We start from the raw sequence: 111,774 nt of genomic DNA, 5'->3' as shown, positions 1-111,774 counted from the left end.
ACGGCATCGACGTGGACCTGGGCGAGGTCGGCGAACTGACCCCCGGCATCGCGGCGGTCGCGGCCCTCGCCGACTCCCCCTCGACCCTGCGCGGGGTCGCCCACCTCCGTCTGCACGAGACGGACCGGCTCGCGGCGCTCACCAAGGAGATCAACGAGCTGGGCGGCGACGTGACCGAGACCGAGGACGGCCTCCACATCCGCCCGCGCCCGCTGCACGGCGGGGTCTTCCACACGTACCACGACCACCGCATGGCGACGGCGGGCGCGATCATCGGCCTCGCGGTCGAGGGCGTGGAGATCGAGGACGTGGCGACGACGGCGAAGACCTTGCCGGACTTCCCGACGATGTGGACCGAAATGCTCGGGGTCTGAACCATGCGGCGCTACGGCAAGCACACCGACGAGGACGACATCCGCCAGCGGCCCAACCGCAAGGGCACCCGTCCCCGCACCACCATCCGTCCGAAGCACGAGGACGCCGTCGAGGGCATGGTCCTCACCGTCGACCGCGGCCGGCTGACCGTCCTGGTCGACGACCGGGCGGTGACCGCGATGAAGGCGCGCGAGCTGGGCCGCAAGGCCGCCGTCGTCGGCGACCGGGTCTCCCTCGTCGGCGACCTCTCCGGCGAGAAGGACACCCTGGCCCGGATCGTGCGGATCGGCGAGCGCAGCTCGGTGCTCCGGCGCACGGCCGACGACGACGACCCGTACGAGCGGGTGGTCGTCGCCAACGCCGACCAGCTCGCGATCGTCACCGCGCTCGCCGACCCCGAGCCGCGGCCCCGGCTGATCGACCGCTGTCTGGTGGCGGCGTACGACGGCGGGCTGTCCCCGCTGCTCGTCCTGACCAAGTCGGACCTGGCCCCCGCGGACGCGCTCCTGGAGATGTACGGCGCGCTCGGCGTGCCCCATGTGGTGACCACCCGCGACGAGTTCGTCGACGGGGTCGCCGCCGAGCGGGTCCACGAGCACCTCAAGGGGCGGACCACCGCGTTCGTCGGCCACTCCGGCGTCGGCAAGACGACCCTGGTGAACGCCCTGGTGCCGGCCGACCGGCGGCGCACCACGGGTGTCGTCAACGCGGTCACCGGCCGCGGCCGGCACACCACCACCTCGGCGCTCGCGCTGCCGCTCGACGACAAGGAGGGCGGCTGGGTCATCGACACCCCGGGCGTCCGCTCCTTCGGTCTGCACCACGTCGACCCGTCCCGGGTGATCCTCGCCTTCCCCGATCTCGTGCCGGGCACGGAGAACTGCCCGCGCGCGTGCAGTCATGACGAGCCGGACTGCGCGCTCGACGCGTATGTGGCGGAGGGGCACGCCGATCCGGCGCGGCTGTTCTCGCTGCGGCGGCTGCTCGCGACCCGGGAGCGACGCGAGGGCGACTGAGCCGCCTGCGTTTGCACCCACTCACTGCCGGTAAGTGCATAATCGCACCAAGTGAGACGAAGCAGTCACCGACGGCGTGGGAGGCACTGACGATGGCGTGGCTGCTGGTGGTGATCGCGGGGATCCTGGAGACGGGGTTCGCGGTCTGCCTGAAGCTCTCGCACGGATTCACCCGACTGTGGCCGACGATCGCCTTCGCGGCCTTCGCCCTGGGCAGCTTCGGTCTCCTCACGCTCGCGCTGCGGAAGCTCGACGTGGGTCCTGCGTACGCGGTGTGGACGGGGATCGGCGCGGCCGGGACGGCGATCTACGGGATGGTCTTCCTCGGTGATGTGGTCTCCACGCTCAAGATCGTCTCGATCAGCCTGGTGATCGCGGGGGTCATCGGGCTCCAGCTCTCCGGCTCGGCGCACTGAGGGGTCACCGGCAGGGCCGGTGCGACGACATGGCTGAGGGCGATCCGTACGGCCACCTCGCAGCCGGCCGCCCAGCGCTCCCCCGCGCAGGCCGCGGTCTCCGCCACGAGCTCGCCGGGAGCGGGCGGCCCGGCGTCGGCGCGCCGCTGGGCGGGGACGGGGGCGAGCCGGGCTCCGGGCCGGACCGGCCGGGGCTGGGGCAGGCGCTCGTTCCAGGCGCCGGTGAGCAGGGCCCGCAGTATCGGGCGGACGGCGGCGCGGGCGACGATCCACTCGGCGACGGCCACGAGGTTCCGTTCGGGCGGGGCGGGGGCGGCGAGCAGTCGCCGTACGCCCTGGAGGTAGGCGTCGGCCTCCCTGCGGACGAGGGCGCGGGCCAGCCCCTCCTTGCTGCCGAACTCGTTGTAGAGCGTCTGCCGGGAGACCCGGGCGGCGGCGGCGAGCTCGGCCATCCGCACGGCGGACCAGGGGCGGTGCGCGAGCGCGGCGAGCGCGGCGTCGAGCAGGGCCTCTCGGGCGTTCGCCATCCTCACCTCCGGGAGGGAACGGTTCTCCGCTCAGCGTCGACAGGCGCCCCCACCCTGTCAAGGGGCTCCGGTGGACGGTTCTCCGCGCGTCCGCACCTCGGGGATAGAGTGCCGACCATGGCCGACTACCACGATGATCTGCGTCTCGCCCACGTCCTCGCGGATGCCGCCGACGCGGCCACCATGGACCGATTCCAGGCGCTCGACCTCCAGGTCGAGACGAAGCCGGACATGACTCCGGTGAGCGAGGCCGACAAGGCGGCGGAGGAGCTGATCCGCGGGCAGCTCCAGCGCGCCAGGCCGCGCGACGCGATCCTCGGCGAGGAGTACGGCGTGGAGGGCTCGGGTCCGCGCCGCTGGGTGATCGACCCGATCGACGGCACGAAGAACTACGTGCGCGGGGTGCCGGTCTGGGCGACCCTGATCGCGCTCATGGAGGCCGGGGAGACCGGGTTCCAGCCGGTGGTGGGCGTGGTGTCCGCCCCGGCGCTCGGCCGGCGCTGGTGGGCGGCGAAGGGCCTCGGCGCGTACACCGGCCGCAGCCTGGCCTCGGCGACCCGGCTGGGCGTCTCGAAGGTCGCGTCCCTGTCGGACGCCTCCTTCGCGTACTCCTCGCTGAGCGGCTGGGAGGAGCAGGGCCGCCTCGACGGCTTCCTCGACCTCACGCGCGCGTGCTGGCGGACCCGGGCGTACGGCGACTTCTGGCCGTACATGATGGTCGCCGAGGGTTCCGTGGACATCTGCGCCGAGCCCGAGCTGTCGCTGTGGGACATGGCGGCGGTCGCGGTCGTGGTCCAGGAGGCCGGTGGCACGTACACGGGCCTGGACGGGCGGCACGGCCCGCACAGCGGGAACGCGGCGGCGTCGAACGGCCTGCTCCACGGCGAGCTGCTGAGCTACCTGAACCAGGAGGGCTGAGCGCCTCCGACGCTCCCCGGGGACGCTTCGCGCGCCCCCTTGTCGACCCGTCCCCCCGGTGCCACCCTGAGAGTCCCCCCACTTGTGAACTTGTGAATTCCTTCTTCTTGAAGGCTTCACCAAGGAGGTGGCTCCGCCCATGCTCGTCCGTGACGCCATGAGCACCGTGGTCCTCACCATCGGCCCCGCCCACACTCTCCGCCAGGCGGCCAGGCTGATGTCGGCGCGCCGCGTCGGCGCGGCCGTCGTGCTCGACACCGAAGCCGGCGGGCTCGGCATCCTCACCGAGCGCGACATCCTCAACTCCCTCGCCCGGGACCAGGATCCCGACCGGGAGACCGCCGGCGCCCACACCACGCGCGACGTCGTGTTCGCCGCGCCCGCCTGGACCCTGGCGGAGGCGGCCGAGGCCATGACGCACGGCGGCTTCCGCCACCTCGTCGTCCTCGACGACCGGGGCCCCGTCGGCATCGTCTCCGTACGCGACATCATCCGCTGCTGGATCCCGGTGCACAGCGTCGCCGGATAGCCGCCCCCGGAACGCGAGAGCGGGCCGGACTCCGCGTACGGAGTCCGGCCCGCCCCCTACCTACGGCAAGCGCCCTCAGCCGCGCAGGGCCTGGACCGCGGCCTCCAGCCGCTTGCCGAAGTCACCGTCCGCCTGGCGGAAGTTGGCGATCGCCCGCTCGGCGATGTCGTCGCGGGAGACCTTGGCGATGAACCCGGCCAGGTTCCCGACGAGACGGCCCTTCTCGTCCTCGGACATCAGGCGGTAGAGGTCGCCCGCCTGTACGAAGTCGTTGTCCTCGGCGTGCGAGGGGGCGGCGTGGTCGCCGGTCGCGCCGGTGACGGCGGAGCCGACCCAGAGCGGCCGGTCGGTCTGGTGCGGGCCGCCGAAGCTGTTCGGCTCGTAGTTCTTCGCGCCCTTGTGGCGGCCGTCGTAGAGGAAGCCGTCACGGGAGTGGGTGCGCGCCTCGGTGGCGTGCGGGCGGTTCACCGGAAGGTGGTCGGCGTTGATGCCGACGCGGTAGCGGTGGGCGTCGCCGTAGGCGAAGAGACGGCCCTGGAGCATCTTGTCCGGAGAGGGGCCGATGCCCGGCACGAAGTGCGCGGGACTGAAGATCGACTGCTCGACCTCGGCGAAGATGTTCTCCGGGTTGCGGTTGAGCTCCAGCTTTCCGATCTCGATCGGCGGGTAGTCCTCGTGCGGCCACACCTTGGTGAGGTCGAACGGGTTGAAGCGGTAGTCCGCCGCGTCGGCCGCGGGCATGATCTGGACCTGTACGGTCCAGCTGGGGAAGTCGCCGCGCTCGATGGCCTCGCGCAGGTCGCGCTGGTGCGAGTCCGGGTCCTCGCCGGCGAGGCGGTTGGCCTCGTCCTGGGTGAGGTTCTTGATGCCCTGGTCGGTCTTGAAGTGGTACTTGACCCAGAAGACCTCGCCGGCCTCGTTGTTCCACTGGAACGTGTGCGAGCCGTAGCCGTTCATGTGGCGGTACGAGGCGGGGATGCCGCGGTCACCGAAGAGCCAGGTGACCTGGTGGGTCGACTCCGGGGAGAGGCCCCAGAAGTCCCAGACGTTGTCCGCCTCCTGCGAGCCGCTGTACGGGTCGCGCTTCTGGGTGTGGATGAAGTCGGGGAACTTGATGGCGTCCTTGATGAAGAACACCGGGGTGTTGTTGCCGACGAGGTCGTAGTTGCCCTCCTCGGTGTAGAACTTCAGCGCCCAGCCACGGGGGTCGCGCACCGCGTCCGCCGCGCCGAGGTTGCCCGCGACGGTGGAGAAGCGCAGGAAGGTCTCGGTCTCCTTGCCGACCTCGGAGAGGAACTTGGCGCGCGTCCACCGGGACACGTCGCGGGTCAGCGTGAAGGTGCCGTAGGCGCCCGCACCGCGCGCGTGGACCACGCGCTCCGGGATGCGCTCACGGTTGAAGTGGGCGAGCTTCTCCAGGAGGAGCTGGTCCTGGACGAGGACCGGACCGCCGACGCCCGCGGTCTCGCTGTTCTGGTTGTCGGCGACCGGAGCCCCGGCCTCCGTGGTGAGCGGTCCCTGCGTCACGTGCGCCTCCTGCGTGAGTTCCTGCGAGTCCTGTCCTCGGCCACGACCCTTGGACAGAGCCTTGGCCAATGCCGGTCTCGATCCTACAATGGACAATGTCCAAGTCAAGTGAAGTTCCAAAGTCACACCAGTTCGGGACCCCGCTCCCCCGGCTGTTAGGCTGGCCCCCATGAGTGACCTGTTGGAACGACTGCGCGGACGCGGCTGGCGAATGACCGCGCAGCGGCGCGTCGTGGCCGAGGTCCTCGACGGGGACCACGTACACCTGACCGCCGACGAGGTCCACGCGCGCGCCGTGACGCGGCTGCCGGAGATCTCGCGCGCGACCGTGTACAACACGCTGGGCGAGATGGTCACCCTCGGCGAGGTCATGGAGGTCGCGACCGACGGCCGCGCCAAGCGGTACGACCCCAACGCCCACCGGCCCCACCAGCACCTGGTCTGCGGCCGCTGCGGCGCGATCCGCGACGTGCACCCGGCCGGCGACCCGCTGGCGGACCTCCCGGACACCGAGCGCTTCGGCTTCACCATCTCGAACGTCGAGGTCACCTACCGGGGCATCTGCCCGAGCTGCGCGACGACGGCCTGACGACCCTCCGAGGAAGCCCCCGCTCCGGCGGGGGCTTCCTCGCGTCGTGCAGACGGGCACACGACGAAGGCCCGGATCCACAAGGATCCGGGCCTTCGTTTGCTACTGAGTAGCGGGGACAGGATTTGAACCTGCGACCTCTGGGTTATGAGCCCAGCGAGCTACCGAGCTGCTCCACCCCGCGTCGGTAAACACGACTCTACGGGACCCCTGTCACCAGCGCAAATCCGTTGAGACGCCGCCTCCCTACGCCGTGAGCTCCTGGTGCAGCGCCTCGCTCAGCCGGGCCGCCCGCTCGGCGACCTCCGCCGGGCCCAGCTCCACCGCACGGTCGCACCAGCGACGCCCCTCGGTGAGCTCGCCCCGGCGCGCCGCGAGCAGCGCGAGGCGGAGCGCGGCGCGCCCGTGGCCGGCCCGTGCCGCCCGGGTCCACCAGAGGGCGGCCTCCCGCTCGCTGCCCTCACGGGCGAGGAGCAGCCCGAGGTTGAAGGCGCCGTTGCGGCTGCCCGCCTCGGCGGCCTCGCGGTACCAGCGATCGGCCTCGGCCAGGTCGCCGCGCCCGGCGGCGAGCATCCCGACCCGCACCTGGGCGCGCCGGTGGCCCTGCTGGGCGGCCCGCTCGTACCACGCCTCGCACTCGGACTTCTCCTCGCGGGGCGCGCCGAGCACGGCGGGGCCGGGCTCGGGGCGACGCGCGTCGAGTACCGAGGCGAGCCGGAAGGCGGCCTCGGCGCTGCCGCCGCCGGCCGCACATCGCAGGTGCCGCTCGGCGGTCTGCTCGTCGCCGTCCCGCAGTGCGGCGATGCCGACCTGGAGGGCGGCCTCGGTGTGTCCGGCCGCGGCGGCCCGCTCGTACCAGACGAGGGCCGTGCGGTCGTCGTCGCGGCCCGCGTGGAGGATGCCCAGGTTGAAGGCGGCGTCGACGCTGCCGGCCTCGGCGGCCTTGGAGAACCAGGGCTCGGCGCCGTTGGCGTCGCCGGCCTGGAGGAGCAGGACGGCGAGCGCGTTGGCGGCCTCGCGGTGGCCCGCGTAGGCGGCGCGCCGGTACCACTGCTCGGCCTGCGGGATGCGGTCCTGGGCGGCGCAGAGCAGCCCGAGGTTGTAGGCGCCGTTCACGTCGCCGGCGTCCATGGCGGCCCGGTACCAGCGCTCGGCGGTCTGCTGCTCGCCCCGGGCGGCGTGCAGGGCGCCCAGCGCGTTGGCGGCGTTGCCGTCGCCGTCCTGGGCGGCCCTCAGCCACCACACGGCGGCGCTCTCCTCGTCGCCCGCGTCGCGGAGCAGGAAGCCGAGCGCGCAGGCGGCCTTCGCCTCGCCCTCCTTGGCGGAGCTGAGGTACCAGCGGCCGGCCTCCTTGAGGTCGCCGCGGTGCTCCAGGATCGCGCCCAGGTGGAGCGCGGCCCGCCGGTGTCCGCGCGCGGCGGCCTGCCGGAACCACTGCTCGGCCTCGGCGGCCTCGCTCGTGGTCTCGCCGGCCGGCTGCCCGGGAACGGCGCCGCCGCCGGTCGCGGCCGTGCCGGAGGGCACGATCGCGCCGGTGCCGGGGACCCGGAGCCGGGTGCCGGTCTCGTGCGGTCCGCGGGTGGTCTCGGTGGCGCGGCGCTCCAGGGCGAGGGCGAGGCGGTAGGCGGCCTCGCGGTGGCCCTGCTCGGCGGCGGCGCGCAGCCAGCGCTCCGCGCCGACGTCGCTGCGGTGCTCCAGGAGGTCGGCGAGGGCGTACGCGCCGAGGGCGTGGCCCTGCTCGGCGGCCTGCCGCAGCCAGTACTCGGCGGCCGGCTCGTCGCCGCGCTCGCGGTGGTGGCGGCCGAGGGCGTGGGCGGCGGGGGCGGAGCCGGCGACGGCGGCGACCCGCCACCAGCCGGCGGCCTCTTCGGCGTACCCGCGCTGGTGGAGCAGGACGCCCAGGTTGTTGGCGGCGGCCCGGTCCCCCTCGGCGGTGGCGCCGCGCAGGTACGGCTCGGCGCCGTCGAGGTCGCCGCGGCGCAGCAGCAGCGCACCGAGGGCGCTCATCGAGGCGAGGTCACCGCGCTCGGCCGCCCGTCGGTGCCGGGCCTCGGTCTCGGTCTCGTTCTCGGCGTCGGCATCGGTCTCGGCGGTGGTGTCGACGGCCGCATCGACGGCCCCCACGGCCTCGATGATCTCGTCTGCGGCGTTTCTGGCGTGCCGCTGCACAAACCGCCCTGTCTCCAACAGAGTTGCCCTGTCCCCCATAAATACCATCGTCGCACCACCCGCAACCCGAGCACACCTGGTATACCGCAGCCAGTGAGGTCACTCAGCGTTTTGTCGACATGCCCACAGAGAGACAAGTCAAACACGACTCACGCCAACTCGCCCCTTCCCTACCGCTCTTCGGCACCCCCGGGCACGCCGACACACGACAAAGGCCCGGATCCTTATGGATCCGGGCCCTTGCCCTCTGAGTAGCGGGGACAGGATTTGAACCTGCGACCTCTGGGTTATGAGCCCAGCGAGCTACCGAGCTGCTCCACCCCGCGTCGGTGAAACCACAGTATCACGACGCGGGGACGGAAAACCTCAGGTCAGCCGCCTGACCCCGGCGTCTTGAGCTTCGCCTCGGCCGCCGCGGCCCGCTGGAGCGCCGCCTGGAGGTCGTCCTGCGCCTTGCCGTACGCGGCCCAGTCGCCCTTCGCGAGAGCGGCCTCGCCCGCGTCGTACGCCTTCTGGGCGTCGGCGATGGCCTGCTTCAGGGCCACGTCGTTCGACGCCGGCGGCTGGGTCGTGCCGGGTGGCTGCGTGGTGCCCGGCGGGGTCGTCGGCGTGGTGGGCGCCTCCACCCCGAAGACCGCGTTGAGCGCCTTGGTGAGGCTGTCCTCGAACACCGTGGTGTCCTTGGTCGTGTCACCGTCCGGCTGGTCCGCGTCCACGTACGACACCGCGACCTTCTTCAGGAGCGGGTAGAGCGCGTTGCGTCCCTGGGCGTACACCGGCTCCACGTACAGGAACCCGCCGTCGAGCGGCACGGTCAGCAGGTTGCCGTACTGGATGTCGGAGTCGGCTCCCTTCATGTCCCGGACGAAGGTGGCCACGGACGGCAGACCGTTGAGCTTGCTCTGCACCTGGGCCGGGCCCGGCACGTCCTCGGTGACCCGCAGCAGTCTCAGCCGGCCGTACTCCTTGCTGGTGGCGTCGGCGTCGACCGCCATGAAGCCGCCCAGGTTGGGCCGCCCGTTCGGCGTGAACGTCGTCGTCAGCGAGAAGCGCTGCGCCGTGTCCCCGGGCATCTTCATGCTCAGGTAGTACGGCGGGACCGCGTTGCCGTCCTTGTTGGTCGGGTCGTCCGGCACCTGCCAGGCGTCCGAGCCGCTGTAGAACTGCGCGGGGTCGGTGACGTGGTAGCGGGTCAGCAGCTCGCGCTGGACCTTGAACATGTCCTGCGGGTAGCGCAGGTGCGCGAGCAGGTCGCCCTTGATCTCGGACTTCGGCTTCACCGTGTCCGGGAAGGCCTTCATCCAGGTCTTGAGGACCGGGTCCTCGGTGTCCCACTCGTAGAGCTTCACCGTGCCGTCGTAGGCGTCGACGGTGGCCTTGACCGAGTTGCGGATGTAGTTGACCTGGTTCTGCTGGGCGACGACCGTGCGCTGCTGGTTGCCGACGGTCAGCGAGTCGGCCGTGGTGTCGCCGAGCGTGGTGCGCGAGGCGTACGGGTAGCCGTTGGTCGTCGTGTAGGCGTCGATGATCCACTGGATCCGGCCGTCGACGACCGCCGGGTAGGCGTCACCGTCGATGGTCAGCCACGGCGCGACGGCCTCGACGCGCTCCTTGGGCGTGCGGTTGTAGAGGATCCGCGAGCCCTCGCCGATGGCTCCCGAGTAGAGGATCTGCGGCTCGCTGAAGGCCACCGCGTACGCGGCGCGGTTGAAGGTGTTGGAGAGGCTGACGCCGCTCTTCTCCTTGTAGCTGGTGGTCTTCTCGCCGTTCTCCTCGTAGTCCAGCTCCTTCTGCGGGCCGCCCACGATCGAGTACTGGTCGGTCTTCTCTCCGTAGTAGATCCGCTGCTGGTACGTCTTCAGCGAGCCGGTCGTCGGCAGTCCGGACTCGGTGAAGACCGGGGAGCCGTTGGCGTCCGTGTGCGTGCCCGAGGCCAGGATCGCGCCGAAGCCGTGGGTGTAGGTGAAGTGGTCGTTGATCCAGTTCCGCTTCGGGATGCCCCGGATGTTGAGCTCGCGCAGACCGACGACGGTGTCCTTGCCGCTGTAGCGGTCCACGTCCAGGGTCGTCGGGAACTGGTAGTACTTCCGCTTCTGCTCCAGCTGCTGGAACGTCGGCGACACGATGTTCGGGTCGAGGAGGCGGTAGCTGGCCGCCGTGTCGGCGTCCGACCGCAGCTTGTCCTTGGCCTTGACCGTCGACTTGCCCGAGTAGTTCTCGGGCTTCGTCCCGTCGATCGCGTACGCCTTGCGGGTCGCGTCGATGTTCTTCTGGATGTACGGGGCTTCCTTGGCCTGCTCGTTCGGCTGGACCTGGAACTTCTGCACGATGGCCGGGTACAGGCCGCCGATCAGGATCGCGGAGAGGACCATCAGGCCGAAGCCGATCACCGGCAGCTGCCAGGTGCGGCGCCAGAGCGTCGCGAAGAACAGCAGCGCGCAGATGACGGCGATGCAGAACAGGATCGTCTTCGCCGGCAGGAAGGCGTTGGCGTCGACGTACCGCAGGCCCGTCCAGTTGCCCGTGGCCTTGAAGTCACTGGACTTCACCGCCAGGCCGTACCGGTCGAGCCAGTACGCGACGGCCTTGAGCGCGACGAAGAGGCCGAGCAGCACCGAGAGGTGGCCGGTGGCCGCGGCGGTGGCACGCGCGCCCGGGCTGGTGATCCGCAGCCCGCCGTACAGGTAGTGCGTGAGCGCGGCGGCGATCAGCGACAGGACGGCGGCGGCGAAGCCGAACGCGAGGAGGAAGCGGTACCAGGGCAGGTCGAAGGCGTAGAACGACACATCGAGCCCGAACTGCGGGTCCTTCTGGCCGAACTTCACACCGTTGACCCACATGAGCCAGGTGCGCCACTGGCCGGACGCGGAGGCGCCGGCGATCAGGGCCACCAGGACGGTGACCGCCAGCAGCACCCACTTCTTGAACGGGGCCAGACCCATCCGGTACCGGTCGAGGCTCTGCTGCTCCAGCGACATCGCGCTGAGCGGCGGCCGCAGCCGGTACGCCAGCCAGATGTTGAAGCCGACGGCGAGCCCCATCAGCAGGCCGAAGACCGCGAAGAGACCGATCTTGGTCCACAGGGTGGTGGTGAACACGGACGAGTACTCGACCGAGCGGTACCAGAGCCAGTCCGTCCAGAACCCGGCGAACATCACGAACGCCATGGCCAGGACGGCCAGCACCCCGAGTGTCATGAGCAGGGTGCGGGCCCGCCGGGACGGCCGGCCGACTCTCATCCTTGGCCCGGACGGGCCTTGGCCGCGGTCCGGCATCTGGAAAGCCAACGTGCGCCCCTCGATGTTGATGCGTCTGAAAGCAGGCCCCGCGATCGTAGAGCCCACTGGTGCAACTTACTGAGGCTTTACCTAGTTCCCGTCTTCCGGGGAAGAGGAGGCAGGATGTTGGTCATGTCCAACCTTTCCCCCTCCGGCCCGGCGATGGCCGCGAGCCCCCTCACCCGTGCGGTGCTCGAGATCGACGAGTACGCCTCGGGCCTCGGCTGGGACCAGCCCGCCCGCCTGTTCGCCCTGGTCGACACCGCACGGCTGCGCGCCCAGGAACCCAAGCTCGCCTCCCAGCTCGGCCTGGGCGACGACGCGACCGCCTACACCCCGATCGAGCAGGACAAGCTCCCGCGCGGCAAGCCGCTCGACGAGTTCCTCGGCACGATCGCCTGGCCCGCCTCCGTGGCCGGCTGTGCCATGACGGTGGAGCGGCTCATGCTGCCCCCGTCGGCCGAGGCCCAGGTGCCGCAGGGCCTGAGCGAGAAGCAGCTCGCCAAATGGGTCGCCGGGCACCCGGACCGCCAGGAGGTCCGGATGACCGTCGCGGTCCTGCGGGACGGCGCGCGCGAGGCGGCGATCCGGCTGCGCGAGAAGGACTCCGCGACCGAGGTGCTGACCGGCCCCGACCTGGTGCCGGGGCTCGCCGAGGCGCTGGCGGCGACCTTCGAGAGCTGAGACCTGACGGAACGGAGAAGGGGCTCCCGGCCGGGAGCCCCTTCTCCGTGGGTACGCGCGCGTGTCAGCTCTTCGAGCAGCTCGGCAGCGACTTCGTGTCGCCCTTGCGGAGCTTCTCCAGCGACTTCGTGGCGTCGTCGATGGTGTCGACCTTGATCAGGGTGAGGCCGTCGGGCGTGTCGGCGGCGGCCGACTCGCAGTTGTCGGCAGGGGTGAGGAAGTACTCGGCGCCCGCCTTGCGCGCACCGACCAGCTTCATCTCGATGCCGCCGATCGGGCCGACCTCGCCCTTGTCGTCGATCGTGCCGGTGCCGGCGACGAACCGGCCGCCGGTGAGGCTCTCCGGGGTGAGCTTGTCGACGATGCCGAGGGCGAACATCAGACCGGCGCTGGGGCCGCCGACGTCGGCCAGGTTGATGTCGATCGTGAACGGGAAGACGTGGTCGGTGCCGGCCTGGATGCCGACGACCGCCCGGTCGCCCTCCTCCGACGTGGTGGTCTTGATGACCACCTTCCGGGTGACGGTGGGCTCCTTGCGGGCCTTCTCGGCGGCGGCCGCCTCCTTGGCCGGGACGATCGTGAACACGACGTCCTGGCCGGGCTTCCGCTTCGTCACCTGCTTGGCGACGTCACCCTGCTCCTTGACCGGCACGCCGTCGACGGCCTTGATGACGTCCCCGGCGTGCAGCTTGCCCTCGGCCGGCGCGTCCTTGATGACGGTGGCGACGACGACCCGGGCGACCACGGGGATGTCCAGCTCCGCGAGGGCCGCCACCTTGGCGCTCTCCTGGGACTGGCTGAACTCCTCGGCGTTCTCCTGGCTCGACTGCTCCTCGGTCTTGCCGTCCGGGTAGAGCGTGTCGTGCGGCACGACCACGTTGTCGTGGGCGAGCCATCCGTAGACGGCCTCGACGGCGTTCATCTTGTAGTCCGCGCTGGTGACGCGGACCGTCGTCATGTTGAGGTGCCCGTCGGTCGGGTAGGTCTTGCGTCCGGAGATCTGGAGGACCGGTTCTCCCCTGGCCTCGCCGAGGGTGTTGACCGTGGGGCCCGGACTCATCTCCGCGTACGGCACCGGGATCAGAACGCCTGCGATGAGCAGACAGATCAGGACCAGGGTGGAGGCGAGCATCGTCGCGGTGCGGCGTGGCATGGAACGACAGTACGGGACTCGCCTGTGGGTGCACCCCTGGGGCGGTCCGTACGAGGAGGCCCCGGTCAGCCGGCGGGTGTGGTGGTGACGGCGGAGGCCGTCGCGGCCGGTTCCCGCTCCGGAAGAACGGAATCGGCGGTCGTGGTGTGGGATCGCTCCATCGCGTCCCGGAAACGTGCGTAGCCGGCGAGTTCGGCCACGTCACCTATGGTCCTGTTCCTCGAAGCCCAGCTTCCCCATATCGCCGCGCCGACGACTGCGAAAAGCGGAATCAGCAACCAGGCCAGCGCTGCCATCCCGACCTCCCATCCCCAGTGAGTTGATCAACAGACTTTCATCTGTGAGGTCAACGCTCGCGCGTGGGGGCCGGTTACGCAAATCGGGCGTTCGACTACGCCGCGTCGGCGCGTCGCCTTGCCGCCCCTAGCAGGCCCCCACCCCTCCCCCAGCCTTCGGCCGGTGGGACCCCTCACACCAGGGGCGAAGGCTCAACAGGAGCCGACCCACTCTTCTGTGCCGTCCGAGAAGGTCTGGTGCTTCCAGATCGGGACCTCGTGCTTGAGGTCGTCGATCAGCTTCCGGCAGGCCTCGAAGGCCTCGCCGCGGTGGGGGCAGGAGACGGCGACGACGACCGCGATGTCGCCGACGCGCAGGTCACCGACGCGGTGGACGGCGGCCAGGGCGCGGACCGGGTAGTCGGCGACGACCTTCTCGGCGACCCGGCGCAGCTCCGCCTCGGCGCTCGGGTGGCAGGAGTAGCCCAGCGCGTCGACGTCCGCGCCGCCGTCGTGGTTGCGCACGGTGCCGACGAAGAGGGTGGTGCCGCCGGAGGCGTCGTCCCCGACCGCCCGGAAGACCTCGTCGACCGAGAGCGGGGTCTCACGGATCGCGAGGAGCTTGATCGGGTCGGCCGCGGCCTGCTCGCCGGGGTGGTCGTGCGTGTGTGCCATGGCCCCATCGTGCCGTACGCGCGCGACATCCCGGAATAGCGGTTTCGACCGGCGGTCGGACCCCGCCGTAGGAGGGTCCTACAGACCGCCGGCCGGCCAGGTCCTCCGGCTGGGTGCTCCGGGCCGGCGCCCGGCCCCCGGTCAGATCCCGCGCCGCTTCCGCATCTGTCGGACCAGGGCCGCCGTGCCGAGCAGCGCCACCGTCGCACCGGCCGCGCCGGCCGCCGTCGCGTCCTTGCGGCCCAGGCGGCGCCCGGCGACCGTGTGGCGGCCCTCGACCTCCTCCAGGAGCGCGGCGAGGACCTCCTCGTTCGTCCATTTCGGGCGCCAGCCGGCGTCGTGCAGCCGTCCGACGCTCACCACCCAGGGGTGCATGGTGTAGGCGAGGTCGCCCGCCGGGGACGGGGTGAGCCCGATCCGGTGGAGGCGGGCCGCCGTGCCGAGGGCGACCGCGGAGGGCAGCTCCATGCGCCGGATCCCGGAGAGCTCCTCGACCTCCTCCTGTTCGAGCCAGCCCTCGCAGCCGACCGCGAACTCCCCCTCGACCTTCTCCAGGGCCGCGTACTCCAGGGCGCTCACCAGGTCCTCGACGTGGCAGAACTGCCAGGTGGGCCGGGACCCGGCGACGACGAGCAGCCGGGGCGACTCGAAGTAGCGGGTCAGCGCCGTGTCCGTACCGCCCACGAGGACGGCGGGGCGGACGACGGTGACGTGCAGGCCGGGGTGGGCGCGGGGGGCGCGGCGGCCGAGGCGCTCGATCTCCAGCATGTCGCCGACGCCGGTGGCCTCCGCCGTCGCCCTGAGCTCGGCGTCCTCGGAGAGCGGGATGTCGTTGTCGGGCAGGGCGCCGTAGACCATCGCGGAGGTGCAGAGCACCACCCGGTGGACCCCGGCCGCGGCGGCGGCGGTCAGCACGGTCTGCGTGCCGCGCACGTTGTAGGCCGTTCGGGCGGCGGGGTCGGTCTCGAGGTCGAGGTCGACGGCGAGGTGCACGACGACGTCCGCGCCGCGCAGCTTCTCGGCGATGGCCGGGTCGCGCACGTCGAGGATGTGCCACTGTGCCTCGGCGACGTCGCCCCGGCGCTCGTCGATGGCGACGACCCGCTTGATCTCGTCGGAGGCGGCGAGGCGCCTGGTCAGCAGGTCACCGACGCCGGAAGCGGCGCCGGTGACCGCGACGACGGGGCCGCGCGCGGCGGACCGGGTTGAGTGGTTTCGCGCTCCGCGAACCTGTGGATCTGGGGAACTCACCGGGCGTCTCCAGCGGTTGTCTTCAGTACGGACGCGCATGACGCGTACGGACCAGGTGGCGTCCATCCTGCCGCAGGGCACGGCCCGGCGGAGCACCGAGCCCATTTCCGGCACGGATGTCTACGCTGGTGGTGTGCGGGTCTGTCTGACAGGCCTGGTCGGGCAGTCGCCGTCGGCAGGAGGCCGGCGGCCCTACGAGCCGAGGAAACCTGTGAGTGACACCCCATTCGGATTCGGCCTTCCGCCGGAGGAGCCGGAGAACGGCGACGAGGGCAAGAAGAAGGACCCCGCCGGAGGTGGCCAGGGGTCCGGCGGCAACCCGTTCGGTGCGAACCCGTTCGGCTTCGGCGGGCTGCCCGGCATGGGCGGTCCCGGTGGCGCGGACAATCCGTTCGCCGCGATGTTCGGCTCCCTGAACCCCAACGATCTGGGTGCCGCCTTCCAGCAGCTCGGGCAGATGCTCAGCTACGAGGGCGGTCCCGTGAACTGGGACATGGCGAAGCAGATCGCGCGCCAGGTGGTGGCCCAGGGCACCGCCGACGGCACCAAGGACGCGAGCGTGGGCCCGGCCGAGAAGTCCGCGGTCGAGGAGGCCGTGCGCCTCGCCGACCTGTGGCTGGACGAGGTCACCTCGCTGCCCTCGGGCGCGGGCACGGCCGTGGCGTGGAGCCGCGCGGAGTGGGTCGAGGCGACGCTGCCGGCGTGGCAGCAGCTCGTGGACCCGGTCGCCGAGCGGGTCGGCTCGGCGATGGGCGACGTCCTGCCGGAGGAGATGCAGGCCATGGCGGGCCCGCTGATCGGCATGATGCGCTCCATGGGCGGCGCCATGTTCGGCCAGCAGATCGGGCAGGCCGTGGGCGCGCTCGCCGGTGAGGTCGTCGGCTCGACGGACGTCGGTCTGCCGCTGGGCCCGGCCGGGCGTGCCGCACTGCTGCCGCTGAACATCGAGGCCTTCGGCAAGGACCTGGGCGTGCCCTCGGACGAGGTGCGGCTCTACCTGGCCCTGCGCGAGGCCGCGCACCAGCGTCTCTTCGCGCACGTGCCGTGGCTGCGGGCGCACCTCTTCGGCGCGGTCGAGGGATACGCACGCGGGATCAAGGTCGACACCTCGAAGCTGGAGGAGGCCGTCGGGCAGCTCGACCCGACGCACCCGGAGCAGCTTCAGGAGGCACTCCAGCAGGGCATGTTCCAGCCGGAGGACACCCCGGAGCAGAAGGCGGCCCTGGCCCGTCTGGAGACGGCCCTCGCGCTGGTCGAGGGCTGGGTGGACGCGGTGGTCCACGAGGCGGCCAAGTCGCGCCTGACCTCGGCGGACGCGCTGCGCGAGACGCTGCGCCGGCGCCGGGCCTCGGGCGGTCCCGCCGAGCAGACCTTCGCGACGCTGATCGGTCTGGAGCTGCGTCCGCGGCGGCTGCGGGACGCGGCGCGCCTGTGGGCCTCGCTCACCGACGCGCGCGGGGTCGACGGCCGGGACGGGCTGTGGGAGCACCCGGACATGCTGCCGACGGCGACCGACCTGGACGACCCGGACGGCTTCGTGCACCGCGAGCACCTCGACTTCTCCGAGCTGGACAAGATGCTCGGCGAGGCCGCCAAGGGCGAGAACCCCGAGGACGGGGACGCCGAGAAGTGAGCCTGTACGACGACGCGGTCCTCGTCCTGAAGGGGTACGAGGACCAGCGGGAACTGCGTGACGTCTATCTGGACCATCTCGCGGCCCATCCCGACGGGATGTACAAGCCGTGCACGGCCGGGCATCTGACGTCCAGCGCGCTGGTGATCGACCCGTCCCGCGGCCGGGTGCTGCTGACCCTGCACAAGAAGCTGGGCATGTGGCTGCAGATGGGTGGTCACTGCGAGGACGGCGATCCGACGGTGGAGGCCGCGGCGCTGCGGGAGGCGACGGAGGAGTCCGGTATCGCGGGCCTCAGGCTGCTCGCGGGCGGTCCGGTGCGGCTCGACCGGCATCCGATCCCGGCGCCGTGCCACTGGCATCTGGACGTGCAGTACGCGGCGCTCGCCCCGGCGGACGCGGTGGCGGAGATCAGCGAGGAGTCGCTGGACCTGCGCTGGTTCGCGTACGACGAGGTGGCGGGTGTGGCGGACACCTCGGTGGTCCGGCTGCTGGAGGGCACGCTGGCGCGGCTGGCCCAGGCATGACCGAGGGGGCGGTCGCCGTGGCGACCGCCCCCTCACGCGTGCTCAGTTCCAGGCGTTGTTCTGGTTCTGGGCGTGCGAGCCGTGCTGTCCGGCGCCGAACTGGGCGGCGATGCCCTGTCCGATGGCCGCGTTTTGCGGGGGCATGACCTCGCTCGGCTGGACGAGTGCGAAGCCCTGTCCGAGGAAGCTGAGCTCCCAGCCCTCGCCGGTGTCGCCCCGGCGGCGGCGGACGCTGGAGTTCGTCGTCTGCGCCTGCATCTGGACGCGCAGCCCGGTGGACCAGGCGACGATCGCGTCCGCGTCGACGCTGACGTACTTCTCGGGCGTGACCTGCATCATCAGCGGCTGTCCGGAGGTCATCAGGGCGACCTTGCCGCGGCCGGAGATGTTGAGCTGGTACTTGCCGGAGCCGGAGATGCCGTACTGGCTGTCGACGGCGATGACCTCGGTGTGGAGGGTCGAGTCGAGCGCGAGGACGTAGGCGCTGTCGACGGTCAGGCCCTCCTGCTCGACCTCCACGACGTGGACGTACTGCGCGAGGTTGGCGAAGTAGACCGTGCCCTGGCCGGAGCAGCGCATCAGGTCCAGGCCCTCACCGGTGCGGGCGCGGGCCCGCCGCTGGTTCGGCGTCTGGTACTCGCCGTCGAAGTCGACGAGTCCCTGGTACGCGACCATGGCGCCCTTGCGGGCGAGGACGTCGTCCTGCCCGGTCAGGCTGACCCGCAGGAGCTGCGGGTTCTGGATGACGTACCGCTCCTGGCTCTGCTGTTCGGCGTGGTTGAAAAGCGGGCTCTGCATGGTGTGTTCTCGCTCCCCCTCAGCCCCGTGCCCGCAGGCGGTCGGTGCTGTCCTCGCTCGGCTGTACGACGACGATGCCCTGGCCCGAGAAGGCCATCTGGTATGCCTCGCCGCTGCCCCGCCCGATGAGGGAGGACGCCTTGAAGCTGCGCTTGCCCTTGACCTTGAGCGAGGGCGACCAGGCGACGAGCGCGTCGGGGTCGACGTACGTCTCGTCCTCGCCGCGGCCGCAGTCGACGACGATCGGCGTGCCGCGCGAGGTGAGCGCGACCCAGCCGGTGCCGGCGATCTCCACGTTGAACAGGCCCTGGCCGGCGAACTTGGCGAGCCCCTTGACCCGCTCGACGCCCCACTGGAGGTGGGCGTCGAAGGCGAGCACGTTGGTGCCGTTGACCGAGAGCGAGTCGTTCTGGAGGTTGATGACGACGACGTCCGCGCCGTAGTCGGCGAGGTAGAGCAGGCCGTCGCCGGAGCACTTCATGATGGGCGCGCCCTCGCCGGTGGCCCACTGCTGGGCCACCTGGCGGACGGCGGGCGGGTTGGGCTCGTAGGTGATGAAGCCCTCGTAGGCGACCATCGAGCCGGTCCGGGCGTAGAGGTCCTGGCCGGAGGCCATGGCGACCTTGAGCATGGTGCGGCCGTGGTTCTCCATGCGGGCCGCGACGGGGGTCGGGGCGTAGCCCGCGAGTTGCTGGTTCATGACGGGCTCCCTCAGACCTCGTAGGGCTGGACGACGATGAAGTTGCCGGGGGCTCCCCGGAACTGGAGGTTCACGGTCTCCCCGCTGTGGCCGGGGTAGGCGTTGCGGCGCAGCCGCACCTGGCTGGAGAGGACGACCTGGGACGCGGACGACCAGGCGACGACGGCGTTGCAGTCGGCGAAGGTCGTGGGCGTGACGGGCAGGACGACGGGGACGCCGTGGGTCTTCACGACGACGGTGCCGGTGCCCTGGAACTGCATGGTGAAGAGGGCGCCGCCGGGGATGCCGTGGCCCTCGATGCGACGGACCTCGTACTGCAGGGACTCGTCGAACGCGAGGACGTTCTCGGCGGAGACGCAGATGCCGTCGCCCTGGAGCTCGATCGGGTGCAGGTGGGCACCCTGCTCGGCGAGGAAGACCTGGCCGCGGCCGGTGCAGCGCATGAGCTGCATCTCCTGGCCGGTGGCGTTGCCGACGATCCGGCCGGCGAAGCCCGCGCCCTTGTAGCCGAAGTCGACCTTGCCCTGGTACATGACCATGGAGCCCTGCCGGGCGAGGACGGGCACGCCGCCCATGGCGAGGTCGACCCGCATGAGCTGCTGGTTCTGCGGGGTCCAGCGGGCGCCGGTGGCGGTCTCCTTGTACGGCGCGAGCGCGGCGGCGAGCCCCGCTCCGGCCGCGGGCACGCCCTGCGGGACGCCGGGCTGCTGCCCGTACGCCGGCGGCTGCTGCCCGTACGGGGCGGGAGCGGCCTGCCCGTACGGGGCCTGCGGAGGCTGACCCTGACCGGGGTACTGGCCGGGGACCTGCGCGGGGTACTGGCCCGGAGGCTGCCCCGGGACCTGGCCGTACTGCGGAGGCTGCGGCGGCTGCCCGTACGGCGCGGGGGCCGGCGCGGGCGGCGGCACGGGGGCCGGGGCCAGGGGCGCGACCATCGTGGGCGCCGTGTGGACCGGCTGCACGGGCGCGGGCGGGACGGGCGCCTGCGGGGCCGCCGGCGCGCCGAAGGCGGGCGCGGGGGCGGGCGCCGCGGGTGCGCCGAAGGCCGGGGGCGCCGTCGCCTGCGGCGGCGGGGCGAAGCCGGGGGCCGCGGCCTGCTGCTGCGGGGCGGCGGGCGCCTCCTCGGCGACCTCGCCGCCGAAGTTCCGCAGGAGCGCGTCCAGGCCTCCGTCGAAGCCCTGGCCGACGGCGGCGAACCGCCACACGTCCTTGAGGTAGAAGTCGCCGAGCATCACCGCGCGCTCGGTGGAGAACTCCGCGCCGGTGAACGCGTACCGCGCGACCTCCTCGCCGCCCGCCACGATCCGCAGGTGACCGGGGCCGACCTGGGACATCTGGCCGGCGCCGTCGATCGTCGCGGTGAACGACAGCTTGTGGATGTTCGCGGGGATGCGGTCGAGGGTGACGCGGAAGGACTCGGTGTCACCGGACTGCGCGCCGAGCAGCTGGATGGACTCCTCGGGCGACTTCGGCTGGTTGAAGAAGACGAAGTAGCGGTCGTCGGAGAGCCGCTCGTCGGCGTCGAGTCCGAAGCAGCTGATGTCGAAAGTCAGTCCGGGCGCCGCGATCTGCACACCGATGTACAGATCGGTACCCGCGGTCAGATCACTGATCTTGGCCTTGTGGCCGCGTTGGAATTCCCTGGCCATGCGTAACGACCGTCCCCCATCCCGAATGGCGAATGCTCGCGCCAGGCTAACCGTTGTCCATGACATTGAGACAGGCCAGGTCGTATTCGGTACGGAATCGGGAAACCCGTGCGCCACGCGCGCGTGGCGCCGCCGTCACTCCTCGCGCGCCGCCGGAAGGTGCGGCAGGCGGTCGGCGGCGACCACGCCCTCCAGGTAGCCGCGCGCCCGCTCGGTGCGGGGATACGCCTCCAGGAGCCGCCAGAACCGCGGTCCGTGCCCGGGGACGAGGAGGTGGGCCAGCTCGTGCAGGAGGACGTAGTCGACGACGTACTCGGGCATGCCCTGGAGCCGGTGGGAGAGGCGGATGCTGCCCTCGGAGGGCGTGCAGGAGCCCCAGCGGGTGTTCTGGTTGGTCACCCAGCGGACCGAGCCGGGGCGGGCCCGGCCGTCGAAGTACTGCTCCGAGAGGCGCAGCGCCCGCTCGGTGAGCTCGCGGTCGCCGAGGACGCTCCGGCTCTCCTGGGCGGCGAGCTTGTCCAGCATCACCCCGACCCAGCGGCGCTCCTCCGCCTCCGACATGCGGGCCGGGATGAGCACGATGGTCCGGTCGCCCTCGCGGTAGGCCGAGACGGTTCTGCTCCGCCGCGGGCTTCTGCGGACCTCGACCGCACTCGTCCCGGCCCCGCGGGGCGGTTCGCTGGTCACGCTGCGCTGTGGGTCGGCGGGCACGGCCCCGACGTTACCCGCTGCCCACGGGGGAAGTCCCGCCTCCGGAGTGGTTTCGGGAACGATCCGACCCCGCCGCGCACCATTTGAATGACTAATCCCCCTGGCCTGTGGACAACTTTCGGCGACCGTCACGACGGCGGGGCATTCTCGTTCCGGGGCGACGGAATGCAGTTGTCGATCATGAAATGCGGTCACGGCCGAGGCCGGACATGGGGACGGACGGGGGCGGGGAAATGCATCCGATGGTGAAACCGGCGCTGCGGCGGGCATGGCGGAGTCTGCGGTGCGTCCAGTACGGCGTCGCCCCCGCGCACGCGGTGGTGCTCGACCCGGTCGACCCGGTGACGGGGGCGGTGCTCGGGCTGCTCGACGGCACCCGCGGGACCGCGCTGCTGCGGGCCGAGGCGCGGGCGCTCGGTCTCCCGGAGGGACGTCTGGAGGCGCTCCTGGGCCGGCTGGAGTCGGCCGGGCTCCTGACGGACGCCGCGACCGGGCGGCCCGGGAAGGCGGGCCCGGCCGCGGGCGCGGTGGACGTGGCCCTCGATCCGCTCCGCGCGGACCTGGCCTCCCTGTCCGTGGTCCACCCCGAGCCGGAGCGGGCGGCGCGGGCCCTGGCGGCCCGACGGGCCCTGCGCGTCCAGGTCAGGGGCGCGGGGCGGGTGGGGGCGACGGTCGCGGCCCTGCTCGCGGCGGCGGGGGTGGGCTCGGTCGAGGTCCTCGACTCGGGCCGGGTCGAGCCCTGGGAGACGACCCCCGGCGGACTGCCGGCCGAGGCCGTCGGCGAGCGCCGGGCGACGGCGGCCCGACGCCTGGTGGGCCGCTGGGCCCGGGACCGCACGGGAGGACCTGGCGAACTCGATGGATCCGGAGGTCTGGGCGGACCTGGCGGTCTCGGCGGAACTGGTGGGCGCGGCGGACCTGGCGGACCCGGCGGGCGCGGCGGACCCGGTGGACCTGGTGGGCGCGCCGGACCCGGTGGACCTGGTGGGCGCGGCGCCCCTGGAGGCTCCGGCGGCTCCGGTGGGTCGCGGGGGCGGAGCGGATCGGGTGAAAGCCTGGGTGAGCAGGGGCTGTCACTCGTCGTGGTGACGCCTCGGGACGGCCTCGGCGCGTATGTCCCCGACCCGCTCCCGGCCGAACCGTGGATCTCCACCGGCACCCCCCACCTGTACGCGGGCGTCCTGGAGGCCACCGGGACGGTCGGGCCGCTCGTCCTGCCCGGCGGCACGGCCTGCGCGCGGTGCCTCCAGGAGGAGCGGACGGACCGGGACCCGGTGACACCCCGGCTGCTCGCCCAGTGGCGCTCCGGCGCCCCGCATCCGCTGCCCGCCTGCGACCTCGGCCTCGCCACGGCGGTGGCCGGTCTGGCGGCGGCGCACGCGCTGGCCTTCCTGGACGGGGACCTCCCGGCGAGCACGGGCACGCGCTGGGAGGTGTCACTGCCGCTGCTCGAGTGGCGGGCGGAGCGGCTGAGACCTCACCCGGCCTGCCCCTGCGGGGCGGCGCGCGGAGCAGAAGGGGAGCGCGCCTCGGCGGCCGGGGACGCGCACGACACAATGGCGGGGTAACGGCCCTGCGCGGCACGGCAGTCTGGGTTTTGGAGGGGCGTATGTCTGATCTACCCCGGAAGGCGGTCACCCGGACCGCCAAGTTGGCCGCGTTGCCATTGGGCTTCGCGGGCCGGGCCACCTGGGGTCTGGGCAAGCGGATCGGCGGCAGATCGGCGGAGCTCGTCGCGCGCGAGCTCCAGCAGCGGACGGCCGAGCAGCTGTTCAAGGTGCTCGGCGAGCTCAAGGGCGGGGCCATGAAGTTCGGACAGGCGCTGTCCGTCTTCGAGTCGGCGCTTCCGGAGGAGGTCGCCGGGCCGTACCGGGCGGCGCTGACGAAGCTTCAGGACGCGGCCCCGCCGATGCCGACGCGCACGGTGCACACGGTCCTGGAGGAGCGGCTCGGCGCCGAGTGGCGGGAGCTGTTCGTGGAGTTCGAGGACAAACCGGCGGCGGCGGCCTCGATCGGGCAGGTGCACCGGGCCGTGTGGCACGACGGGCGCGAGGTCGCGGTGAAGGTGCAGTACCCGGGCGCCGGGGACGCGCTGCTCTCGGACCTGACGCAGTTGAGCCGCTTCGCCCGGCTGCTCGGTCCGCTCATCCCGGGCATGGACATCAAGCCGCTCATCGCCGAGATGCGGGACCGGGTCGCCGAGGAGCTGGACTACTCCCTGGAGGCGGAGGCCCAGCGGAGGCACGCGGAGGAGTTCGCGGACGATCCCGACGTGGTGGTGCCCGCGGTGGTGCACCAGTCGGAGCAGGTCCTCGTGACGGAGTGGATGGACGGGGTCCCGCTCGCGGAGGTGATCGCGGACGGCACGCAGGAGCAGCGGGACCGGGCGGGTCAGTTGCTCGCCCGCTTCCTCTTCTCAGGACCCGCGCGCACGGGTCTGCTGCACGCCGATCCGCATCCGGGGAACTTCCGGCTGCTGCCGGGCGCGGACGAGGACGAGGGGCCGGAGGGCTGGCGGCTCGGTGTCCTCGACTTCGGCACGGTGGACCGGCTTCCGGGCGGGCTGCCGGAGACGATCGGCACGTGTCTGCGGATGACCGTCGCCGGCGAGGCGGAGACGGTGTACGAGCTGCTGCGCGAGGAGGGCTTCGTCAAGAAGTCCGTGGCGCTCGACCCGGACGCGGTCCTGGAGTACCTGCTGCCGATCATCGAACCGGCCGAGGCGGAGGCGTTCGTCTTCACCCGCGGCTGGATGCGCGCCCAGGCGGCCCGGATCGCGGACCCCCGCTCCCCGGCCCACCAGCTGGGCAAGCAGCTGAACCTGCCGCCCTCGTATCTGCTGATACACCGTGTGACGTTGAGCACGATCGGGGTGCTGTGCCAGCTGAACGCGACGGTACGGCTACGGGACGAGCTGGCCGAGTGGCTCCCGGGCTTCGGGGAACCGGACCCCGCGTAGGGCTGCTCCGCACCCACCCGCCGTGTGGGCAATCGTCCCGCAGGGCGGGACGGGTGGGCACACGGGACGGCGCCCTCTGCGGGCGCCTCCGCCTTCCGTGCCTGGACCCGCACCCCCAGCGGCGCCGCACAACGCGGAGCGGGTTCGGGCGCGGAAGCCTCTGGCGCCGGCAAGGGCGCCGTCCGTTGTGCCCACCCGTTCCGCCCTTGCGGAACGTATGCCCACAACGGGTCGGCGAGGGCGTGGCTCACCACCAGGAGGAGTCGAGGCGGCCTTCGATGGAGCGGATGTTGGCGCGGGCGCACTCCTCGCAGAAGTACTCTCGCCTGCCGTTCTCCACCGAGCACGTCCAGGTCAGCGGCAGCGTCTCGGTGGTCTTGCCGCAGCGCGCGCAGGCGAAGGGTGCCTCGGGGGTACGGGCCTCGTTCATCCTCGTGACGATAACCCGGCGGGGCTGCGCGGCGGGGACAACGCACCGCGGGGGCCGGTCCGTTCGGACCGGCCCCCGCGGAGGCATCACGAGGATGCGTCAGTGCATGACGGCCATGGCGAGCGCGCGGCGGGCGCGCAGCGAGACGCGCTCGGCGCGGCGCTGCATGCGCCGGGCGGCGACCAGGCGCACGGCCTGGCGTTCCGCGTCGGCCTCACGCTGTCGTTCGTGCATATGGGCACGGGCCAGGGCTTCTGGGGCGAGTTGCATTTCACGGGTCCTGTTCTGACGCGCGGTGTACGCGGCGGCGGGGGAGAAGACTGGGGTCGCGGAGCCGGCGGGCTCGCTGGTGGAAGAGGTCATCGGGGCCTGCTTCTGGGGATCGTGCGTGAGGGGGCGGTCGATGGTTCCGGTGGCGCTCATGCCGCGACGACCGGGTTCTTGCGCGGACGGCCACGCGGCCGCTTGCGGGCGACGACCACGCCCTGGACGAAGAGCTCGCCACCCCAGACGCCCCACGGCTCGCGCCGCTCCTTGGCGCCGGCGAGGCAGGCGGCCACGAGCGGGCAGGTCTGGCAGAGGGACTTCGCGTACTCGACGTCGGCCGGGGACTCCGCGAAGAAGACCTCGGGGTCGTAGGCGCGACACGGGACGGGGACGCCGAGGTTCTCGATGGCGTCGTCGAGCGCGGTGAGCGCGGTGAGGGGGGTCAAGGCGGGGTCCTCCGTGAGGCCGGGCAGGGGGATCGATTCGGAAGGCGGTACGGACGGGGCGTGCGCTTCGAGTTGCACGGTGGTGTTTTCCTCGTCTGGTCGTTCCGGCCTGTTGGCCGGGGTTTCGGCTGGTACCGGGTTCTTGCTTCCCGAGGCCCCTTCGCGCCGTCGTCCCCGTTCGGGGACAAACAGAAGGGCCGCGGATCCCGGGTGGGGTTCCGCGGCCCTGAAGGCGCCTGTCTGATCATGGATCAGACTGGATCACTCCAGGGTTCGAGCCCACGGAAGGCCCACATCATGTGGTGGTGCGTCGTCGTCTGCTGCTGGGTTCCGGCACCGGTCGCCGCAAAGTCATAGGCCTTGGCCTTGCCTGCTGCTCCTGCTTCCAGTGCCTTGGTCGGTCGCTCATTGCGCGGAGCCACGGCGGCCACACCGAGACCGGAGAGACCGGTGACGGGCAGGCCGGCGACGGGCAGACCGGTGCCAATGAGCGCCGAGGCGGAGAGGCCGAGCGAGCAGGCGGAGACGACCGAGCGATCGGTCATTTTGGCCGTGCCGACGAAGCTGACGGTGCTGGTCTGGACGGTGTAGCTGATCACTGGAATCGCCTCCTCTCGGCGTCTCGGAGGGCTCGGGTGTGAGCCGGACCCTCATGTTTATTTGGACAAGTACAGCACGAAGACAGGGCTTCCAAGAAGCCGCTGTTTCCGTGGTTAAGAACCTATGGGGCTTGACGGGGCGGGCGCAAACTATTTTTTCGACGAGTTTTCCTCAGACCTCGCCCTCTCCCGCCCCACCCTCCTCACCTGCGCAGATGGCCAGGACCTCGGCTCCGAAGCGGTCGAGCTTGCGGACGCCGACGCCGGAGATCGAGGCGAGCTCTCCGTCGGTGGCGGGGACGCGCTCGGCGATCGCCATGAGCGTCTTGTCGGTGAACACGCAATACGCCGGCTGGCCGAGCTCCCTGGCCTGTTCCGACCGCCAGTCGCGCAGCCGCTCGTACAGCCCCTCGTCCATGTCCGAGGGGCAGTCCTCGCAGCGCATGAGCTTCATCGCGCCCGCCTCGGTGAGGGTGGCGCCGCAGACCCGGCAGAGGACGGGGCCGCGCGGGCCCCGCCGGCGGAGGCCGCTCCCCCGCTCGACGGAGCCGGAGCCGCCGCCGGAGCCGACGGCGCCGAGGGAGCCGGAGCCGGGCCGGAGCCCCTTGAGGAAACGGCTGGGGCGCCGGCTGGCCCGGCCGCCCGGGGAGCGGGAGAGCGCCCAGGAGAGCGTGAGGTGGACCCGGGCCCGGGTGACGCCCACGTACAGCAGGCGCCGCTCCTCCTCGACCTGCTCGTCCGTCTTGGCGTAGGTGATCGGCATCATGCCCTCGGTGAGGCCGACCAGGAAGACGGCGTCCCATTCGAGGCCCTTGGCCGCGTGCAGCGAGGCGAGGGTGACGCCCTGGACGGTCGGGGCGTGCTGGGCGGCGGCCCGCTCGTCGAGCTCGGCGACCAGGTCGGAGAGGGTGGCCCCGGGCTTGGCACGGCTGAAGTCCTCGGCGAGCCGGACGAGGGCCGCGAGGGACTCCCAGCGGTCGCGGACGGCGCCGGAGCCGGCGGGCGGCGCGCTGGTCCAGCCCTTGGTGGAGAGGACGGCCCTCACCTGCGCGGGCAGGTCCTCGACGTCGTCGAGGAGGGAGTCGTTGCCCCCGGCGCGGGCGGCTCCGCGCAGGGCGATGCCCGCCTCCCGTACCTCCTGGCGCTCGAAGAAGCGCTCGGCGCCGCGGAGCTGGTAGGGCACTCCGGCGTCGGCGAGGGCCTGCTCGTAGACCTCGGACTGGGCGTTGATCCGGTAGAGGACGGCGATCTCGCCGGCCGGGACGCCGGCGGCGATGAGGTCGCGGATGCGGCGGGCGGTGCCCTCGGCCTCGGCGGGCTCGTCGGTGTATTCCGTGTAGACCGGCTCGGGACCCGGGTCGCGCTGGGAGATCAGCTCCAGGCGGTGCTCGGCGGCCCGGCCGCTGGCCTGGCTGAGCAGCCCGTTCGCCAGGTGGACGACCTGCGGGGTGGAGCGGTAGTCGCGGACCAGCTTGACGACCGTGGCGCCCGGGTGCCGGGTGCGGAAGTTCAGCAGGTGGTCGGGGGTGGCGCCGGTGAAGGAGTAGATCGTCTGGCTGGCGTCGCCGACGACGCAGAGGTTGTCGCGGTCGCCGAGCCACAGGTCGAGCAGCCGCTGCTGGAGCGGGGAGACGTCCTGGTACTCGTCCACCACGAAGTGCTGGTACTGGCGGCGGATCTGGTCGGCGATGTCGTGCCGGTCCTGGAGGATGCCGACGGTGAGCAGCAGCACGTCCTCGAAGTCGATCACCGAGCGGTCGCGCTTCAGCTGCTCGTACATGGCATAGATCTGGCCGATCTCCGCCGGGTCGCGGGGGGCGTCCCTGACGGACTTGGCGACGGCGGCCGGGTAGTCGGCGGGGACGGTCTGGGTGACCTTGGCCCACTCGATCTCGCTGGTCACGTCCCTGAGCTCGTTCCGGTCGAGCCGGATCCGGCAGCGGGCCGCGGCCTCGGCGACGAGCTGGATCTTCCGCTCCAGGAGCCGGGGCAAGTCGCCACCGACTGCTTTCGGCCAGAAGAACTGGAGCTGGCGGAGGGCCGCGGAGTGGAACGTGCGCGCCTGGACGCCGCCGGCGCCGAGCTGCCGCAGCCGGCCGCGCATCTCGCCCGCGGCGCGGTTGGTGAACGTGACGGCGAGCACGCTGGCGGGCTGCAGGATGCTCGCCCGCACCCCGTACGCGATGCGGTGGGTGATGGCCCGCGTCTTGCCCGTGCCGGCTCCCGCGAGGACGCACACCGGTCCGTTCAGGGCAAGGGCGACCTCGCGCTGCTCGGGGTCGAGCCCGTCGAGCACCGCGTCGGCCGTCTCCGGGACCTGCGGGAAGAGAGTGGAGTGCGTTGCTGCTGTCACCCCCCAATGCTGCCAGGTCGGGCGAGCTTGCCGTCGAGGCTTGTCCACAGGGGCGTGCCGCCGGTCATACGAATTCCGGGAATGACGCCGGGAGGGCGTACGTTCTCCTACTCGGCACCCGTCCGCGAACAAGAGGAGCGCCTGGTCATGCAGGGCACTGTGACGATGTACAGCACCACGTGGTGCGGCTACTGCCGTCGGCTGAAGAGCCAGATGGAGCGCGAGGGCATCGCGTACACGGAGATCAACATCGAGCAGGACCCCGACTCGGCGGCGTTCGTCGAGAAGGCCAACGGCGGCAACCAGACGGTGCCGACCGTCCTCTTCCCGGACGGTTCGACCCTGACGAACCCGAGCCTCGCGCAGGTGAAGCAGGCGCTCGGCGTCTGATCGCGAGGAGATCGCGAGACCTTCGCGTGAAGATCGCGAAACGTTCGCGAGGAGACCGCGAGGAGTGGCAGTGGCCCCGCGGCCGGTGAGAACCGGCCGTGGGGCCTTTGTGCAGGGACTTCGCTCGAGCGAACCCCCCTGATCCCACCTCGTCGTGAAGGGCGTCACACACCTGCGAGCTTTTGCGCGGCCCCCGGCGTCCCGCCTACGCTCTCGTCCCGACCGAGATTTGCGACTGCATATCCAGGTGGGATACCCCTTGCTCATCCAGATAGCTCCTGCTCCTCCGGCGTCGCGCGAACCCGGGAGAGCGCCCAGGCTCACGACGGACTCCACGGACCCCACGGGCAGAGCTCGCGGACGCCTCCACGCCCTCGACGGCCTGCGCCTCACCGCCGCCCTCATGGTGGTCGGCTACCACTACCTGGCCTTCGGGGAAGGCCGGCCGAGCCCGGTCGAGGACCTCTTCCCGCAGACCTTCTCCGTCGCCTCCTACGGCTATCTCGGCGTGGAGTTCTTCTTCCTCATCAGCGGCTTCGTCATCTGCATGAGCGGCTGGGGCCGGCCGGTGAAGGACTTCTTCGTCTCCCGTGTGGTGCGCCTCTATCCCGCGTACTGGTTCGCCGTCGTCGCCACGTCCGTCACCGTCGCCGTGATCCCCGGCGGGCGGCGCCACCTGCCCGGGAACGACATCCTCACCAATCTGACGATGCTCCAGGAGCCGCTGGGAGTGGACCCCGTCGACGGGGTCTACTGGACCCTCTTCGCCGAGCTCCGCTTCTACCTCCTCTTCTCGCTGCTCGCCTGGTGGGGGCTGACGTACCGCAGGGTGCTGCTGTTCTGCTGCGTCTGGGGCGCGGCCACCGTCCTGGTCTCCCCGGCCGCGCCCGGTCCCGTGCGCCTGCTCCTGATCCCCGAGTACAGCTGGTTCTTCATCGCCGGCATGGCGTTCTACCTGATGTACCGGTTCCGTCCGAACCTGATGCTCTGGGGCGTCGTCGGGTTCTGCTACTGCGCCTCGCTGGCGCCCTCCATCGACAAGTTCAAGGGGCTCACCTTCCTCGGCGACCGGCCGGCGTGGCCCGTGCTCGTCGTGCTCGCCGCGTTCTTCGGGGCGATGGCGCTGGTCGCCACCGGCAGGCTCTCCGGCATCCGGTGGACGTGGCTGCCGGTCGCCGGGGCACTGACCTACCCCTTGTACCTGCTGCACGAGGTCATCGGCTGGGAGTTCTTCACCCGCTTCGGGGCGCGCGTCCCGCCGTGGGTGCTGCTCGTCACCGTGCTGCTCGGGATGCTGGTGCTGTCGTACCTGGTCCACCGTCTCGTCGAGCGGCCGCTCAGCCGGTATCTCAAGCGCAACCTCGCCCGCCTGTGAGCGCCACGAAGAAGTCCCCCCGTCCGGCGGCGCCGGGCGGGGGGACTTCTTCGTGTGCGGAGCGGGTCAGACGACGTCGCCCGGCTTCGGGAGCGGCTTGCCGTACCAGCGCTCGATGAGGCGGGAGGCGATCGAGATGCCGTACGGGGGCAGGACCTCGCCGGACTCGAAGGCGGCGGCCAGGTCCTCGCGGGAGAACCAGCGCGCCTCGTGGATCTCCTCGCCGTCCACGTTTATCTCGGAGGACGTGGCCTGGGCGAAGAAGCCCAGCATCAGGCTGGACGGGAACGGCCAGGGCTGGCTGGCGATGTACTCGACCTCGCCGACCGTGACGCCGGCCTCCTCGAAGACCTCGCGGGCCACCGACGCCTCGATGGACTCGCCCGGCTCCACGAAGCCGGCGAGGGTCGAGAAGCGGCCTTCCGGCCAGTGCACCTGGCGGCCGAGCAGCGCCCGGTCCTTCTCGTCGGTGACCAGCATGATCACGGCGGGGTCGGTGCGCGGGTAGTGCTCGGCGCCGCAGGCCTGGCAGCGGCGGATATGGCCGGCGGCCGCGATGACCGTGCGCTCGCCGCAGCGCGAGCAGAAGCGGTGGAGGCGCTGCCAGTTCTCCAGGGCCACCGCGTGCACCATGAGGCCCGCGTCGCGGTCGGAGAGCAGCAGCCCGGCCTCGCGCAGCCCGGCCGGGCGGGCGGACTGGTCCATGCGGCCGGGCAGGGAGTCCTTCTGGAGCGCGAAGTAGGAGACGCCGTCGGCGTCCGTGCCCAGGAAGTAGCGGTGGGTCTCGGTGACCGGGGCCTCGAAGGCCGGGGTCATCACGAGCTCGGTGGTGCCGTCGGGGCGGTCGTCGATCAGCACCTGGCCCCCGGAGACCACGAAGACCCGGGTCGTGGGGTGGCTCCAGGCCGCCGCCAGCCACGCCTCGTCGAGGCGGTGGTGGGCGGCGCGGTCGATGCCGCTCGGGGCGGTGAGCGAGATCGGGCGGTCCGCCGGCGCGTGCTTCGGGCTGCTCGACGCGTTCTTCAAGGTGCTCACAGGTGCTTCCAACTCCCCCGGATCGGTGTGTGGGTTCAGCGCGCGGCGAAGTGGAGGGCGGCGGGCAGGTCGCTCCACAGGTGCGCGGTCGTCTCGACGCCCTTCATGAGGAGATCGAGTTCGATCTTCTCGTTGGGGGCGTGCCAGCCGTCGGACGGTACGGAGATGCCGAGGAACAGGACGGGTGCGTCCAGGACGTCCTGGAGGTCTGCGGCCGGTCCGGAGCCGCCCTCGCGGGTGTAGCGGACCTTGGCGCCGTCGAAGGCCCTGCTCATGGCCCCGGCCACCGCCTTGAGTGCGGGGTGGTCGAGGGGGGTGAGGCAGGGGCGGGTCGGTGCGCCGAAGACGATCTCGTACCGGATGCCGGCGGGGACGAGTCCGGCGAGCCAGTCCCGTACCGCGAGCTCGATCTTGGCCGGGTCCTGGCCCGCGACCAGCCGGAACGACAGCTTGAGCTGGGCGGAGGAGGGGACGATCGTCTTGCCGCCGGGGCCCTGGTAGCCGCCGCCGATGCCGTTGACCTCGGCGGTGGGACGGGCCCAGACCCGCTCCAGGGTCGTGAAGCCCGCCTCGCCGAGGGTGCCGTGCGACTTGGCCGTCCGCAGCCAGGCGGCCTCGTCGAAGGGCAGCTCGGCGACGAGGGCCCGCTCTGCGTCGGTGAGCTCCGTCACCCCGTCGTAGAAGCCGGGGATCGCCACGTGCTCGTGCTCGTCGTGCAGCGCGGCGACGATCCGGCCGGCGACGGTGGCCGGGTTCGGCACGGCGCCGCCGAAGGAGCCGGAGTGGATGTCCTGGTCGGGGCCGTACAGCTCGATCTCGCAGTCGGCGACCCCGCGCATGCCGGTGCAGACGGTGGGGGTGGTCTCGGACCACATGCCGGTGTCGGAGACGATCACGGCGTCGGCGGCGAGCCGGTCGGCACGGTCCTCGACGAGGGCGCGGAAGTGCGGGGAGCCGGACTCCTCCTCGCCCTCGACGATCAGCTTGAGGTTGACGGCGGGCGTGGTGCGGCCGGTGGCGGCGAGGTGCGCGCGGACGCCGAGGGTGTGGAAGAACACCTGCCCCTTGTCGTCGGCTGCCCCGCGCGCGTACATCCGGCCGTCGACCACGGTCGGCTCGAACGGGTCCGTGTGCCAGCCGTCCTCACGGGCCGCGGGCTGCACGTCGTGGTGGCCGTAGACGAGGACGGTCGGGGCGTCCGGGTCGCCGGAGGGCCACTCGGCGAAGACGGCGGGGGCGCCGTCCGTCTCCCAGACCTCGACCGTGGTGAAGCCGGTCTCCGTGAGCTTGGCGGCGAGCCACTCGGCGCTGCGCCGTACGTCCCCGGCCCGGTCCGGCTGGGCCGACACGGAGGGGATGCGCAGCCACTCGGCCAGGTCGCCGAGGAAGGCGGCACGGTGCTGCTCGACGTACGTACGTACGGTGCGGACGGCGCTGTCCGGGGTCTCGCTCATGCCCCCGAGCCTATCCGGCGTCCGGGGGTGCCCCACCCAGCAGGAGGGCCTCCAGCTCGGCACGGCCCGGCAGGCGGGCGGGACGGGCGATCTCACCCGTTCGGACGTACACGAAGGCGGCGGCCACCTCCTCGGGTGCGAGGCCGTGCTGCTCGGCCCAGGCGAGCCGGTAGATCGCGAGCTGGAGCGGATCGGCCGTGCGGTCCCGGCTGGTCTTCCAGTCGACGATCTCGTACGCGCCGGACTCCGGGTCCCGGTAGACGGCGTCGATCCTGCCCCGGACGACCCGGCCCGCGAGGGAGAGGTGCACGGGGACCTCGACGCGGTACGGGGTGCGCCGGGCGTACGGGGTGCGGTCGAAGGCCTCCTTGAGCTCGTCGAGGTCCCGGTCGTCGAGGATCTCCGGCTCGCCCGCGAAGTCCTCGCCGCCGGGCAGCTCCTCCGGGCCGAGGAACGGCAGCGGGAGTTCCTCGAAACGGGACTCCACCCACGCGTGGAAGCGGGTGCCCCGGCGGGCCGCGGGCTGCGGCGCCTTGGGCATCGGCCGGGCCAGCTCCTGCGCGAAGCCGTCGGGGTCGGCGGCGAGGCGCAGGACCTGGGAGGCGGAGAGGTACGCGGGGAGGAGGACCTCGCGGGTGGTCGCGCGGGCGCGGCGGAGTTCGGTGGTGAGGGCGGTGAGGTCTCTGTCCCAGGAGGCGATGCTCCGGAGCTCCTCGGGGGTGAGCTGGTGCCGCTCCTCGCGGGGGGCCGGGACGGCGTCCGTGTGGGTGTCTTCGGGGAGGGTCTCCTCGTCCTCTTCCCAGACGGGTTCCTCCTCTTCGGGCCAGGGGTCCTCGGGGTGCGGGTCCGTCAGGTCGGGTGCTGCGCTCGGGGGGTTGTGCCCACCCTCCCCCGGACTCCGTCCGGCGGTGCCCCCATCGCCCTGCGGATCGATTGCCCACAACCGGGTCGTGACGGCTTCCGCCGCCGCCCGGCGACGCTTCAGCGCCTCTCCGTCCAGCGGCAGGGGCCAGGCCTGGTCGCCGTCCGAGGGCGTCAGGGACGGGTTCTCCGCGTCCGGTTCCGGTTCCTCCGCCCACGCCTCGATCTCGCCGTGGCCGGCCGCGCAGTGGTCGTGGAGGGCCTGGAGGAAGTCCGAGGGACCGCGGGGCTTCTTCTGGGCCGGGCCCCACCAGTGGGCGGAGCCGAGGAGCAGGGAGCGGGGGCGGGTGAAGGTGACGTAGCCGAGGCGGAGCTCCTCGGTGTGCTGGTGGTCCCGCATCGCGTTCTTGAAGGACGTGAGGGACTTGGCGTCCCAGGTGTCGATCCCCGGCAGGGTGGCCGCGTCGCCGCGCAGGGCGTGCGGGAGCACCTGGGGCTGCGAGGTCCACGACTCGCGGGCCCGGGCGCTCGGGAACTGGCCGGTGACCAGGCCGGGGACGGCGACGACGTCCCATTCGAGGCCCTTGGACTTGTGGGCGGTGAGGACCTTCACGGTGTTCTCGCCGCCCGGCAGGGCGCTGTCGAGGCCCTTCTCGAACTGGACGGCCGTGCGCAGGAAGGCGAGGAACGCGAGCAGGCTGGCCTCGCCGTCGAGGGAGGCGAAGCCGGCGGCGATGTCGAGGAAGTGGCCGAGGGTCTCGCGGCGGCGGGCCGCGAGCGCGTGCGGGGAGGCGGAGAGCTCGACCTCCAGGCCGGTGGCGGCGAGGACGCGGTGCAGCACGTCCATGAGGGGGTCGGCGAGCGAGCTGCGCAGGGCGCGCAGCTCGGTGGCGAGGCGGGCGAAGCGGACCCGGGCCTCGGCGGAGAAGGCCAGGCCGTCGTCGGCGGCGCCGCCGGAGTCGAGGAAGGTGTCGAGCGCGTCGGCGAGGGAGACGACCTCGGCCGGGTCGACGCCCTCGACGGCGGCGGCGAGCCGCTGCTCGGGATCCGCGTCCTCGCCGCCCCGGTGGACCAGCAGGCGGGCACGGCGGCCGAGGAGTGCGAGGTCGCGGGGGCCGATGCGCCAGCGGGGGCCGGTGAGGAGGCGGACCAGGGCGGCGTTGGCCCCCGGGTCCTGGAGGACCTCGCAGACGGCGACCAGGTCAGCGATCTCGGGCAGGTGGAGGAGGCCGGAGAGGCCGACGACCTCGACGGGCACGTCTCGGGCGACGAGGGCCGCGTGGATGGCGGGGAAGTCGGTGGCGGTACGGCACAGGACGGCGATCTCGCCGGGCTCGCGGCCGGTCCGTACGAGATGGGCGAGGGAGTCGGCGAGCCAGTCGATCTCCTCCGCGTGGGTGGGGAGGAGAGCGATGCGGACGCTGCCGTCGGCCTCGGCGCCGGGTGCGGGCCGCAGCGCCTCCACGCCCGCGTGCATGGCGCGCAGGGGGGCGGCGAGCCCGTTGGCGAGGTTCAGGAGACGGCCGCCGCTGCGCCGGTTCTCGGAGAGGGAGTAGCGGCTCGCGGGGGTGCCGTCCCGGTGCGGGAAGTGCTCGGGGAAGTCGTCCAGGTTCGCGACGGAGGCGCCGCGCCAGCCGTAGATGGCCTGGCAGGGGTCGCCGACGGCGGTCACGGCGTGCCCGGTGCTCCCGCCGGACGGGCCCTGGCCGAAGAGTCCGGAGAGCAGCAGCCGCTGGGCGACGGAGGTGTCCTGGTACTCGTCGAGGAGGACGACCCGGAACTCCTCGCGGAGGATCGCGCCGACCTCGGGCCGGGTGGTGGCGAGCTCGGCGGAGCGGGCGATCTGGTCGCCGAAGTCGAGCAGGTCGCGGGAGCGCTTGGCGGCGCGGTAGCGGACGACGAGGTCGAGGAGTTCACGGCGGGCGGCGGAGGCCTCGGGGATCTTGCGCAGTTCGGCGTTGCTGAGCCGGGCGTCGGCGAGGGCGGTGAGGAGCTCGGAGTCGTACGCGTGGAGCCGCTCGGGCGGCACGAGGTGCTCAGCGAGCTCGGCGTCGAGGGCGAGCAGGTCGGTGATCAGGGTCGGGAAGGAGCGGGTGAGCGCCGGGTACGGGCCGGGGGCCTCGCGGAGCACGCGCGCGGCGAGCTGGTAGCGGGTGGCGTCGGCGAGGAGCCGGGAGGTGGGCTCCAGACCGATGCGGAGGCCGTGGTCGGTCAGCAGCTGCCCGGCGAAGGCGTGGTACGTGGAGATGCGGGGCTCGCCCGGGAGGTAATAGGGGTCGGCGGGTACCGCCGTCGTTGAGGGGTGGTGGCCGGGCGACGGGTGGGCCGGGTCGACGACGTCGGGGTCGGTGACGCCGGCGCGGACGAGGGCGGTGCGGACGCGCTCGGCGAGTTCGCCGGCCGCCTTGTTGGTGAAGGTGAGACCGAGGACCTGCTCGGGGGCGACCTGGCCCGTGCCGACCAGCCAGACCACCCGGGCGGCCATCACGGTCGTCTTGCCGGAGCCGGCTCCGGCCACGACGACCTGCGGGGCGAGCGGCGCGGTGATGCAGGCCGTCTGCTCCGGCGTGAAGGGGATGCCGAGGAGCTCCTTGAGCTGCTCGGGGTCGGTGATGCGTGCGGTCACCCCAAAGAGGCTAACGGGGCCGACCGACAGTCCGACTCCGTACGCCTCTGACCTGGGGTGTCACCCGAGGGTGTCCGGCCTGGTCGTGCCCGGGTCTACGCGGGCGCGCCGCCGACCAGCTTCGAGAGGTCGACCGTCTCGTCGGCCGGCGGGGCCTTCACCACGACCGGCTTGTCGTAGTCGGAGAGCACCATCGCGCCGGGCTCGTCGCCGCCCTTCTTGACCATCTTCAGGATGTACGGCTTGCCCCGCTCGGAGACGGACACGGTGGCCGTCTCGCCGCCCGCCTTCTTCTTCACCAGGGTCGCGACGGGGGTCCCGTCGACCTTGCCGTCCGGCCCCCGGGTCAGTCCCCTGCGCTGCTCCTTGTCCTTGTCCAGGTCGGCGAGGAGCGACTTCAGGTCGCAGACGCCGCCGAGGTCCTCGCTGCCCGCCTGCCCCGGGGCGATCTTCAGCCAGCGGCCCTTGATCAGTTCGAGGGTGACCGCGATCTGCGCCTCCGGCATGCCCTGGGAGGCCATGGAGGCCCGCCAGAAGGCCTCGTCGCCCTTCAGGTACGTGACGTGGCCGACCCGGCGCAGTTCGGCGGTGCCGCCCTTGATCTTCATCAGGCCGGTGCACTCGCCGCTGTCGTCGACGGCGAAGTCGATGTCGAGCGGCTGCCCCTGGCTGACGACCCGGCCGGTCATGCGCAGGGACGTCGCCGACCGGGTGGCGGTCACGGCCCGCTCGCCGATCTCGTCGGCGGTGAGACCGGAGAACGGGTCGGGGGACGGGGCGGGGGACGGGGCCGACACCGCCGGCGCGGCGGCCGGAAGGTCCGTCGCCGCCCAGGCCGCGACGGGTGCGGGACCCGCGACGACGACGACCGTGCAGACGACGGCGGCGGCGCGGAGCTTTCGGTGGGACGCCATGCGAGCCTCCTCGCGTTCCCGGACCCCTGTCCACCAGGGTCGCCCCCCGCGCGCGTGCCCGCGACTTCGGTTCCCCGCAGGGAGGGGCGGGGTCAGTCGACCACCTGGCGGCCCTCCGGCTGGGCGCTGCACGAGGCGCGGAAGGCGCAGGTCGTGCAGTGCTGGCCGGTGCTGGGGGTGAACCGCTCGTCGAGGACCCGGCCCGCCGCACTGGCGAGCAGCTCGCCGACCCACTCCCCGGCCAGGGGCCCCTGCGCCTGGACCTTGGGCAGGGCGTCGCCGCCCTCCTTCTGCGGGGCGGCCTGCCGCAGCTGTACGAGTTCGGCGCCGCCCGGCTCCGGTCGGTCGCCGCCGAAGACCTCGTCGAGGGCGCCCTCCCGCACCGCGAGCTGGTAGACGGCGAGCTGCGGGTGGTGGGCCACCTCGTCGCGGGTGGGGGCGGACTTGCCGGTCTTGAAGTCGACGACGTACGCGCGCCCGTGCTCGTCGGTCTCGACGCGGTCCATGGAGCCCCGGATCCGGACCTCGTACTCCCCCGCCTCCAGCGTCACGTCGAAGCCGTGCTCGGACGCGGCGGGGGTGCGGCCGCCGCGGTCCATGACGTGCCAGCTCAGGAAGCGTTCGAGGGCCACGCGTGCGTTCTGCTTCTCCTGCGCCGACTTCCAGGGCGCGTCGAAGGCGAGCGCGTCCCAGACGGAGTCCAGCCGGGCCATGAGGACGTCGAGATCCGCCGGGGTGCGCCCGGAGGCGACCTCGTCGGCGAGGACGTGGACGACGTTCCCGAAGCCCTGGGCGGCCGTGGCCGGAGCCGCCGCCTTGACCTCGCGGCCCAGGAACCACTGGAGGGAGCAGGTGCCGACGAGGTTCTCCAGGGCACTCGGTGACAGCGCCACGGGCCGGTCGCGCTCCCGCAGCGGCGCCGGGCTGCGCGTCGGCTCGAACAGGCCCCACCAGCGGTCCGGGTGCGCGGCCGGGACCAGCGGCTGCCCCTCGTCGTCGGTGAGCGCGGCGAGCTGGGCGAGCCGGTCGGCGGCCGCCTCCCGGAGCGCGGGCGAGGCCTCCGGGTCGACCGTGGTGGCGCGGAGCTCGGCGACCAGGGCGGAGACGGCGAGCGGGCGGCGGGGGCGGCCCGGAACGTCCTTCGGCTCGGCGCCGAGCTCGGTGAGGAAGCGGGACGGCTGGTCCCCGTCCTCGGCGGCGGCCTTCACGGCGGTGACGACCAGCCGGTCACGCGCGCGCGTGGCGGCCACGTAGAAGAGCCGGCGCTCCTCGGCGAGGAGGGCACCGGGGGTGAGGGGTTCGGCGAGGCCGTCACGTCCGATGCGGTCGGCTTCGAGGAGGGAGCCCCGGCGGCGGAGGTCCGGCCAGAGGCCCTCCTGCACCCCGGCGACGACGACGAAGCTCCACTCCAGGCCCTTGGAACGGTGGGCCGTCATGAGGCGGACGGCGTCGGGACGGGTGTGCCGGCGGGTGAGGGTGTCGGCGGCGATGTCCTGGGCGTCGAGCTCTTCGAGGAAGTTGAGGACGCCCCGGCCGCCGACGCGCTCCTCGGCGCGGGCGGCGGTCTCGAAGAGGGCGCAGACGGCGTCGAGGTCGCGGTCGGCGTTGCGCCCGGCGGGGCCGCCGCGCAGGGCGGCGCGCTCCAGGCGGCCGGGCCAGGGGGTGCCCTGCCAGAGCACCCAGAGGGCCTCCTCGGCGGTGCCGCCGTCGGTGAGCAGCGTGCGGGTCTCCTGGAGGAGCTGCCCGAGCCGCTGCGCGCCCCTGGTGTACGCGGGGTCGTGCGCGACGAGGCGCTCGGGTTCGGCGAGGGCGCGGGCGAGCAGGACGTCGGAGGGCGGGGGGACCTTGCTGCCTGCGGCGCGCTCCTCGTCGCGGAGGGCGCGGCCGAGGCGCCGGAGGTCGGCGGGGTCCACGCCCGCGAGCGGCGACGCGAGCAGTTCGAGTGCGGTCTCTACGGGGAGCCAGGCCTCGGGTGCGGGTGCGTCCGGATGGCCCGCCGCACCGGGGGCGGTCTCGCCGGGCTCGCCGTCCTGCGCTGGCGCGGCGTCCTGGGGCTCGGGCTCGTTGCCCACAACCGGGTCCGAGTCCTGCGCTGGCGCGGCGTCCTGGGGCTCGTTGCCCACAACCGGGTCCGACGCGGCGGAACGCCTGCCCGCAACGGTTGCCACCGCCCGCAGCGCCAGCAGCAGTGGGGCCACCGCCGGTTCGTGGCGGAGGGGGGTGTCGGCCGCGTCCGTCTCCACCGGGACGCCCGCCGAGGTGAGGGCGCGGCGGAGGGAGGGCAGGGAGGCGGCGGCGCGGGTGAGGACGGCCATGTCCTGCCAGGGGACGCCGTCCTCCAGGTGCGCGCGGCGCAGCAGGTCGGCGATGTTCTCGGCCTCCGCCGAGGCCGTGGGGTACGTGTACGCCTCCGCCCGGCCCCCGTCCCGTACCGGGGCGAGCTCGCGGTGCGCGCGGACCTTGTCGGCGGGGAGCCGGGTCATCGGCATCCGCTGGGCGAGCAGCCGGGTCGCGCCGAGCAGGGCGGCTCCGGAGCGGCGCGCGGTGCGCAGGACGCGGACGTCCGCGCCGCCGAAGGCGGACGGGAAGTCGAGGATGCCGTTCACGTCGGCGCCGCGGAAGGCGTAGATGGACTGGTCCGGGTCGCCGAAGGCGACGACCGTGCTCCGCCCGCCGCCCGCGAGCGCGTGCAGGAGCCGGACCTGTGCCGGGTCGGTGTCCTGGTACTCGTCGACGTAGATCGCGTCGTACGCGGGCAGGCGGGTGTCCCGGGCGAGCGGTACGGCCCGGTGGACGAGCTCGGTGTAGTCGAGGACGCCCTGGAGGTCGAGGACGTCGAGGTACTCGGCGAGGAAGCCGGCGGCCGCCTTCCAGTCCGGGCGGCCGACCCGGTCCGCGAAGCGGGCCAGCGCGTCCGGTCCGAGGCCCAGCTCGCGGGAGCGCGCGAGGACGGCCCGTACCTCGTCGGCGAAACCGCGGGTGGTTAGGCAGGCGCGCAGTTCGTCGGGCCAGCCGACGCGGCCGAGGCCCGCCTTCTCCAGGTCGATCTGGCCGGCGAGCAGCTCGCGGACGGCGAGGTCCTGCTCGGGGCCGGAGAGCAGCCGCAGCGGTTCGGCGAAGAGTTCGGCGTCCTGGTGGGCGCGGATCAGGGCGTAGCAGTACGAGTGGAAGGTCGTCGCCTGCGGCGGGCGACGGCCGCCGAGCCGGGCGGCCATGCGGTCGCGGAGTTCGACGGCGGCCTTGCGGCTGAAGGTGAGGACGAGGAGGCGTTCGGGGTCGGCGCCCTTCTCCATGCGGGCGGCGACCGCCTCGACGAGGGTGGTCGTCTTGCCGGTGCCCGGTCCGGCGAGGACGAGGAGAGGTCCGCCGGTGTGGTCAACCACTTCCCGCTGCGCTGCGTCCAGCTGAGGGGGATCCAGGGGGGCCGGCGTGGTGCGCACCAGTCGGTACGCGCCCGGGGTCCGCTGCCGTCCCGGACCCGGGTACGGCTGTCCCTGGTGCGGCGGCGTACGCCGGGTGGTGGAGGAGGAGCTCACGTGGATCGCCGGTCCTGGTGGGTGTGGTGGTGCGGGTGAGGCGGCTGTGTGCCGTGGCCGCCGCCTCGGGAGACGCGAACGTCGACGTTACGCGAAGCGGGCCGCCGACGAGCCGTACTCACTGCCCCGTCCACCCCTGCGGGTCCGTCCCGGCCGGGCCGGCCGGGCGGGCGCCCTCAGGTGTGAGTTCCGGCACCCTCGCCCGTACCGCCGTCCCAGCGGGCCCGCCGCATGTCGATCTTCGGCACGTGTCCCTCGGCCGCCTGGCCCGCCGCGCGCAGCGGGGTGCCCTCCTCGCGGTAGTGGCCCAGGGCCCGCAGCTCGTGGCCGGGCAGCAGCGTGCCGTCGGCGCGGACCACTCGCCACCAGGGGGCCGTCCCGCCGTACAGTGCCATGACCCGGCCGACCTGACGCGGCCCTCCCTCGCCCAGCCACTCGGCGACGTCGCCGTAGGTCATCACACGGCCCGGAGGAATCGCGTCGGCGACGTCGAGCACCCGCTCCGCGTACTCGGGCAGTTCTCCGGTCTCCCCCACGGGCTCCTCCATGCTCATCCGCCCCATCCTGCCTCACCCCACCGACATGGCCCTGATGCCTCCGCACGGCAGCTCTTCGTGCCACCATCGTGCGGGCGGTGACTGGTGATACGAGATCAAGAGCGACAAGTACAAGAACACGTACGAGAACCAGAATGTGATCGACAAGACGCACAGGCAGAGACGGACATGGTGATGGGGCAGGACACGCAGCCTCCCGGGGGGGCTCAGCCCGAGCTGCCCGAGCGGGTCTCCGGTGACGAGCCGCTGCTCGCCGCCCGCGTCCACCGGCCCTCCGACCTGATGCGGCTGCTCGTCGGCCTGCTCGCCATCGGACTCGTCATCGCCATCGCCGCGTTCGCCCACGGCACGACCTCGGGCCTGGAGGAGGACATCAACAAGGGCGCGGTCGGCGCCCCTGACGTCTTCGTCAAGATCGCCGGTCTCGTCTCGTCCATCGCCGTACTGCTCGTGCCGGTCGCCTTCGCCATCGAACGGCTGATCAAACGCGACGGGCTGCGCATCGCGGACGGCGTCCTGGCCGCCGTCCTCGCCCACGGCGTCACCCTCGCCACCGACCTCTGGGTCGCCCAGGCCGCGCCCGGCACGATCCAGGACGCGCTGACCCAGCCGCAGTCCGGCGGCGGGCTCACCGACCCGGTGCACAACTACCTCGCGCCGGTCATCGCGTACATGACCGCCGTCGGCATGGCCCGCAGGCCCCGCTGGCGGGTGTCGCTCTGGGTGGTGCTGCTGCTCGACGCGTTCACGATGCTGGTGGCCGGCTACACCACCGCCCTCTCGATCATCCTGACCGTACTGATCGGCTGGACGGTGGCGTACGGCACGCTGTACGCCGTCGGCTCGCCGAACGTCCGGCCCACCGGGCAGAACCTCCTCGCCGGCCTGCGCCGGGTCGGCTTCCGGCCCGTGACCGCGCTGCGCGCCGAGGGCGTGCCCGACGCGGTGGACAGCGGGGACCGGGGCCGCCGCTACATCGTGACCCTGGAGGACGGGCCGCCGCTCGACGTCACCGTCGTCGACCGGGAGCAGCAGGCGCACGGCTTCTTCTACCGCGCCTGGCGGCGGATCACCCTGCGGACGATCACCACCCGCCGTTCCATCGTCTCGCTGCGCCAGGCCCTGGAGCAGGAGGCGCTGCTCGCGTACGCGGCGATCGCCGCCGGGGCGAACGCGCCGAAGCTGATCGCCACCTCGGAGCTCGGCCCGGACGCCGTGATGCTCGTGTACGAGCACGTCGGCGGCCGGAGCCTGGACTCGCTCGACGACGCCGAGATCACCGACGACCTGGTCCGCAGCGCCTGGCGGCAGGTCCGGGCGCTCCAGTCGCGCCGGATCGCGCACCGTCGGCTCGCCGGGGACGCGATCCTGGTGGATCGTTCCGGCAAGGTGATCCTCACCGACCTGCGGGGCGGCGAGATCGCGGCCGGCGATCTGGTCCTGCGGATGGACATCGCCCAGCTGCTCACCACCCTCGGTCTGCGGGTCGGGGCGGAGCGGGCGGTCGCCGCGGCCGTCGAGGTGCTCGGCCCGGACACCGTCGCCGACTGTCTGCCGCTGCTCCAGCCCATCGCACTGAGCCGCTCCACGCGCGCGACGCTGCGGAAGCTGGCGCGGGAGCGGTCCGCGCGGGAGCGGGAGGCCGTGCTCGCGGCCTCCGAGGCCGCCAAGCACGAGCGGGAGCGCGCGAAGGCGGCGGCCCACGAGGGCGTACGGACGGAGACGAAGGCCGAGAAGAAGGCGGACAAGAAGGCCGAGAAGCGGGCGCTCGACACCGCTCTCGACGAGGCCCGCGAGGAGGATCTGCTGGCCCAGATCCGGCAGCAGGTGCTGCTGATCCGCCCGCAGGCACCGGTCGAGCCGGTCCGTCTGGAGCGGATCAAGCCGAGGACCCTGGTCAGTCTGATCGCGGGCGCGGTCGCCGCGTACTTCCTGCTCTCGCAGATCGCCCGGACGCCGCTGTCGACGATCAGCGAGGCGGACTGGCGCTGGGTGGCGGCCGCCGTGCTGTTCTCGGCGGTCAGCTATGTGGCGGCGGCGATGAGCCTGCTCGGCTTCGTGCCCGAGCGGGTCGGCTTCTGGCGGACGGTGGTGGCGCAGGTCGCCGGCTCCTTCGTGAAGATCGTCGCCCCGGCGGCGGTCGGCGGTGTCGCCCTCAACACCCGCTTCCTCCAGCGCGCGGGCGTACGCCCGGGGCTCGCGGTGGCGAGCGTCGGCGCCTCGCAGCTGTTCGGGCTCGGGGCGCACATCCTGCTCCTGCTGTCCTTCGGCTATCTGACGGGCACGGAGAAGTCGCAGTCCTTCACCCCGTCGAGGACGGTCATCGCCGGACTCCTGACGGTCGCGGTGCTCGTCCTGGTGGTGACGGCGATCCCGTTCATGCGCAAGTTCGTGTCGACGCGGCTGCGCTCGCTCTTCGCCGGTGTGGTGCCGCGCATGCTGGACGTGCTCCAGCGGCCCATGAAGCTGGCGACGGGCATCGGCGGGATGCTGCTCCTGACCATCATGTTCGTCCTCTGTCTGGACGCCTCGATCCGGGCGTTCAGCCACGGGAACCAGACGATCAGCTACGCGACCGTGGCCGTCGTCTTCCTCGCGGGCAACGCGCTCGGTTCGGCGGCGCCCACCCCGGGCGGTGTCGGCGCGGTCGAGGGCGCGCTCACCTTCGGCCTGGTCACCGTCGGCGGCCTGCCGCTGGAGGTCGCCACCCCGGCGGTGCTGCTGTACCGCCTGCTCACCCTGTGGATCCCGGTCCTGCCGGGCTGGCTCTGCTTCAACTGGCTGACCAGACGGGAAGCCCTGTAGGGCCTGTCTTCCGGATCGTGCCGGGCTCGCGGGGCCTCCCACGCGAGAGGCCCGAGCCGGCCACCCCTTTGGACCTCCGTCCCGCGCGGGGGCGGGGACGGCGGCCCACGATGGGCCTATGCCGATCTCCGCCGCCCAGCGCGCCGCTCTGCTGACCGCCACCACCGTGCTGCTCGCCGCCGGGTGCTCGGACGGGGGAGACGAGGCGGCGGACCCGGTGAAGCCGACCGGCTCGGCCGGGCTGACGGCGCAGAAGCTGTCCTGGGCTCCGTGTCCGGCGCCGTCCGCCGCCGAGGGCGGCGGGGCCGCGCCCTCCCCCCTCCCCGGGGGCGTCGCCTGGGAGTGCTCCTTCCTCCAGGCGCCGCTGGACTGGTCGGTGCCGGAGGGCCAGACCATCGAGCTCGCCCTCATCCGGGCCAAGGCCAAGGACAGCGCCCGCCGGATCGGCTCGCTCGTCTTCAACTTCGGCGGCCCCGGCGGCTCCGGCGTCACCGCCCTGCCCGGTTTCGCCACCGACTACGAGACCCTGCGCGCCCGCTACGACCTGGTCTCCTTCGACCCGCGGGGGGTGGGCCGCAGCGACCCGGTCGAGTGCGCCACCGACAAGGAGCTCGACGCCTACTACGCCCTGGACTTCACGCCCGACGACACCGCGGAGGAGCGGGCGCTGTCGGACGCGCAGAAGCGGTACGCGAAGGGCTGCGAGCGGGACGCGGGCTCTGCCCTGCCGCACGTCGGCACCGAGAACGCGGCCCGGGACATGGACCTGATGCGCCAGGTCCTCGGCGACGAGAAGCTGCACTACTTCGGCATCTCGTACGGCACGGAACTCGGCGGCGTCTACGCCCACATGTTCCCCGAGAACGTGGGCCGGGCCGTCTTCGACGGGGTCGTCGACCCGGACGCGGGCGTCGAGGACGGCGCCCTCGGCCAGGCGAAGGGCTTCCAGCTGGCCCTCGACAACTTCGCCCAGGACTGTGTGGAACGCGGCGAGGAGTGCACCCTGCCCGGCACCACCGTCTCGGAGATCGAGTCGGGGATCACCAACCTCCTCGCGGCCCTCGACAAGGAGCCGATCCCCGGCATCGGCGACCGCAAACTGACCCAGACGCAGGCCACCAACGGCATCGCGCAGGCCCTGTACTCGAAGGAGTTCTGGCCGTATCTGGAGCAGGGGCTCGACGCGGCCGACGGCGGCGACGGGGGGCTGCTCCTCTCGCTGTCCGACTCGATGAACGGGCGCGGCGAGAACGGCTCCTACAGCAACATCCAGGCCGCGAACGCCGCGATCAACTGCGTGGACTTCAAGGAGCGCTACACCCTCGGGCAGGCGAAGGAGCGGCTCCCCCAGTTCCGCGAGGCCTCCCCCGTCTTCGGCGACTTCATGGGCTGGGCGCTGTCGAGCTGCGCGCAGTGGCCGGTGCCCGGGGTCTGGGAGCACCCGGACGTCTCGGCGCCGGGCTCGGCCCCGATCCTCGTCGTCGGGAACACCGGCGACCCGGCCACGCCGTACGAGGGCGCCCGGGCCATGGTGGACGCGCTCGGCAAGGGCGTCGGCGTGGAGCTGACGTACGAGGGCGAGGGCCACGGCGCCTACAACAGCGGCAGCAAGTGCGTGAAGAAGGCGGTGGACGCGTACCTCCTGGACGGCAGGGTCCCGGCCTCGGGCACGGTCTGCAAGTAGCCGGCGGGCATGCGGAAGGCCCCGGACCTGAGGAGACAGGTCCGGGGCCTTCCGCGCACCGCTCTTAGTAGACCGGCTTCTCGGGCTCGATCTGGTGGACCCAGCCGATCACGCCGCCGCCGACGTGGACCGCGTCCGCGAAGCCCGCGGACTTGAGCACCGCGAGGACTTCCGCACTGCGGACACCCGTCTTGCAGTGCAGGACGATCCGCTTGTCCTGCGGGAGGTCCTGGAGGGCGCTGCCCATCAGGAACTCGTTCTTCGGGATCAGACGCGCGCCCGGGATCGAGACGATCTCGTACTCGTTCGGCTCGCGGACGTCGATGATGTCGATCTTCTCGTCCGCGTCGATCCACTCCTTGAGCTGCTTGGGAGTGATCGTCGAGCCGAGCGCCGCCTCCTGGGCCTCCTCGGACACGACGCCGCAGAAGGCCTCGTAGTCGATGAGCTCGGTGACGGTCGGGTTCTCGCCGCAGACCGCGCAGTTCGGGTCCTTGCGGACCTTGACCTGGCGGTACTGCATCTCCAGGGCGTCGTAGATCATCAGGCGGCCGACCAGCGGGTCGCCCACGCCGGCCAGGACCTTGATGGCCTCGGTGACCTGGATGGAGCCGATGGACGCGCACAGCACGCCCAGGACGCCGCCCTCGGCGCAGGACGGGACCATGCCCGGCGGCGGGGGCTCCGGGTAGAGGCAGCGGTAGCAGGGGCCGTACTCGGACCAGAACACGGAGGCCTGGCCGTCGAAGCGGTAGATCGAACCCCACACGTACGGCTTGTTGAGCAGCACGCAGGCGTCGTTCACCAGGTAGCGCGTGGCGAAGTTGTCGGTGCCGTCGACGATCAGGTCGTACTGGCTGAAGATGTCCATCACGTTGTCGGCCTCGAGCCGCTCCTCGTGAAGGATCACGTTCACGTACGGGTTGATGCCGAGCACGCTGTCGCGCGCCGACGCGGCCTTGGAGCGGCCGATGTCGGCCTGGCTGTGGATGATCTGGCGCTGGAGGTTCGACTCGTCGACCTCGTCGAACTCCACGATGCCGAGCGTGCCCACGCCGGCGGCGGCCAGGTACATCAGCGCCGGCGAGCCGAGGCCGCCGGCGCCGACACACAGCACCTTCGCGTTCTTCAGCCGCTTCTGCCCGTCCATCCCGACGTCCGGGATGATCAGGTGGCGGGAGTACCTGCGGACCTCGTCTACGGTGAGCTCGGCAGCCGGCTCGACCAGGGGTGGCAGCGACACGGGGACTCCGGTGGTCGGTATGTCAGTACGGTTGTTCTCCCCGTAACACTGCCACGCCCCTTCTCATTCCGAGACACCCGGTCCGATCCGCGAGACGATTTCGTCCCAGTAGCCGGGCAGCGTGTGGAATTGGTCGCTTTGTCCCGGGCGGCCGGGACGGTCCGTGAAGAAGATCGTCCCCGCCCCCTGCCAGCGGGCGATCCGCAGCGCCTCGTCCAGGTGGGTGCGCGGGACGCCGTGGACGAGGTGGACGAACTTGGCCTCCGTGTACTCGGCGGTCCACTCCGCCACCTGCGACCAGCGGTAGTCCACCCACGAGCCGGCGAAGGTCACCAGCTGGTCGGCTGCCTCGGCGTACCCCGGGTGCGGGTGGGTGCCGTGGCCGAGGACGAGGTGGGCCTCGCCGCCGAGCACGGCCTCCAGGGTCGCGGTGAGCCGCCGCGTCCCGGCCAGGTCCGCCCGGTCGGCGGGGGCCCGGTCCAGGTAGAAGCCGCCGACCTTGTACCAGTCGAGGAAGCGGTGGGCGTCCGAGACGAGCTCTCCGAAGGGCCGCGAGCCGTACGCGAGGTCCAGGTGCCCGAGGACCCTGACCCCGGCGTTCCGCAGCTTCCCGGCCGCCTCCAGGCAGTGCGGGTCGGGGCGGCTGCCGGGGCCCTCCGCCACGTTGAGCACCGCCCAGTGCAGCGGGGTCCCGGGGCGGGTCAGCTCGGCCCACTCGACGGGGGCGAGCAGCGGATGCGCGTAGCCGGGGACGCCGAAGCCCAGTGCCTGGACGGCCCCGGTGGCCGTGGACGTCGTCAGATGCGACACGCCGCCTCCATCCAGATGTCGGCGAGGGACTCCTCCAGGTTGATCCGGGGCCGCCAGCCGAGCCGGTCGCGGGCGGTGCGGACGTCGGCCTGCTGCCAGGGTCCGCAGCCGTCGGGGTACGGGTACGGGGCGGAGGCCAGCTGGTCGGCGATGGTCCCCTCCGTGCGGGGGGCGCCGATCATCGGGCGCTGCGGGATGCCGTGCGGGGCGTCCAGCTCGTGCAGGTTGCCGGCGTAGCCAGCCACCCGGGCGAGGACGGCGGCCGCGTCCCGGAGCCGGACGGCGCGGCCGGTGCCGATGTTCACGACGCCCTGGGCGGCGGAGAGGGAGGCCGCGTGGACGGCCCGCGCCACGTCCCGTACGTCCACGAAGTCCCGCTGCACCCCGAGGCCGCTGAGCTTGAGCTCGCCGTCCCCGGCCTGCATCGCGCGGCGCATCGCCTCGGCGAGGCGGCCGAGCGGGGAGCCGGCGGGCGTGCCGGGACCGACCGGCGAGAAGACGCGCAGCACGACGGCGTCGAGCCCGGAGCCGAGGACCAGTTCGGTCGCGGCGAGCTTGGACACGCCGTACGGGCCGCCGGGGCGCGGGATCGCGTCCTCGGCCGTGGAGGAGCCGGGCTGGCTCGGCCCGTACTCGGAGGCGCAGCCGACCTGGACGAGCCGGGCCCCGCAGCCGCTGCGGCGCAGGGCCTCGCAGACGGTGGCGACGGCGACGGTGTTGTGCCGGGTCAGCTCGCGCGCGCCGCCGCGGGTGGCTCCGGCGCAGTTGACGACGACCCCGGGGTGGACGGCGTCCAGGAAGCGGGTCAGCGCGCCGGGGCTGCCGGAGGCGAGGTCGAAGCGCACGTCGGCGTCGTCGCCCCGGCCGAGCGCGGTGAGGTGGACGGCCGGGTCGGCGAGCAGCCGGTCGGCGACGAAGCGGCCGATGAAGCCGTTGGCTCCGAGCAGTAGCACCCTCATCGTGCGGCCCCTACGTGCCGACCGGCCGGTCCTTGGGTTTGAGGGGTCATGGTCTTCGGTCTCCTTGCGGGGTGATGAGAGAGGTGTCGGGGCGCGCCCGCGGCGTCGGCTCCGCGGGTGGGCGGGGGATTCACGGAGTGGCGTGGGCGGAGGCCCGGGCGAGGGCGCCGGTCGCGTGGGCCAGGAGGCCGAGCGCGGCGGCGCCGCAGACGAGGGTGGGTACGGCCCCGGGGCCCCAGGTGTCGACGAGGGCGCGCACGGGGACGGCGAGCGCGTCGAAGCCGGGGACGGGGACGCGGGCGGCGAGGACGCTCGCGAGGGCGAGGGCCTCGGCGGCACAGGCGGCGGCGAGAGCGGCGGCGGCCGTCTCGGGGAAGCCGTGGACGGTGAGGAGCCGGGCGAACAGCAGGAGGGCGCCGAGGGCGAGGGCCCCGGGACTGAAGCCGGTGAGGGCGAGCAGTCCGGCGAGGGCGAGGAGCTGGAGGGTCACGGTGCCGAGGAGCAGCGGCCGGGTGGCGGCGGCGAAGTCGGCGAGGCCGCGGCTGTCGGCGATCCGGCGGCGGGCCCGGCTCGCGAAGAGGTGGGCGCCCCAGGCGGCGGGGGCGACGGCGAGGGCGAGGCCCAGGAGGGGGGCGGGGGCGAGCTCCCAGGGCCCGTCGGGGCCGCCGCTGAGGACCTGCTCCAGGAGTCCGTCGCCGCCGACCGCGTACGCCAGGAGCCAGAGGGTCCAGAGCCGGGCGGCGGGAACGGTCCCTCCTTCGGGGGCGCGGAAGGGGCCGCGTCGGACGGCGAGCAGCAGTGCCGCGCCGAGGGCGAGTGCCCCGGCGGCGCCGACGGCGAGCCGGACGGGCCCGTAGCTGAAGGTGAGTCCGAGGCCCGCGAGCCCGGCGACCCCGCCGGGGGCGAGCGCGGCGAGCGCGGCGAGCGCCCAGGGCGCCCGTGCCCGCTCCGGCTGCGCGGCGGGCGCGGGCCCGCCCTGTCCGCGCGGCACGCGCGCGTACAGCTCCTCGGCGAGCGAGAACACGTCCCGGTGCCGGAACCGTGCGGCGGTCCGGTCGGTGAACCCCTGCGCTTCGAGGCCGGCGGCGATCTCCAGCGGGTCGACGGCCCGCTCGCAGAGCTCGCGGTGCCGGTGCATGAGCACCTTGACGGGGTCGGCGTTCCCGCGGCGGGGCCGCGGGGCGGCGCCGGGCGCCGATGCCGAGCCGGGCGCCGGTGCCGAGCCGGGCGCCGGTGCCGAGCCGGGCGCCGGTGCCGAGCCGGGCGCCGATGCCGAGCCGGGCGCCGATGCCGCGGCCGGCTCCGCCCTCCACGCGGCACCCCGCACCGGGGCGTCGCCGCGGTCGGTGGGCTGCCGGTCGGGACCGGGCTCCGGTGGCAGTGCAGCGGTCGCTTCCGGCGTACCGTCCGAGCCGGGCCCGGCCGCTACGGCCCGGTGCCCGGCGCCGTCCGTGCCCGGCGCGGCCCCGGCCGTGCCGTCCGCCGGCCCGGCCGGGGCCGGGCGGGGCGCGGTGCCGTCGGCGCCCGGTCGGGCGCGGTCCTCGGGTCCCGCCGGGTCCGGCGCGACGGCTGCCGGCTCCGTCGGGTCCACCTCGTCCGGCGCCGGGAGCGGGGCCCAGGCCGTGCCGGGCCGAGGGGGCGTATCGGTGGCCTCCCCCGGGGCCGGGGCTATCCCGGAGGGTGCGGCGTCGACGGGGCCGTCGGGGGCGGCGGCGCGCAGGTCGAGGGTGCCGGCCGTCGCGCGGGCGGGGGCTTCGGCCGTACAGAGAGGAGTGCGGGCGGGGGCGCCGGCCGTAGAGAGAGGAGTGCCGGCCGTACGGGCGGGGGCTTCTGCCGTACCGGCAGCGGTGTCGGCGGTCAGGGCAGGTGTGTCAGCCGTACCGGCAGCGGTGTCGGCGGTCAGGGCGGGGGTGCCGAGGAGGGCTTCGGAGCGGGCGTCCCAGGCTCCGGGGCTCGTCGGGGCGGCGGAGCCGCGCATGGGGGTGCCTCCTTCAGGCATCGGGGGCTCCTGTCCCCGCGGTCACGGCCTTGTGCGCCCAGCTGCCCGGCACATGGGCCTCGGCCGGGTGGGCGAAGGGGACGCCGTCCCCGGGGCGGTGGCGCACCGGCGCGTGGGAGAGGAGTTCGAGGTAGATGCCGCGGAACGCGGCGAGGTTCTGTTCGACCGTGAAGAGTTCGAGCGCGCGGGCGCGGGCCGCGGCGCCGAGCCGGTGGCGGCGCTCGGGGTCGCGGAGCAGCGCGAGGCACGCGTCGGCGAGCGCCCGGGGGTTGCGCGGGGGGACGACGAGGCCGGTGCCGCCGATGATCTCGACGACGGCGCCGACGTCGGTGGAGACGGTGGCCCGTGCGCAGAACATCGCCTCGACGAGGCTGGCGGGGAAGCCCTCGACGACGCTGGACATGACGACGAGCGCGCCGGAGGCGTACGTGTCCTCCAGGGTGGGCGCCTCCGGGCCGCCGAGCTCCTCGAAGGTGACGGGGTTCTCGCCGACGGCGTGCGCCCCGGAGGCCTCGTCGGGGAAGAGCTGCGCGGCGAGCCCCTTGCAGTACGTGAGGTAGGCGCCGCCGCCGGGTTCGCGGACGGGCACGGCGACGATCCGCAGCCGGGCGTCGGGCTGCCGGGCCCGGATCTCGGCGAAGGCGTGGAGGAGCCCGATGAGGTCCTTGGCGGGTTCGACGCGGCCGACCCAGACCAGGGTGGCGGGGTCGCCGCTCTCCTCGTCCTCGCCGACCTCGGCGAAGCGGTCGGCGGCCATGCCGGGGTGGACGGTGCGGATGCGGGCCCGGTCGGCGCCGCACTTCTCCTGCCAGCGGCGGGCGTGGGCGTTGCCGGGGGTGAGAAGGGCGGCCTGTCGGTAGATCTCGCCGGCGAGCCGGCCGTGGAGGGCGGCGAGCAGGGCGCGCAGGGGGGCGGAGCGGTCGGCGCCGGCCGCCGCGAGGTAGTGGGCGCGCAGCGGAACGCCGTACTCGGTGACGAGCAGCGGAGTGCCGAAGAAGCGTTTGGCCAGCAGGCCGGGGAGGGCGGTGGTGCCTCCGGCGGCGGCGTGGCAGAGGTCGGCCGCGCCGAGCGCCTCCTCCTCGTACCAGTCGAGGGAGAGGGGGCGCAGGGCCCGCTCCAGGTGCTCGGCGAAGGCGAGGTGGTCGGGAAGTCCGGCCGCGGCCGCGCCCTGGCGTGCGCCGGGGGCGCGGCAGGCGGCCTCCAGAGCGCGGACGGCGTCGTCGGAGCGGAGCGCGCCGGGCAGTCCGCCGCGTTCGCGGGCGAGTTCGGCGAGGGCGTAGAGCCCGCCGGCGAAGGAGGTCTCGTCGCCGCCCTCGCTCGCGTCGTCCTCGGCGCAGAGTCCGGTGGCGAGCCGGCGGTAGGCCTCGATGAAGCGGCGCCGCTCGTGGCGTCCGTAGGCCCGGCGGGAGGCGCGGTGCTCGCCGAGCGCGGTGCATCCGAGGAGGCCCTTGGGGGCGGTGGCCGCGTCGGGGCCGCCGAGGTCGGCGGTGCGGGCGAGGCGGGCGTTCGGCGGGAGGGGCGGCGTCGTGCCGGTCCCGCCGAGGGCGTAGAGGTCGAACTGGTGCTGTCCGAGCCCGCGTACGAGCCGTTCGCACCAGCGTCCGGACTCACCGGTGGCGTACGGGTAGCCACCCTCCGTGAGCAGTCCGATCCGCACGCGTGCACCCCCGATCTCCCTTGACGACGGCCACCGTTGGTCCGGTGACTCGCAGCGGGAAGAACGTAAGCGGAGACACCGGTGGTGCGACGGACGGTTGTCCGTCGCACCACCGGAAGGGGTGAATGCACGTAACTTTCCCACCCCGGTCGCGTTCTGTCGCGCTACGCGGCGGAACGGTCACGGAGGGTCAGGCAGCGGCCAGCTCCTGGCGGCGCCCCCTGCGCTCCGCCGCGAGGACCGGGTCGAGCGAGGGGACGGCGGCGAGCAGCTGCCGGGTGTACGGATCCTGCGGCGCGCCGTACACCTCCCCGACCGTGCCCTGCTCGACGATCCGGCCCCCGCGCATGACGGCGACCCGGTCGCTGACCTGCCGGACGACCGCGAGGTCGTGGGCGATGAAGACGAGCCCGAGGCCGAGTTCGGCCTGGAGTTCGGCGAGCAGCGCGGTCACCTGGGCCTGGGTGGTGACGTCGAGCGCGGAGACGGGTTCGTCGCAGACGATGAGGCGGGGTTCGGCGGCGAGCGCGCGGGCGATGCCGACGCGCTGGCGCTGGCCGCCGCTGAACTCGTGCGGGTAGGCCTCGTACCGGTCGGGGTCGAGCCCCACCCGGTCGAGCAGTTCCCGCACCCGGCCCCGTATCCGGGCCTCGTCCCGCTCCCCCGCGATGCGCAGCGGGTCGGCGACGGACTCGCCGACGGAGCGCCGCGGGTTGAGGGAGGCGACCGGGTCCTGGAAGACCATCTGGAGCTCGCGGCGGTACGGACGCAGCTCCCGCTCCGGCAGGGCGCCGAGCTCCGTGCCCCGGTAGCGGAGCCGGCCGCCGGTCGGGTCGAGGAGCCGGACGAGCATCCGGCCGAGGGTGGTCTTTCCGCTGCCGGACTCGCCGACGACGCCGAGGGTCTCGCCGGCGCGGACGGTGAGGGAGACCCCGTCGACGGCGGTCACGGCGCGCTTGCCACGGCCGAACTCCCGCCGCAGGTCGACCGCTTCGAGCAGTACCTCGCCCTGCTGCGAGGGGGTCCGGGCCGGTCCGTCGAGCCGTGGCACGGCGGAGAGCAGTGCGCGGGTGTACGGCTCCGAGGGGGCGCCGAGCACCCCGGCGACGGGTCCGCGCTCGACCTCGCGCCCCTCGCGCATGACGAGCACCTCGTCGACGCTCTCGGCGGCCACGCCCACGTCGTGGGTGACGAGGAGCAGCGCGGTGCCCGTCTCGCGCCGCAGTTCGTGCAGCAGGTCGAGGATCTGGGCCTGCACGGTGACGTCGAGGGCGGTGGTCGGTTCGTCGGCGACGAGGAGCTTCGGCTCGCAGGCGAGGGCCATCGCGAGGAGGGCGCGCTGTCGCATGCCGCCGCTGAACTCGTGGGGGCGGGAGCGGGAGCGGCGCGCCGCGTCGGGGATGCCGACCCGGCCGAGGACCTCGATCGCGCGGGCCCGGGCGGCCTTTCTGGATCCAGGATGGTGGATCCGGTACACCTCGGCGATCTGGTCGCCGACGGCGTAGTACGGGTCGAGGGCGGACAGCGGGTCCTGGAAGACCATGGCGGCGACCCCGCCGCGCAGTCTCCGGAGCTCGCCCGGTCCGGCGGCGCCGACGTCGATGCCGCCGACCCGCACGGTGCCGCCGACGCGCGCGCCGGTGCCCCGGTGGAGGCCGAGGAGGGCGCCGGCGACGGTGGACTTGCCGCTGCCGGACTCGCCGACGAGGGCGAGCGCGCGGCCCTCGCCGAGGGTGAAGGAGAGCCCGTCGACGGCCCGTACGGTGCCGCCGAACTCGACGGTGAGGCCGTCGACTTCGACGAGCGGCGTGGTGGTGCGGAGCGTCATGTCAGGGCGACCCTTCGGTCGGCGAGGGCGTAGAGGAGGTCGGCGACGACGTTCGCGAGGACCACGGCGACCCCGGTGAGGAGCACGATGCCCACGACGATCGGCAGGTCGATGTGGCGGACGCCGTCGATGAGGGTCTTGCCGAGCCCGGGGATGCCGAAGAGCGACTCGGTCAGCACGGCCCCGCCGAACATGGTGCCGAGGTCGATGGCGCTGAGCGCGATGACCGGCGGCACGGCGCCGCGCAGCGCGTGGCGGGCGACGACGGACCGCTCCCCCACCCCGTACGCGCGGAAGGTGCGGATGTGGTCCTCGGCGAGCGTCTCCAGGGTGGAACTGCGGGTGAGTCGCGCGTACTTGGCGGATTCGAAGAAGCCGAGGGTGAGCCACGGGAGCAGCATGTTCCACGCCCACTGCTCGGGGTCCTCGCCCAGCGGCACGTACGAGGGGAAGGGCAGCCACTGGAGGTAGGCGCAGACGGCCATGAGCAGCAGCAGGCCCAGGATGAAGACGGGCGTGCCGGTGCCGGCGAGGGTGAGCAGGGTGAGGGTCCGCTCGGTGAGTCCGCCGCGGCGGAGCGCGGAGAGCAGTCCGGTGCCGATGCCGATGACGAGCCAGATCACCATGGCGCCGAGGGCGAGCGAGGCGGTGGCGGGCAGCCGGTCCAGGATGAGCTCGGTGACCTGCTGGTCGGTCTGGTACGACAGGCCGAGGCAGGGCGCGTCGCAGTGCAGGACGCCGGTGCCGGTGGAGTAGTCACGGCCGGCGAGAACGCCCTGGAGGAAGTGCAGGTACTGGGCGAACACGCTCTCGTTCAGGCCGAGTTGCTCACGGACCTGGGCGATCTGCTGCGGGTTGCAGCGTTCGCCGCAGGCGAGCCGGGCGGGGTCGCCGGGCGCGACGTAGAAGAGCGCGTAGACGAGGACGGAGAGCGCGAGGAGGACGAGCGCGGCGCCCGCGAGCCGCTTCAGGGCGTAGCGGGTCATCGGGAGGTCTCCTTTCGCGTGCCCACGCCGAGCCGGCCGGCCTCGCGCGGGTCGAGGGCGGTGCGGACGGCGTCGCCGAGGACGGTGAAGGCGAGCACGGTCACGAAGAGCAGTCCGGCCGGGAGCAGTACGTACGCCGGGTCGGCCCGGAACCAGGTCTGCGCGGTGGACAGCATCTGCCCCCAGGAGGGGGTGGGCGGGGTGACGCCCACGCCGAGGAAGGAGAGCGAGGCCTCGACGACGATGTCGGTGGGGACGAGGATCGCGGCGTACGTGATGACGGGCGCGGCGAGCGAGGGCAGCAGCTCGCGCCGGGCGGTCCGCCACCGCCCCGAGCCGGCGAGCCGGGAGGCGGCGACGAAGTCGAGGCCCTTGAGGGTGAGGGTCTGGGCGCGCACGATCCGGGAGGTGCCGGCCCAGCCGAGCAGCCCGATGACCAGGATGAGCAGCAGCGGGCGCGGGAAGTCGCGGGGGACGACCGCGGTGAGCGCGATGGCGAGGACGAGGAACGGCAGGGCGAGGAAGACGTCGGTGATCCGGCCGAGGGCGCCGTCGACCCAGCGGTTGCCGAGTCCGGCGGCGAGGCCGACGAGCAGCCCGACCAGGACCTGGACGACGGTGGCGCCGAGGGCGACGAGCAGCGAGATCCGGGCGCCGTACAGGAGCCGGACGAAGAGGTCGCGGCCGGTGCCGGGTTCGACGCCGAGCCAGTGTTCGGCGCTCGCCCCGCCGAAGGCGCCGTACGGGACGCCTCCGCGGGCCGAGTCGACGAGGTCGTCGTGGTACGTGTGCGGGTCCTGGCCCGCCACGGCGGCGAGCAGCGGTGCGGCGAGGGCGAGGAGGACGAGCAGCAGGAGGACGGCGGCGGAGACGAGGGCGGCCGGGCGGGTGCGGAGCCGTCGCCACACCTGCCGGGCGGCGCCCGTGGCGGGGAGGCCCGCCACGGGCGCCGTCGTGTCGGTCAGGGTTGTCACTTGACCGCGACCTGCGAGATGTCGAGGACGCCGGTCCAGTCGCTGATGACGACGTTCTTGATGTCCTTGCCGACGAGCCGCTTGTAGACCGGGTGGAAGAGCGGCACGTCGAGCGCCTGCTCGCCGATCTTCTTGTCGAGGGCGCCCCAGCGGGTGGCGGCGGCCTTGAGGTCGGTCAGCTTGTTGATCTCGTCGATCTCCTTGTTGACCGTCGGGTCGTTCAGCTGCGCGTGGTTGTAGTTGGAGCCGTTGGTGACGATCTGGCGGCCGTCGAAGATCGGCGCGAGGAACGGGCCGCCGGCCGGCCAGTCGGCGCCCCAGCGGGAGAGGAAGAAGCCGGGGGCGTCCTTGACGCTCCAGCGCTTCTCGTTGAAGGAGTTGGGCTCCTGTCCGTCGAGCTTGACGGTGATGCCGGCCTTGCCGAGGGCCTCCTGGACGGCGGTGGCGATCTCGGGGCTGGTGGTGCGGTTCTGGGCGGTGGAGTGCAGCAGGGTGACGGTGAGCCCGTTCGGGTAGCCGGCCTGCCGGAGCAGCTCCTTGGCCTTCTCCGGGTCGCCCGTCCTCCCGGCCGGGAAGTGGTCGTACGGCGTGAAGCCGAAGGCCTTCTGCTCGGGCAGGAAGGTGGTGGCGGGCTCGGCGAGCGCGGAGCCGCCGGCGGCGTTGACGACGCTGGTGCGGTTGACGGCGTACGCGATCGCCTGGCGGACCTTGGGGTTGTCGAAGGGCTTCACCTTCGGGTTGAAGGCGATGTAGTTGGTGAAGCCGAAGCGGCCGGTGCCGACGCGGGCGGCGAGCGCCTTGTCGGAGCCGACCTGGGCCAGTTCGGCGGGGCCGAGGTTGGTGTCGGTGGTGACGGCGGCGGAGTCGGCGCCGGAGGAGGTGGCGAGGCGCTGGTTGATGACGGCCTCGTCGAGCCCGGACCTGACGTCGATCCGGTCCGGGTAGGCCTTGCGCTCCTCGTCGGTCTTCGGGTCCCAGTGCTCGTTGCGCTCCAGGACGAGGCGCTCGCCGTCGTTCTCGTTCTTCACGACCTTGTACGGGCCGGAGGAGACCGGGTGCTCCTCGTACCTCGCGCCGGTGTCCTCGGCCTTCGGGACGGGCGCGAACTGGGTCTGGGTGGCGACGAAGGGGAACTCGCCCTCGGGCTTCCTCAGCTTGAAGACGATGGTCCGGGCGTCGGGCGTGACGATGGACGCGAGGCCCTTCTTGTCTTTGTACGGGCCCTGGTACGTGTCGCCGCCGACGAGCCAGTCCCGCAGGTAGGGGGCGCCGCCGGAGAGTTCGGCGGCGAAGGAGCGCTCGATGCCGTACTTGATGTCGGCGCTGGTGATGGCCGTGCCGTCCTCGAACTTCAGGCCCTCCTTCAGCGTGTACGTCCACTCGGTGGCGTCCTTGTTGGGGCGGCCGGTGTCGGTGGCGAGGTCGGGGACGACCTGGGTGCCGGCGGCGCCCGCCTCGCGGTTGCGGGTGGTGAGCGTACGGAAGACGAGGGAGGGGACGTTGCCGCCGCCGGAGGTGTAGAGGCGGGCCGGGTCGAAGTCGCTCTGCGCCTCGTTGTTGAGGACGGTGAGCGTGCCGCCCTTCTGCGGGGCGCCCGCGGCCTTGCCGGAGGTACCGCCCTTGGCGCCTGCGTCCTCGGGACCGCAGGCGGCGGCGCCCGAGGCCAGGACGACACTGACGGCGGCCGCTGCCACGCGGCGCGAGATGACGGACGAATGACGCATCGGAAAGAGACCTCTCGGGGTGAACTGCGGGAAAGGGAAAGGACATTCCGCAGGCACGGGGAAACAGCCCGAAAGGGGGGGGCGGCGCCTGCGGGAATGAAGAACCCGGGCGCGGCGAGAAAAGACAGAAAGCCGACGAGCGCTCGGGCTGCGTCAGCTACAGAGAATGTCGGCGACCGTGTGTCCGGTCACGCCGAAGAGCGCCAGCTCGAGGGCGGCGCTGCCGGAAACGGCGTGACGGGGCGACATGCCGAGAAATATGGACGAACGCGTGATCGATGTCAACGCGCCTCCCCGTCATCCCGAGACAGCCGTCTCGGGATGCGGACACCCGTGGACCGGGTGACCCGTCAACTCGTGGGATAGACCCAGGGGTTGGGGCGGCACTTGATCCCGTCGATGTTCAGTGACTTCGTCTGCTGCTGCATCACGGGGGCGAGGGCACCCGGCGTACTGCAGCTCACGTGCCCGTGCCCGAGCCGGTGTCCGACCTCGTGGTTGATGAGCATCTGGCGATAGGCGTACATCGCCTTCGGGCCGAAGGTGTCCGAGCCCTTCGCCCAGCGGAAGGCATTGATCATCACGCGCTCGGTGGAGGCCGAGTCGCAGGAGACGTTGTCGACGGTGGTGTCGAGCCCGGACTTCCTGCACCAGTCGCCGGTGGTCCCCGGGCTGGCGAGGGTGATCACGAACTTCGGCTCGCCGCTGGAGATGCGCTCGAAGGTCATCTCCCCCTGACCGGCCCAGCTGCGCTTGTCGTTGAGGGTCTTCTGCACGGCGTCGGCGAAGAGCTTCGGATCGAGGCCGAGCCCCTTCTCGACGTCGACCCGGTAGCGGATCAGCTGCCCCTTGCCGGGCGCCTTCTGCAGGCCGGGCACCGCCTCGAACTCCCCGGAACCCTTCAGCTTCGGGTCGATCGGGAACTGCCGGGTCATCAGCTGCTCGTACGTCGGCGGGGTGGCCGCGGGCGCCGGTTTCGCCGGCACGGCCCGGTCGTCGGAGCGGGAGGCGGAGGTCTCGTCCGCGGGCCGCTCGGCCGGACTCCTCCCGGCGGCGGGGGCGGCGGTCGGGGACTCGTCCCGGTCGGTGACCTGTCCGGCGACGACGACGGCGAGGACGGTGGCGACGGCGGCGGCCGCGACTCCGGTGAGGGTGCGACCGAGACCGCCCCGGCCGGCCGGGGCCTCCGTCTCCGGCTCGTCGACGGCGCTCTCGTGGCGGGGCTCGGGGATGAACGGCGCCTGGACGTCGGCCTGTTCGGGCGCGGCGGCCCGGGGGGCGCCGTGCCGGGGGCCGTAGGTCCCGGGGCGCGGCGCGGAGGTCTCGTCGTGCTGCGGGTGGCCGCCCCGTACGGACGCCCCGTAGACGGGAACGCCGTGCGCGGGGGTGCCGGGGGTGCCGTGCGCGGGGGTGTCGGTGGCCCCACCGGCGTACACGGGGGTGCCGTGGGCGGGAGTGCCGTGCCGCGGCGGACCGTACCCGGGGGCGCCCTGGGCGGGCCTGCCCTGCGCGGGGGCACCCTGTGCCGGCCTGCCCTGGACCGGCCTGCCCTGCGCGGGAGCGCCCTGGACCGGCCTGCCCTGCGCGGGCCTGCCCTGCGCCGGGGCGCCGTACTGCGGGGTGCCGTACTGCGGGGTCCCGTACTGCGGGGTGCCCTGCGCGGGAGTGCCGTACATCGGCGTGCCGTGCGCCGGGGTCCCGTACCCCTGTGCGCCCGTGGCGTCCTGGCCGCCGCCGCCCGTGGACCTGCGGCGCCGTCCCGTCCCGGGCGGCGGTCCCGCCTGGCCCGTCCCCGGCCCCGTGCCCGTCCCGACCGCGGTCTGTTGCCCGGTGTCGGCCACTGAGGGCGCGGAGCCCTTGCGACTATGTCGTCCCACGCCCCGGATCAGCTCCCGCCGTCATCGGCGATCAGGTCCCGGACGGCCTGCGCGACCGTCTCCGGGTACTCCATCATCGCCACGTGCCCCGCCTCGGGGAGGGTCAGCAGGCGCGAGCCGCGGAAGGCCGCGGCGGCCTTGCGGGCCATCCGGTACGAGACGAGCCGGTCGCGCCCACCGTAGACGAGGAGCGTCGGGGCGAGGACCCGTTCGGCCTGGCGCCAGAGTCCGTGCTGCCCGCCGAGGGTGTACGCGTCGACGATGCCGCGCGAGGAGCGGGCCATGGCGTCCCAGAAGTAGGGGAGCTCCAGGCGCCGCTCCATCTCCTCGACGGCGTGCCGGAGGCCCTCCTCGGTGACCTGGCCGGGGTCCCCGTAACAGAGCGAGAGGACGCCCTTGACCCGCTGCTCGGCGGTCCAGTCCTTGGTGAGCTTCGCGAAGAACGAGGCGATGCCGGGCACCGCGAGCAGCGCGGTGGGCCAGGCGGTGCGCTGGGCGCGGAGCTCGGGCAGTGCCGGGGAGACGAGGGTCAGGGTGCGGACCAGGTCGGGCCGGACGGCGGCGACCCGGGTGGCGACGGCGCCGCCCATCGAGTTGCCGACGAGGTGGACCGGTCCGCGGCCGGCGGCGTCCAGGAGCCGGATGACGGCGCGGGCGTGCCCGGTGACCGAGTAGTTGCCGTCGTCGGGCGGCGGGGAGTCGCCGAAGCCGGGCAGGTCGACCGCTTCGCCGTCCACCTGGTCCGCGAGCAGCGGCATCAGGGCGGACCAGTTCTGCGAGGAACCGCCGAGGCCGTGGATGTACAGCGCGGGCGGCAGTCCGGGCCGGTTCCCCGGCCGGGCGCGCACGGTGAGGGTGAGTCCGGGCAGCGCGACGGAGCGGAGCTCCTCGCCGTCGGCGACCCGTACGGCGCGGTTCCGCGACGCGGGTGGTGCGGCGGCGGTCCGGGTTTCCGGCAGCTCGGTCGAGGACATGGCCGCAATATTACGAGACGATCACGCGCGGACGTGTGTGGGTGCGGTCACAGGTGCGTGTGCGGCATGGCGCGTTCGCTCCTAGGCTCGAAGGGAGGGCCATCGGGAGCACCGCGACCCTCACCCCCGGGAGGAACCGCATGACTGTCGATCCGAGCGAGCCGGACACATTCACCGAGGAAGAGGTCGCCGTGCTGGACCAGGAGATCCCGGAGGCCGACGCTGCCGAACAGCACACCGAACTCCAGCAGCGCGACGACGAGCAGCCCACCCATCTCGAGCACGATTCGGCGAACGAGGCAGACGCGTCCGAACAGGCGCGGGTCGTCACCCTCGACGAGGACGACTACCGCTGAGCGGACCGCTCCCGCTGATTTGTTCGGTTTAATCTTGAATCGACTGTCGACCTGGGCGTCCGGTCCGTGAAATTCTGCGTTCGCACCGCGCACAGCCGGGTTACCCAAAAGTACGATGGCGGCGCGGCGCGACAGCGCGCATGGATCGATTTTTGGGAGGCCGCGTGAGCGCCATCGAGCAGACAGAGGCAGCACGCCCCCGGGGCACGCGCCTGCCGCGACGTGCCCGACGGAATCAGCTGCTCGGCGCGGCCCAGGAGGTCTTCGTCGCGCAGGGGTACCACTCGGCCGCCATGGACGACATCGCCGAGCGGGCCGGTGTCAGCAAGCCGGTGCTGTACCAGCACTTCCCCGGAAAGCTGGAGCTGTACCTCGCCCTGCTCGACCAGCACTGCGAGTCCCTCCTCCTCTCCGTGCGCACGGCCCTGGCCTCCACCACGGACAACAAGCTCCGGGTCGCGGCGACGATGGACGCGTACTTCGCGTACGTCGAGGACGAGGGCGGCGCGTTCCGCCTGGTCTTCGAGTCCGACCTGACGAACGAGCCGGCCGTACGCGAGCGCGTGGACCGGGTCAGCCTGCAGTGCGCCGAGGCCATCTCCGACGTGATCGCCGAGGACACCGGTCTGTCGAAGGACGAGTCGATGCTGCTCGCCGTCGCTCTCGGCGGGGTCTCCCAGGTCGTCGCCCGCTACTGGCTGTCGAGCGGCTCCGGCATCCCCCGCGACAAGGCGGTCGGGCTGCTCACCTCGCTCGCCTGGCGCGGCATCGCCGGTTTCCCGCTGCACCCGGTGGACGGCCAGCTGAGCGCCGAGGGCCACTGAGCGCTCCCGCGCGCATCATTCCCGGAGTCTGTTCGCTCCTGGCGTGCGGCGGCTGACCCGTGCGGGTCCCCTCACCGGGCTAATGTGTGCAGCGTACGGCGCGGGTATTCGCGCAACGCTGACCGTTCGGAGGGACATAGCCGTGGAGGTCAAGATCGGCGTGCAGCACGCACCCCGGGAGATCGTTCTGGAGAGCGGGCAGTCCGCCGAGGAGGTCGAGCGCGCGGTGGCCGACGCGCTGGCCGGCAAGGCGCAGCTGCTCAGTCTCTCGGACGAGAAGGGCCGCAAGGTCCTCGTTCCGGCCGAGAAGATCGCGTACGTGGAGCTCGGCGAGCCCGCCGTGCGCCGCGTGGGTTTCGGCGCGCTCTGAGCCCGGGATCTGACGGGAAGGGCCCGGTGGACCGCTTCGGTCCACCGGGCCTTTCGTCTGTCCGTACTCCCTGTACTCCCACGTCAGGAGGTACGGGAGGATTGCGTTCCGGACGCCGGGGGTAGGACGCCCTTGACCGCACCACCCGCCCCGCACCCCTCGCGAGGTGATCCGCCGTGTTCCTGGAAGTCCTCGGCTCCGCCCTGCTCGGTTTCGCCCTCGCCTGGGCCGCCGTCCAGCGGCTTGCCGACCGCCTCCCCGTCCGGGGGAGAGTCCTCGCCACCGGCGCGCTCGGCGGGGTGTTCGGCGCACTCGTCACGCACGGGGCGCTCGGCCCCGGCCACTTCTTCGCCACCCTGATCGGCGCGGTCGCGGTGGCGGCGGTGCTGCTCTCGCTGCTGATCCGCCCGGCCTCCCGCCGACTGCGCCGATCAGCCGCTGTCTGACCGGCGCTCGCGCCTCAGGCGGCCAGGCCCAGCGCGGCCATGCGCTTGGTGTGCGCCTCGGTGATCCGGGAGAACATCCGGCCGACCTCCGCGAGGTCGAAGCCGTCCGCCACGCCGCCGACCAGCATCGTCGAGAGCGCGTCGCGCTCGGCCACCACGCGCTGCGCCTGGGAGAGCGCCTCGCCCATCAGCCGGCGCGCCCAGAGCGCGAGCCGGCCGCCGACGCGCGGGTCGGCATCGATCGCCGCGCGGACCTTCTCCACCGCGAAGTTGCCGTGGCCGGTGTCGTCGAGCACCGCGAGGACGAGCCCGCGCGTGTCCGAGTCGAGCCGGGCCGCGACCTCCCGGTAGAAGTCACTGGCGATCGAGTCGCCGACGTACGCCTTGACCAGGCCCTCCAGCCAGTCCGACGGCGCGGTCAGGCGGTGGAAGTCGTCGAGCGCCTTCGCGAAGGGCTCCATGGCCGAGGTCGGCTCGGCGTCGACGGCCGCGAGGCGGTCCCGCAGCCGCTCGAAGTGGTGGAACTCGGCCGAGGCCATCTTCGCCAGCTCCGCCTTGTCCGCGAGGGTCGGCGCCAGCTTGGCGTCCTCGGCGAGCCGCTCGAAGGCCGCGAGCTCTCCATAGGCGAGGGCGCCGAGGAGGTCGATCACGGCGGCGCGGTACTGCGGCTCGGTGGAAGCCTCCGCCCAGTCCTTGGCGGCGATCCCGGTGGGTGTGGCGTTGTCAGGCGTCTCCATGGAGCGCACAATAGCCCGCTCGCGCGGCCCGGGAAGGCCCTGGTCAGTCAGTGTGACCGTGCCCTCATCGCGATTTCCCCCGACACACATGCGCGAATCCGGGGTACAGTGATAAGGCGCCTGCTGAGTATGCGGACATGTTTTCGCACGTTCGGACGTATTCGGTGGGCCGACTCATGAATGAGGATGCCCGGTCGGTGGCCCGATCGGCTCCGGCCCGACAGCCCTTCCGGCGGACCCGCGGAAGGGTCACCCTCAGCGGTACGACGCTCGAGCGACGGCAGTGGTCCCGTGCCACCCGGCGGTGATCTCCCCTGATCCCCCCGGAAGATCCCGGCACGGTACGACCCCCTTCGTTCGCCTCGCACCGCGTCTCACAGAAGAGGCAGCACCCTGACTACGACTTTCCGTGAACTCGGAATCCTTCCCGAGACGGCCGAGGCCCTCGAGGCCGTCGGCATCGTCACCCCCTTCCCCATCCAGGAGATGACCCTCCCGGTCGCCCTCACCGGCACCGACGTCATCGGCCAGGCCAAGACCGGCACGGGCAAGACCCTCGGTTTCGGCCTCCCCATCCTGGAGCGCGTCACCGTCCCCACGGACGTCGAGGCCGGCCGGGCCAAGCCCGAGCAGCTGACCGACGCCCCGCAGGCGCTCGTCGTCGTCCCCACCCGCGAGCTGTGCCAGCAGGTCACCAACGACCTCCTGACCGCCGGCAAGGTGCGTAACGTCCGTGTGCTCGCCATCTACGGCGGCCGGGCGTACGAGCCGCAGGTCGAGGCGCTGCAGAAGGGCGTCGACGTCGTCGTCGGCACCCCCGGCCGCCTGCTCGACCTGGCCGGCCAGCGCAAGCTCGACCTCTCGCACGTGAAGGTCCTCGTCCTCGACGAGGCCGACGAGATGCTCGACCTGGGCTTCCTGCCCGACGTCGAGAAGATCATGAACATGCTTCCGGCGAAGCGCCAGACCATGCTGTTCTCGGCCACCATGCCGGGCGCCGTCATCGGTCTCGCCCGCCGCTACATGTCGCAGCCGACGCACATCCGCGCCACCTCGCCCGACGGCGAGGGCGTGACCGTCGCCAACATCAAGCAGCACGTCTACCGCGCGCACAACATGGACAAGCCGGAGATGGTCTCCCGCATCCTGCAGGCCAACGGCCGCGGGCTCGCGATGATCTTCTGCCGTACGAAGCGCACGGCGGCCGACATCGCCGAGCAGCTGGAGCGTCGCGGCTTCGCCTCGGGCGCCGTCCACGGCGACCTGGGCCAGGGCGCTCGCGAGCAGGCCCTGCGCGCCTTCCGCAACGGCAAGGTCGACGTGCTCGTCTGCACCGACGTCGCCGCGCGCGGCATCGACGTCGAGGGCGTCACCCACGTCATCAACTACCAGTCGCCGGAGGACGAGAAGACCTTCCTCCACCGCGTCGGCCGCACCGGCCGCGCGGGTGCGAAGGGTACGGCGGTGACGCTGGTCGACTGGGACGACATCCCGCGCTGGCAGCTCATCAACAAGGCGCTCGGCCTCGACTTCCACGACCCGGTCGAGACGTACTCCAGCTCCCCGCACCTCTTCGAGGAGCTGGACATCCCGGCGGGCACCAAGGGCATCCTGCCCCGCGCCGAGCGGACCCGCGCGGGTCTGGGCGCGGAGGAGCTGGAGGACCTGGGCGAGCCCGGCGGTCGCCGTGGCCGCGCCCCGAAGGCCGCCGAGAAGACCGAGGAGCGCCCGGACCGCACGCGGACCCCGCGCCAGCGTCGCCGCACCCGTGGCGGCGAGCTCGGTGACGCCCCGGCGTCGGCGGCCCCGGCCGTCGAGACCGCGGCCGTCGAGACCCCTGCCGACGAGGCCCCTGCCGAGTCCGGCCCGCGCACCCCGCGCCGTCGCCGTCGCACCCGCGTCGGCGCCCCGGGCTCCGCGCCGGCCGTGACCCGGACCACCACGGCCGTCGCCGAGGCCCCGGTCGCCGTCAAGGCCGCTGTCGCCGAGGCTCCGGTCGCCGTCAAGGCTCCGGTCGTCGAGGTCGCGGCTGCCGCCGAGGCGCCGGCCGCCAAGGCGCCCGTCGTCGAGGCCCCGGTCTTCGAGGAGCCGAAGGCCCCCCGTCGCCGGAGCCGTGCCGCCCGTCCGGAGGCCGTGCCGGCCGCCCCGGCCGACCGGGCCCCCGCGGCCCCGGAGCCGGCTCCGGCCCCGCGCCGCCGCCGTGCCCGGGTGGCGCGTCCGGTCGAGGAGACCGTGTCGTTCCAGACGCCCGAGACCGCCGCGGCCGCCCTGATGGCCAAGCGGTCCGTCGAGGCGCCGGTCGTCGAGGAGCCGAAGGCCGAGGAGGCCCCCCGGGCTCCCCGTCGCCGCGCGGCCAGGAAGGCCGTCGCGGAGCCGGTCGTCGAGACCGTCGCCGCGCCGGTGGCCCAGCCCGTCGCCGTCGCCGAGGCCCCGGCCGTCGCCGAGGTCCCCGCGCCGCGCCGCCGCCGTACGGCCACCAGGCCCGCCGGGTCCCCGGTGACCGCCGCGGCTCCCGTCGTCGAGCCCGTCGTCGAGGCGCCGGTCGCCGAGCCGGTCGCCGAGGCCGCACCGCGCCGCCGTCGTCGTACGGCCACGCGGCCCGCCGGCTCCCCGGTGACCGCCGAGGCGCAGGTCGTGATCGTCGAGGCCCCGGTCGTCGAGGCCGTCGCCGCTCCGGTCGTCGAGGAGGCCCCGAAGGCTCCGCGTCGCCGCACCACCAAGAAGGCCGCCGTCGTCGAGGCCCCGGTCGTCGAGGCGCCGGTCGCCGAGGCCCCGGTCGCCGAGACCGTGGCGGAGCCGGTCGTCGAGGAGGCCCCCAAGAAGGCCGCCCCGCGCCGCCGTACGGCGAAGAAGGCCGTGGCGGAGCCGGTCGCCGAGACCGTCGAGGCGCCGGTGACGGAGGAGGCCCCCAAGGCTCCGCGCCGCCGCACCACCAAGAAGGCGGTCGCCGCCGAGGCTCCGGACGCGTCCGAGCCGAAGGCTCCGGCGCGCCGCCGTACGACGAAGAAGGCCGCGGCCGCCGAGGCCGAGGCGCCGGCGACCGAGGAGGCCCCCAAGGCTCCGCGCCGCCGCACCACCAAGAAGGCGGCGGCTCAGCCCGAGAGCTGATCCCCGTCCCGTGACGCCCGAGCGGCCCGTCCCCACCAAGGGGCCGGGCCGCTCGGTCGTACCCCGGCCGACCCGGGGAGGAACGGCCTGCCCCGGCCCGGCGGACTCCCCCGCTCCGCCCCGCTCGGCCACAGCGACCCCGCGCCGTTACAGTCCAGATATGAGCAAGCCCCGTTCCCTCGTCCTCCCGCCCCGCACCCGTGCCCGCCGCCTGGAGACCGCGCGCGGCCGGTTCGCCGTGCTCGACACGGAGCCCGCGGGCGAGCGGCGGGGCACGGTGCTGCTGCTGCCCGGCTACACCGGCAGCAAGGAGGACTTCCTCGCGCTGCTCGGCCCGCTGAGCGAGGCCGGGTACCGGGCGGTGGCCGTGGACGGGCGCGGCCAGAACGACACACCGGGCCCCCGGGGCCGGGCCGCCTACCGCCGCAAGGCGCTCGCGCTGGACGCGGTGGCGCAGGCCGCGGCCCTCGGAGACGGTCCCGTGCATCTGGTCGGCCACTCGTTCGGGGGCCTGGTGGCCCGCGCTGCGGCCGCCCTCGCGCCGGGCGCCTTCCGCTCGCTCACCCTGCTCTCCTCGGGCCCCGGCCGCGTCGCCCGGCCGCAGCGGATCCGGGTGCGGGTGCTGCGCGCCGCGCTCGCGGTGCTGCCGAAGGAGCGGGTGTGGCAGGCGATGTGCTGGCTGGACAGCCGGGGCGAGGAGCCGGACACGGGTGACACCCCGGAGCTCACGGGCTTCCTGCGGCGGCGCTGGATGCGTACCCGTATCGCCCAACTCGCGGGCGCAGGGCGGCTGCTGCTGGACCGTCAGGACGGTACGGAGGAGCTGGCCGCGCTGCGGACGCCGCTGCACTTCGCGTACGGGGCGGACGAGATGGTCTGGTCGCCGGCGGACCTCACGGTGGCGGCCGCCCGCACGGGCGCGCACCGCACGGTGGTGGCGGGCGCCGGCCACTCCCCCAACGTCTCGCACCCCCAGGAGCTGACGGACCGCCTGACCGGCTTCTGGGAGGGCACGGACGACCCCGCGGGGGCCGCCCCCGCGGGCGGCACCCCGGCTGGGGTCAGTACTGCGCCTTGAGGTGCTGCCAGAAGCCGTCGCGCAGCGAGCGCCGGAGCGAGGAGTGGCCGCGCAGTGAGCGGCTGAGCAGGCGCTCCGCCTCGACGAGCAGGTCCTGGTCGACCGGCCCGGGCAGGTAGGGCGCGCCCGGCAGGAGTTCGGCGAGCCGGTCCCGGCCGCGCTCGGCGAGCCAGGTCGCGGCGATCTGGGCGCCGACGAAGCGCACTTCCTCGCGGGAGGGCGGCGGCTCGCCCTCGTTCTCGTACGTGGTGACGGGCCGGCGCGTGACGTACGGGCGGCAGAAGTCCAGCTCGAAGGTGCGCTGGCTGTCGACCTCCCAGAGGAGCGCCTCGGCCTGGTTGCGTCCCTCGGCGGCCTCGATGCCCCAGAGGTGGACGCGGGCCCCGTAGCCCTGGGCGGCCTCGACGGCCGAGACGAGGTCCTCGTCGCCGCCGACGAGGGCGGCGTCGCTGATGGCGCGGTGGCGGGCGAGGGACTCCAGGTCGGTGCGGATGAGGGAGTCGACGCCCTTCTGCTGGTTGTTGGCGTTGAGGTTGCCGAGGCGGACCTTGACGTCGGGGAGCTCGGCGATGACCTGCTGCTCGGGGGTGTGGATCCGGCGGCGGGCCCCGTCGTACCAGTAGACGCGGAGCAGTCTGCTGTCCGCGAAGATCGTGCGGGCCGTGTCGATGAAGGCCTCGATCAGGCCCTCGGCGTCGAGGTCGAAGGAGCGTCGGTCCTCGGTGCCCGCCACCAGCAACCCGGCCGCAGCATGGACGTAACCTGCGTCGACGAAGATGGCGTGGGTCGAGGGGGTCTTGGCCACCTCGGCCAGCATCCGCTGCAGGAGCTCATTGGTGCGCTCCAGACGGGCGTCCAGGGCGTGCAGGCGGGCGTCGGTCGCGGGCGGCTGAGTGGTGTCTGCGTCGTTCATACGGGGCTCATTGTCCGCCGCTCCGGGCCCGGCCGCCACACCCCCCTACCCATTGGTAGTTAGCCATCCGAAAATTTTCCTTAGCGTAAGGAATGTTTGCAGGGTGCACGTCGTTGGACCCATACGTAACGCAGTTCTCCATCAGGAGGATCAACTCAGACGAAGGGAGAAGCCTGTGCGCTTCGAAATCCTGCGACTCGACGACATCGACGGCACGCCCGTCGACCGGACCGTCGTGGACGCCGCCTCCGTCAACCGGATCGTGCAGCAGGCCGCCGCTGTCGGCCAGCGCATCTGGATCCGCCCCGCCGAGACCTCGGCCTCGTAACAGGTCAGGTCCACACCACGCACCGCGCCCCCGCACGGACTTCGCAAGAGCGGAATCCGTACGGGGGCGCAGTGGTGTCCGGGGGCTCCCCCGGGGGCCTGCTCAGGCGTTCTGGATCACCTGGGTGACGCCGTTGATGATCTGCTGCACCGCGATGGCGGAGAGCATCATGCCGGCGAGCCGGGTCACCAGGACGACGCCGCCGTCCTTGATGACGCGGATGATCAGCAGCGAATAGCGCATGGTCAGCCAGAGCACGACGTGCATGGCGGCGATGGCGGTCCAGACGGAGACCTGCGAGGCCACGCTGTCGGCGTTCTGCACGGCGAGGATGACCGAGACGATCGCGCCGGGCCCGGCGAGCAGCGGCATGCCGAGCGGGACGAGGGCGACGTTGACGTCCTTGGTCTGCTTGGGCTCGTCGGTCTTGCCGGTGAGCAGGTCGAGCGCGATGAGCAGCAGCAGGAGACCGCCCGCGATCATCAGCGCGGGGACGGAGACGTGCAGGTAGTCCAGGATCTGCTGGCCCAGGAGCCCGAAGACCGTGATGACGCCGAAGGCGACGGTGACGGCCTGCCAGGCCATCCGGCGCTGCACCTTGGCCGGGCGGCCGGAGGTGAGGGCGAGGAAGATCGGGGTGATCCCGGGGGGATCCATGATCACGAAGAGGGTGAGGAACAGCGAGCCGAAGACGGCGACGTCGAACACGGTGGGGTGCCTTGCGGGAGAGGTGGAACGGTGGGGTGTGCCCCTGCGGTGCGGAATGCAGGATTCCGGCGACAGGGCAGGAAAGGGCGCCATCCCCGCACGGCACGGAGCCGGACGGGGGCGGAGCGGAAGGAGGGGAGCCCTCGACAAGGGGTCGGGCGGACAGGCCGCGCGCCGGCGAACCGGGCGCGACACGGCGAGGCACGGCACGGAGCCGCGCGGGACGCGGTCCGAGCCGGTCGACCGGGGCCGGTGACCCAGGGACTAGGCGGCGGGTCCCCCCGCGCCCGGGACCGGGAAGGCGCCCGACGCACGGCGGGTGATCTCGCCGTAGATCTCGGGGTCGGTGGTGTACTCGCCGAGGCGGCAGGTCTTGCGGCTGCCGTGGTAGTCGCTGGAGCCGGTGGTCAGCAGACCGAGCTCCTGCGCGAGTCCGCGCAGCCGTGCGCGCGTCGCCTCGTCGTGGTCCATGTGGTCGACCTCGATGCCGTCGAGTCCGGCATCGGCGAGCCGGGCTATCGAGGCCTCGGACAGCACCTGGCCGCGCTTGACGGCGAGCGGGTGCGCGAAGACGGTGACGCCGCCGGCCGCCTTGACGAGGCGGATCGCGTCGACCGGGTCCAGCTCGTGCTTCTCGACGTACGCCCGGCCGCCGTCGGCGAGCCACTCGGACGTGAACGCGCCGGACACGTCCGGTACGACCCCGAGCTCGACGAGCGCCTCGGCGACGTGCGGGCGGCCCACGGAGCCGTCGCCGGCGATCCGGGCGACCTGCTCCCAGGTGACGGGGACGCCGAGCTCCTGGAGCTTGGCGACCATGCCCCGGGCGCGCGGCACCCGGTCGTCCCGGACGAGTTCGCGCTCGGCGAGGAGCGCCGGTTCCGCCGGGTCGAAGAGGTACGCGAGCATGTGCAGCCCGATGCCGTCCATCCGGCAGGACAGCTCGGCACCGGTGACGAGGGTCAGCCCCTCGGGCAGGGCCGCGATCGCCTCGGTGTGGCCGCGGGTGGTGTCGTGGTCCGTGAGCGCGACGACGTCGAGACCGGCCGCGGCCGCGTTCCTGACGAGCTCGGCCGGGGAGTCCGTACCGTCGGAGGCCGTGGAGTGGGTGTGCAGATCGATGCGCACGACGCGGTACTCCAGGGACTCGGCACGGACGAGGGACGCTCCAGCATAACGGGCGAATCGAACACGCCCGTACGGAACGTGACCGACCGCACCGCGCCGCGCATCCCCCGGGGGGTGTCTCGTCGACCAGGCCGCGAGCCCGGCCCGATCGGCAGGACGCCCCTAGCCGAGCAGCCTCGGAGTGAGGGCGCCGCAGGGCAGCAGGTCGACCTCGGCCCCGGCGTCGCGCAGGTCCGTCAGCACCAGCTCGTCGTACATCAGGAGTCCGGACTGCTCGGGCCAGACGATCGCCCACAGCCACAGGCCGCGCGCCTCGCCCGCGAAGACCGCGCGGTCCTGCGGGGCGCCGGTGACGTGCCAGAGCGGGGTGGGCCGCCCGGCGGCGAGCACCTTCGCCTGGGGTGGCTTGTCGATGGCCATGCCGGAGCCGGGATCGAGGCCGTCGATGCCGGCGTACCGGGCACCGAGCCCGACGCCGAGCTCCTCGGCGACCAGGAGCAGCTCGCCGATCCCGCCGAGCGGGCCGGGGCCCGAACAGGCGACGGCCGTGGCGCGTCCGCCGCTGCGGTCGTCCCCGGCGTACGCGACGCCGGTGAAGAGCCAGCCGACGGGCAGGGGCCACGGCATCCACACCGGAACGTGGGACCTGTGCACCACGACCCCGAGGCCCTCGACGCTGGGCGGGATCACGGGCTGGAGCGGGTGCACCGAGCCGTGCACGTCACACTGCCAGGAGTCGGCGAAGAGACCGGGCGCCCTGACCCGGCCACCGCACTTCGGACAACTGGGTTCGCCCCTCATAGGGCTCAACGGTCCTAGCTCTTCCGCCCCGCGTCAAGGACGACCACGAACGATCACCCGTCCGGCCCGAGCCGTTCACCCTCGGTGGGCATTCGCCCCGATGAGGACAGTTTCGAGCATCGGGTCGATGCTCGGGCGCATGCGGCGCGGGTGATGTGGAACCCGGATCACCGGAGCCCGCCCGGTGAAGGACGCGCTCGGCCGGCAGGTCGCCTCCGCATCCGGACCCGCGAACCGGCACCCGATCCGCACCCCGGCCCGGAGGTCGGCGTCGACCCTGGGCATCGCCGTGCCACTCGCCCTCTCTGACGGGACCTCACATCACCACGGCCCGTGGCTGACGGCAAAGAGCAGGCCACGCCGTACGGCAAGCCCTCAGTCCAGGTTCACGGACCTGCGCAGGGGATCGCGCAGGTCCGTCCCCTGTGCCAGCCACCGCTCCTCCAGGGCCTGCGCTCCGTGGACCCGCTTCCACGCGGCCTCGTTCGAGGTCATCGGCAGCAGCGGCAGGAAGCGGACCGGGTCCATCGGCTCGTCCAGCTCCAGGTCCTCCACCAGACCGCCCGACTCGGCGACGAGCACCGAGCTGAACGAGGCGCCGGGCCAGAGCGGGTCGCCGACGTCGAGCGAGGCGCCCGGGGCCACGACCACGCCCTCGACCTGCGGGGTGGCGGCGAGGACCGCGAGCGGGCGCAGCACCTTGTCCGTGTCGGCGAGCCCGCCCCGTACCGTGAGGACGAGCTCCGCGCGCGGGCCCTTCACCGGGTCGGCGAGCGCGGAGGTCGGATCCGCCATCGGCTGCGCGGACATCCCGAGGGTCGCGTACCGCACGAGGTCGCCGTCGACGAAGCGCAGCACCTCGATCCGGTCCGTGCCGAGGAAGGTCACCGCGGCCCGCGCGTCCGGTTCGCCGAGCGCCGTCCGCAGCCGTGCCTCGACGAGTGCAAGAACTTCTCCCATGGGGGGAGCATAGATCGCGTATGGAACGGGCAAAGGAAGGGATTGACCCTCTGTCGGCTGATAGTGTTGGCCACTGGTCGGGATTCCCGACTGCTCGTCACACGTCATCCCCGACAGGGGACCGGCCGGAGGAGGTGGGACTGCGATGGACCGAAGTCGATCGGGCAGTACCAGCCGCTCTTCCGCCGCTCCGCACCCCAGCCCGGTGCGCTCCTCCCGGTGACGTCCGGGTCCGGCACGGACCCGCCTCTCCGGCATCTCGCTCGACGGAAGAGCATCTTTCGCCTTTTCCCTGTCTGTAGCGACCGCCGTCACCGCGACCCTTCGGTGCCGCCCGCTTTGTGGACGACGTACCTCCCCGTCCCCATTCCGGGCTGTGCCACGCTCGCCGACGGCCGATCCGTGAAGGAGCACGCCCATGTCGATGATCCGTGACCTCACCGCCGCCGTCCGCCCCAGCCTGCGGCACACCCTGCGCAAGACCCCCACCACGTACACCTCGTACGACCCCACCCGCGACCACTCGGCCTCCAGCGCCGTGGTCGACTGCGCCGTCTACCGCGACGGGCGCCGGATCGACGACCGCGAGTGCCTCACGCCGCGCGGCGCGATGCGCCAGGTGCGGGAGAGCGGCGGCTTCGCCTGGATCGGTCTCCACGAGCCCACCGAGGCCGAATTCGCCGGTATCGCCGCCGAGTTCGGGCTGCACCCGCTCGCCGTCGAGGACGCCGTCCACGCCCACCAGCGCCCCAAGCTGGAGCGGTACGACGACACCCTCTTCACCGTCTTCAAGACCATCCACTACGTCGAGCACGCCGAACTCACCGCGACCAGCGAGGTCGTCGAGACCGGCGAGGTCATGTGCTTCACCGGCCCCGACTTCGTCATCACCGTCCGGCACGGCGGACAGGGCTCCCTGCGCAACCTGCGGCACCGCCTCCAGGGCGAGCCGGAGCTGCTCGCCAAGGGCCCCTCGGCCGTCCTGCACGCCATCGCCGACCACGTCGTCGACGGCTACATCGCGGTCGCCGACGCCGTCGAGCTGGACATCGACCAGCTGGAGATCGACGTCTTCTCGCCGGCCGCGAAGGGCTCCACGCGCGGCACGGACACCGGCCGGATCTACCAGCTCAAGCGCGAGGTACTGGAGTTCAAGCGGGCCGTCACGCCGCTGCTCCGCCCGATGCAGCTGCTCTCCGAGCGGCCGATGCGGCTCGTCGACCCCGACATCCAGAAGTACTTCCGGGACGTCGCCGACCACCTCGCCCGCGTCCAGGAGCAGGTCGTCGGCTTCGACGAGCTCCTCAACTCCATCCTCCAGGCCAACCTGGCGCAGGCGACCGTCGCGCAGAACGAGGACATGCGCAAGATCACCTCGTGGGCCGCGATCGTCGCCGTCCCCACGGCGGTCTGCGGGGTGTACGGCATGAACTTCGACCACATGCCCGAGCTGCACTGGAAGTACGGCTACCCGATGGTGCTCACCGGCATCATCGCGGTCTGCTTCACCATCCACCGCACGCTCAAGCGCAACGGCTGGCTGTAGAGCCCTGCCGATAGGCTTCGGGGCATGACAGAAGAGCTGTTCGGGTCCGCCCTCGTCGAGGAGGCCACCAAGAAGTCCGGCCTCGTGTGGGTGCGCGGCACGGGACCCGCCCGCGCGCTCTGGCACGTCTGGCACGACGGAGCCGCGCACGTCGTCGGCGACGGCCCCGGCGAGCAGCCGCTGCCGGGCCTGGTCGACGGCGGTACGGCCGAGGTGACCGTCCGCAGCAAGGACAAGGGCGGCCGGCTCGTCGCCTGGACCGCCGCGGTTCGTGAACTCGCCCCCGGTACGGAGGAGTGGGACGCGGCGGTCGCCGAGCTGAAGGGCAAGCGGCTCAACGCCCCCGACGGCGAGGCCATGCCCGGGCGCTGGGCGCGCGAATGCCGGGTGGTGCGGCTCGACCCCCGGTCCTCGACCACGGAGCTGCCGGACGGCTCCCTGGCCGCCGTACCGCTGCCGACGGCGGCGAACACCCGCCGGCCGATCCCGGCGGGGCTGCCGAAGCTGCTGTTCCGCAAGAAGCGGCGCCAGTGATCTGAGTCAGAGATTCGTCGGCAGTGGGCGGCGACTTCGTCGAGGATCTCCGACTCAGGACACTAGGTGCGGGGCAGCTGCTTGCCGTAGTCGAGGGTCTCCTCCTTCGACGGCGCCTGGAGCGGGAAGTCCTTGTCCCACTCGGAGAGCACCACGACGCCCGCTCCCCCGCCCCGCGCGAACTGCACGGGGTACGGCTCGCCGTCCAGGGACACGTCGAGCGTGCCGCCCTCGCCGTCGGCGCCGCCCTTGACCTTGATCGTGCGGACCCCGCCGATCTGGCTCCGGTCGCCCTTGACCTTCTCGCCGTGCAGGCCGATCAGCCCGTCGAGGAGCGGCCCCATGTCGGTGAAGCCGCGCAGCTGCTTGTACGAGGGGTCGCCCTGCGGGACCTTCACGTACTTGTCGTCGAGCGTGTCGGCGGCCTCGGAGTCCGCCTCCGACGGCGTGTCGTCCTCCTTGCCGTCGTGGGCCCAGAACCCCGCGTCGGCCTTCAGGTAGAGCGCGTCGCCGACCCGCAGCAGCTCGAAGGTGCTGTTCTTCGTCGTCACCGAGCCGGTGGCGCCGTCCTGCTTGAGGCGCATGTTCAGCTTGAAGGTGCCGCCCTTGCTGACCAGGGTCCCGGACAGCCGTACCGCCTTCGCGGCGTCCGCCGCGGTCTGCGCCTTGTGCTCGATCTCGGGCGGGGAGAGTCTCCCCACCCCGTTCGTCCCCTCGTCCGGGTCGGCGGCGCAGGCCGTGAGTCCCACCGTCAGTCCGGCGCAGAGCGCCAGGGGCGTGACCGCCCTGCGGATACGCGATGACGGGGTACGAACGGTCATCTGCGCTGCCTCTCGTGTCGTGGGGGGGGCGACGGGCACGGCCCGTACGGGTGCCGGGGGGACGGCCGCGTTCCGGCCGGGCGGAAGGGCCGGGTCCGGTGCCGGGGCCGATGGGGGGGAACGGCAGACCGCAGCGTACCCGGGACAGGTGACGGGCCCCGCAGGCAGCCGTACGGAGTCACTGCCGGGGCGGGGCGGAACGGCACGGGCTAGCCTGAACCCGGCAAAGCTCTGCAATCCCCGGCAAAGCTCTGCGACGACTCGAATCGTGCGGCACCGAGGAGGCGCGTGGCATGGCGGCAGGCGCCCCCCGTATCTTCGTCTCCCACCTCGCCGGAGTCCCCGTCTTCGACCCCGTCGGCGACCAGGTCGGCCGCGTCAGCGACCTGGTGGCCATGCTCCGCGTCGGCCGCAGGCCGCCACGGCTGCTCGGCATGGTCGTGGAGGTGCTGAGCCGCCGCCGGGTCTTCGTCCCCATGACCCGCATCACGGGCGTCGCCTCCGGCCAGGTCATCACCACCGGCGTCGTCAACATGCGGCGCTTCGAGCGGCGCCCCACCGAACGGCTCGTCCTCGGCGAGCTCCTCGACCGGCGCGTCCGGCTCGTCGACAGCGGCGAGGAGGTCACCGTCCTCGACGTCGCCATCCAGCAGCTGCCCGCCCGCCGCGACTGGGAGATCGACAAGGTCTTCGTCCGCAAGGGGAAGGGCGGGGTGCTGAGCCGCAAGGGCGAGACGCTGACCGTCGAGTGGTCCGCCGTCACCGGCTTCTCCCTGGAGGAGCACGGGCAGGGCGCCGAGAGCCTGCTCGCCACCTTCGAGAAGCTGCGCCCCGCCGACCTCGCCAACGCCCTGCACCACCTCTCCCCCAAGCGGCGCGCCGAGGTCGCCGCCGCCCTCGACGACGACCGGCTCGCCGACGTCCTCGAAGAGCTGCCGGAGGACGACCAGGTCGAGATCCTCGGCAAGCTGAAGGAGGAGCGCGCCGCCGACGTCCTGGAGGCGATGGACCCGGACGACGCCGCCGACCTGCTGTCCGAGCTGCCCGAGGAGGACCAGGAGCGGCTGCTCACCCTGATGCAGCCGGACGACGCGGCCGATGTGCGCCGGCTCCTGGCGTACGAGGAGCGCACGGCGGGCGGCCTGATGACGACCGAGCCGATCGTGCTGCGCCCGGACGCCACGGTCGCGGACGCGCTGGCCCGGGTCCGCCAGCAGGACCTGTCCCCGGCGCTCGCCGCGCAGGTGTACGTGTGCCGGCCGCCGGACGAGACGCCGACCGGCAAGTACCTGGGCACGGTGCACTTCCAGCGGCTGCTGCGCGACCCGCCGTTCACGCTGGTCAGCTCGCTCGTGGACAGCGATCTGCCGCCGCTCGGCCCGGACACCCCGCTGCCCGCCGTGACCAGCTATCTCGCCGCGTACAACATGGTCGCCGCGCCCGTGGTCGACGAGAGCGGCTCGCTGCTCGGCGCGGTCACCGTCGACGACGTGCTCGACCACCTGCTGCCGGACGACTGGCGGGAGACCGAGTTCCACGAGGAGGGGGCCGGGCATGGCGGCTGAGCGCACGCAGGACCGGGAGCGCGAGCGGGAGCGGTCCGTGCCCCGCATCCGGCTCGACCTGCCGCGCGAACGGCGGTCCCGGCTGCTGCCGGAGTACGACCCCGAGGCCTTCGGGCGGCTCTCGGAGCGGATCGCCCGCTTCCTGGGGACGGGCAGGTTCCTGGTCTGGATGACCCTGACGGTGATCGTCTGGATCGGGTGGAACATCTTCGCGCCGTCACCGCTGAGGTTCGACGAGTACCCCTTCATCTTCCTGACGCTCGCCCTGTCCCTGCAGGCCTCGTACGCGGCGCCGCTGATCCTGCTCGCCCAGAACCGCCAGGACGACCGGGACCGGGTCAATCTCGAGCAGGACCGGAAGCAGAACGAGCGGTCGATCGCGGACACCGAGTACCTGACCCGGGAGATCGCGGCGCTGCGGATGGGCCTCGGCGAGGTCGCGACCCGCGACTGGATCCGCTCGGAGCTGCAGGACCTGATCAAGGAGCTGGAGGAGCGCCGGGATCTATTCCCGTCGGGCGAGGACCGGGGAAGTGATGTACCCGACCGTTGACAGCCCTTTCATGGGCCCGTGGTCGGCGCCGTACCATCGTCGGTATGGCTACGGAAGACGCGGTGCTCGAAGCGCTGGCGACGGTGAACGACCCTGAGATCAACAAGCCGATCACTGAGCTCGGCATGGTCAAGTCGGTGGAGATCGAACCGGACGGCAGGGTCGCCGTCACGGTCTACCTGACGGTCTCCGGCTGCCCGATGCGCGAGACCATCACGCAGCGCGTGACCGAGGCCGTCTCCCGGGTCGAGGGCGTCACCGGCGTCGACGTCTCGCTGGACGTGATGAGCGACGAGCAGCGAAAGGAGCTGGCGGCGGCGCTGCGCGGCACGAGCGCCGAGCGCGAGGTGCCCTTCGCCAAGCCCGGCTCGCTGACCCGCGTGTACGCGGTGGCGTCCGGCAAGGGAGGCGTCGGCAAGTCCTCCGTGACCGTGAACCTGGCCGCGGCGATGGCTGCCGACGGCCTGAAGGTCGGTGTCGTCGACGCCGACATCTACGGGCACAGCGTGCCGCGGATGCTGGGCGTGGACGGCCGTCCGACCCAGGTCGAGAACATGATCATGCCGCCGTCCGCGAACGGCGTGAAGGTCATCTCCATCGGCATGTTCACCCCGGGCAACGCGCCGGTCGTGTGGCGCGGCCCGATGCTGCACCGCGCGCTCCAGCAGTTCCTCGCGGACGTGTACTGGGGCGACCTGGACGTCCTCCTGCTCGACCTGCCCCCGGGCACCGGCGACATCGCGATCTCCGTCGCGCAGCTCGTGCCGAACGCGGAGATCCTTGTCGTCACCACCCCGCAGCAGGCGGCGGCCGAGGTCGCCGAGCGGGCCGGCTCCATCGCCGTCCAGACCCACCAGAAGATCGTCGGCGTCGTCGAGAACATGGCGGGCCTGCCCTGCCCGCACTGCGACGAGATGGTCGACGTGTTCGGCACGGGCGGCGGCCAGAAGGTCGCGGACGGCCTGACGCAGACCACGGGCACGTCGGTCCCGGTCCTCGGCTCGATCCCGATCGACGTACGGCTCCGCGAGGGCGGCGACGACGGCAGGCCGGTCGTCCTGTCCGACCCCGACTCCCCCGCCGGCGCGGCCCTCCGCGCGATCGCCGGCAAGCTCGGCGGCCGCCAGCGAGGCCTGTCGGGCATGAGCCTGGGCATCACCCCCAGGAACAAGTTCTGAGCCAGGGGTGTGGCCCCCGTTCCGCCCGGGGCGGAACGGGGGGGCACACCCCGGCCACGGCCCGCAAGGGCCGCGTGAGCAGGAAGGGGCACCCCGATCCGGGGTGCCCCTTCCTGCTTACGCGCCGTCAGGCGTACGCGCCCAGGTCCTTCACCCTCGCGAACCCCAGACCGTACGCACTCATGCCCCGCCCGTACGCCCCGATGTGAACGTCCCCGGCAGAGCCGGCCAGCACCCAGCCGAACTCGGTCTCCCGGTAGTGGAACGCCACCGGCACCCCGTCCACCGGCAGCGACAGGGCCGACCAGTCCGGCCCGTCGAGGTCGTCGGCGAGCTCGAAGGCCGTCTCGGTCTGCTGGTCGAGCCAGTGGTCCCGCAGCGCGTGGTCGAGCGAGGCCGGCCAGGTGTGGGCGAGGAGCCCGGAGCCGGCCAGCCAGGCGGCGGAGGAGACGGTGGTGGCGTCGAGGACGCCCGTGCCGTCTCCGGTGCGGCGCACGGGGTTCGCCGCGACCGTCACGACGACCGCGAAGCGCTCCTTCTCCGCGCTGCCGGCCTCGGACTTTATCGAGGGCTCGTCACCGTGCCCCACCGAGCCGTGCTGGACAGTGCCGTCCGCCGCCGTGCCGATCTGCATCAGCCGGCGCGGGCCGGTGAAGGCCTCGTCGAGCCCGTACCAGGCGAAGGGTGCGCGCAGAAAGCCATCGGCTTCCACCCGACTCGTCGTCTTCATCTCGGCCGCCTCCTCGTTCCGTCAACAGAGGGAGGATAGCCACCAGGAAGGAGTGGGTCGGTGACAGGCCGTCGTCAGGTGGCGTCGGAGTCGTACGGAGGACGCTCGTCGGTGTCCGGCTTGTCCTGCTTCTTCAGCAGGTCCGGGGAGCCGTTGACGGAGGATCCGCTGCCGGAGCCGTTGACCGCGGCGGGCGCGGTCTCGCGGCCGTGGACGGCGTCGGCGACCTCGTTCATCTCCTTCTTGAGGTCGAACGTGCCGCGCAGCTCCTTGAGCTCCTTGAGGTCCTCGTTGCTCTCCAGCTGCTTGCGGAGGAACGTCTTGGGGTTGAGGTCCTCGAACTCGAAGTCCTTGAACTCCGGGCCAAGCTCGCTGCGGATGTCCTGCTTCGCGCTGTCCGAGAACTCGCGGACCTTACGGATGAAGCGCGAGACGTCCTGGATCACCTTCGGGAGCTTGTCGGGCCCGAAGACGAGCACGGCGAGGACGACGAGCGTCACCAGCTCGAGTGCGCCTATGTCGCTGAACACCTAGTAGCTCCTTCACGCCGGTCCAGGGCCCGGTCCACGGTACCCGCCCAAACTGTCGGACGGGTACCTTGCGGCGTCCGCCACATGGCCCTCAGGTGCCCTGCGAGGATCCGAGGGTCAACGTCTTTGTCAGCTCTTTGCCGTTCCGGGTCAGAGTGAGTTCCAGCCTGTCGCCGGGGCGGTGGGAGCGGATCTTCACGATGAGCTCCTCGCCGCTGTGGACGCGCTGGCCGTCGACCTTGGTGATGACGTCCCCGGGCCGGAGCCCCGCCTTGGCGGCCGGGCCGCCGGCGGTGATGGAGGCGGAGCCGTCCTTGCCCTTCTCGCCGACGCGGGCGCCGTCGCCCTGGAACTGCATGTCGAGGCTCACACCGATGACGGGGTGGGTGGCCTTGCCGGTGTTGATGAGCTCCTCGGCGACGCGCTTGCCCTGGTTGATCGGTATGGCGAAGCCGAGACCGATGGAGCCGGGCTGGCTCGCGCTGCCGCCCTCGCCCTCGCCGGAGCCGCCGCCGGCGGCGCGGATGGCGCTGTTGATGCCGATGACCTGGGCCTTGGAGTCGAGCAGCGGGCCGCCGGAGTTGCCGGGGTTGATGGGGGCGTCGGTCTGGAGGGCGTCGACGTAGCTGATGTCGCTGCCGTCGCCCTTCTCGCCGCCGGCGGTGATCGGGCGCTCCTTGGCGCTGATGATCCCGGAGGTGACGGTGTTGGAGAGGTCGAAGGGGGCGCCGATGGCGACGACGGGGTCGCCGACGCGGACGTTGTCGGAGTTGCCGAGCGGCAGCGCCTTGAGGCCGGAGACGCCGGTGACCTGGACGACGGCAAGGTCGTAGCCGGTGTCCTTGCCGATGAGCTTGGCGCGGGCCGTCTCGCCGCTGGAGAAGGTCACCGAGATGTCCTCGGAGGTCGCGGCCCCGTCGACGACGTGGTTGTTGGTGAGGATGTGGCCCTTGGTGTCCAGGACGAATCCGGTGCCGGTGCCGGAGGATCCGTTGCCCTTGACGTGCAGGGTGACCACGCCGGGCAGGGCGCTCGCGGCGATGCCGGCGACGCTGTCGGGGGCGCGGCCGGTGTCCCCGGCCTCGGCCTGCGGCAGCTCGACGGTGGTGAGCCCGCCGTTCCGTTCGACGTAGGCGCCGATCCCGCCGCCGATGACGCCGGTGACCAGGGCGAGGGCGAGCGCGCCCGCGAGCGCGAGCCCCTTGCGGGACTTCTTCGCGGGCAGCGGCGCGACTCCGGTCCCGGCGGCGCCCCAGGGGTCGTACTGCACCCAGGGCGCACCCCCGGCCTGGGGGTGAGGCTGCGGGTGCGGGTGCGCCGGAGGCTGGGGATGCGGCTGGGGCTGGGCGTGCGGGTGAGCCTGCGGCTGCGGCTGGGCGTGTGCCTGCGGCGGTACGGCGGCGGGCGGGCGCTGCACGGGCGGTGCGGGGGCCCACGGCCCGGGCTCGCCGTAGGGCGGCGTCCGGTACTCGTCGGGCGCGTGCAGGGGCTGCTGCGCCTGCGGCTCGGGGGGCCCCGACGGGCGCGGGGGCCTCCACGGGGGCCGCCTCCGCCACGGGTACGGCGACGGGTTCGGCCGACGGCTCGGGCGCGGGCCCGGACTTCGTCAGCTCGACGGCCGGCACGGGCGCGGGCGCGACCGGCTCGGACTCCACGCCCTGCCCCGGCTCCGCCGTCCGCCCGGGCTCCACAACCTGTCCGGGCTCCACGCCCTGGCCCGGCTCCGTCGTCCGCACCGGCTCCGCGACCTGCACCGGCTCCGCCGCCTGAGGCTCCGTCGTCCGAGGCTCCGTCACCTCGGGTTCGGGTGAGGTCCGGAGGGCGGGTGCCGGCGCCGGGTCCGTCAGGTCGGCCGGCTCCTGCCCCGGGGAGGGCCGGGGCGCGGGCAGGGGGAAGTCACCGTCGCCCTCGTCGGCCAGCGGCGGCGTGGGTATCCGCGCCGCCTCCGGTGTGCTCGAAGGCCGGCTCCACCAGTTCGGCTTCCCGTTGTTCATGCTCTCCCCGCAACCGCTGACCCGTCCGCGCCCCTGGGTCGGGCGCCCCTGTCCCTGGATTCAACCAGGTCGCGGGTCAGCGGTGGGAGCCGAGCGGTCCGGTCGACGGGCTCGCCATCGGGCTGGGCCCGGGGGCGAAGGCCAGCTGGAGGGCCGGACCCGTCGGCCGTATGAAGGGCGAGAGGGCGAGCAGCGACTGCGGGGCCGGGTTCCGCAGCCGGACGGCGGCCAACGGCGCGAGAGTGGAACGCACCTCGTCCATGGGGACCGCGCCCGACGGGACCGTGCCCTGGCCGGCGGCCACGACCGGGCCGTGCGGGACGGCGCCCGGGGTGACCGCGGCGAGCGGTTCGGCGGCGTCGACGGACCGGGAGCCCGACCGCTCGCCGGAGCGCGTGCCGCGTCCCGTCGCCGTGCCGGTGCCGCCGCCGGTCGAGGTGGCGCGCAGCGGGGTGACGGCGCTGCCGGTGCCCTGGCCGCCGCGTGCGCTCGCGCTCACCGAGGCCTCCAGGGGCAGGGTGCCGCCGAGGGCGATCGCCGCGAACGAGACGGCGCTGGCCGCCGCGAAGGCGAAGCGCCGGCCGCGCCCGGAGGTCCCGGTGGTGCGGTAGCCGACCTCGTGGATGCGGAAGCCCGTTCCGGGGGGGCCGGGGTGCGGGGTGACCACGGCGGCGGTGGCGAAGCCGTCGGACTTCACTCCGCGCGCGCCGAGGAGCTCTTCGAGGGGGCCGCGCGGTCCGCCGGGACCTCCCGGCTCGCCGGGTCCCCCGGGGAGGCCCTGCAGCCGGGCGAGGAAGCCCTCCGAGGGCGGTGGAGGAGCCGCCGAGGCGAAGACGCTCTTCAGCGTGCGCTGGGCATCGGCCTCGGCCTTGCAGCGGGCGCAGGTCGCGAGGTGGGCGAGGACCCGCTCGCGGGCGTCGTGGCCGAGTTCGCCGTCGACGAGCGCGGCCAGCCGGTCCCCGAGGTGGTGTTCCGCGGGGGTCGGTGACGTGGGACGTGTGCCGCTCACGCTGTCCCTGCCTCCCATCCGACGGAGGCGAGCGCACGCTCCGCCCGGGCCTCGGGCGAGCGGTGCTTGAGTGCCTTGCGCAGGTGGGAGCGGCCGCGGTGGATGCGGCTGCGGACGGTGCCGAGCTTCACCCCGAGGGTCGCGGCGATCTCCTCGTACGACAGTCCCTCGATGTCACAGAGGACGACCGCCGCGCGGAACTCGGGCGCGAGGGTGTCGAGGGCCTGCTGCACGTCGGCGTCGAAGTGCGTGTCGTTGAACGCCTGCTGCGGCGAGGGCTCACGGCTGGGGAGCCTCTCGGCCGCGTCGTCCGCGAGCGCGTCGAACCGGATGCGCTGCTTGCGGCGGACCATGTCGAGGAAGAGGTTGGTGGTGATGCGGTGCAGCCACCCCTCGAAGGTGCCCGGGGTGTACGTCGACAGCGAGCGGAAGACGCGGACGAAGACCTCCTGGGTGAGGTCCTCGGCGTCGTGCTGGTTGCCCGTCAGGCGGTAGGCGAGGCGGTAGACCCGGCCACTGTGCGTGCTGACGATCTCCTCCCAGGTGGGAGGGGTCCACGCCTGCGATTCCGCATCCGATGCGAAGGTCGCGGTGGTGGGAGCGGAGTCGGTGGTGCGGAAACGGTCAGCGGTGTCGGTCACGGATTTCGGCTCACCCGCCGACCTGAGAAGACGCCGAAGCACTCCTCCCCGATCCACAGGCGCAGCCGCACCTCCCCTGTCGGCTCTGGTGGTGTCCAGCGGAGCCCCTACCATAGCCACCTCGCCCGTTAGCTCCGGATAAGAATCTTTACGCGAATTTGGGGCCGGCTCGCCCGGCTGCCTCCTGTCGCGTCCTTCCCCTGGTGAACGCACGGTCCCATCTGCGGGTTCCCACTGACAGCGGATACAGTCACCGTTGCGTCAACTACGGGGACAGGAGAGGGCCATTACCGCCAACCGGCAGACGAGCTGGTCGTTCGCCGACGCCTTCGTCGCCGAGGACGAAGCTCTGCGCTGGGCCCGTGAGCGGGCCCGGGAGGCAGGGCTGCCCTCGGTGTCGCCGGGCACCGGTGGGGCACTGCGCCTGCTCGCCGCGACGGCGGACGCCAAGGCGGTGGCGGAGATCGGCACCGGCACGGGCGTGTCCGGCATCTACCTGCTCCTCGGGATGCGGCCGGACGGCGTCCTGACGACCGTCGACCTCCAGCCGGAGCGGCAGCAGTTCGCCAAGACGGCGTTCCGGGCGGCGGGCTTCGCGGGCAACCGGGCCCGTTTCATCCCCGGCCGCGCCCTGGACGTGCTGCCCCGGCTCGCGGACGGCGGGTACGACCTCGTGTTCTGCGACGGCGACCGGCTCGAGTACCTGGACTACCTCGCTGAATCGTTGCGCCTGCTGCGACCCGGGGGTCTCGTCTGCTTCGAGGGCGTCTTCGCGGACGGCCGCACGGTCGATTCGGGGGCCCAGCCGGCGGAGGTCCAGCGGGTCCGCGAGCTGCTGCGCGCCGTGCGGGAGAGCCAGGAGCTCGTCCCCTCGCTGCTGCCGGTGGGCGACGGCCTGCTCTGCGCGGTACGCCGCGGCTGACGGCTCCTCCGAACGGGGCGCACCACCTCCGGACACAGCACTGCCCCGGTACGGCGGACCGTACCGGGGCAGTGCTGGGAACTCGTGGAGAAGAGGGTCAGCCGACGACCTTCTTGAGGGCGTCGCCCAGTGCCTCGGCCTCGTCCGGGGTCAGCTCGACGACAAGCCGACCGCCGCCTTCGAGCGGAACGCGCATGACGATGCCCCGCCCCTCCTTGGTCACCTCGAGCGGGCCGTCACCCGTCCGCGGCTTCATGGCCGCCATGCTTGTTCCCCTTCCTGAAACCAGCTCATCGTCAGCCGGGCAGCTCCATGATGTGGAGCACGCGTCACCGGCTTCGAACACATTGCTTCCAGGTCATTATCCCGCATGGCAGGACCCGATGACCAACATCGATTGGCATCGCTTGCGCAACGCGCTCCCGCAAAACCCCACATTTCGGCGATCGGCCTGCGATACTTCGCCGCTCTGCGTCGTTCCGAATCCCTCAGAACTTTGACGCAGCTCACATGGGCGGTGCGGGTGATCTCCGCCATGCTGGGCTGGTCAACCACGCAAAGAGGCGAAGGGATCCCGATGGCCGACACGGTTCTGTACGAGGTGAGCGACGGGCTCGCCACCATCACGCTCAACCGGCCCGAGGCCATGAACGCGATGAACGTGGCGGCGAAAGTCGCCCTCCGTGACGCCGCGGAGACGGCCGCGGCCGACCCCGCCGTACGGGCGGTGCTGCTCACGGCGGCCGGTGACCGGGCGTTCTGCGTGGGCCAGGACCTGAAGGAGCACGTCGGGCTGCTCATGGCGGACCAGGAGTCCGGCACGAGCGAGACCATGAACACGGTCCGTGACCACTACAACCCGATCGTGCGGGCGCTCACCGGCATGCGCAAGCCGGTCGTCGCGGGGGTGAACGGCGTCGCCGCCGGGGCCGGCTTCGGCTTCGCGCTCGCCGCGGACTACCGGGTGGTCGCGGACACGGCCTCCTTCAACACCGCCTTCGCGGGCGTGGCGCTCACCGCCGACTCGGGCGTGTCGTGGACGCTGCCCCGGCTGATCGGCGCGAGCAGGGCCTCCGACCTGCTGCTCTTCCCGCGGTCGATCGGCGCCCAGGAGGCGTACGAACTGGGCATCGTGAACCGCCTGGTCCCGGCCGCCGATCTGGCCGCCGAGGCGGAGAAGGTGGCCCGCACGCTCGCGGCGGGCCCGACCGTGGCGTACGCGGCCCTGAAGGAGTCCCTGGCCCACGGCGCCGCCCACTCCCTCACCGAGGCCCTCGACAAGGAGGAGGAGCTCCAGAACCTGGCGGGAGCCTCGGAGGACCACACGATCGCGGTCCGGGCCTTCATCGCCAAGGAGAAGCCGCGGTATCTGGGCAGGTGACGTAGGCCGGAACCGGTTCGTGCGACGGGTGAGCGCGTCTATAGGATCCGCTCACCTTCGTGCGCACACACCTGGGGGGTTCCGTGCGTCCTTCTCCTTCCGCGCGCCTTCTTCGCGGCGCGCTCACGGCGGGCACGGCCTGGGGCCTGTCCGCCACCGTCCTGTCCTCGCCGGCGGCGGCCGAATCGGGCTACGCCCGATGTGCGCTCGACCAGATCTGCGTCTTCAGCGCACCGCTCGGTCAGGGCGACATCCGTACGCCTGGCCCTCGAACGAGAGCCTGATGGCCACCGGGGACATCAACGGCGACGGGAAGTCCGACATCCTCCGCACCATCGACGGCACCATGTACCTCCACACAGGAGACGGGCGCGGCGGGATCAGCGGCCCGGAAAGCTTCGGGGACTGGGACGACGCCCCGCGCGTCCACGTCTTCTGATCCGGCCGGATCAACGGCCCGGGGTCAGTCCTCGCCCCGGGCCACGCACCCCGCCAGGTGGTCGTCGACCAGGCCGCAGGCCTGCATCAGGGCGTAGGCCGTGGTGGGGCCGATGAAGCGCAGGCCGCGCTTCTTGAGGGCCTTGGACAGGGCCGTCGACTCGTCGGTGACCGCCGGGACCTCGGCGAGCGTGCGCGGGGTGGCGCGGGTCGCCCGGTCGGGGGCGTGGGACCAGATCAGGGCGTCGAGCTCGCCCGGGGACCAGTCGGCGAGCAGTTTCGCGTTGGCCAGGGTCGCGTCGACCTTGGCGCGGTTGCGGATGATGCCCTCGTCGGCGAGGAGCCGCTCGCGGTCCGCCTCGCCGAAGGCGGCGACGGAGGCGATCTCGAAGCCGGCGAAGGCGCGCCGGAAGCCCTCGCGGCGGCGCAGGATCGTGATCCACGACAGGCCCGACTGGAAGGCCTCCAGGCACAGTCGCTCGAACAGCGCGTCGTCGCCGTGGACCGGGCGGCCCCATTCCTCGTCGTGGTACGCCACGTAGTCCTCGGTCGACAGGCCCCAGGGGCAGCGCAGCCGCCCGTCGGGCCCGGGAATCGCCTCGCCCGTCACTGCTCGCCGCCCTCCGGGCCGGCGTCGCCGGCGGGGGCCGCGCCCGCGAGCGCCTCCTCCAGCTCGGCGATCCGCGCGTCGCGCTCCGCGAGCTCGGCGGCGAGGCGGTCGAGGACGTCGTCCACGTCGGCCATCCGGTAGCCGCGGGCGGCGACGGGGAGGCGGAGCGCCTCGACGTCGGCGCGGTCCACCGGCCGGGCGGCCGGGAGCGGGTCGACGAGCTGCTCGGGCGCCACTTCGGGCAGCACCTCGCTGTCGCCGCCGCCGACCACGGCGAGGGTCACCGCGGCCACGACCACGACCATCGTGATGAGCAGAAACCAGAACACCTGCGCGCCTCTTCCCGGAGTGGAAACCGTCCCGTGCCGATCGTGCCATGAGCCACCGACGGTTAGGGTCGCAGGCGAACGGACGCGAGGGAGGACATAAGGGATGCTGCGCTTGGGACGGCGTGAATTCGGGCCGCACGAGCCGGTGATCATGGCGATCGTGAACCGGACCCCGGACTCCTTCTACGACCAGGGCGCGACCTTCCGGGACGAGCCCGCGCTCGCCCGGGTCGAGCAGGCCGTGGCGGAGGGGGCGGCGATCATCGACATCGGCGGGGTGAAGGCGGGCCCCGGCGAGGAGGTGTCGGCCGAGGAGGAGGCGCGGCGCACGGTCGGTTTCGTCGCCGAGGTCCGCAGGCGTCACCCCGACGTGGTGATCAGCGTGGACACCTGGCGGGCGGACGTCGGCGAGGCGGTCTGCGAGGCCGGTGCGGACGTCCTGAACGACGCGTGGGGCGGGGTCGACCCGCGGCTCGCGGAGGTCGCCGCGAAGTACGGCGCGGGGCTCGTCTGCACGCACGCGGGCGGCGCGGAGCCGCGGACCCGGCCGCACCGGGTGGAGTACGAGGACGTGATGGCCGACATCCTGCGGGTCACGGTGGGGCTCGCGGAGCGCGCGGCCTCGCTCGGCGTGCGGCGGGACGGGATCATGATCGACCCGGGTCACGACTTCGGGAAGAACACGCGGCACAGCCTGGAGGCGACGCGGCGGCTCGGGGAGATGACGGAGACGGGGTGGCCCGTGCTCGTGTCCCTGTCGAACAAGGACTTCGTCGGCGAGACGCTCGACCGGCCGGTCAAGGAGCGGGTGCTGGGGACGTTGGCGACGACTGCCGTCTCCGCCTGGCTTGGCGCCCAGGTGTACCGGGTGCACGAGGTCGCGGAGACCCGGCAGGTCCTGGACATGGTGGCGTCCATCGCCGGTTACCGGGAGCCCGCGGTGGCCCGGCGCGGGCTGGCGTAGCCGGGCCACCACGCTGAGGCGCGCCCAGGGCCTGTCTGACAATTCGCGTCGGATCAGGCCGGGTCGTTCGGTGCGTGCGATCGGCGTGCGGCCGGGACGCCCTCGTAGCGGAGCTACTTGGGCGTCCCGGCCGTGCGGCGAGCGTGCGTGCCGGGCGGGCCGGACCCGACGGGAATTGTCAGACAGGCCCTAGCGGCCGACCTCCTTGGTGACGAGCGCGACCGCCTCTTCCACGTCGTCCGTGACGTGGAAGAGGAGCAGGTCGCGCTCCGAGGCCTTGCCGCCCGCGACGACCGAGTCGCGCAGCCAGTCGACGAGGCCCTTCCAGTACGCCGTGCCGAAGAGCACGATCGGGAAGCGGGTGACCTTGCGGGTCTGGACCAGGGTGAGCGCCTCGAAGAGCTCGTCGAGGGTGCCGAGGCCGCCGGGCAGGACGACGAAGCCCTGCGCGTACTTCACGAACATCGTCTTGCGGACGAAGAAGTAGCGGAAGTTCACGCCGATGTCGACGTGCGGGTTGAGCCCCTGCTCGAAGGGGAGCTCGATGCCGAGGCCGACCGAGACGCCGTTGGCCTCCCTGGCCCCCTTGTTGGCCGCCTCCATGGCGCCCGGGCCGCCGCCCGTGATGACCGCGAAGCCGGCCTCGACGAGCGCCCGGCCGATCCGTACGCCCGCCTCGTACTCGGGCGAGTCCGGCTTCGTGCGGGCCGAGCCGAAGACGCTGATCGCGCTCGGCAGTTCGGCGAGGGCGCCGAAGCCCTCGACGAACTCGGACTGGATGCGCATGACCCGCCAGGGGTCGGTGTGCACCCACTCCGAGTCGCCCTCGGTGTCGAGCAGCCTCTGGTCCGTGGTGCCCGGCTGGACCTGGTCCCTGCGCCTGAGCACCGGTCCGAGCCGCTGCTCCTCCGGCTTCGTCTCCCCTTCGGGGATACCCATGGCCTGCTCCCTCCGTCGAACCGACGATCTTCTGGTCCGGCCAGCGTAGGACCACAGAGGTGACGAAATGCGAAATTACGGGAGTCAGGCGGTCAGCCAGTCGCGGAGCCGTGCCTCGCAGTGGTGGATCCGGTCGACGGGGACGTGCTCGTCCCGCTTGTGCGCGTAGATCGGGTCGCCGGGACCGTAGTTGACCGCGGGCACGCCGAGGGCGCTGAAGCGGGCGACGTCGGTCCAGCCGAACTTGGGCTGCGCGCTGCCGCCGACGGCCTTCATGAAGGCCTCGGCGGCGGGGTGGGAGAGGCCGGGCAGGGCGCCGGGGCTCTCGTCGTCGACGACGAACTCGGCGATGTCGCAGCCCTCGAAGAACTCGCGGACGTACGCCAGGGCCTCGGCCGGGGAGCGGTCGGGGGCGTAGCGGTAGTTGACGGTGACGGCGCAGGCGTCGGGGATGACGTTGGTGGCGACGCCGCCCTCGATCCGTACGGCGTTGAGGCCCTCGTGGTACTGGAGGCCGTCGATGACCGGCTTGCGCGGCTCGTAGGCGGCGAGGCGGGCGAGGATCGGGGAGGCGGTGTGGATGGCGTTGGAGCCCATCCAGGAGCGCGCGGAGTGGGCGCGCTCGCCGGCGGTGTGCAGGATGACGCGCAGGGTGCCCTGGCAGCCGCCCTCGACCTGGGCGTCCGAGGGCTCCAGGAGGACGGCGAAGTCGCCCTCCAGCCAGTCGGGGTGCGCGGTGGCGATCTTCCCGAGGCCGTTGAGGTCGGCGGCGACCTCCTCGTTGTCGTAGAAGACGAAGGTGAGGTCGCGGTTGGGCTCGGGGACGGTGGCGGCGATCCGCAGCTGGACGGCGACCCCGGACTTCATGTCGGAGGTGCCGCAGCCCCACAGGATGCCGTCCTCGTCGAGCCGCGAGGGCACGTTGTCGGCGATCGGCACGGTGTCGATGTGGCCGGCGAGGACGACCCGCTCGCCGTGGCCGAGCCGCGTCCGCGCGACGACGTTGTTGCCGTACCGGTCGACGGTGAGGTGCGGCAGGAGGCGCAGGGCCCGCTCGATCGCGTCCGCGAGCGGCTGCTCGGTCCCGCTGACGGACGGGAAGTCGACGAGGGCTGCGGTGAGCGCGGCCCCGTCGAGGGAGAGGTCGAGGAGGGCGTCGGGCGGGGTGATGTCGGCCATGTGCCGACCCTAACGCGGCCTCCAGTACGGTGGGCCCCGTGTCCGAGCCCACCCGCCCCCGCCGTCGCGGCCGCCTCGCCCGTTCCGCGGCCGCCTTCGCCGTGCTCCTCGGCCTCGCCGCGTACGTGGCCGTCCACCAGATGACGGGGAGCACGGGCGCGCCGCGGTGCAGTGTGGGCAGTGGTGACAACCGCTACGAGTTCACTCCGGAGCAGGCGTCCAACGCGGCGACGATCTCGGCGGTGGGCACCACCCGGGGGCTGCCGGAGCGGGCGGTGACGATCGCGCTCGCGACCGCGCTGCAGGAGTCGGCGCTGCGGAACATCGAGCACGGCGACCGGGACTCGCTGGGGCTCTTCCAGCAGCGGCCCTCGCAGGGCTGGGGGACGGCGGAGCAGATCATGGACCCGGTGTACGCGTCGGGGAGGTTCTACGAGGGCCTGGAGAAGGTCCCGGGGTACTCGCGGCTGCCGCTGACGGTGGCGGCGCAGCGGGTGCAGCGGAGCGGTTTCCCGCAGGCGTACGCGAAGCACGAGCCGGACGCCACGCTCCTGTCGGCCGCGCTGACGGGCCGGTCTCCGGCGGCGCTGTCCTGTACGGCGAGCGAGGCTAAGGGGCGGCCGGGCGACCCTGAGCGGGTGCGCCGGGAGCTGGTGCGGGCCTTCGGTGAGAAGGCGGCGCCGAAGGCGGTGGCGGGCGGTCCGAGCGCGGGCCGTTCGGCGTCGGAGCCGCCGGTGCTCGTGGTGCCGGTCCGGGCGGCGACGGGCGCGGGGAGCGCGCCGGGGGCCGGGTCGGACGAGCGGCGCGGCTGGGAGCTGGCGCAGTGGGCGGTGGCGCGGGCGGACACGCTGCGCATCACGGAGGTCTCCTACGGGGGCCGGGTGTGGCGCGCGGGCGAGGCCGGCGGGGGCTGGTCGAAGCCCTCGGGCGCACCGGCCGCGGCCGACGACTCGGTCCGTTTGCGGCTCGCCCAGTAGGGGCGCGCCAGGACACCCCCTGGCGACCGGATCCCTCCCGACGGGCCCGCTCGGCGGTCGAGCGTCCGTGCGGTGCTTCACTCGGGCGTGGCACGGCCCGGGTTCGTGGCGGGAGAAATTCGAGCGGTCTTCGCGCCGCTTCTCCCCCGCGTCACTCCTCCCCCTCGTTCCCCTTGCGGCACAAGGGAAGTGACGGTTCGGCAGTGCTTCGCACAATGACACGTTCGCCCGTTTTCCTCCCCACCCGACAATACGACGCATTGCCAACTCTTTACCTTCGGTCGCCGCAACCTCCCCCGCCCCAGGGCCGGTTGTCATCGCGTAATCGTCCTCTCCGCCGAAGGAGCACCATGTCCCTCTCCCTGACCCGCCGGATCGCCCGCGCCGCCCTCATCGTCGCGGCCGGAGCAGCCCCCGTGGTCGGTGCGGCCGGCTCCGCGAGTGCCCTGGAGCCCAGCCTGGCGCCGGTCGGCGCCCTCGGCGGCGTGTCCGCCCTGGACGCCGCCGGTGCGGGGACCGCCGTCGACAGCGCCTCGCAGACCGCGACCGGCGTCGTCGGCGAGACCGGCAGCAAGGCCGTCGGCACGGCCGTCCCGGCCGCCGGCAAGGCCCTCGGGACCGCCGGCAAGACCGCCACCCCCGCCGCGCAGGAGGTCGTCGGCAAGACGGCCGGCAGCACGGGCGAGGTCGTCGGCCAGACCGCCGGCGCCGCCGCCGAGAGCACCGAGGCCCCCACCGGCGGGGCCCTGGGCGGCGGCCTGGGCGGCCTGCCGACCGGCCAGACCCTGGGCGGCCTCCCCATCGGCGGCTGATCCCACGGGAACGCGCGAGGGCCCGGGGAGCGTGTGCTCCCCGGGCCCTCGCGCGCGTGCTCAGCCCAGGCGCTTGACCGCGGCCTCGACCCGCTCGTCCGTCGCCGTGAACGCCACCCGCACGAAGCGCTCCCCGGCCTCGCCGTAGAAGTCGCCGGGCGCCACCAGGACGCCCTTCTCCGCCAGGTAGGCCACCGTCTCCCAGCACGGCTCGTCCCGCGTCGCCCACAGGTACAGGCTCGCCTCGCTGTGCTCGATCCGGAAGCCGTGCCCCTCCAGGGCCGCCCGCAGCGCCGCCCGGCGGGCCGCGTACCGCTCCCGCTGCTCGGCCACGTGCGCGTCGTCGCCGAGCGCCGCGACCGTCGCCGCCTGCACCGGGGCCGCGGTCATCATGCCGCCGTGCTTGCGGATCTGCAGCAGCTCGCCCAGGACGGCCGCGTCGCCCGCGATGAACGCGGCCCGGTAGCCCGCCAGGTTGGAGCGCTTGGACAGCGAGTGGACCGCGACGATCCCCTCGTACGAACCACCGCAGACGTCCGGGTGCAGGACCGAGACCGGATCGGCCTCCCAGCCCAGCTCCAGGTAGCACTCGTCGGAGAAGACGAGGACGCCGTGCTCGCGGGCCCAGGCCACGATCCGGGTCAGCTCGTCCTTGGCGAGGACCTTGCCGGTCGGGTTGGACGGGGAGTTGAGCCAGAGGAGCTTCAGGCCCGCCGGGTCCAGCTCCGTCCCCGCGGCGCCAGCCGCCAGTGTCTCCGTGTCGTAGACGACGGGCGTCGCGCCGCAGAGCCGCGCGCCGACCTCGTACGTCGGGTACGCGAGCCGCGGGTAGGCGACCACGTCGCCCGCGCCGAGCCCCAGCTGCGTCGGCAGCCAGGCCACCAGCTCCTTGGACCCGACCACCGGCAGCACGTTCTCGTGGGCGAAGTCCACCGCGCCCAGGCGCCGCTCGCACCAGCCGGTGAGCGCGTCCCGCAGCTCCTTCGTCCCCCACACCGTGGGATAGCCCGGCGAGTCCGCCGCCGCGACCAGGGCCTCCTGGATCAGCGCCGGGACCGGGTCCACGGGCGTACCGACGGAGAGGTCGACGATTCCGTCCGGGTGCGCCAGGGCCGTCTTCTTGTACGGCTCCAGCTTGTCCCAGGGGAAGACGGGCAGGCGCGAAGAAACTGCGCTCACGGGTTGGCTCACTTCCTCGTACGTACGGAAAACGCTTCGGTCCCGTACAGCGGCGAGGCCGTACGGGACCGAGGGCGAATGAATCAGCCGTTCTGCGGCGGCAGGGCGGCGATGAAGGGGTGGTCGCGCTCGATCTCGCCGAGCTTGGAGGCACCACCGGGCGAACCGAGCTCGTCGAAGAACTCGACGTTCGCCTTGTAGTAGTCCTTCCACTCCTCCGGGGTGTCGTCCTCGTAGAAGATCGCCTCGACCGGGCAGACCGGCTCACAGGCCCCGCAGTCGACGCATTCGTCCGGGTGGATGTACAAGGACCGCTTGCCCTCGTAGATGCAGTCGACGGGGCACTCCTCGATGCACGCCTTGTCCTTGACGTCGACACAAGGCTGCGCGATGACGTAGGTCACGCTGTCGTTCCTCCTCGATAGGGCTGGTCTGCGCGGGAGCGCGGCGTCGTCGATGCCCGCACCTAGTATCTCCGTTCTTGGGGGCGATCCGAACAGGAGGGGCGGAGAAGCTGTGGAAATCACCGGCGGAGGGCGTCTTGAGGTGCGAATCACCAGCGCTGACGTGGGAAAACGTGTCTCCGTTCGGTACGTGACGGACTCGGCGGAACCGGGTGAGAAGTTCACCGACGCGGTCGGAGTTCTCACATCATGGGACACCGGTGTGCTGCTGATCACACGAAAGAGCGGCGAGAGCGTCCGGATCGCGGAATCCGCGCTGGCCGCGGGGAAGATCGTCCCGGCCGCCCCGGCCCGCCGGCGCGGCCCCTCGGCCACCTTCCCGGAGCTCGCCCGCGCCACCGCGCGCGCGTGGCGGCCGGTCGAGAGCGAAGCCCTCGGCGAGTGGACCCTGCGGGCCTCCGACGGCTTCACCCGCCGCGCCAACTCCGTCCTCCCGCTCGGTGATCCGGGGCTGCCGGTCGCCGAGGCCCTGACGCACGTACGCGCGTGGTACGCGGCCCGCGGGCTGCCCCCGTACATCCAGACCGCCACGGGCGCCGAGGGCACCCAGGAGCTGCTGTGCGCCGACCTCGACCGGCACGGCTGGCGGCGCGAGGTGTCCGCCGAGGTGCGCATCGGGGCGCTCGCCCCGATCGGCGACCTGGACGCCGACATCTCCGCCGTACGCCTCTCCCGGACGGTCGACGAGGCGTGGCTGCGCCGCTACCAGCGCTTCGAGGAGGCGAGCCCCGCCGTCCGGTCCGTCCTCGCGTCCGGCCCGAGTGTGTGGTTCGCGTCCGTCGCGGGCACGGGAGAGGTACCGGCGGCGATCGGACGCTGTGTCGTCGACGGCCGCTGGGCCGGCTTCATGGCAGTCGAGGTCGACCCCGAGCAGCGACGCCGGGGGCTGGCGACGTCCGTCATGACGGCGCTCGCCCGCCAGGCGCTCGACGAGGGCGCGTCGGCGTCCTGGCTCCAGGTGGAGGCGGACAACGACGGCGCGCGGGCGCTCTACGACGGGATGGGCTTCGCGACCCACCACCACTACCACCACTACCGATGGGCCGAGGCGTGACGGAGGACGTACCACCACCGGGCGGACGGGGCGGCGGACGGGACGACGGGGACCCGGAGGACGTACCGGAAGGTGCCTCCGACGAGGCGGGTCCGGTCGACTGGCGGCGGGAGTTCGCCGAGGAGGCCCGGGCCGAGCGGCCCGACCTCGCCCGGCTCTGCCTGCTGATCGGCGCGGTCGCCGACCCCGCCGTCACCCGGCGCGACCTCGACGAGGCCGAGATCGAGCTCGACCGCCTCGCCGGGCTCGTCCCGTACGCGACCCGGATCACCGGCGACTGGGCCGCCGAGCTCGCCGCGCTCCTCGGCCGCCACGAGGGCTTCGAGGGCGTGCCCGCCGACTACCAGCGGCTGGAGTCCTCCCTGCTGCACGAGGTGCTCCGGCGCCGCCGCGGCCTGCCCATCCTGCTGTCCGTCGTCTGGATGGAGGTCGCCCGCCGGGCCGGCGCCCCCGTGTACGGGCTCGGGCTGCCCGGCCACTTCGTCGTGGGCTTCGGCGACCCGGCCGACCTGAACCTCGCCGACCCGTTCGCGGGCGGGCGGGCCATGACCGGCACGGACGCCGAACTCCTGGTGGCGAGCGCGACGGGCGAGGCCCTCGACCGCTCGATGCTCCGCCCCGCCGAGCCCGGCGCCATCGTCCTGCGGATCCTCAACAACATCCGGGCCTGGGCGGCCCCCCGCCCCGAGCGCTCCGACGTGGCCCTGTGGGCGGTGGAGCTCGCCCTGCTGCTCCCCTCCCACCCGGCGAGGCTCCGCTACGAACGGGCCGAGCTGCTCGTCCAGCGCGGGGATTTCCTCACGGGCGCGGTGGAGATGGAGGCGTACGCGCGGGTGATGGACGCGGTGGACCCGGACTCGGCGACGACGATCCGCCGCCGGGCGCAGGCGGCGAGGGCGCTGCTCAACTAGGGGGTGTCCTGCCGATCAGGCCGGATCAGGCCCTGGGAGAAGAAGGGGGGCGGGGCGACCGGATTCGAACCGGCGTCCTCCGAGATGCCATCGCGGCGCATTACCTCTGTGCTACGACCCCGCCCTTGTCCGTCACCCTACGCGAGCCCCGCTCGGCCCGGCGACCCGTTTTGCCAGGGGTACGCGCGAGCCCCCGTACCGGGGCGGGACGGGGGCTCGGGTGCGGGAGCGGGGGCGGTCAGCCCTCGCCGCTGAGGTCGATCGTCTTCGTGCGTTCCGCGAGGGTCTTGCCCATGAGGGCGTCGCGCATCACGAAGGCCACGTCGTCGGCGGAGACCTGGTGCTTGGTGCCGTCGCCCTTGGTGATCATGACGCCGTCGAAGGTGCCTTCGAGGAGCCGCTCGATCGCCTTCTTGTCGTAGACCTCGACCAGCCGGCCGTCGACCGCCTTCATCGACAGGATCTGCGGCAGCGAGCGCGCCGGACCGAAGTCGATGTGCTTGCCGCCGGCCTGGATCCTGATCAGGCCGGACATGGCGGGCGTCGCGAACTCCTTCATCGCCCGGTCCAGCTCGGCCTTGGTGATGCTGGGCTGCCGCTCGGTGACCGGCAGCTCGACCAGCTTGCCCTGGCCCGTCTCGACCTGGGCGCGGAAGGCGTCCCGTACCGAGATCATCGAGCGCTGGACGTCCAGACCCTTGCCGGGCTTGCCCTCGACCGGGGTCACCTTGTTCGGCGCGAAGAGGATCGTGCCCTCGCTCGCCGAGGCGGACGAGCCGGCCAGGTCGGTCAGGGCGACGGCGAGCTTCTCCTCGTCGACCGGGAAGACCGGCCTGGCGACCCGCTCGCCGCCGAACAGCGAGCCGATGACCGACACCGGGTTGTAGTCGCTGCCCGCCGCCGCGCGGACGGTCTCCTGGCTGTCGAGCGCCAGGCCCGCCTTGTCCGGGGCCAGCTGGACCTTCTTGCCGCCGACGCCGAGCTGGAGCGGCGCGGTGGCGCGCTTGCCGAGCGCCGCGTCCAGCTTGTCGACGGCCTCCTCCTTCGTGCCGCCGCCGATGTCCACCCCGAGCACCGTGGTGCCCTTCGGGACCTCGGAGTGGTTCAGGAGCAGTCCCGCGCCGTACGCGACGCCGGCCAGGCCGACGACGCCGACGGCGGCCAGGACCAGCTTGGAGCGGCCCTTCTTCGCCGGGGCTCGCCCGGCCGCCGGTGCCTGGCGCGGTGCCGGCGCGGGGGCCGGGGACGCCTGCTCCTCGATGCGCGGGGTCAGGTTCGGGCGGGCCGCCGTCGGCGGGACCACGGGGATGCCGCTGGTGAGCGTGTCCCCGGAGACGTGGGCGCCGTTGTCGGACGGCGTCATGCCCGGTCCGGAGTTCGGGCCAGGGGCGGGCTGCTGCGGCGTCAGTATCGCCGTGTCGTCGGACATGCGGGGCGCGCCGCCGGCCGCGAACGGGGAGCCCGCGCCCTGGCCGCCGCCGAAGGGACGGGGGGCGTTGGCGGGGCCGCCGAGGGAGGCGGTGCCGGTGACCGGGCCCGTGGTGGGGCCGGTGGGCGCCGCGGGGGTCCTCCGGCCGCCCGGTGCCCCCGGGCCGCCCTGGCCGACGGGGCCGCCCGGACCGCGGTACGCGGGCGTGCCGGCGGCCGGGGTGCCGGTGTACATGGGCGTACCGGCGGCGGGCGTCCCGTCGTACATCGGGGTGCCGCCCGCAGGGGTCCCGTCGTACATGGGGGTACCGCCCGCGGGCGTCCCGTCGTACATCGGCGTGCCGGCCGCAGGCGTCCCGCTCTCGTACAGCGGGTTGCCCGGCGGTGTCTGCGCGGCCGGGGTGACCGGGCGGCTCGACGGGGTGGTGCCGACCGTCGGGACGCCCGACGTCGCCGAGCCCGCGAAGCCCGTGCCCGGGGCGTCCGGTCCGGCCGGACCGGGGGCGGGCTTGGCGGCCGGGGCCGGGGCGGGCGTGGGAGCCGGGCTCGGGGGCGCCGCCTTGCGGGGGGCGAACCAGTCGCTCGTCTCCTTCGCCTTCGGCGCCTGCGGGGCCTCGTCGGCCGCCCGCGGGGGCTCCGGGGCCACGGCCACCGGCTCGGGCTCCGGCTCCACGACGGGAGCGGGCGCCGGCTCGGGGTCCGGGGCGGGCGCCTCGTTGACCGTCTTGCGGACCACGACGGGCGGGATCGGACGCGAACCCGGGATGTTGATCCGGATCCGGGTCGTCAGCGTCGTCTCGGTCTTGGGCTCCTCCGGCGGCGCGGGCGCGGCGGAGGGCTCCTCCGGCGCGTCCTGCGTGGGGTGGAGCGACGGATACTGGCGGGATCCGTACGGCGGGGTACCCGAGGGGTACGCGGCTCCACCGCGCCCCTGGGCGCCGGAGGACGAACTGTCAGTCTCTCGACCAGTTTCACGACTCAAAGCAGGATCTCCCGGTTGGCTCCACCGCCCGCTCTTGCTGATGCTCGTGTTGACCCGGGCGGTTCGGCGGCGGCACCACCATACTGGCCGCCGCCGACTCATACCCGACCCCTGGGCGGAGGACGACGGGCAATCCGGCCGAAGTCAGGGCGTCCGCGGTCTCAAGTCGTCCTGTTCACGGGGCCGGTCGGGACAGCTGGGGCAGAGTGGCGCACATCACAGCGAGCGCCATGCCTCCGAAGAGGAAGAGGAGCTCGCCGCCGCCTCCGCCGAACACCCCGTCGCCCTCGGGCCGTCCGAGGCTGAGCAGGATGACGGCGACGAGCCAGCCGGCGCCGGCGGAGGCGACGCCGACCTGGGTGCCGGTGGCGCGGAGCCCTCCGTAGAAGAGGCCGGTGGTGGCGAGGAGCGCGAGGAGCAAGCCGCCGGGGAACCAGGCGGCTTGGACGAGGGATCCGGCGATGCCGACGAGGGCGCCGAGGACGAGCAGGGCGCCGTACAGGGCGTACCGGACGCCCGGGGACGGGGTCGGCGTGGTGGTGCTCATGCGGTGACCCCCGCGAAGAGGTCCGTCTCGCGTTCGCCCGCGGGGGCGCCGGAGGTGCCCTGGACCAGTTCGTAGTACTCGGTGGTGAAGATCGGCTGGCCGAGGTCGTTGGAGAGGGCGAAGAAGGGACCGTCGACGGCGACTTGGGTGGCGTGGGCGGCCATCGCGGCGCTCTTGCGGGCCGTGTACGCGGGGTCGGCGGCGATCTCGGCGGTGATCCGGTCCTCGTCGACGACACCGGGGACGTCGTCGATCTCGGCGACGGCCGGGAAGGCGGAGCCCTCGGCGCGGAGGCGGGCGAATCCGGCCTCGGCGACGGGGCGCGGGACGCGGTTCCAGTAGATCTTGGCGATCGTGTGGGCCGGTCCGAGGTCGGGGCGGTAGTCCGGGTCGGCGGCGAGTTCGGCGGCGCGGGTGGCGACCCGGTGGGCCTGGATGTGGTCGGGGTGGCCGTATCCGCCGTCGGGGTCGTAGGTGATCAGGACCTGCGGGCGGGTCTCGCGGATCACCTCGACGAGGTGGGGGGCCGCGGTGTCGACCTCGGTGTTCCAGAAGGCGTTGGCGCGCTTGTTCTGCTCGGCGCCCATCATCCCGGAGTCGCGGAAGCGGCCGGGGCCGCCGAGGAAGCGGTGGTCGGTGACGCCCAGCTCGGTCATCGCGGCGGCGAGTTCGCCGACGCGGTGCGGACCGAGCCGGTCCTCCCGGTCGGGGGCCAGATGGGCGAGACCGGGCGGGATGACCTCGCCCTCCTCGCCGAGGGTGCAGGTGACCAGGGTGACGAGGGCGCCCTCGGCCGCGTACCTGGCCATGGTGGCGCCGTTGTTGATCGACTCGTCGTCCGGGTGCGCGTGCACGAGCAGCAGACGGCGGGCGGGGAGATCGGACATGCCCCCCACCCTACGAGGTCAGGCCGGGAGCGAGGTCAGAACTTGAGGCCGCCGATCATGCTCGCGACGTTCGTGGTGAGGGTGCTGATGGACGGGGCGATGGACGAGCTCGCCAGGTAGAAGCCCAGGAGCGCGCAGACCGCCGCATGTCCAGCCTTCAGCCCGGATTTCCGGATCAGCAGGAAGACGACGATCGCCAGCAGCACCACCACGGAGATCGAGAGTGCCACGGCGGTTCACCTCCACCTTCGGTCGGATATTCGAGCGGTTCGGTCGATCAGCATGTGCCAGAGGGCATGTCAGTCCGATGCATACCCACCTAGCGCTACGGATCATAACTATCCGTGCGGCCGCATCGATCGGCGGACGGAGGCACGAGGGGGGCGCACGGCGCTAGTTTCAGCCGCATGACCTCGTCTTCGCAGCAGCCGGCCACACCCTCGGCCGAGCTCTCCTTCCCCCGCCAGCACGCCCGGACCCAGCGGTTCACCCTGGGGGTTCCGCGTGGATTCTCGGTCTCCCCGGACGGGGAGCGCGTGGTGTTCGTCAGATCCGGTGCGGGGACGGACCGTTCGCACCGGCTCTGGGTGCTCGATCTGCCCCGGGACGGTCGGCCCGGGGAGCGGACGGCCGCCGACCCGGCGGCGCTGCTCGCGGGCGCGGACGAGGAGCTGTCGCCGCAGGAGCGGGCGCGCCGGGAGCGGAGCCGGGAGGGCTCGGCCGGGATCGTGGCGTACGCGGTGGACGCGGCCGTGGAGTTGGCCGCGTTCGCGCTGTCCGGGCGGCTGTTCACGGCGGAGCTGCGGGCGGGGACGGCGCGGGAGCTGGCGGTGCCGGGGCCGGTGATCGACCCCCGTCCCTCGCCGGACGGGCGGTTCGTCGCGTACCTGGCGGAGGGCGCCCTGCGGGTGGTGGGCGCGGACGGCGCGGGCGACCGCGCGCTGGCCGTCCCGGAGGACGAGCACGTCTCCTACGGATTGGCCGAATTCATCGCCTCGGAGGAGATGGGGCGGGAGCGCGGCCACTGGTGGTCGCCCGGCTCGGACCGGCTGCTCGTCGCGCGGGCGGACGACCGGGCGGTACGGCGCTGGTGGATCGCGGACCCGGCGCACCCGGAGCGGGAGCCGCAGCGGGTGGGGTACCCGGCGGCGGGGACGGCCAACGCGGAGGTGCGGCTGTTCGTCGTGGGCCTGGACGGGTCCCGTACGGAGGTGGTGTGGGACCGTGAGCGGTATCCGTACCTGGCGCGGGTGCACTGGTCGGCGGCCGGGGCGCCGCTGCTGCTCGTGCAGACGCGGGACCAGCGGGAGCAGCTGTTCCTGGCGGTGGACCCGGAGTCGGGCAGCACCGCGACCGTGCGGGCGGAGACGGACCCGGCGTGGCTGGAGCTGCACCACGGGGTGCCGGCGTGGGGGCCGGGCGGCGGGCTCGTCCGGGTCACGGACGAGGGCGGGGCCCGTGTCCTCGCCGTCGGGGAGGAGGCGTGGACGGGCGCGGAGCTGCACGTCCGGGCGGTGCTGGACATCGGGGCGGACGACGTCCTCGTGTCGGCCTCGGCGGGTGCGGCGGCGGAGCCGGAGACCGGCGAGATCCATGTGTACCGGGTGACCGGCGCGGGCGCGGAGCGGCTCTCCGAGGGCGTCGGCGTGCACGGCGCGGTCCGCTCGGGTCCGGTGACCGTGCTGGTGTCGGCACGGCCGGAGGAGCCGGGGAGCGTGGCGCGGGTGCTGCGGGACGGCGAGCGGGTCGCGGTGGTGGCCTCGTACGCCCAGCGGCCGGTGATCTCCGCCCGGGTGCGGCTGACGGAGGCGGGGGCCCGGCGGATCCCGTGCGCGGTGCTGCTGCCCTCGAGGTACGAGGAGGGGGACGGGCCGCTGCCGGTCCTGCTGGATCCGTACGGCGGTCCGCACGGGCAGCGGGTGCTCGCCGCGCACAACCCCCACCTGACCTCGCAGTGGTTCGCCGACCAGGGCTTCGCGGTGGTCGTGGCGGACGGGCGGGGCATGCCGGGCCGCTCCCCCGCCTGGGAGAAGTCGGTCCTGCGGGACTTCGCGGTGACGCTCGACGACCAGGTGGAGGCGCTCCGGGGGCTCGCCGGCCGGTTCCCGCTCGACCTGGACCGGGTGGCGATCCGCGGCTGGTCGTACGGCGGCTATCTGGCGGCCCGGGCGGCGATCCAGCGGCCTGACGTCTTCCACGCGGCCGTGGTCGGGGCGCCGGTGACGGACTGGCGGCTGTACGACACGCACTACACGGAGCGGTACCTCGGCACCCCGCAGGACGACCCCGAGGTGTACGCGGCGCAGTCGCTGCTGACCGACGACGGTCTGTCGGCGCCGGAGGAGCCGGCCCGGCCGATGATGATCGTGCACGGCCTCGCCGACGACAACGTGGTGGTGGGGCACGCGCTGCGGCTCTCGTCCGCACTGCTCGCGGCGGGCCGGCCGCACGAGGTGCTGCCGCTGTCCGGGGTGACGCACATGACGCCGCAGGAGCAGGTGGCGGAGAACCTGCTGCTGCTCCAGGTGGACTTCCTGAAGCGGTCCCTCGGCATCAGGCGCTAGGCCCCGCGAGCCCGGCCCGACCCGAAAGGCAGGCCCTGAGTCACCAGCCGGGCGGTGTCGGGCGGGGCGGGGCCGGGGGCCGCATCCCGCCCGGCGGGTACGGTGCGGGCGCGGCGGCGGGGGCGTCGCGCCCGGCGAGGAGCACGAGCACCGCGAGGCCGGCGAGCAGCTCGAAGACGGCGGTGAGGACGTCCGCCGTGTCCAGGGGGGTGAGGTCGCCGAGGCGCGTGAGGGTCTCGTACCGGACGGCGCGGGCGACCCCTCCGAGGCCTCCCGCCGTCAGGAACACGGCGGCGAGGAGACCGAAGGCGCGGGCGTGGCGGGCCCGTAGGAGGCCGGAGACGGCGGCCGTGCCGTACAGCCCGGCGGTGATCGCCGAGAGCCAGCCGGGCGGGGGCGCGAGGGCGGGTCTGACGATGGAGCGGCCGCCGGTGAACCGGTCGACGGTGATCTCCAGGGGCAGTTCGCCGGCCCAGTACAGCTCCCACAGGGTCACGACGAGCGCGGCGGTCGCGAGGAGGATCCCGGCGGTGACGGCGGGGCCGGTACGGGGGCGGGCGGGCGTCCGCTCGTACGGGGCGTCCGCCGGGCTGCGGCCGACGACGGCGGTGAGGACGAGCCCGGCGGCGAGGGCGAGTTCGAGGAGGGCGGTGACGAGGGCGCCGCTCCCGGTCGCCCAGAGCCCGGGGAGGCGCAGGGCGAGGGTGACGGCGCCGGCCGCTGCGAGCGCGGCGGCCGCGTGCCGTGAGCGGAGTGCGGCGACGACGGTGGCGGCGTAGGCGGCGAGGAGGACGGGGTCGATCAGGGAGGTGGTGGACCGCCCCCGGATCAGGAAGTGGTGGTCCCCGGCCCAGTACCACGCGAGGTCGGCGGGCGAGCCGAGCGCGGCGACGTCCTGGAGGATCCACACGGCGGCGATGAGGGCGAGCGCGGCGCAGAGCGCGGCGCCGGTGAGACGTGCCGGTCGTGTCACAGTCACGGCCCCGATACTCACGGTCGCGACCGACCGAAACAAGCGGTTCCGCATGAACAGTGGGCGGGCAGCCGGCCGGGGCGCATGGCGCGTCCCGGCCGGCTCACGGCACCCGCACGGCCGTACGTCGACGACCCTGCCCTGTCCGTATATCGGAACCGCTTCCGAGGAGTTGCCCGCGCGTTACGGCTCTTGGGGCCCGGCTTCGCCGTTCTCCGGCGGGACGACCTGCTTCTCCTCGGCGAAGTGGCAGGCCGAGTCGTGTTTCGCGGGGGTGTCGGTGAGGCGGAAGACGGCCGGGACGGCGAGGAGCGGGACTTCCAGGGTGCAGCGTTCCTGGGCCTTCCAGCAGCGGGTGCGGAAGCGGCAGCCGGAGGGGATGTTGGCCGGGGAGGGGACGTCGCCGGTGAGGATGATCCGCTCGCGGTGGGCGCGCGCCTCGGGGTCGGGGACGGGCACCGCGGAGAGCAGCGCCTGGGTGTAGGGGTGGGTGGGGTGGTCGTAGATCTGGGCGTCGGTGCCGATCTCGACGATCCGGCCGAGGTACATGACGCCGACGCGGTCGGAGATGTGGCGCACGATCGACAGGTCGTGGGCGATGAAGACGTACGAGAGGGAGAACTCCGACTGCAGGCTGTCGAGGAGGTTGATGACCTGCGCCTGGACGGAGACGTCGAGGGCGGAGACCGGCTCGTCCGCGACGATGATCTCGGGCTGGAGGGCGAGGCCGCGGGCGATGCCGATGCGCTGGCGCTGACCGCCGGAGAACTGGTGCGGATAGCGGTTGATGTACTCGGGGTTGAGGCCGACGACGTCGAGGAGGTCCTGCACCTTGCGGCGCCGGTCGCCCTTGGGGGCGACCTCGGGGTGGATCTCGTACGGCTCGCCGATGATGTCGCCGACCGTCATGCGCGGGTTCAGCGAGGTGTACGGGTCCTGGAAGACCATCTGGATGTTGCGGCGGACGGCCTTGAGGGCCTTGGGCGACAGTGTGGCGATGTCGTCGCCCCGGTACTTGATGGATCCGGACGTCGGCCGTTCCAGGTTGACCAGCATCTTGGCGACCGTGGACTTGCCGCAGCCGGATTCTCCGACGATGCCGAGGGTCTCGCCGGCGGCGAGATCGAAGTCGACCCCGTCCACGGCCCTGACGGCGCCGACCTGCTTCTTGAAGAGGATGCCCCGGGTCAGCGGGTAGTGCTTGTGGAGGTCCCGGACTTCGAGAATCGCCTCAGCCATGGAGGCACTCCTTCCAGAAGTGGCAGGCGCTGGCGCGCGGCACCGGGGACTCGGTCACGTCGTACAGCGGCGGCTCGTCGGTCCGGCAGACGTCCTGGGCCAGGGGGCAGCGCGGGTTGAAGGCGCAGCCGGGCGGGATGGCGAGCAGGTTGGGTGGGAGGCCCTTGATCGCGTAGAGCTCCTGGCCCTTCTGGTCGAGGCGCGGGATGGAGTCGAGCAGGCCCCGGGTGTAGGGGTGGGCGGGGGCCTTGTAGATCTCGTGGACCGGGGCCTCTTCGACGATCCGGCCCGCGTACATGACGGCGATCTTGTCGGCGACGTCGGCGACGACGCCGAGGTCGTGGGTGATGAGGATGAGGCCCATGTTGAGCTCGCGCTGGAGCTCGGCGAGGAGGTCCATGACCTGGGCCTGGACGGTGACGTCGAGGGCGGTGGTGGGCTCGTCGGCGATGATCAGTTCGGGTTCGAGGGCGAGCGCCATCGCGATCATGATGCGCTGGCGCATGCCGCCGGAGAACTGGTGGGGGTACTGGCCGACGCGTTCCTTGGCGGCGGGGATGCGGACCCGGTCCATCAGCTCGACGGCCTTGGCCTTGGAGTCCTTGCGCGACATCCCCTTGTGGACCTGGAACATCTCGCCGAGCTGGTCGCCGACGCTGATGACGGGGTTGAGGGAGGACAGCGCGTCCTGGAAGATCATCGCCATCTTGGCGCCGCGGACCTTGCGCCGCTCCTCCTCCTTGAGCTTCAGGAGGTCCTGGCCCTGGAAGAGGATCTCGCCGCTGCTGATCTTCCCCGGCGGGATGTCGAGGATGCCCATGACGGCCTGGGCGGTGACGGACTTGCCGGAGCCGGACTCGCCGAGGACGGCGAGGGTCTCCCCCGCGTCGACGGAGTAGTTGACGCCGTTGACCGCCTTGGCCACCCCGTCCCGGGTGTGGAACTCCACGTGCAGGTCGCGCACTTCGAGCAGCATGGGTCCCTACCTCAGCTTCGGGTCGAGGGCGTCGCGCACCGCGTCGCCGAGCATGATGAACGCGAGCACGGTGACGGCGAGCGCGCCGGCCGGCCAGAGCAGCATGTGGGGCGCGTTGCGGATGTACTGCGACGCCGAGGAGATGTCGATGCCCCAGGAGACGGTGGGCGGCTTGAGGCCGACGCCGAGGTACGACAGGGTCGCTTCGAGCGCGATGTACGTGCCGAGGGCGATGGTGGCGACGACGATCACGGGGGCGACGGCGTTCGGGGTGATGTGCCGGAGCATCATCCGGGAGTTGGAGGCGCCGAGGGCCCGGGCCGCCTGGACGTAGTCGTTCTGTTTGGCGGTGATGACCGAGCCGCGCGCGATGCGGGAGATCTGGGGCCAGCCGAGCAGCACCATGAAGCCGATGACGGGCCAGACGGTGGCGCTGCTGACCACGGAGAGGAAGACGAGACCGCCGAGGACGACCGGGATGGCGAAGAAGACGTCGGTGATCCGGGAGAGGACGCCGTCCCACCCGCCGCCGTAGAAGCCGGCGAGTCCGCCGAGGACGCCGCCGAGGATCGCGACGCCGAGGGTGGCGCAGACGCCGACGGTGACGGAGGTGCGGGCGCCGTAGACGACGCGGGTGTAGACGTCGCAGCCCTGGCCGTTGAAGCCGAAGGGGTGGCCGGGCTGGGAACCCTCCTGGGCCTTGGCCAGGTCGCAGTCGAGGGGGTCTCCGGAGGCGATCAGCTGGGGCCAGATGGAGATGACGACCAGGAAGAGGATGACGAGCGCGGAGATGATGAAGATCGGGTTGCGGCGCAGGTCGTGCCAGGCGTCGGACCAGAGGGAGCGGGGCTTCTTGTCGGCGCCGGTTCCTTCGGGTCCGCCCGGTGTCTTCTCCAGCGTCTCCGCCTCCTGCGTGCCGAGGTCGGCGGCGCCTCCGGCTCCGGTCGAGGCCACGGCGCGTCCTTCCTCGCCGTACGACTCCAGCGGCTCATAGGGCTGCTCAGGCATAGCGGATCCTCGGGTCAAGGACGGCGTACAGAAGGTCGACGAGGAGGTTGGCCATCAGGAACACCAGGACGAGGATGGTCACGAAGCCGACGACCGTCTGGGTGTTCTGGCGGACGATGCCCTGATAGAGCTGGAAGCCGACGCCGTGGATGTTGAAGATCCGTTCGGTGACAATGGCGCCGCCCATGAGCGCGCCGATGTCGGCGCCGATGAAGGTCACCACGGGGATGAGGCTGTTGCGCAGCAGGTGCCGGGTGACGACCCGGCGGCGCGGCAGGCCCTTGGCGACGGCCGTGCGGACGTAGTCGGCGCGCTTGTTCTCGGCGATGGAGGTCCGGGTGAGCCGGGTGACGTACGCGAGCGAGACGGACGCGAGGACGAGGCCGGGGACGATCAGTTCGTTGAAGGGCGCCTCGGGCGAGACCGCCGGATCGATCCAGCCCCATTCGACGCCGAGGAGGAGCTGGGCGAGCAGGCCGGTGACGAAGGTCGGGATGGAGAGGACGACCAGGGTCAGCAGCAGCACCGAGGTGTCGACGGGGTGGCCGCGCTTGAGGCCGGTGACGACGCCGAGGGTGATGCCGATGATGATCTCGAAGAAGATGGCGACGATGGTCAGCCGGATGGTGACGGGGAAGGCGGTGGCCATCAGTTCGGTGACGGGCTGGCCGTTGAAGGCGGTGCCGAAGTCTCCGGTGAAGACGTTGCCCATGTAGGTCAGGTATTGCTGCCAGACCGGCTTGTCGAGGCCGAACTCCTTCTCCAGCTGGGCGGCGGTCGCCGGGTCGCAGGCGCGGTCGCCGCACAGACCGGCGATGGGGTCGCCCATCACGTTCACCATCAGGAAGATCAACAGCGTGGCGCCGAAGAAGACCGGGATCATCTGCAGCAGCCGCCGGATCACGTATCGACCCACGGAAGCCTCCAGGAAGGGTGGGTTGCGGGACGGCGTACGGCCCGGTGCGGGGGTCCGCGGCCCGGGCCGTACACCGCCGAACTGCTACGGCGTCACTTGACCTTGATCTGGTCGTAGACGGGGACGCTGAAGGGGTTCAGGGTCACGTTCTCGACCCGGTCCGAGTAGCCGGCGCTGCCGTTCTGGTACCAGAGCGGGATGGCGCCCATGTCGTCCCGGAGGACTCCCTCGGCCTGCTGGAAGAGCCCGACGGCCTTCGAGGTGTCGGTCTCGGCGTTGGCCTCGTTGACCAGCTTGTCGAACTCCGGGTTGGAGTACTTGCCGTCGTTGGAGGAGGCGTTGGTGTAGTACAGCGGCTGGAGGAAGTTCTGGATGAGCGGGTAGTCCATCTGCCAGCCGGCCCGGAACGGGCCCTTCATCTTCTGCGTGCTGACCTGGCTGCGGAAGTCGGCGAAGGTGCCGATCGGGTTGCCGACGCAGGCCCTGTTGTTGCCGAGCGCGTTGTTGATGGAGTTGCAGACGGCGTCCACCCACTCCTTGTGGGAGCCCGTGTCGGCGTTGTACGAGATCGTCATCGTGCCGCCGGGGATGCCGCCGCCCTCGGCGACGAGCTTCTTGGCCTGGGCCGCGTCGTACTTGCAGAAGTCGCCGCAGACGTCCTTGAAGCCGCCGTCCGCGCCGAGCACCGGGGAGGTCCAGTCGACGGCGGGGGTACGGGTCTTCTGGAAGATCGTCTCGGTGATCTGCTGGCGGTTGATCGCCATGGAGAGGCCCTGCCGGAGCTTCTCCTGGCCCGGCTTGTTCCACGCGGGGTCGTAGAACGGGAAGGACAGGGTCTGGATGATGCCGGCGGGTTCGTTGATGTACCGGCCGCCGAGGTCGGCGGAGACGTTCTTCAGCTGCGCGGCCGGCACGTCGTCGACAAGGTCGAGGTTGCCGGCCGTGAGGTCCGTGTAGGCGGTGTTGTTGTCGGTGTAGACCTTGAGGGTGATGCCGCCGTTCTGGGCCTTGTCGGGGCCGGGGTAGGCGTCCCACTTCTTCAGGGCCATCTGCGAGCCCTTGGAGTAGGAGTCGATGGTGTACGGACCGTTGCCGACGGGCTTGGAGAGCCAGGCGGCGTGGTCGGCGAAGAAGGCCTGGGGCAGCGGGGAGAAGGCGGCATAGCCGAGGGTGTCCGGCCAGGTCGAGAACTTCTGGGTGAGCTTGACCGTGAAGGTGTTGTCGTTGACGACCTTGAGACCGGACATCGTCTCGGCCGTGGCCGTGCCCTGATCGGGATGGACCTGGTCGTAGCCCGCGATCTGACCGAAGAAGGTGGCGTTCTTCTGGTTGTTCTTCAGGCTCGCGCCGTAGTTCCAGGCGTCGACGAACGACTTCGCGGTGACCTTCTCGCCGTTGGAGAAGGTCCAGCCGCTCTTCACCGTGATGGTGAAGTTCATCGAGTCCGTGGTCTCGATCTTCTCGGCGAGCATGTCCTTGGCCTCGCCGGTCTTCGGGTCGTACTGCTTGAGCCCCCGGAAGATCATGGACAGGACCTTGCCTCCCTGGACCTCGTTGGTGTTGGCGGGCTCCAGCGGGTTCTGCGGGTCGCCCCACGAGGAACTCACGATGCCGTCGGCCCCTCCGCCGCCACCACCACTGTCACCGCCGCCACAGGCCGTCGCCGCGAGGGCGACGGCGGTGGCCAGTGCGGCCCACTTGGCGTGCGTGGCTCCGCGCATGGAGTGCCTCCCATATGTCCCAAGTCTGACTTAGGCCCCAATATCACCCCAAGCCTGACGAGGACGCATCTTTACGGCACCTGTCCGTGGAAGCCCGTCACGGCTGCACGGCACCCCTCGGCGAGCACTCCCGCTCGTGGAAGCGGGGGATCGTGCCGCAGATCGTCACCTCCTGCCAGGGACGGTCGGCCGCGACGGCGAGCATCCGGGTGTACGTGTCGTGCTCCACGCGGATCTGCGCCGTCAGCTCGTTGCCGCCGTGGTCCTTGATGGTCACGGAGTCGTCGATGGTCCCGCCCTCGATGCGCCCCCACACGGCCTGGCACGCGGCGCTGTAGCGCAGCTCGATCTGCAAGCCGCGCAGCCACGTCTGCCGCACGGTGGTGGCGTCCCACTGGCAGTCCATGGCCTGCGGCTCGCGGCGCAGACAGGTGTCGCTCGAACAGCCGACCTTGATGGTCCCGGCGGCCGAGGTGCTCTGGCCGGCACCGGCGGACGCCGCCGGCCGGGCGGCGCTCCCGCCCTTCTCGCCGCCCTGCCCGGCACCGGCGGGGGCGAGAACGAGGACGCTGGCCACGGTGCCGAGGAGCGCTCCGAGGGTGACGTACCCGAGGGCACGTCCGGCGGGCAGCCACGCGGCCGCCTTGCGCCGCCAGAACCCCGGCTCCTCCTGCGCTGCCGCCCGTGGGGGAGACGACACCACCGGGTCCGGGGCGGGTACGAGGACGGCGGTGGCCACCAGGGCGGCGGGGCCGGGAGCGGCGGCGATCTCCACATCGGATCCGGGCCCTTGTGCAGGTCCTCGCCCGGAGGCGAGGCCGGTGCGCTCACCCGAGAGCACCTCGTCGAGGAGCGCGATCAGCGGCTCCTTGTCCTCCCCCACCGCCGCGGCGAACTCCTCGACCGCGACCCGGCTCGGCAACTGCTTGCCGTTGAGGAACCGTTCCCAGGAGGAGCGGCTGTAGTGGGTCTTGCCGGCCAGCCTTCCGTAGCTGAGCCCCGACCGTTCCTTCACGGCACGCATCCGGGCCGCGAGCCGGTCGTGCGCCCCGCCCGACGACTCGGAGCCGTATCCCTCCTCATCGAACACAAGATCTCCCCCCGTTCAGCTGATTGAACACCTGCATGAACGGGGAGAGTATCGCGCGGACATGACATATTCGGCGTCGCCCGGTCCGGTGCGGCGCCGGGGAGCACGTCAGTTGAGCAAGGTCACATCCCAGTGGCTGCTCTCGCGGGCGTAGACGTTGCCCGAGGGAGCGGTCTAAGGGAGCGGTCTAGAGGGCGGCGCCGTCACCGCGGGTGCCGGAGTGGGCGAACGTGCCGGTGACCTAGGTGCTGAGGCAGCTGGTCGCGGCGAAGTCCGGCTTGTAGGCCGCCGCTGCCGCCGGAGGAGCCGGTGACCAGAGCCCACCAGGTGTCCGGGCCGACGATGCCGTCCGCGTCCAGGCCGCGGGAGGACTGGAAGGACCGGACGGCGGTGTCGGTGCCCGCGCCGAAGACGCCGTCGGCGGCGAGCTGCGCGCCCTGCCCGTTGAGCAGGTACTGGAGGGCGGTGACGTCCGAGCCCCGGTTGCCCTTGCTCCGGGTGGGGACGGACGCGCCGGCGAGGGCGTGCGCGGGCGTGTCCAGGCCGATGAGCACAAGCAGCGCGGCGAGGGCCGCGAGCGGGAACGCCCCGCGCGCGGGGCGGAGCGACCAGGTGGTCGACGACGTGACGGCGCATTCTCCTCGGGCGGGACGGCTCGGATCAGGCGAGGAGGCGGCCGAAGGTGCGCGCGTCGGCCAGGCCATCGGCGGACAGACCGACCGTGCTCTGGAAGGTGGCGACCGACGCCAGCGTGCCGGGGCCGAAGGTGCCGTCCACGTCGGTCGGGACGCCCTTGGCCGTGAGCAGGAGCTGGACGGCCTTGACGGCCTCGCCGGTGTCGCCCTGCCGTACGGGCACGACGAGTTGGTGCCAGGTCTGGTTGCCGGCGTAGCCGTCGGCGGTCGCGGTCACCAGCGTCTGGAAGTCCCGTACGGCCTTCTCGGTGGCCGGGCCGAAGCCGCCGTCCACGGTGATCGTGGCGCCGCGCCGGACGAGCAGGTACTGGAGTGCGCGGACCCCGTCCCCGGTGTCGCCGTTGTGCAGCAGCGGCCACACCGGCGCCGTCGGGTCCCCGCCGATGCGGGCGGCGACGTCCCGCCGCAGCTGCGGGAGCATCGCGTACAGGCGGTCGCCGGGGCACTCGGTGGCGTTGAAGTCCCGGTGCCCGTAGATCTGGTAGGCGCGCAGCCCGTACTGGCGGCAGATGTACGCGCACAGTTCGACCAGCTTCGCGTACTGCTCGCCGCGCGGGTCGACCGTGGTGTAGGTGCCCTCGTTCTCGATGCCGATGGCGATGGTGTTCTGCCCGGTGCAGTGCGCCGACTCCACGGTCTGGGTGCCGCCCTGGAGCGCGGCCAGGCTGCTGTGCCGGCCCTCCAGGACGTATGCGCCGCGGGAGACGGTGAAGTGCTGGCCCGTGTCGATCCAGTGGCGGTCGTCCATCGCCCAGTCCTGCATGGAACGGGCGAGCTGGAACGCCTGGGCCTGCGAGTAGTCGGTCGTGTTGGGCGTGTCCGTGTGGTGCACGATGATCTTCTGCGGCGGGGTCGACAGGACCCGCACCGGGCTGCTCGACGGACGGGCGCCCCACGCGGTGGTGTCCGCGATGGCGGGCCCGCTCGCGGCCCGCGCCTGGCCGGTCGCCCACAGGGGCAGCACGGTCGCGGCGCCGAGCGCGAGCCCGCCGGTGAGGAAGGTCCGGCG

The 111,774-nt window shown here is 72.8% G+C and carries 103 protein-coding genes and 3 tRNA genes (2 of these 106 only partly in view); 36 read left to right on the top strand and 70 right to left on the bottom strand.

All coding sequences use genetic code 11. From position 1 onward, the window contains the following. The 3 genes from aroA to ACN9M0_RS24420 all read left to right on the top strand — a co-directional run. A protein-coding gene (gene aroA, locus ACN9M0_RS24430; RefSeq protein ID WP_426404194.1) for a 3-phosphoshikimate 1-carboxyvinyltransferase crosses the window boundary here: on the top strand, positions 1-374 show its end. Its footprint begins 958 nt before the window's first position; only the last 374 of its 1,332 coding nucleotides appear in the window; its start codon lies beyond the left edge, outside the window; its stop codon occupies positions 372-374. Positions 375-377: 3 nt separating this feature from the next. Next, on the top strand, positions 378-1,391 hold the full coding sequence (rsgA, locus tag ACN9M0_RS24425) for a ribosome small subunit-dependent GTPase A (protein ID WP_366040978.1): 1,014 nt from the start codon (positions 378-380) through the stop codon (positions 1,389-1,391). A gap of 92 nt (positions 1,392-1,483) precedes the next feature. Continuing rightward, positions 1,484-1,807 (top strand): DMT family transporter, encoded by a 324-nt coding sequence (locus ACN9M0_RS24420; protein ID WP_017236286.1) that lies wholly within the window; start codon positions 1,484-1,486, stop codon positions 1,805-1,807. Here ACN9M0_RS24420 and ACN9M0_RS24415 read toward each other — a convergent pair. Further along, complete coding sequence (locus ACN9M0_RS24415) at positions 1,699-2,334, bottom strand: TetR/AcrR family transcriptional regulator (protein WP_366040979.1); 636 nt, start codon at positions 2,332-2,334, stop codon at positions 1,699-1,701. The two genes, ACN9M0_RS24420 and ACN9M0_RS24415, sit on opposite strands and share 109 nt — an antisense overlap. A 117-nt stretch (positions 2,335-2,451) precedes the next feature. Between ACN9M0_RS24415 and hisN the strand changes: the two genes are divergently transcribed. Next, a complete protein-coding gene (gene hisN / locus ACN9M0_RS24410; RefSeq protein WP_366040980.1) occupies positions 2,452-3,252 on the top strand; it encodes a histidinol-phosphatase in 801 nt (266 codons plus the stop codon). Positions 3,253-3,391: 139 nt separating this feature from the next. After that, positions 3,392-3,781: a CBS domain-containing protein gene (locus ACN9M0_RS24405; RefSeq protein WP_366040981.1), complete on the top strand. Its 390-nt coding sequence runs from the start codon at positions 3,392-3,394 to the stop codon at positions 3,779-3,781. A 75-nt stretch (positions 3,782-3,856) separates the two neighbouring features. Here the strand turns inward: ACN9M0_RS24405 and ACN9M0_RS24400 are convergent, their stop codons facing one another. Continuing rightward, positions 3,857-5,308, bottom strand: coding sequence for a catalase (locus ACN9M0_RS24400; RefSeq protein ID WP_366040982.1), 1,452 nt, complete (start codon positions 5,306-5,308; stop codon positions 3,857-3,859). A gap of 169 nt (positions 5,309-5,477) precedes the next feature. Between ACN9M0_RS24400 and ACN9M0_RS24395 the strand changes: the two genes are divergently transcribed. After that, on the top strand, positions 5,478-5,897 hold the full coding sequence (locus tag ACN9M0_RS24395; protein ID WP_366040983.1) for a Fur family transcriptional regulator: 420 nt from the start codon (positions 5,478-5,480) through the stop codon (positions 5,895-5,897). A gap of 110 nt (positions 5,898-6,007) precedes the next feature. On the opposite strand, the gene ACN9M0_RS24390 is transcribed toward ACN9M0_RS24395, so the two are convergent. The 4 genes from ACN9M0_RS24390 to ACN9M0_RS24375 all read right to left on the bottom strand — a co-directional run bounded on the left by ACN9M0_RS24390 (position 6,008) and on the right by ACN9M0_RS24375 (position 11,341). Next, positions 6,008-6,081, bottom strand: a tRNA-Met gene (locus ACN9M0_RS24390). Positions 6,082-6,143: 62 nt separating this feature from the next. Beyond that, positions 6,144-8,114 carry a tetratricopeptide repeat protein gene (locus tag ACN9M0_RS24385; RefSeq protein ID WP_399696119.1) on the bottom strand — a complete coding sequence of 657 codons (1,971 nt, stop codon included), beginning with the start codon at positions 8,112-8,114 and terminating at the stop codon, positions 6,144-6,146. Positions 8,115-8,318: 204 nt separating this feature from the next. Then, positions 8,319-8,392, bottom strand: a tRNA-Met gene (locus ACN9M0_RS24380). Positions 8,393-8,437: 45 nt separating this feature from the next. Then, on the bottom strand, positions 8,438-11,341 hold the full coding sequence (locus ACN9M0_RS24375; protein WP_366040998.1) for a UPF0182 family protein: 2,904 nt from the start codon (positions 11,339-11,341) through the stop codon (positions 8,438-8,440). A gap of 135 nt (positions 11,342-11,476) precedes the next feature. Here ACN9M0_RS24375 and ACN9M0_RS24370 point away from each other — a divergent pair, with 135 nt between their 5' ends. Next, positions 11,477-12,028 carry a PPA1309 family protein gene (locus ACN9M0_RS24370; protein ID WP_366040985.1) on the top strand — a complete coding sequence of 184 codons (552 nt, stop codon included), beginning with the start codon at positions 11,477-11,479 and terminating at the stop codon, positions 12,026-12,028. A gap of 64 nt (positions 12,029-12,092) precedes the next feature. Here ACN9M0_RS24370 and ACN9M0_RS24365 read toward each other — a convergent pair whose 3' ends face one another. The 4 genes from ACN9M0_RS24365 to ACN9M0_RS24350 form a co-directional block, all read right to left on the bottom strand. Further along, the gene (locus tag ACN9M0_RS24365) at positions 12,093-13,181 is read right to left on the bottom strand and encodes a YlbL family protein (protein ID WP_366040986.1); all 1,089 of its coding nucleotides are present in this window, start codon (positions 13,179-13,181) and stop codon (positions 12,093-12,095) included. Between the two features lie 65 nt (positions 13,182-13,246). After that, a complete protein-coding gene (locus tag ACN9M0_RS24360) occupies positions 13,247-13,381 on the bottom strand; it encodes a hypothetical protein (RefSeq protein WP_399696142.1) in 135 nt (44 codons plus the stop codon). Between the two features lie 288 nt (positions 13,382-13,669). After that, positions 13,670-14,131, bottom strand: a complete 462-nt coding sequence (locus tag ACN9M0_RS24355) for a molybdenum cofactor biosynthesis protein MoaE (RefSeq protein ID WP_366040988.1) — start codon at positions 14,129-14,131, stop codon at positions 13,670-13,672. A 141-nt stretch (positions 14,132-14,272) separates the two neighbouring features. After that, the gene (locus tag ACN9M0_RS24350) at positions 14,273-15,382 is read right to left on the bottom strand and encodes an SDR family oxidoreductase (RefSeq protein WP_366040989.1); all 1,110 of its coding nucleotides are present in this window, start codon (positions 15,380-15,382) and stop codon (positions 14,273-14,275) included. Positions 15,383-15,593: 211 nt separating this feature from the next. Between ACN9M0_RS24350 and ACN9M0_RS24345 the strand changes: the two genes are divergently transcribed. Continuing rightward, complete coding sequence (locus tag ACN9M0_RS24345) at positions 15,594-17,015, top strand: zinc-dependent metalloprotease (protein ID WP_366040990.1); 1,422 nt, start codon at positions 15,594-15,596, stop codon at positions 17,013-17,015. Beyond that, positions 17,012-17,542 (top strand): NUDIX hydrolase, encoded by a 531-nt coding sequence (locus tag ACN9M0_RS24340; protein ID WP_366040991.1) that lies wholly within the window; start codon positions 17,012-17,014, stop codon positions 17,540-17,542. Before ACN9M0_RS24345 ends, ACN9M0_RS24340 begins: the two co-directional genes overlap by 4 nt. Before the next feature lie 42 nt (positions 17,543-17,584). Here the strand turns inward: ACN9M0_RS24340 and ACN9M0_RS24335 are convergent, their stop codons facing one another. The 4 genes from ACN9M0_RS24335 to ACN9M0_RS24320 form a co-directional block, all read right to left on the bottom strand. After that, entirely contained in the window at positions 17,585-18,340 is a 756-nt protein-coding gene (locus ACN9M0_RS24335) for an AIM24 family protein (protein WP_366040992.1), read from the bottom strand. A 19-nt stretch (positions 18,341-18,359) separates the two neighbouring features. Next, on the bottom strand, positions 18,360-19,040 hold the full coding sequence (locus tag ACN9M0_RS24330) for an AIM24 family protein (protein WP_366040993.1): 681 nt from the start codon (positions 19,038-19,040) through the stop codon (positions 18,360-18,362). Between the two features lie 11 nt (positions 19,041-19,051). Beyond that, on the bottom strand, positions 19,052-20,689 hold the full coding sequence (locus ACN9M0_RS24325; protein ID WP_426404193.1) for a TerD family protein: 1,638 nt from the start codon (positions 20,687-20,689) through the stop codon (positions 19,052-19,054). A 135-nt stretch (positions 20,690-20,824) separates the two neighbouring features. Further along, on the bottom strand, positions 20,825-21,400 hold the full coding sequence (locus tag ACN9M0_RS24320; protein ID WP_366041939.1) for a M48 metallopeptidase family protein: 576 nt from the start codon (positions 21,398-21,400) through the stop codon (positions 20,825-20,827). A gap of 233 nt (positions 21,401-21,633) precedes the next feature. Here ACN9M0_RS24320 and ACN9M0_RS24315 point away from each other — a divergent pair, with 233 nt between their 5' ends. Together ACN9M0_RS24315 and ACN9M0_RS24310 are read left to right on the top strand one after the other, a co-directional pair. Continuing rightward, positions 21,634-22,968: a TOMM precursor leader peptide-binding protein gene (locus ACN9M0_RS24315; protein WP_366041940.1), complete on the top strand. Its 1,335-nt coding sequence runs from the start codon at positions 21,634-21,636 to the stop codon at positions 22,966-22,968. A 41-nt stretch (positions 22,969-23,009) separates the two neighbouring features. Beyond that, the gene (locus tag ACN9M0_RS24310; RefSeq protein WP_366041941.1) at positions 23,010-24,359 is read left to right on the top strand and encodes an ABC1 kinase family protein; all 1,350 of its coding nucleotides are present in this window, start codon (positions 23,010-23,012) and stop codon (positions 24,357-24,359) included. 247 nt (positions 24,360-24,606) lie between these two features. Here the strand turns inward: ACN9M0_RS24310 and ACN9M0_RS24305 are convergent, their stop codons facing one another. The 5 genes from ACN9M0_RS24305 to ACN9M0_RS24285 all read right to left on the bottom strand — a co-directional run bounded on the left by ACN9M0_RS24305 (position 24,607) and on the right by ACN9M0_RS24285 (position 28,454). Next, positions 24,607-24,789, bottom strand: a complete 183-nt coding sequence (locus ACN9M0_RS24305) for a hypothetical protein (protein ID WP_366041942.1) — start codon at positions 24,787-24,789, stop codon at positions 24,607-24,609. A gap of 99 nt (positions 24,790-24,888) precedes the next feature. Then, a complete protein-coding gene (locus ACN9M0_RS24300; RefSeq protein WP_366041943.1) occupies positions 24,889-25,212 on the bottom strand; it encodes a hypothetical protein in 324 nt (107 codons plus the stop codon). After that, a complete protein-coding gene (locus ACN9M0_RS24295) occupies positions 25,209-25,580 on the bottom strand; it encodes a WhiB family transcriptional regulator (protein WP_366041944.1) in 372 nt (123 codons plus the stop codon). The genes ACN9M0_RS24300 and ACN9M0_RS24295 overlap by 4 nt, the downstream gene beginning before the upstream one ends. Positions 25,581-25,753: 173 nt before the next feature. Beyond that, positions 25,754-26,101 carry a hypothetical protein gene (locus ACN9M0_RS24290; RefSeq protein WP_399696123.1) on the bottom strand — a complete coding sequence of 116 codons (348 nt, stop codon included), beginning with the start codon at positions 26,099-26,101 and terminating at the stop codon, positions 25,754-25,756. A 172-nt stretch (positions 26,102-26,273) separates the two neighbouring features. Next, a complete protein-coding gene (locus ACN9M0_RS24285; RefSeq protein WP_366041945.1) occupies positions 26,274-28,454 on the bottom strand; it encodes an ATP-dependent DNA helicase UvrD2 in 2,181 nt (726 codons plus the stop codon). Between the two features lie 147 nt (positions 28,455-28,601). Here ACN9M0_RS24285 and ACN9M0_RS24280 point away from each other — a divergent pair, with 147 nt between their 5' ends. Together ACN9M0_RS24280 and ACN9M0_RS24275 are read left to right on the top strand one after the other, a co-directional pair. Further along, on the top strand, positions 28,602-28,844 hold the full coding sequence (locus ACN9M0_RS24280; protein WP_366041947.1) for a mycoredoxin: 243 nt from the start codon (positions 28,602-28,604) through the stop codon (positions 28,842-28,844). Between the two features lie 259 nt (positions 28,845-29,103). Next, entirely contained in the window at positions 29,104-30,219 is a 1,116-nt protein-coding gene (locus tag ACN9M0_RS24275; RefSeq protein ID WP_426404192.1) for an acyltransferase family protein, read from the top strand. A gap of 66 nt (positions 30,220-30,285) precedes the next feature. On the opposite strand, the gene nudC is transcribed toward ACN9M0_RS24275, so the two are convergent. From nudC to ACN9M0_RS24245, 6 genes are all read right to left on the bottom strand, one after another. Further along, on the bottom strand, positions 30,286-31,254 hold the full coding sequence (gene nudC / locus ACN9M0_RS24270) for an NAD(+) diphosphatase (protein ID WP_366041949.1): 969 nt from the start codon (positions 31,252-31,254) through the stop codon (positions 30,286-30,288). A gap of 35 nt (positions 31,255-31,289) precedes the next feature. Then, positions 31,290-32,708, bottom strand: a complete 1,419-nt coding sequence (locus tag ACN9M0_RS24265) for a dipeptidase (RefSeq protein ID WP_426404191.1) — start codon at positions 32,706-32,708, stop codon at positions 31,290-31,292. 10 nt (positions 32,709-32,718) lie between these two features. Next, positions 32,719-36,195 (bottom strand): UvrD-helicase domain-containing protein, encoded by a 3,477-nt coding sequence (locus ACN9M0_RS24260; RefSeq protein WP_426404190.1) that lies wholly within the window; start codon positions 36,193-36,195, stop codon positions 32,719-32,721. A 95-nt stretch (positions 36,196-36,290) separates the two neighbouring features. Then, positions 36,291-37,109 carry a hypothetical protein gene (locus ACN9M0_RS24255; RefSeq protein WP_426404189.1) on the bottom strand — a complete coding sequence of 273 codons (819 nt, stop codon included), beginning with the start codon at positions 37,107-37,109 and terminating at the stop codon, positions 36,291-36,293. Between the two features lie 92 nt (positions 37,110-37,201). Next, a complete protein-coding gene (locus ACN9M0_RS24250; protein ID WP_426404188.1) occupies positions 37,202-40,645 on the bottom strand; it encodes an ATP-dependent helicase in 3,444 nt (1,147 codons plus the stop codon). A gap of 176 nt (positions 40,646-40,821) precedes the next feature. Continuing rightward, a complete protein-coding gene (locus ACN9M0_RS24245) occupies positions 40,822-41,208 on the bottom strand; it encodes an MGMT family protein (protein WP_366041953.1) in 387 nt (128 codons plus the stop codon). 162 nt (positions 41,209-41,370) lie between these two features. On the opposite strand from ACN9M0_RS24245, the gene ACN9M0_RS24240 reads away from it, so the two are divergent. Both ACN9M0_RS24240 and ACN9M0_RS24235 read left to right on the top strand, forming a co-directional pair. Then, a complete protein-coding gene (locus ACN9M0_RS24240) occupies positions 41,371-44,007 on the top strand; it encodes a lysylphosphatidylglycerol synthase domain-containing protein (protein WP_426404187.1) in 2,637 nt (878 codons plus the stop codon). Positions 44,008-44,125: 118 nt separating this feature from the next. Next, positions 44,126-45,691, top strand: a complete 1,566-nt coding sequence (locus ACN9M0_RS24235) for an alpha/beta hydrolase (protein ID WP_426404186.1) — start codon at positions 44,126-44,128, stop codon at positions 45,689-45,691. A gap of 64 nt (positions 45,692-45,755) precedes the next feature. On the opposite strand, the gene moeZ is transcribed toward ACN9M0_RS24235, so the two are convergent. From moeZ to ACN9M0_RS24175, 12 genes are all read right to left on the bottom strand, one after another. After that, complete coding sequence (gene moeZ / locus ACN9M0_RS24230; protein WP_366041957.1) at positions 45,756-46,934, bottom strand: adenylyltransferase/sulfurtransferase MoeZ; 1,179 nt, start codon at positions 46,932-46,934, stop codon at positions 45,756-45,758. A gap of 63 nt (positions 46,935-46,997) precedes the next feature. Then, positions 46,998-47,744, bottom strand: coding sequence for a spherulation-specific family 4 protein (locus ACN9M0_RS24225; protein ID WP_366041959.1), 747 nt, complete (start codon positions 47,742-47,744; stop codon positions 46,998-47,000). Beyond that, the gene (locus tag ACN9M0_RS24220; RefSeq protein ID WP_366041960.1) at positions 47,732-48,703 is read right to left on the bottom strand and encodes an NAD-dependent epimerase/dehydratase family protein; all 972 of its coding nucleotides are present in this window, start codon (positions 48,701-48,703) and stop codon (positions 47,732-47,734) included. Before ACN9M0_RS24220 ends, ACN9M0_RS24225 begins: the two co-directional genes overlap by 13 nt. Before the next feature lie 130 nt (positions 48,704-48,833). Then, positions 48,834-50,681 carry a hypothetical protein gene (locus tag ACN9M0_RS24215; RefSeq protein WP_426404185.1) on the bottom strand — a complete coding sequence of 616 codons (1,848 nt, stop codon included), beginning with the start codon at positions 50,679-50,681 and terminating at the stop codon, positions 48,834-48,836. A gap of 13 nt (positions 50,682-50,694) precedes the next feature. Then, complete coding sequence (locus ACN9M0_RS24210; RefSeq protein ID WP_366041962.1) at positions 50,695-52,359, bottom strand: glycosyltransferase; 1,665 nt, start codon at positions 52,357-52,359, stop codon at positions 50,695-50,697. Positions 52,360-52,549: 190 nt separating this feature from the next. Next, positions 52,550-54,187, bottom strand: coding sequence for a dipeptide ABC transporter ATP-binding protein (locus tag ACN9M0_RS24205; RefSeq protein ID WP_426404184.1), 1,638 nt, complete (start codon positions 54,185-54,187; stop codon positions 52,550-52,552). After that, positions 54,184-55,173, bottom strand: coding sequence for an ABC transporter permease (locus tag ACN9M0_RS24200; RefSeq protein ID WP_399701052.1), 990 nt, complete (start codon positions 55,171-55,173; stop codon positions 54,184-54,186). Before ACN9M0_RS24200 ends, ACN9M0_RS24205 begins: the two co-directional genes overlap by 4 nt. Beyond that, complete coding sequence (locus ACN9M0_RS24195; RefSeq protein ID WP_366036368.1) at positions 55,170-56,147, bottom strand: ABC transporter permease; 978 nt, start codon at positions 56,145-56,147, stop codon at positions 55,170-55,172. Before ACN9M0_RS24195 ends, ACN9M0_RS24200 begins: the two co-directional genes overlap by 4 nt. Then, positions 56,144-57,871 (bottom strand): ABC transporter substrate-binding protein, encoded by a 1,728-nt coding sequence (locus ACN9M0_RS24190; RefSeq protein ID WP_366036367.1) that lies wholly within the window; start codon positions 57,869-57,871, stop codon positions 56,144-56,146. The genes ACN9M0_RS24195 and ACN9M0_RS24190 overlap by 4 nt, the downstream gene beginning before the upstream one ends. Before the next feature lie 153 nt (positions 57,872-58,024). Next, positions 58,025-58,120, bottom strand: coding sequence for an Ms4533A family Cys-rich leader peptide (locus ACN9M0_RS24185; protein ID WP_426404183.1), 96 nt, complete (start codon positions 58,118-58,120; stop codon positions 58,025-58,027). A 101-nt stretch (positions 58,121-58,221) separates the two neighbouring features. Continuing rightward, positions 58,222-59,748, bottom strand: coding sequence for a DUF3152 domain-containing protein (locus ACN9M0_RS24180; protein WP_426404182.1), 1,527 nt, complete (start codon positions 59,746-59,748; stop codon positions 58,222-58,224). An 8-nt stretch (positions 59,749-59,756) separates the two neighbouring features. After that, positions 59,757-60,722, bottom strand: coding sequence for an alpha/beta fold hydrolase (locus ACN9M0_RS24175; protein WP_366036365.1), 966 nt, complete (start codon positions 60,720-60,722; stop codon positions 59,757-59,759). Between the two features lie 140 nt (positions 60,723-60,862). Between ACN9M0_RS24175 and ACN9M0_RS24170 the strand changes: the two genes are divergently transcribed. The 4 genes from ACN9M0_RS24170 (at position 60,863) to ACN9M0_RS24155 (ending at position 62,718) form a co-directional block, all read left to right on the top strand. Next, a complete protein-coding gene (locus ACN9M0_RS24170; RefSeq protein ID WP_366036364.1) occupies positions 60,863-61,078 on the top strand; it encodes a hypothetical protein in 216 nt (71 codons plus the stop codon). Positions 61,079-61,242: 164 nt separating this feature from the next. Beyond that, the gene (locus ACN9M0_RS24165; protein ID WP_366036363.1) at positions 61,243-61,902 is read left to right on the top strand and encodes a TetR/AcrR family transcriptional regulator; all 660 of its coding nucleotides are present in this window, start codon (positions 61,243-61,245) and stop codon (positions 61,900-61,902) included. 142 nt (positions 61,903-62,044) lie between these two features. Further along, positions 62,045-62,272, top strand: coding sequence for a DUF3107 domain-containing protein (locus tag ACN9M0_RS24160; protein ID WP_189800025.1), 228 nt, complete (start codon positions 62,045-62,047; stop codon positions 62,270-62,272). Between the two features lie 176 nt (positions 62,273-62,448). Next, positions 62,449-62,718 carry a hypothetical protein gene (locus ACN9M0_RS24155; protein ID WP_366036362.1) on the top strand — a complete coding sequence of 90 codons (270 nt, stop codon included), beginning with the start codon at positions 62,449-62,451 and terminating at the stop codon, positions 62,716-62,718. A gap of 14 nt (positions 62,719-62,732) precedes the next feature. Here the strand turns inward: ACN9M0_RS24155 and ACN9M0_RS24150 are convergent, their stop codons facing one another. After that, positions 62,733-63,455, bottom strand: a complete 723-nt coding sequence (locus ACN9M0_RS24150) for a ferritin-like fold-containing protein (protein ID WP_366036361.1) — start codon at positions 63,453-63,455, stop codon at positions 62,733-62,735. 486 nt (positions 63,456-63,941) lie between these two features. Between ACN9M0_RS24150 and ACN9M0_RS24145 the strand changes: the two genes are divergently transcribed. Together ACN9M0_RS24145 and ACN9M0_RS24140 are read left to right on the top strand one after the other, a co-directional pair. Next, positions 63,942-66,563: a DEAD/DEAH box helicase gene (locus ACN9M0_RS24145; protein WP_426404181.1), complete on the top strand. Its 2,622-nt coding sequence runs from the start codon at positions 63,942-63,944 to the stop codon at positions 66,561-66,563. Between the two features lie 160 nt (positions 66,564-66,723). Further along, positions 66,724-67,641: an alpha/beta fold hydrolase gene (locus tag ACN9M0_RS24140; RefSeq protein WP_366036359.1), complete on the top strand. Its 918-nt coding sequence runs from the start codon at positions 66,724-66,726 to the stop codon at positions 67,639-67,641. Here the strand turns inward: ACN9M0_RS24140 and ACN9M0_RS24135 are convergent. Next, complete coding sequence (locus tag ACN9M0_RS24135) at positions 67,625-68,554, bottom strand: NYN domain-containing protein (protein WP_426404180.1); 930 nt, start codon at positions 68,552-68,554, stop codon at positions 67,625-67,627. The genes ACN9M0_RS24140 and ACN9M0_RS24135 overlap by 17 nt on opposite strands. 175 nt (positions 68,555-68,729) lie before the next feature. Between ACN9M0_RS24135 and ACN9M0_RS24130 the strand changes: the two genes are divergently transcribed. After that, positions 68,730-68,882, top strand: coding sequence for a hypothetical protein (locus ACN9M0_RS24130; protein WP_188270037.1), 153 nt, complete (start codon positions 68,730-68,732; stop codon positions 68,880-68,882). Positions 68,883-68,984: 102 nt separating this feature from the next. Here ACN9M0_RS24130 and ACN9M0_RS24125 read toward each other — a convergent pair whose 3' ends face one another. The 4 genes from ACN9M0_RS24125 to ACN9M0_RS24110 all read right to left on the bottom strand — a co-directional run bounded on the left by ACN9M0_RS24125 (position 68,985) and on the right by ACN9M0_RS24110 (position 72,479). Further along, on the bottom strand, positions 68,985-69,590 hold the full coding sequence (locus tag ACN9M0_RS24125; protein WP_366036357.1) for a MarC family protein: 606 nt from the start codon (positions 69,588-69,590) through the stop codon (positions 68,985-68,987). A 264-nt stretch (positions 69,591-69,854) separates the two neighbouring features. After that, on the bottom strand, positions 69,855-70,718 hold the full coding sequence (locus ACN9M0_RS24120; protein WP_366036356.1) for a PHP domain-containing protein: 864 nt from the start codon (positions 70,716-70,718) through the stop codon (positions 69,855-69,857). Positions 70,719-70,880: 162 nt separating this feature from the next. After that, positions 70,881-71,519, bottom strand: coding sequence for a DUF6758 family protein (locus ACN9M0_RS24115; RefSeq protein ID WP_041131110.1), 639 nt, complete (start codon positions 71,517-71,519; stop codon positions 70,881-70,883). A gap of 375 nt (positions 71,520-71,894) precedes the next feature. Next, positions 71,895-72,479 carry a suppressor of fused domain protein gene (locus ACN9M0_RS24110; RefSeq protein ID WP_366036355.1) on the bottom strand — a complete coding sequence of 195 codons (585 nt, stop codon included), beginning with the start codon at positions 72,477-72,479 and terminating at the stop codon, positions 71,895-71,897. 418 nt (positions 72,480-72,897) lie between these two features. On the opposite strand from ACN9M0_RS24110, the gene ACN9M0_RS24105 reads away from it, so the two are divergent. Further along, positions 72,898-74,025 carry a magnesium and cobalt transport protein CorA gene (locus ACN9M0_RS24105; RefSeq protein WP_366036354.1) on the top strand — a complete coding sequence of 376 codons (1,128 nt, stop codon included), beginning with the start codon at positions 72,898-72,900 and terminating at the stop codon, positions 74,023-74,025. Between the two features lie 24 nt (positions 74,026-74,049). After that, on the top strand, positions 74,050-74,559 hold the full coding sequence (locus ACN9M0_RS24100; protein WP_366036353.1) for a hypothetical protein: 510 nt from the start codon (positions 74,050-74,052) through the stop codon (positions 74,557-74,559). Between the two features lie 62 nt (positions 74,560-74,621). Here ACN9M0_RS24100 and ACN9M0_RS24095 read toward each other — a convergent pair whose 3' ends face one another. Then, positions 74,622-75,380: a hypothetical protein gene (locus tag ACN9M0_RS24095; protein ID WP_366036352.1), complete on the bottom strand. Its 759-nt coding sequence runs from the start codon at positions 75,378-75,380 to the stop codon at positions 74,622-74,624. A gap of 293 nt (positions 75,381-75,673) precedes the next feature. Here ACN9M0_RS24095 and ACN9M0_RS24090 point away from each other — a divergent pair, with 293 nt between their 5' ends. The 3 genes from ACN9M0_RS24090 to ACN9M0_RS24080 are packed head-to-tail and all read left to right on the top strand — an operon-like array spanning position 75,674 to position 78,676. After that, positions 75,674-76,945 carry a magnesium transporter MgtE N-terminal domain-containing protein gene (locus ACN9M0_RS24090; RefSeq protein ID WP_366036351.1) on the top strand — a complete coding sequence of 424 codons (1,272 nt, stop codon included), beginning with the start codon at positions 75,674-75,676 and terminating at the stop codon, positions 76,943-76,945. Continuing rightward, complete coding sequence (locus ACN9M0_RS24085) at positions 76,935-77,498, top strand: DUF1003 domain-containing protein (RefSeq protein ID WP_366036350.1); 564 nt, start codon at positions 76,935-76,937, stop codon at positions 77,496-77,498. The genes ACN9M0_RS24090 and ACN9M0_RS24085 overlap by 11 nt, the downstream gene beginning before the upstream one ends. Before the next feature lie 44 nt (positions 77,499-77,542). Next, positions 77,543-78,676, top strand: a complete 1,134-nt coding sequence (locus ACN9M0_RS24080) for an Mrp/NBP35 family ATP-binding protein (RefSeq protein WP_399701073.1) — start codon at positions 77,543-77,545, stop codon at positions 78,674-78,676. A 127-nt stretch (positions 78,677-78,803) separates the two neighbouring features. On the opposite strand, the gene ACN9M0_RS24075 is transcribed toward ACN9M0_RS24080, so the two are convergent. The 5 genes from ACN9M0_RS24075 to sigE form a co-directional block, all read right to left on the bottom strand. Next, the gene (locus ACN9M0_RS24075) at positions 78,804-79,406 is read right to left on the bottom strand and encodes a hypothetical protein (protein WP_366036348.1); all 603 of its coding nucleotides are present in this window, start codon (positions 79,404-79,406) and stop codon (positions 78,804-78,806) included. A 74-nt stretch (positions 79,407-79,480) separates the two neighbouring features. Next, the gene (locus ACN9M0_RS24070) at positions 79,481-79,936 is read right to left on the bottom strand and encodes a sec-independent translocase (protein WP_366036347.1); all 456 of its coding nucleotides are present in this window, start codon (positions 79,934-79,936) and stop codon (positions 79,481-79,483) included. A gap of 91 nt (positions 79,937-80,027) precedes the next feature. After that, positions 80,028-81,206: a S1C family serine protease gene (locus ACN9M0_RS24065; protein WP_426404179.1), complete on the bottom strand. Its 1,179-nt coding sequence runs from the start codon at positions 81,204-81,206 to the stop codon at positions 80,028-80,030. A gap of 800 nt (positions 81,207-82,006) precedes the next feature. Then, positions 82,007-82,939: an anti-sigma factor family protein gene (locus ACN9M0_RS24060; RefSeq protein WP_366036345.1), complete on the bottom strand. Its 933-nt coding sequence runs from the start codon at positions 82,937-82,939 to the stop codon at positions 82,007-82,009. Then, a complete protein-coding gene (gene sigE / locus ACN9M0_RS24055; protein ID WP_078908486.1) occupies positions 82,936-83,694 on the bottom strand; it encodes an RNA polymerase sigma factor SigE in 759 nt (252 codons plus the stop codon). The genes ACN9M0_RS24060 and sigE overlap by 4 nt, the downstream gene beginning before the upstream one ends. Positions 83,695-83,836: 142 nt before the next feature. Between sigE and ACN9M0_RS24050 the strand changes: the two genes are divergently transcribed. Continuing rightward, positions 83,837-84,502 (top strand): O-methyltransferase, encoded by a 666-nt coding sequence (locus ACN9M0_RS24050; RefSeq protein ID WP_366036344.1) that lies wholly within the window; start codon positions 83,837-83,839, stop codon positions 84,500-84,502. 97 nt (positions 84,503-84,599) lie between these two features. Here the strand turns inward: ACN9M0_RS24050 and ACN9M0_RS24045 are convergent, their stop codons facing one another. Continuing rightward, positions 84,600-84,767, bottom strand: a complete 168-nt coding sequence (locus tag ACN9M0_RS24045; protein WP_009997451.1) for a DUF3117 domain-containing protein — start codon at positions 84,765-84,767, stop codon at positions 84,600-84,602. 312 nt (positions 84,768-85,079) lie between these two features. On the opposite strand from ACN9M0_RS24045, the gene ACN9M0_RS24040 reads away from it, so the two are divergent. Together ACN9M0_RS24040 and ACN9M0_RS24035 are read left to right on the top strand one after the other, a co-directional pair. Then, positions 85,080-85,883: an enoyl-CoA hydratase/isomerase family protein gene (locus ACN9M0_RS24040; protein ID WP_366036343.1), complete on the top strand. Its 804-nt coding sequence runs from the start codon at positions 85,080-85,082 to the stop codon at positions 85,881-85,883. Between the two features lie 283 nt (positions 85,884-86,166). Further along, a complete protein-coding gene (locus ACN9M0_RS24035; protein WP_426404178.1) occupies positions 86,167-86,322 on the top strand; it encodes a hypothetical protein in 156 nt (51 codons plus the stop codon). 24 nt (positions 86,323-86,346) lie between these two features. On the opposite strand, the gene ACN9M0_RS24030 is transcribed toward ACN9M0_RS24035, so the two are convergent. Together ACN9M0_RS24030 and ACN9M0_RS24025 are read right to left on the bottom strand one after the other, a co-directional pair. Further along, complete coding sequence (locus tag ACN9M0_RS24030) at positions 86,347-86,931, bottom strand: DNA-3-methyladenine glycosylase I (protein ID WP_366036340.1); 585 nt, start codon at positions 86,929-86,931, stop codon at positions 86,347-86,349. Beyond that, positions 86,928-87,260 (bottom strand): DivIVA domain-containing protein, encoded by a 333-nt coding sequence (locus ACN9M0_RS24025; RefSeq protein WP_366036339.1) that lies wholly within the window; start codon positions 87,258-87,260, stop codon positions 86,928-86,930. Before ACN9M0_RS24025 ends, ACN9M0_RS24030 begins: the two co-directional genes overlap by 4 nt. Before the next feature lie 103 nt (positions 87,261-87,363). Between ACN9M0_RS24025 and folP the strand changes: the two genes are divergently transcribed. After that, positions 87,364-88,224, top strand: a complete 861-nt coding sequence (gene folP, locus ACN9M0_RS24020) for a dihydropteroate synthase (RefSeq protein ID WP_366036338.1) — start codon at positions 87,364-87,366, stop codon at positions 88,222-88,224. 189 nt (positions 88,225-88,413) lie between these two features. Here the strand turns inward: folP and ACN9M0_RS24015 are convergent, their stop codons facing one another. Further along, positions 88,414-89,163 carry a TIGR00730 family Rossman fold protein gene (locus ACN9M0_RS24015; RefSeq protein WP_366036337.1) on the bottom strand — a complete coding sequence of 250 codons (750 nt, stop codon included), beginning with the start codon at positions 89,161-89,163 and terminating at the stop codon, positions 88,414-88,416. An 84-nt stretch (positions 89,164-89,247) separates the two neighbouring features. Further along, positions 89,248-90,342, bottom strand: a complete 1,095-nt coding sequence (gene dapE / locus ACN9M0_RS24010; protein ID WP_426404177.1) for a succinyl-diaminopimelate desuccinylase — start codon at positions 90,340-90,342, stop codon at positions 89,248-89,250. 29 nt (positions 90,343-90,371) lie between these two features. On the opposite strand from dapE, the gene ACN9M0_RS24005 reads away from it, so the two are divergent. Together ACN9M0_RS24005 and ACN9M0_RS24000 are read left to right on the top strand one after the other, a co-directional pair. Beyond that, positions 90,372-91,319 carry a hypothetical protein gene (locus tag ACN9M0_RS24005; RefSeq protein WP_366036335.1) on the top strand — a complete coding sequence of 316 codons (948 nt, stop codon included), beginning with the start codon at positions 90,372-90,374 and terminating at the stop codon, positions 91,317-91,319. Between the two features lie 350 nt (positions 91,320-91,669). Continuing rightward, complete coding sequence (locus ACN9M0_RS24000) at positions 91,670-92,131, top strand: ATP-binding protein (protein ID WP_426404176.1); 462 nt, start codon at positions 91,670-91,672, stop codon at positions 92,129-92,131. 60 nt (positions 92,132-92,191) lie between these two features. On the opposite strand, the gene dapC is transcribed toward ACN9M0_RS24000, so the two are convergent. Both dapC and fdxA read right to left on the bottom strand, forming a co-directional pair. Then, the gene (gene dapC / locus ACN9M0_RS23995) at positions 92,192-93,310 is read right to left on the bottom strand and encodes a succinyldiaminopimelate transaminase (RefSeq protein ID WP_366036333.1); all 1,119 of its coding nucleotides are present in this window, start codon (positions 93,308-93,310) and stop codon (positions 92,192-92,194) included. Positions 93,311-93,393: 83 nt separating this feature from the next. Then, positions 93,394-93,714: a ferredoxin gene (gene fdxA, locus ACN9M0_RS23990; RefSeq protein WP_015035968.1), complete on the bottom strand. Its 321-nt coding sequence runs from the start codon at positions 93,712-93,714 to the stop codon at positions 93,394-93,396. 112 nt (positions 93,715-93,826) lie between these two features. Here fdxA and ACN9M0_RS23985 point away from each other — a divergent pair, with 112 nt between their 5' ends. Both ACN9M0_RS23985 and ACN9M0_RS23980 read left to right on the top strand, forming a co-directional pair. Then, positions 93,827-94,828 carry a GNAT family N-acetyltransferase gene (locus tag ACN9M0_RS23985; protein WP_426404175.1) on the top strand — a complete coding sequence of 334 codons (1,002 nt, stop codon included), beginning with the start codon at positions 93,827-93,829 and terminating at the stop codon, positions 94,826-94,828. Then, a complete protein-coding gene (locus tag ACN9M0_RS23980; RefSeq protein WP_366036330.1) occupies positions 94,825-95,739 on the top strand; it encodes a transglutaminase-like domain-containing protein in 915 nt (304 codons plus the stop codon). Before ACN9M0_RS23985 ends, ACN9M0_RS23980 begins: the two co-directional genes overlap by 4 nt. Before the next feature lie 48 nt (positions 95,740-95,787). On the opposite strand, the gene ACN9M0_RS23975 is transcribed toward ACN9M0_RS23980, so the two are convergent. The 5 genes from ACN9M0_RS23975 to ACN9M0_RS23955 all read right to left on the bottom strand — a co-directional run bounded on the left by ACN9M0_RS23975 (position 95,788) and on the right by ACN9M0_RS23955 (position 99,813). After that, positions 95,788-95,862 (bottom strand) — tRNA-Ala (locus tag ACN9M0_RS23975). Positions 95,863-95,977: 115 nt separating this feature from the next. Beyond that, positions 95,978-98,149 (bottom strand): hypothetical protein, encoded by a 2,172-nt coding sequence (locus ACN9M0_RS23970; RefSeq protein WP_426404174.1) that lies wholly within the window; start codon positions 98,147-98,149, stop codon positions 95,978-95,980. Positions 98,150-98,324: 175 nt separating this feature from the next. Continuing rightward, positions 98,325-98,696, bottom strand: coding sequence for a DUF6113 family protein (locus ACN9M0_RS23965; protein ID WP_426404173.1), 372 nt, complete (start codon positions 98,694-98,696; stop codon positions 98,325-98,327). Next, the gene (mshB, locus tag ACN9M0_RS23960) at positions 98,693-99,583 is read right to left on the bottom strand and encodes an N-acetyl-1-D-myo-inositol-2-amino-2-deoxy-alpha-D-glucopyranoside deacetylase (protein WP_366036327.1); all 891 of its coding nucleotides are present in this window, start codon (positions 99,581-99,583) and stop codon (positions 98,693-98,695) included. The genes ACN9M0_RS23965 and mshB overlap by 4 nt, the downstream gene beginning before the upstream one ends. Before the next feature lie 35 nt (positions 99,584-99,618). Then, positions 99,619-99,813 carry a hypothetical protein gene (locus ACN9M0_RS23955; RefSeq protein WP_345485825.1) on the bottom strand — a complete coding sequence of 65 codons (195 nt, stop codon included), beginning with the start codon at positions 99,811-99,813 and terminating at the stop codon, positions 99,619-99,621. 177 nt (positions 99,814-99,990) lie between these two features. Between ACN9M0_RS23955 and ACN9M0_RS23950 the strand changes: the two genes are divergently transcribed. Further along, positions 99,991-102,147 (top strand): alpha/beta fold hydrolase, encoded by a 2,157-nt coding sequence (locus ACN9M0_RS23950; protein WP_426404172.1) that lies wholly within the window; start codon positions 99,991-99,993, stop codon positions 102,145-102,147. Between the two features lie 40 nt (positions 102,148-102,187). On the opposite strand, the gene ACN9M0_RS23945 is transcribed toward ACN9M0_RS23950, so the two are convergent. From ACN9M0_RS23945 to ACN9M0_RS23905, 9 genes are all read right to left on the bottom strand, one after another. Beyond that, positions 102,188-103,126, bottom strand: a complete 939-nt coding sequence (locus tag ACN9M0_RS23945) for a hypothetical protein (protein WP_426404171.1) — start codon at positions 103,124-103,126, stop codon at positions 102,188-102,190. 177 nt (positions 103,127-103,303) lie between these two features. After that, on the bottom strand, positions 103,304-104,359 hold the full coding sequence (locus ACN9M0_RS23940; protein ID WP_366036324.1) for an ABC transporter ATP-binding protein: 1,056 nt from the start codon (positions 104,357-104,359) through the stop codon (positions 103,304-103,306). Then, entirely contained in the window at positions 104,352-105,335 is a 984-nt protein-coding gene (locus ACN9M0_RS23935) for an ABC transporter ATP-binding protein (RefSeq protein ID WP_366036323.1), read from the bottom strand. The genes ACN9M0_RS23940 and ACN9M0_RS23935 overlap by 8 nt, the downstream gene beginning before the upstream one ends. 6 nt (positions 105,336-105,341) lie before the next feature. After that, a complete protein-coding gene (locus ACN9M0_RS23930) occupies positions 105,342-106,343 on the bottom strand; it encodes an ABC transporter permease (RefSeq protein WP_366036322.1) in 1,002 nt (333 codons plus the stop codon). After that, positions 106,336-107,259 (bottom strand): ABC transporter permease, encoded by a 924-nt coding sequence (locus ACN9M0_RS23925; protein ID WP_366036321.1) that lies wholly within the window; start codon positions 107,257-107,259, stop codon positions 106,336-106,338. The genes ACN9M0_RS23930 and ACN9M0_RS23925 overlap by 8 nt, the downstream gene beginning before the upstream one ends. A gap of 92 nt (positions 107,260-107,351) precedes the next feature. Then, positions 107,352-108,980 (bottom strand): peptide ABC transporter substrate-binding protein, encoded by a 1,629-nt coding sequence (locus ACN9M0_RS23920; RefSeq protein ID WP_426404170.1) that lies wholly within the window; start codon positions 108,978-108,980, stop codon positions 107,352-107,354. A 97-nt stretch (positions 108,981-109,077) separates the two neighbouring features. Beyond that, the gene (locus tag ACN9M0_RS23915; protein WP_399701111.1) at positions 109,078-110,070 is read right to left on the bottom strand and encodes a helix-turn-helix domain-containing protein; all 993 of its coding nucleotides are present in this window, start codon (positions 110,068-110,070) and stop codon (positions 109,078-109,080) included. A gap of 203 nt (positions 110,071-110,273) precedes the next feature. Further along, positions 110,274-110,774: a peptidoglycan-binding domain-containing protein gene (locus ACN9M0_RS23910; RefSeq protein WP_426404169.1), complete on the bottom strand. Its 501-nt coding sequence runs from the start codon at positions 110,772-110,774 to the stop codon at positions 110,274-110,276. Then, a protein-coding gene (locus ACN9M0_RS23905; RefSeq protein WP_426404168.1) for a peptidoglycan recognition protein family protein crosses the window boundary here: on the bottom strand, positions 110,731-111,774 show its 3' portion. It continues 30 nt past the right edge of the window; the window shows 1,044 of its 1,074 coding nt (coding positions 31-1,074); the start codon falls outside the window, past its right edge; it ends in the stop codon at positions 110,731-110,733. Before ACN9M0_RS23905 ends, ACN9M0_RS23910 begins: the two co-directional genes overlap by 44 nt.

The organism is Streptomyces sp. R-07 (assembly GCF_049913175.1).
GTDB lineage: Bacteria > Actinomycetota > Actinomycetes > Streptomycetales > Streptomycetaceae > Streptomyces.
This window is presented reverse-complemented; position numbering and strand designations above follow the sequence as displayed.

Excerpts from the sequence above, each read along its gene's own strand:
- ACN9M0_RS24305 (WP_366041942.1), bottom strand. The coding sequence starts at position 24,789 with ATGAACGAGGCCCGTACCCCCGAGGCACCCTTCGCCTGCGCGCGCTGC.
- ACN9M0_RS24145 (WP_426404181.1), top strand. The coding sequence starts at position 63,942 with ATGACCCTCCCGGTCGCCCTCACCGGCACCGACGTCATCGGCCAGGCC.
- ACN9M0_RS23965 (WP_426404173.1), bottom strand. The coding sequence starts at position 98,696 with ATGAGCACCACCACGCCGACCCCGTCCCCGGGCGTCCGGTACGCCCTG.
- ACN9M0_RS23930 (WP_366036322.1), bottom strand. The coding sequence starts at position 106,343 with ATGCCTGAGCAGCCCTATGAGCCGCTGGAGTCGTACGGCGAGGAAGGA.
- ACN9M0_RS24255 (WP_426404189.1), bottom strand. The coding sequence starts at position 37,109 with ATGGCGTCCCACCGAAAGCTCCGCGCCGCCGCCGTCGTCTGCACGGTC.
- ACN9M0_RS24355 (WP_366040988.1), bottom strand. The coding sequence starts at position 14,131 with ATGGCACACACGCACGACCACCCCGGCGAGCAGGCCGCGGCCGACCCG.
- ACN9M0_RS24415 (WP_366040979.1), bottom strand. The coding sequence starts at position 2,334 with ATGGCGAACGCCCGAGAGGCCCTGCTCGACGCCGCGCTCGCCGCGCTC.
- ACN9M0_RS24080 (WP_399701073.1), top strand. The coding sequence starts at position 77,543 with ATGGCTACGGAAGACGCGGTGCTCGAAGCGCTGGCGACGGTGAACGAC.
- ACN9M0_RS24115 (WP_041131110.1), bottom strand. The coding sequence starts at position 71,519 with ATGAGGGGCGAACCCAGTTGTCCGAAGTGCGGTGGCCGGGTCAGGGCG.
- ACN9M0_RS24110 (WP_366036355.1), bottom strand. The coding sequence starts at position 72,479 with ATGGGAGAAGTTCTTGCACTCGTCGAGGCACGGCTGCGGACGGCGCTC.
- ACN9M0_RS23920 (WP_426404170.1), bottom strand. The coding sequence starts at position 108,980 with ATGCGCGGAGCCACGCACGCCAAGTGGGCCGCACTGGCCACCGCCGTC.
- ACN9M0_RS24365 (WP_366040986.1), bottom strand. The coding sequence starts at position 13,181 with ATGCCACGCCGCACCGCGACGATGCTCGCCTCCACCCTGGTCCTGATC.
- ACN9M0_RS23935 (WP_366036323.1), bottom strand. The coding sequence starts at position 105,335 with ATGCTGCTCGAAGTGCGCGACCTGCACGTGGAGTTCCACACCCGGGAC.
- ACN9M0_RS24205 (WP_426404184.1), bottom strand. The coding sequence starts at position 54,187 with ATGACGCTCCGCACCACCACGCCGCTCGTCGAAGTCGACGGCCTCACC.
- ACN9M0_RS24200 (WP_399701052.1), bottom strand. The coding sequence starts at position 55,173 with ATGACCCGCTACGCCCTGAAGCGGCTCGCGGGCGCCGCGCTCGTCCTC.
- ACN9M0_RS24375 (WP_366040998.1), bottom strand. The coding sequence starts at position 11,341 with ATGCCGGACCGCGGCCAAGGCCCGTCCGGGCCAAGGATGAGAGTCGGC.
- ACN9M0_RS23940 (WP_366036324.1), bottom strand. The coding sequence starts at position 104,359 with ATGGCTGAGGCGATTCTCGAAGTCCGGGACCTCCACAAGCACTACCCG.
- ACN9M0_RS24235 (WP_426404186.1), top strand. The coding sequence starts at position 44,126 with ATGCCGATCTCCGCCGCCCAGCGCGCCGCTCTGCTGACCGCCACCACC.
- ACN9M0_RS24090 (WP_366036351.1), top strand. The coding sequence starts at position 75,674 with ATGGCGGCAGGCGCCCCCCGTATCTTCGTCTCCCACCTCGCCGGAGTC.
- ACN9M0_RS24280 (WP_366041947.1), top strand. The coding sequence starts at position 28,602 with ATGCAGGGCACTGTGACGATGTACAGCACCACGTGGTGCGGCTACTGC.
- ACN9M0_RS24300 (WP_366041943.1), bottom strand. The coding sequence starts at position 25,212 with ATGAGCGCCACCGGAACCATCGACCGCCCCCTCACGCACGATCCCCAG.
- ACN9M0_RS24140 (WP_366036359.1), top strand. The coding sequence starts at position 66,724 with ATGAGCAAGCCCCGTTCCCTCGTCCTCCCGCCCCGCACCCGTGCCCGC.
- ACN9M0_RS24265 (WP_426404191.1), bottom strand. The coding sequence starts at position 32,708 with ATGAGCGAGACCCCGGACAGCGCCGTCCGCACCGTACGTACGTACGTC.
- hisN (WP_366040980.1), top strand. The coding sequence starts at position 2,452 with ATGGCCGACTACCACGATGATCTGCGTCTCGCCCACGTCCTCGCGGAT.
- ACN9M0_RS24370 (WP_366040985.1), top strand. The coding sequence starts at position 11,477 with ATGTCCAACCTTTCCCCCTCCGGCCCGGCGATGGCCGCGAGCCCCCTC.
- ACN9M0_RS23950 (WP_426404172.1), top strand. The coding sequence starts at position 99,991 with ATGACCTCGTCTTCGCAGCAGCCGGCCACACCCTCGGCCGAGCTCTCC.
- ACN9M0_RS24105 (WP_366036354.1), top strand. The coding sequence starts at position 72,898 with ATGTCGATGATCCGTGACCTCACCGCCGCCGTCCGCCCCAGCCTGCGG.
- ACN9M0_RS24100 (WP_366036353.1), top strand. The coding sequence starts at position 74,050 with ATGACAGAAGAGCTGTTCGGGTCCGCCCTCGTCGAGGAGGCCACCAAG.
- ACN9M0_RS24215 (WP_426404185.1), bottom strand. The coding sequence starts at position 50,681 with ATGCGCGGCTCCGCCGCCCCGACGAGCCCCGGAGCCTGGGACGCCCGC.
- ACN9M0_RS24315 (WP_366041940.1), top strand. The coding sequence starts at position 21,634 with ATGCATCCGATGGTGAAACCGGCGCTGCGGCGGGCATGGCGGAGTCTG.
- ACN9M0_RS23910 (WP_426404169.1), bottom strand. The coding sequence starts at position 110,774 with ATGGCCTGGCCGACGCGCGCACCTTCGGCCGCCTCCTCGCCTGATCCG.
- mshB (WP_366036327.1), bottom strand. The coding sequence starts at position 99,583 with ATGTCCGATCTCCCCGCCCGCCGTCTGCTGCTCGTGCACGCGCACCCG.
- ACN9M0_RS24075 (WP_366036348.1), bottom strand. The coding sequence starts at position 79,406 with ATGAAGACGACGAGTCGGGTGGAAGCCGATGGCTTTCTGCGCGCACCC.
- rsgA (WP_366040978.1), top strand. The coding sequence starts at position 378 with ATGCGGCGCTACGGCAAGCACACCGACGAGGACGACATCCGCCAGCGG.
- ACN9M0_RS24135 (WP_426404180.1), bottom strand. The coding sequence starts at position 68,554 with ATGAACGACGCAGACACCACTCAGCCGCCCGCGACCGACGCCCGCCTG.
- ACN9M0_RS24240 (WP_426404187.1), top strand. The coding sequence starts at position 41,371 with ATGGTGATGGGGCAGGACACGCAGCCTCCCGGGGGGGCTCAGCCCGAG.
- ACN9M0_RS24245 (WP_366041953.1), bottom strand. The coding sequence starts at position 41,208 with ATGGGGCGGATGAGCATGGAGGAGCCCGTGGGGGAGACCGGAGAACTG.
- ACN9M0_RS24150 (WP_366036361.1), bottom strand. The coding sequence starts at position 63,455 with ATGGAGACGCCTGACAACGCCACACCCACCGGGATCGCCGCCAAGGAC.
- ACN9M0_RS24385 (WP_399696119.1), bottom strand. The coding sequence starts at position 8,114 with ATGGTATTTATGGGGGACAGGGCAACTCTGTTGGAGACAGGGCGGTTT.
- ACN9M0_RS24420 (WP_017236286.1), top strand. The coding sequence starts at position 1,484 with ATGGCGTGGCTGCTGGTGGTGATCGCGGGGATCCTGGAGACGGGGTTC.
- ACN9M0_RS24185 (WP_426404183.1), bottom strand. The coding sequence starts at position 58,120 with ATGTCGCCCCGTCACGCCGTTTCCGGCAGCGCCGCCCTCGAGCTGGCG.
- ACN9M0_RS24190 (WP_366036367.1), bottom strand. The coding sequence starts at position 57,871 with ATGCGTCATTCGTCCGTCATCTCGCGCCGCGTGGCAGCGGCCGCCGTC.
- ACN9M0_RS24335 (WP_366040992.1), bottom strand. The coding sequence starts at position 18,340 with ATGCAGAGCCCGCTTTTCAACCACGCCGAACAGCAGAGCCAGGAGCGG.
- dapE (WP_426404177.1), bottom strand. The coding sequence starts at position 90,342 with ATGGCCGACATCACCCCGCCCGACGCCCTCCTCGACCTCTCCCTCGAC.
- ACN9M0_RS24325 (WP_426404193.1), bottom strand. The coding sequence starts at position 20,689 with ATGGCCAGGGAATTCCAACGCGGCCACAAGGCCAAGATCAGTGATCTG.
- ACN9M0_RS24220 (WP_366041960.1), bottom strand. The coding sequence starts at position 48,703 with ATGAGGGTGCTACTGCTCGGAGCCAACGGCTTCATCGGCCGCTTCGTC.
- ACN9M0_RS24040 (WP_366036343.1), top strand. The coding sequence starts at position 85,080 with ATGGCCGACACGGTTCTGTACGAGGTGAGCGACGGGCTCGCCACCATC.
- ACN9M0_RS24000 (WP_426404176.1), top strand. The coding sequence starts at position 91,670 with ATGTCCCTCTCCCTGACCCGCCGGATCGCCCGCGCCGCCCTCATCGTC.
- ACN9M0_RS24095 (WP_366036352.1), bottom strand. The coding sequence starts at position 75,380 with ATGACCGTTCGTACCCCGTCATCGCGTATCCGCAGGGCGGTCACGCCC.
- ACN9M0_RS24395 (WP_366040983.1), top strand. The coding sequence starts at position 5,478 with ATGAGTGACCTGTTGGAACGACTGCGCGGACGCGGCTGGCGAATGACC.
- ACN9M0_RS24045 (WP_009997451.1), bottom strand. The coding sequence starts at position 84,767 with ATGGCGGCCATGAAGCCGCGGACGGGTGACGGCCCGCTCGAGGTGACC.
- ACN9M0_RS24035 (WP_426404178.1), top strand. The coding sequence starts at position 86,167 with ATGGCCACCGGGGACATCAACGGCGACGGGAAGTCCGACATCCTCCGC.
- sigE (WP_078908486.1), bottom strand. The coding sequence starts at position 83,694 with ATGGTAGGGGCTCCGCTGGACACCACCAGAGCCGACAGGGGAGGTGCG.
- folP (WP_366036338.1), top strand. The coding sequence starts at position 87,364 with ATGCTGCGCTTGGGACGGCGTGAATTCGGGCCGCACGAGCCGGTGATC.
- ACN9M0_RS24405 (WP_366040981.1), top strand. The coding sequence starts at position 3,392 with ATGCTCGTCCGTGACGCCATGAGCACCGTGGTCCTCACCATCGGCCCC.
- ACN9M0_RS24330 (WP_366040993.1), bottom strand. The coding sequence starts at position 19,040 with ATGAACCAGCAACTCGCGGGCTACGCCCCGACCCCCGTCGCGGCCCGC.
- ACN9M0_RS24175 (WP_366036365.1), bottom strand. The coding sequence starts at position 60,722 with ATGTCCTCGACCGAGCTGCCGGAAACCCGGACCGCCGCCGCACCACCC.
- ACN9M0_RS24015 (WP_366036337.1), bottom strand. The coding sequence starts at position 89,163 with ATGGGTATCCCCGAAGGGGAGACGAAGCCGGAGGAGCAGCGGCTCGGA.
- ACN9M0_RS24310 (WP_366041941.1), top strand. The coding sequence starts at position 23,010 with ATGTCTGATCTACCCCGGAAGGCGGTCACCCGGACCGCCAAGTTGGCC.
- ACN9M0_RS24170 (WP_366036364.1), top strand. The coding sequence starts at position 60,863 with ATGACTGTCGATCCGAGCGAGCCGGACACATTCACCGAGGAAGAGGTC.
- ACN9M0_RS24085 (WP_366036350.1), top strand. The coding sequence starts at position 76,935 with ATGGCGGCTGAGCGCACGCAGGACCGGGAGCGCGAGCGGGAGCGGTCC.